This is a genomic window from Mycobacterium kyogaense (assembly GCF_036946525.1).
Taxonomy (GTDB): Bacteria; Actinomycetota; Actinomycetes; order Mycobacteriales; family Mycobacteriaceae; genus Mycobacterium; species Mycobacterium kyogaense_A.
In genome coordinates this window covers 55442-168586 of sequence record NZ_JAQIIY010000019.1, presented here as the reverse complement: position 1 = coordinate 168586, position 113145 = coordinate 55442, and the positions used below count along the sequence as shown (strand labels likewise).

Here is a 113145-nt window from a genome sequence, read left to right as displayed (position 1 = left end):
ATACCTGACTGCTGGCAAACACCGGAAGGCACGCCGGACAAAAATATGCTGTTTCTGGTGTGACTCATGTGACTGGTGTTAACAGCGCGAAACAGTTCCTTGACCGTCTCGTGCACCGAGCGTGCCGTGGTGGTTGTGAAATCGATGCGATCACGACCACCCGTGCACGCTCGATGCGCGAGCGAGAATTCGACTACCGCTGCGGCACCGCGGTCGGCTTGATGGGCGCCGGCAGAGCCGTGTGACCCATCAGGTACGTGTCCACCGCGGAGGCCGCCGCGCGGCCCTCGGCGATCGCCCACACGATCAGGGACTGGCCCCGACCCATGTCGCCCGCGACGTACACCCCGGGAACCGACGTGGCGAACCGCGAGTCGCGCCCGACATTGCCACGCTCGTTGATCTCGACCTTGAGGTCGGTCAGCAGGCCTTCGCGCTCCGGGCCGGTGAAGCCCATCGCCAGCAGCACGAGGTCCGCGGCCATCTCGAACTCGGTGCCCTCGACCTTCTCGAACTTGCCGGCCTTCATCTCGACCTCGTAGCCGCGCAGGCCCGTCACGCGGCCGTTCTCACCGAAGAACTCTTCGGTGTTGACCGAATAGACGCGCTCGCCACCCTCCTCGTGTGCGGAGGTGACCCGGTACACCAGCGGATACGTCGGCCACGGTGTCGAATCCGCGCGGGTCTCCGGCGGCCGCGGCATGATCTCGAACTGGTGCACGTGCTCGGCGCCCTGGCGGTGCGCGGTGCCCAGACAGTCGGCGCCGGTGTCACCGCCGCCGATGATGATGACCTTCTTGCCCTTCGCCGTGATCGGCGGCTGGTTGTCGTCGTCGGCGACGGGATCGCCGAGCTGCACGCGGTTGGCCCACGGCAGGTACTCCATCGCCTGGTGGATGCCGTCGAGCTCACGCCCGGGGATCGGCAGGTCCCGCCGCGCCGTCGCACCGCCGGCCAACACCACAGCGTCGAACTGCGAACGCAGCTGCGCGGCAGTGATGTCCACCCCGACGTTGACGCCGGTGCGGAACTGGGTGCCTTCGGCTTCCATCTGCTCGAGGCGCCGGTCGATGTGGCGCTTCTCCATCTTGAACTCGGGGATGCCGTAGCGCAGCAGACCGCCGATGCGATCGTCGCGCTCGAAGACCGTCACATCGTGGCCTGCGCGGGTGAGCTGTTGCGCAGCAGCCAGTCCCGCCGGGCCCGAGCCGACAACCGCGACCTTCTTGCCGGTCCGACGTTCCGGCGGCAACGGAAGCACCCAACCCTCGTCGAAGGCTTTGTCGATGATCTCGACCTCGACCTGCTTGATGGTCCACCGGGGTCCTGGTTGATGCCGAGCACGCACGAGCCCTCGCACGGCGCCGGGCACAGCCGCCCAGTGAACTCCGGGAAGTTGTTGGTCGCGTGCAACCGCTCGATGGCCTCACGCCACCGGTCGGTGCGGACCAGGTCGTTCCATTCCGGGATCAGATTCCCCAGCGGGCAACCGTTGTGGCAGAACGGGATACCGCAGTCCATGCATCGGGCGGCCTGAACCTGCAGATGGTCGGGAGGGAACTCCTCGTAGACCTCTTTCCAGTCCCGCAGGCGCAGGTCGACGGGCCGACGCTGCGGCGTCTCCCGCTGGGTGTGCTTCATGAAACCGCGCGGATCAGCCACTTGCGGCCGCCATGATCGCCTCGTTCACATCGTCTCCGTTGCGTTCCGCTTCGGCGATGGCCTGCAACACACGCTTGAAATCGCGGGGCATCACCTTGGTGAAGGAACCGGACTGGGCGTCCCAGTCGGCCAGAATCCGTTGTCCCACGGCAGAATCGGTGGCGTCCACATGCGCCGCGATGATGTCGCGCAGGTATTCGGTGTCCTCGTCGTCGAGGCTCTCCAAGGCCACCATCTCGCCGTTGAGATTGTCGGCCAGGACGTTGTCGGGGTCATAGACGTAGCTGATGCCGCCGGACATACCGGCCGCGAAGTTGCGGCCGGTGGGGCCGAGGATGACGACCCGTCCACCGGTCATGTACTCGCAGCCGTGATCACCGACGCCCTCGACGACGGCGTGGGCGCCGGAGTTGCGCACGGCGAACCGCTCCCCCACCTGGCCGCGCAGGAACATCTGCCCGCTGGTCGCGCCGAACAGCACGACGTTGCCGGCGATGATGTTGTCCTCGGCGACGTAGTCGGCCGGGGCGTTCTCCGGTGGACGCACCACGATGCGCCCACCCGAGAGGCCCTTGCCGACATAATCGTTGGCGTCACCGTAGACACGCAGCGTGATGCCCTTGGGGACGAACGCGCCGAAGCTGTTTCCCGCCGAACCCTCGAACGTGATGTCGATCGTGCCGTCCGGAAGACCCTGTCCCCCGTAGGCCTTCGTCACCTCGTGGCCCAGCATGGTGCCGACCGTGCGGTTGACGTTGGCGATCGTGGTCGAGAAGCGCACGGGCGCGCTGCCGTCGAGAGCCTCTCGGCACTGCACGATCAGCTGCTGGTCGAGCGCCTTGTCCAGCCCGTGGTCCTGCCGGGAACTGCAGTACAGGTCCTGGTTCATGAACGCCGAGTCGGGTTCGTGCAGAACGGGGGGTCAGATCGAGCTTGTGCGCCTTCCAGTGCTCGGCGGCCTTGGCCGTGTCGAGCGCGCCGACCTGGCCGACCATCTCGTTGACCGTCCGGAAACCAACTGCGCCATCAGTTCCCGAACTTCTTCGGCGATGAACATGAAGAAGTTCTCGACGAATTCGGGCTTGCCGTTGAAGCGCTGCCGCAGCAGCGGATTCTGGGTGGCGACGCCGACGGGGCAGGTGTCGAGGTGGCAGACGCGCATCATGATGCAGCCCGACACCACCAGCGGGGCGGTGGCGAAGCCGAACTCCTCGGCGCCGAGCAGTGCGGCGACCACCACGTCGCGGCCTGTCTTGAGCTGCCCGTCGACCTGGACCACGATGCGATCGCGAAGACCGTTGAGCAGCAACGTCTGCTGCGTCTCGGCCAGTCCCAGCTCCCACGGTGCGCCGGCGTGCTTCATCGATGTCAGCGGGGTGGCGCCGGTGCCGCCGTCGTGGCCGGAGATCAGCACCACGTCGGCGTGCGCCTTGGACACGCCCGCCGCCACCGTGCCGACACCGTTCTCCGACACCAGCTTCACGTGGACGCGGGCCTGCGGGTTGGCGTTCTTCAGATCGTGGATCAGCTGAGCGAGATCCTCGATCGAATAGATGTCGTGGTGCGGCGGCGGCGAGATCAACCCCACACCGGGGGTGGAGTGACGCACCTCTGCCACCCACGGGTACACCTTGTGCCCAGGAAGTTGGCCGCCCTCACCGGGTTTCGCACCCTGGGCCATCTTGATCTGGATGTCGGTGCAGTTGGACAGGTAGTGCGAGGTGACGCCGAATCGGCCCGAGGCGACCTGCTTGATCGCGCTGCGTCGCCAGTCACCGTTCTCGTCGCGGTCGAAGCGCGCGGTGGCCTCGCCGCCCTCGCCCGAGTTCGACCGGCCGCCGAGCCGGTTCATCGCGATGGCCAGCGTCTCGTGCGCTTCGGCCGAGATCGAGCCGTAGCTCATCGCGCCCGTGGAGAACCGCTTGACGATCTCGCTGGCCGGCTCGACCTCCTCGAGGGGGATCGACGGGCGTTCGCCCGCACGGAATTTGAGGAGCCCACGCAGCGAGGCCATCCGCTCGCTCTGGTCGTCGACCAGCTTGGTGTATTCCTTGAACACCTCGTACTGCCCGGTGCGCGTGGAGTGCTGGAGCTTGAACACCGTGTCCGGGTTGAACAGGTGGTACTCGCCCTCGCGGCGCCACTGGTACTCGCCACCCACCTCGAGTTCCCGGTGCGCCCACTCGTCGGGGCGGTCCAGGTACGCCAGCGAATGCCGGACGGAGACGTCGCCTGCGATGTCGTCGAGGTCGATGCCCCCAACCGGGCAGTTCAGTCCGGTGAAGTACTCGTCGAGCAGCTTCTGGCTGATGCCGATGGCCTGGAACAGCTGCGCACCGGTGTAGGAGGCCAGCGTGGAGATGCCCATCTTCGACATCACCTTGAGCACACCCTTGCCGGCGGCCTTGACGTAGTTGGCCTTGGCCTGGTCGCTGCTGATCCCGCTGATGACCCCGCGGTCGACCATGTCTTCGATCGACTCGAACGCCATGTAGGGGTTGATCGCGGCTGCGCCGAAGCCGACCAGGCACGCCATGTGGTGCACCTCGCGGGCATCACCGGCCTCGACGACGAGGCCGACCTTGGTGCGGGTCCGGTCGCGGACCAGGTGGTGGTGCACCGCAGCCACGGACAGCAGCGACGGGATCGGCGCCATCTGCTCGTTGGACTCGCGGTCGGAGAGCACGATGATGCGGGCACCGTCGCGGATCGCGGCGGACACCTTGGCGCGGACGTTGTCGAGTGCCTCTTTGAGCCCGCGGCCACCGCGGTTGACCGGGGTAGAGGCAGCGGATCACCGCGGCGCGCATGCCGTGCTTGTGACCGCGGATCTCGTGGTCGGGGTCCACGCACATCAGCTTGGACAGCTCGGCATTACGCAGGATCGGCTGCGACAGCGCGATCTGGCGGCACGACTCGGCGTCGGGGTTGAGCAGGTCGCCCTCCGGGCCGACGGTGCCGGCGAGGCTGGTCACTACCTCTTCGCGGATGGCGTCCAGCGGCGGGTTGGTGACCTGGGCGAACAGCTGCTGGAAGTAGTCGAACAGCACCCGCGGCCGTGCGGAGAGCACGGCGATCGGGGTGTCGGTGCCCATCGAACCGAGCGCCTCGGCGCCGGTGCGCGCCATGGGCGCGACCAGCAGGTTGAGCTCTTCGTAGGTGTAGCCGAAGATCTGCTGGCGCAACACGACGCGGTGGTGCGGCATCCGCACGTAGTCGCCGGGCGGCAGTTCTTCGAGCTTGAACAGGCCGGCGTCGAGCCAGTCCTGGTACGGCTGCTCGGCGGCCAGCTCGGCCTTGATCTCCTCGTCGTCGACGATGCGCCCCTGTGCGGTTGTCGACGAGGAACATGCGGCCGGGTTGCAGACGCATCTTCTGCACGACGGTGGCGGGGTCGACGTCGAGCACGCCGGCCTCAGAGGCCATCACGACGAGTCCGTCGTTGGTCACCCAGATGCGGGAGGGCCGCAGACCGTTGCGGTCGAGGACCGCACCGATCACGGTGCCGTCGGTGAAGCAGACCGCCGCCGGGCCGTCCCAGGGCTCCATCAGCGAGGAGTGGTACTGGTAGAACGCCCGCCGCGCCGGGTCCATCGACTCGTGGCGCTCCCAGGCCTCGGGGATCATCATCAGCACGGCGTGGGGCAGAGTGCGGCCGCCGAGGTGCAGGAGCTCGAGTACCTCGTCGAAGCGGGCGGTGTCGGACGCCCCGGGGGTACAGACGGGAACGATCTTGTCGATGTCCTGGCCCGAACCGAAGATGTCGGTCTTGATGAGCGCCTCGCGGGCGCGCATCCAGTTCTCGTTACCGGTGACGGTGTTGATCTCGCCGTTGTGGGCGACGCGCCGGAACGGGTGCGCCAGCGGCCACGACGGGAACGTGTTCGTCGAGAACCGGGAGTGCACGATGCCGAGCGCGCTGGTGAGGCGCTCGTCCTGCAGGTCGAGGTAGAAGGCCTTGAGCTGAGGGGTGGTCAGCATGCCTTTGTAGACGAAGGTCTGCCCGGACAGGCTCGGGAAGTAGACGGTCTCGCGGCCGGGGCCGTCTTGGCCTGGCCCCTTGGTGCCGAGCTCGTGCTCGGCACGCTTGCGCACCACGTAGGCGCGGCGTTCGAGGTCCATACCGCTGGCGCCGGCGAGGAACACCTGGCGGAAGGTCGGCATGGCATCGCGTGCCAGCGCTCCCAGCGAGGACTCGTCGGTCGGGACGTCGCGCCAGCCGAGCACCTGCAGGCCCTCGGCCTCGGCGATCTTGCCGACGGATTCGCAGGCCGTCGCGGCATCCTTGGACGACTGCGGCAGGAACGCGATGCCGGTGGCGTAGCTGCCCGGCTCGGGCAGATCGAAGTCGACGACCGCCTGGAAGTACTCGTGGGGGACCTGCAGCAGGATTCCTGCGCCGTCACCGGTGTTCGGTTCGGCACCCTGGGCGCCGCGGTGTTCGAGGTTGAGCAGCGCCGTGATGGCCTTTTCGACGATGTCGCGGCTGCGGCGGCCGTGCATGTCGGCCACCATGGCCACGCCACACGCATCGTGTTCGAATGCGGGGTTGTACAGGCCCTGAGGACTGGGCGCCATTCCCACCTACCTTATTTCTTAGACACCTCGGCGCGAGAACGTTAGCCGGGGCGGCGGCGGAGGGGCCTTTGTGCAGCACTGAACGCCGGCCCTTTTTCCACGCGCCACAAGTGCTCAAAACGATATGACAAAGGGCCCCTGACATGCCAACTTAGTGGAGCCTAACGAGATTCGTCCGTCGAACCTTCGCCCTGCGCGGCCTGCCGCCAGGTCACAGACGAATAACGTTGCCATGGACGGTCTTTCACCCCGGCAAAGAGCTGAGGCCCCAAGTGAGAGCCACGTCACATATTCCGCAAGACCGCACGCGGTGTTTGCCAGAACTGCTCACCATTGCCATGAGGTGCATCTGAGGTCGCCACAGCATTTGCTGAAAGCCTGGCGAGATTCTTAGAGTTGGCGCCCGAACGGCTGAGGGTTCCGCCGAGGGCGCCCGGCGTGCATCCGTTGCCCCAAACACCCTGTGCCGCAGCATGATCAACGACAGTGGCGACCCCACCGCTGCACGGACGAGGCGCGCCGGTCAGGCTGGCTGGGTGCGTTATCCGCTGAACCACCCTCTCGGTCGTTTCGGGATAGAGACCGATGACGACGATCCCGACCTGGCGACGGCGTCCATTCCGATCGCCGGTCTGGTCAATCCGCTCACCGGGCTGCCCACCGTCGCCCCCCTGGCGATGCTCGTCGACCACGTCGCCGGCGCCGCCAATCACGTCCGCCGATCGGCGCAGGAGTGGACGGTGTCCAGCGAGTTGTCCCTCGAGGTCGCTCCCGGGGCGGCCGAGGCCATCGCCGCCGCGCCCGATCACCCCGTGCTGGGCGTCGCACGACCCGTCGGACCGAAGGGAACGACCGCGTTGGCGCTCTGCGACTTGTCTGTCGGCGGCGTACTGATCGCGACGGCGACGGTCCGCTCGTTCTACATTCCCGCACCGCAGACGTTCACGACATGGCCCGACGACGACGCCGACGAACCGGATGTGACGCCAGTGGGCCCGCGACTCGCCGACCGGATGGCCGTCGAGGTCGGTGAGGCGGGCGGTGCCGCGGCGGTGCTCGTCCAACGCGACGATCCCGCGGTCTACAACGGCGTGGGCGCGGTCCACGGCGGGGTGTCGTCGATGGGCCTCGAGCTCGTTGGATCGGCGGCACTGAACAGTGGCGCCGGCCCCGAGTTCGTCACCGGCTCGCTGCGGGTGAACTTCTTCCGGCCGATGCACGGCGGAGCGGGGGCGCATTACAGCGCGGTGCCGACGCGCGTCGGTCGGCGGAGCGCAGCCACCGACGTCGTCGCTGTCGGTTCGGATGGCCGCACCGCCCTGGCCGGACGGTTGACCGCCTACCGCTGACCTCGGTGAACCCTTCGTTTCCAAAGCGCATCGGTTCGGACACGGCGCGGCCAGCGGGCATCCGACCGTGTCACCGTGGAGCCCCCGACGGCGGAAGAAGGTCACTGATGATGCGCGCACCGACGATGCTGCATCGACTTGCAGCGGAGTTCATCGGCACGTTCTGGCTCGTGTTCGGCGGATGCGGCAGTGCCGTCTTCGCCGCAAAGTTCCTCTCCGGTGACGGTGTGTCGCTGGGGATCGGTTTCGTGGGCGTCTCACTCGCGTTCGGCCTGACGGTTCTGACCGGCGTGTACGCCTTTGGCACCATTTCCGGAGGTCACTTCAACCCGGCGGTCACGCTGGGCGCCGCTTTGGCCAAGCGGGTGGAGTGGAAAGTCTTACCGGGCTACTGGCTGACCCAGGTCGTCGCCGGAGTGGTGGCCGGTGCCGCGATCTACGTGATCGCGAAGGGCCGCGACGGGTTCAGCGCCACGGGCAGCATGGCCGCCAACGGATACGGCACCCACTCCCCCGGCGGCTACTCACTCGTGGCGGTGCTCGTCGCCGAGGTGCTGCTCACGTTCATCTTCCTGCTTGTGATCCTCGGATCGACCGACGATCGCGCGCCGAAGGGCTTCGCGGGCTTGTCGATCGGCCTCACGTTGACGCTGATCCACCTGATTTCGATCCCGATCTCCAACACCTCGGTCAACCCGGCCCGGTCGACCGGCGTCGCGTTCTTCAACGGCGACGGGGCACCTGCGCAGCTTTGGGTGTTCTGGATCGCGCCGCTGATCGGTGCCGCGCTCGCTGGCGTCGCCTACCCGTACCTGTTCGGCACCGCCGAGGAGCTCGCCGATCGTCCTGTTCGCGACGACGCGCTCCCCGGCGGCAGCCCAGATCTGGCGGCGAACTGACGGCTCAGGCGCTCTTAGCGGCGTCGGCCGCGCTCTTCTCGGTCGTCTTGCCCTCGTTGGCCAGCTGACCACCGGCGTTCTCCAAGTGCGCCCGCACGAACCACTGGAACTTCTCCAGCTCGGCGGCGTGGCCGATCAGCATGTCCTCGGTGATCGGGTCGAGCTCGCCGGCCCGCTCGATGCTCTTGCGAGTGTCCTCGATGACGCCGACGTATACGAGGTCGAGGGCGGCCAGGTGCGCCTGCACGGTGTCGCGACCGACCGAGTAGTCGTCCCAGGTGCGGTCCTTCTGAATGGCTCCGGGAGTGCCCTGCGGTGAGGCGCCGAGGGCGGCGATACGCTCGGCGACTTCGTCGGCATAACCGCGGACCAGGTCGACCTGGGGGTCGATCATCTCGTGAACCCCGATGAAGTTGGGGCCCACCACATTCCAGTGCACGTGCTTGAGCGTCAGGTGCAGATCGTTGTAGCGGCTCAACGCCTTCTGCAGCAACTCGGCGACCTCGGCGCCCGCCTTGTCGGACAGGCCGGGCACGGTGAACGTAGTCATGTAACAGCTCCTTCGTATGTCCCGCCCCGTGTACCCGGGCCGTCGGCGCGATAATCCCCTGCGCCGAACGTCACATTTCAGCAAGATTCGGGATCGCCGCCCGCGGCCCGAAACGCGGATTCACCGCGAGCCCACTGACTTCCAGTAATCGGACGGCGCGATGGCGGTGCGGCGCCAGGGGCGCCAGCAGCGTGACCATCTCGTCGTCGTCGATCGGATGGCCGAGCAGACTCCAGCCCACCATCGTGGACAGGTGGTAGTCCCCGATCGACAGCGCGTCGGCATCCCCCATGGCCCGCTGGGCAACCTCGGCTGCCGTCCACACGCCGACTCCGGGCAGCGACATCATCGCCGTACGGGCCGCCTCGCACGACCGATGGACCAGCCGTTCGAGTGCGTCGGCGCGTTGCGCGCAGCCGACCACCGTCCGAGCGCGACCGGGATCGACGTTGGCGAGGTGGAAGTCCCAGGACGGCACCCGGCGCCACACGTCGGCGCTCGGCGGCACCCGCATGTGCGCCGGGGCGGGACCCGGGGCTGGGGCGCCGTACTTGGTCACGAGCTGGCGCCATGCGCGCCGGGCGTCCTTGCCGTACACCCGCTGTTCCAGGATGGCGGGCACTAGCGCCTCGAGCACGCGCCCCGTACGGCCCAGTCGCAGGTGCGGTACGCGTCGGTGGGCGCGCGCGATAGTCGGCTCCTGCGGGTCGAACCCGCTCACGTCGTCCTCGGCGCCGAGCAGCGCGGGCAGCGCGTCGGCGAACTCCGCGGCGCCGGGCCCCCACGCCTCGCAGCCGACGGTGTCGACGGCTGCGCGGGCGATCCGTGCGGTGACGGGTCCGCTGGCCAGCAGGCTGGTCCGCCAGATCGCGCCGTCGGGCGCGTCATGGTGGCACGGGTCGGCCCGGCCCCGGCGCATCGGCGACAGGGTCAGCGCCGGACTCGCGGGGCCGGCGAACGTGACGCTGGCGGTCCTGCTCTGGGGCACCGGGCTAGGGCTCCACCACGACGTCGGCCTTGCTCGGGTAGAACGCGACGTGTCCGGCGATCGCAGCGACCGCGGGGTAGGGCTGCTCGTAGGTCCACACCGCGTCGGCGACGGTGTCGCCGGCGGTCCGGACGTCGTAATAGCCCGCGTCGCCCTTGAACGGGCAGTACGTGCCCGTGTCGCTGCGCTGCAACTTCTCGGCATCCACATCCGATATCGGGATGTACTGCACCGCAGGATAATTGGACTCTTGCAGCGTCAACGCGGCGCGGGTGTCGGCGATCACCTCGCCGGCGATCCGGACGACGACACGATGTCCGGTCGGGGTCACGGTGATCGGATGGTCGCTCGACGGTTCGAGCACAGGGCGGTCGGTCATGACTCCATTGAACGCCTCGGCGCCACTCAGTGCGGCCGGCCGGCGATCTTGTCGGCGACGACGGCGATCGGTGAGGTGCCCGCGCGCCCCCCGCGCCTCATGCCAGTCCGCGGCCTTGTAGGCCAGGTACATGCCCCGCACCCCGAGCCAGCGCAGCGGTTCTGGCTCCCACTGCGTGGACCGGTGCCCCACCCAGGGCAGCTCGGTCAGCGGCGTCGAACGGCCGAGCACGAGGTCGACGAGCGTACGGCCGGCGAGGTTGGTCGCGGTGACACCGTGGCCGACGTAGCCGCCCGCCCAGCCCAGCCCGCTGGCCCGGTCGAAGTCGACGGTCGCCTCCCAGTCGCGCGGCACGGCCAGCACACCGCACCAGCCATGCGCGATACCGATGCCGGCCACCTGCGGCAACGCGGTGCGCAATGTGGCGGTCAGCGCGGTGATGGTGCGCGCGGGCACCCGGCCGTCGCGGTCGGTGCGGGAGCCGAACCGGTAGGGCACGCTGCGACCCCCGATTGCGATGCGGTCGTCGACAGTGCGCTGCGCGTAGAAGAACCCGTGCGCGGTGTCGCCGAGCGTTTCCCTGCCCTGCCAACCGATCTCGTCCCACACGTGGGCCGGGATGGGTTCGGTGGCGATCATCGAGCTGTTCATCGGCAGCCAGCGACGCTTGAGCCCCGGCAGCCCTGCGGTGAATCCTTCCGTCGCGCGCAGCACGATCGGGGCGGTGACGGTGCCGCGCGGGGTGACCGCCCGCCCGGCCGCGATCTCGACGACGGGTGAGCGCTCGTAGATGTCGACGCCGAGACCGGCGACGGCGTCGGCCAGCCCACGCACCAGCTGCGCCGGTTGAATCCGGGCGCAGTGCGGGTTGTGGTAGGCAGCCACCACGTCGCTGAGCTGAATGCGTTGTCGCGCTTCGTCTCTGGAGAGTTCCTCGATGCCGTCGATCTGCCAGCGGCGCTCGGCCGCTGCCGCGGCGGCCAGACGAGTGGCCTGCGCCCGGTTACGGGCCACCTCCAGCGTCCCGCCCTTGACGATGCCCGCGTCGATGTCCTCTTTCGCGGCGACGTCGATGACCTCGTCGACGGCCTCGTTGAGGGCGCGCTGCCAGGCCACCACGCCGTCGCGGCCGTACTGCTTCGCCATCCGCTCGCGATCACCGGGCACCAGACCCGAGAGCCACCCGCCGTTGCGCCCGGACGCGCCGAAGCCGGCGAACCTGGCCTCCAGCACCACGATGCGCCGACTCGGATCTGCCTTCTTCAGGTAGTACGCCGTCCACAGCCCGGTGTAGCCGGCGCCGACGATGCAGACGTCGGCGTCACGACTGCCCGGCAGAAAAGTCCGCGGTGTGGGGAGCCCGTCGTACCAATGCGAGATGTAACCGTTGAGCACCGCCAAAGTGTGGCAGCACTCAGCGTTTCGCGGAGCGGAGGCTGACCCAGAACTTCGCGGCCTCGCGGATCGACTCCTCGACCGGGCGGGGCGTCCACCCCAGTTCGCGCCGGGCCTTGCTGCAGTCGACCGGGGCTTCGGCGCGCATCAGCCGCACCGAATCCAGCGACAGCCGTTCGTCGGTGCCGGTCAGGCGCGCCTTGAGGCTGCCCAGCGCCGCCATCGCGTAGGTCAGGGGCAGCGGGATGGTCCGGCTCGGCGCCGGCACCCCGACCGCTTCGGCAGCGATGCGGACCACCTCGGCGTTGGAGATCATCGTCTCCGAGATCAGATAGCGCTCGCCGACCCTGCCCTTCTCCGCGGCCAGGAGCATGGCGGCCGCGGCGTCGTCGATGCCGACGGCCTCCAACTCAATGCCGCCCAGCACGAACGGAAGCTTGCCGAAGGCGGCTCCAGCGATGATCGCGCCATGCGGGGTGCGGCCCCAATCCCCGGCGCCGTACGTGGTGGACACGCACATCGCGACGGCGGGCAGTCCGCGGGTGCGGGCGTAATCCAGGACGAGCCGCTCCGCCTGGACGCGCGACTGCACATACGGGGTCAGCGAGCGCTCGTCGGTGATGACGTCGTCCTCGGTCGCGGTGTGGCCGCGCCGGCGGTCGACGGTCGCGTAGCTGCTGGTGAACACGAATTTCCGCAGCCCGGCCGCGATCTCCGGCTCGACAGCGACGTCGAGCACGTGGCGGGTGCCCTCGACGTTGGTGCGGAACAGCGGTGCCGGGTCGCGCAGCCACCCGCGGGTGTCGACGACGCAGTAGTAGACGACGTCGCATCCCGTCATGGCTTCGCGCAGCACGGCGTCGTCGAAGATGTCGCCGACGAAGCGGGTGACGGTCAGATCGTCGATCCCGACCGTGTTGGCCCCCTCGCGCACCATCACGCGGACGTCCTCACCGGAGTCGACGAGCTGCCGGGTCACATGGCTGCCGAGGTAGCCGTTCGCCCCGATCACCAACGCACTCATCTGGTCACCCCGGCCATCCACTGCGCGGCCTCGTCGGGCAGGGTGCCCAGCTCCTGAGCTTTGCGGCACCACTTCAGCGTCGCCTTGACGAACCGCAGCGGGTTGTAGACGTCCTCCTGCCGGCACCACTTGCCGTCGCCTGCGTACGTGACGATCGAGATGTTCGTGGCGCTGATGATCGTGCCGTCACCGGGGTCGCGCATCGGATTGTCGAGCTCGCAGATCACCCGTCCCGTGTCCTCGTCGTACACCTTCCACCGCGACGGGAACGCCGTCATGTAGCTACCGGGGAAGGTCTCCATGGTGTTCCAGATCCACGGCCGCACCTCCTCACGACCGCGCATCGTGCCGGCGGCGTGCTCGATGTAGAGCACGTCGTCGGTGTACTGCGCGACCCAGGGATCCCAGTCGCGGGTGGTCGCCGCGCGATCGACCGTCTGCTCGAACTCGACGAACGCCGCGGCCAGCTCGTCGCGACTGAAAGTGCTACCCGTCACACCCAGAACTAGAACACGTTCTACCTGGTCTTGTCGACCAGTCGTATCGTCCTGGGCGTGAACACGTTGCTCGCGACGGTCGTCGGGGTCGTCGTGGCGCTCGCAACCGCTCCGACCGCCCTCGCACAGGACGTCGCCGGGCTGGTCGGCATCGGCGGCGGCCGCAGCCTGTATTTGGACTGCCAGGGCAGCGCCGCTGCGGGCTCGCCGACCGTCTTCGTCATCCCCGGCATGGGCAGCTACAGCCAGGCGTGGAACGCGTCGATCGCACCGAACGACCCGATTCGATCACAGCCCTACGACCTCGTCGACGAGGCCGCGATCGACTATCCCACCGACCTCGCGACGCAACCGATCGTCGCGCGGACGACGCGCATCTGCTCCTACGACAGGCCCGGCACCCGGCCAGACGGCCCGGATCGGTCGACCCCCGTCGCACAGCCGCACACCGTGCAACAGGACGTCGACGACGTCGTCGCGCTCGTCGCCGCGGCGCAGCTGCCGACCCCGATGATGTTCGTCGCCCACTCCTACGGCGGCCTGGTTCTCGACCTGCTGGCGCGGCAGCATCCGGAACTCGTCAGCGGACTGCTGTTCTCCGAACCGACGTCTGAATTCCTGCCGAGCGTCGGCCGGCCCGACCAGAACGACGCGTTCGACGCCGACGGGCGCACCAAGCCGCCCGGAGAGGAAGCGATCCTGCCGTACGACGCGTTCGCGCGGATCGCGGCCGCACCCCCGCTACCCCACGTCCCGGCGATCGTTCTGAGCGCCGACAAATTCGCCGCGCCGAATAACCTCAAGCCCGACAACTACACCCAAGCCCAGGTCCATCAGGCGAACGACATGTTGGCGGCCGCGCTCGGCACCACCAACGTCATCGTGCCGGGGACCGGGCACAACCAGATGCTGTATCAGCCCCAGGCTGTCGCTGACGAGATCGTGACGCTGGTCGACGAGGTCCGCAACGGGAACTAACCGCAGGCCACTCGCGGTTGTACAAGTGCCAACCCGAGGAGGTTCCGTGACCCAGACCTACAACAGAAATCCCGATGCGCTCGGTGCGCTCTCGCCCGAGCAGTATCACGTCACGCAGGAGAACGGCACAGAGCGGCCCTTCACCGGGGAGTACTGGGACAACCACGAACCGGGCCTCTACGTCGACGTCGTCTCGGGCGAGCCGCTGTTCGCCTCGGTCGACAAGTTCGAGAGCGGTTCGGGGTGGCCCAGCTTCACCCGCCCCGTCGACGCGGAGAACGTGATCAGCAAGCGCGACTTCTCGCACCTGATGATCCGCACCGAGGTCCGCTCCGCCCACGGCGACAGCCACCTGGGACACGTCTTCACCGACGGTCCGCGCGAGCAGGGCGGCCTGCGCTATTGCATCAATTCCGCGGCACTGCGTTTCGTCCACCTCGACGACCTCGAGGCACAGGGCTACGGGCAGTACCGTGAATTGTTCACCGAATCCGACGAATCCACTGAGGAGCGCGCATGAGCGACTACAAGCGGGCCGTGCTGGCCGGCGGCTGCTTCTGGGGCATGCAGGATCTGATCCGGCGCCAGCCGGGCGTGGTGTCCACCCGCGTCGGCTACACCGGCGGGCAGAACGACCACCCGACCTATCGCAACCACCCGGGGCACGCCGAGGCCGTGGAGATCGTCTACGACCCCGAGCAGACCGACTACCGGGCGCTGCTCGAGTTCTTCTTCCAGATCCACGACCCGACGACGAAGAACCGGCAAGGTAACGACGTCGGCACCAGCTACCGATCGGAGATCTTCTACGACGACGACGATCAGCGCGACGTCGCGCTCGACACGATCGCCGACGTCGACGCGTCCGGCCTGTGGCCCGGCAAGGTCGTCACCGAGGTCAGCCCGGCGCCCGAGTTCTGGGAAGCCGAGCCCGAGCATCAGGATTACCTGCTGCACTACCCCAACGGGTACACCTGCCACTTCCCGCGGCCGGGCTGGAAGCTGCCCAAGCGCACGCAGGTGTGATCAGCGGCGGTGCCTAATCTGCCTGGCGGCGGTGCCTAATCTGCCTGGCGGCGGTGCACCACGATGCGCCCGCCCAGCTTGGGCGTGTGGGCGACCCCGCGGAAGTGCTGCTTCTCCGCCGGCTCGGTGGTGGACTCGATGGTGAAGTGGCGCAGCACAGTTCGTAGCACGACATCCATTTCCACATTGGCGAAGGTGGCCCCGACACATCGTCGGGTGCCACCGCCATAGGGGATGTGGGCAACGGTCGACGGGCGCTGCCCCACGAAGCGCTGTGGGTCGAACCTCATGGGGTCCGGAAACTCCTCAGTGCGACGGTGTATCTGGTTGATGGCCACCAGGATCGAGTACCCGTGCGGGATCACCCAGTCCCCGAGTTCGAACGACGCCGCATACACATGTCGACCGGCGAAGTCGATGATCGTGCGGGTGCGCTGGACTTCGAGGATGGCCGCCTGCCGGTAGGTGTTGTCGTCAGTATCGGCTTCCGCCGCGAGCTGCCCCAGAACCTCGGGGTGGCGACTGAACCTCTCGAAGGCCCATCCGAGCGTCGCGGCCGTCGTCTCGTGGCCGGCGGCCAGCAGGGTGAGCAGTTCGTCGGCGACATCCTCACGCGACATCGACGAGCCGTCCTCGTAGGTGCTGCGCAACAGCAGCGAGAGCACATCGTCGCGGGAGTCCAGGTCAGGATCGGCTGCCACAGCGTCGATCAGCCGTCCGATGATCTCGTCGTAGGTCCTGCGGTAGGCCGCCAGCCTGCCCCACGGGGTGAACCGCCCGTACGTGTGCGAGGGCATCGGGAGCACCGCGAGCCTCGACCCCAACGTCACCCACGGCGGGATGCTGCGGCGCAGTTCATCCAGATGCGCACCGTCAGCGCCGAAGACCGCCCGCAGGATGACGTTCAGGGTGATCCGCATCATCGGCTCGAGTGTCTCGAAAGGCCTTCCCTGCGGCCATGTCTGGATCTCGCGCAGCGTCTCCTCTTCGAAGATCCGCTCGTAGTTCTTGATGCTCTTCCCGTGCAGCGGCGGGGTCAACAGTTTGCGCCGCAGGCGATGATCGGTGCCGTCGAGAGCGAACACCGACCCAGGCCCGAGCACCCGCGACAGGTTGGGCGAAATGTTGCCCACCTCATCGGGATTGGCCATGAACACCTGCTTGGCCAGTACGGGATCGGCCACGATCACCGACCGACCGAACACCGGCAGGCTCAGCGTGAACACGTCACCGCACTGGCGGGTGGCCTGACGCACTGTCCACTTCCGGGCGAACGAGAACCCGAGCCCCTGCAGTGCATGCGGGATGCGTGGCTCCGGCGGCAGTAGATCAGTGACCGACGCTTTGGTACTGCTGTGTACCACACTCATGTGGGGTACGGTACCGTTTGGTACCAGTGACCGCAAGAGGTGCAGATGACCGAGACAGCAGTGCTGACACCGGACCGATTGCTCGATGGACTGAGCGCGTCGATCGGTGAGCGCGGCTACCGCGACACCACCGTCGCCGACATCGTCCGGCAGGCACGGACGTCCAAACGCACGTTCTACGAGCACTTCGCCGGCAAGGAGCAGTGCCTGATCGAGTTGCTCCGCCGCAACAACGCCGACCTAATCGCCGGTATCCGCGCTACCGTTGCGCCCGAAGATGATTGGCGATCCCAGATCCGGCAGGCCGTCGAGGCGTACGTGACGCACATCGGTGCGCGCCCGGCGATCACCCTGTGCTGGATCCGCGAGGCACCCGCCCTGGGCGTGGTGGCCCGGCCGCTGAACCGCCAGGTGATGGGTGACCTCACCGAGCTGTTGACGACGTTGACCGCCAGTCCCCGGGTTCCGACGGGCAGGCATGCAGCCGCTGTCACCCGCCATCGCGCTGATTCTGCTGGGAGGCTTGCGGGAGCTGACGGCGTTCGTCGTCGAAGACGGCCGCGACGTCGGCGAGATCACCGAGCCGGCGATCGCCGCAGCGGCCGCACTGGCCGCAGGCTGAGCAGCTCCCAGGAAAGTCACCAGCCGTTCAACTGTCGAGAACTCGCGCGCTGCAATGCGTTCCGGCCGCCCACGCGCGCGCCACGTACATTTCCGTCCGTCCTGACACCCCTTTACGAAGGCGACGGTATGCACTCGTCCATTGGCAAACCCCTCGTGGCATTCGTCTCGGCCGCCTGCCTGGCGGCCCCGGCCATGACCCCGACCACCCTCGATCCCGTGCGCGCCACTGCGACGATCCCCGTCGAATTGTCAGCCGCGGTCAGCACGTTCGATCCGGTACCGCCGTCGCTCCGGACGCTCAACGCCCCCGTGGCACCGACCGATGACGCCAAGCTCGTCGACGCCGTCGACACGATGGCAGAGCTGTCGGGCGTCGACAGGGCGACGCTGCTTCTGCAGCTCTTGACCGCGCCGTACCACAACGTCCTCGGCGTCTCGAAGGCTGTCGGAAGCGCCGTCAACGCCGTCCTGCAGGTTGCGTCATTGCCGCTCTCGGTTGCCACCTACGTGCTGACCAACCGCACCAGCGAGATCCCCGCCTACGTCGACAGCGTGCGCACGAACCTGCAGGGTGCGCTGCCCGGGATCTCCACCGCGGTCAAGGCCGAGATCCAGTACGACCTCGACCTCATCTCGCAGGTGTTCGGGGCACAACCCAACGCCACCACCGCCGCCGTGAAGAGCGTTGCCGCTCAGTCTGATCCGGTCGACCAGGGCACCCTGCTGCTGCAGCTGCTGACCATCCCGTACCACAATTTCCTCGGCGTCTCGAAGGCCGTGGGAACCGCCGCCAACGCCGTCGTTCAGCTGGCCTCACTCCCCCTCTCCGTCGTCACCTACGTGCTGACCAACCGCACCAGCGAGATCCCCGCCTACGTCGACAGCGTGCATGCGAATCTGAAGGGTGCCCTGCCCGGCATCTCCACGGCGGTCAAGAGCGAGCTCGCCTACAACAAGAGCGTCATCGACCAGATCTTCGGTGGTAGCACCGCGTCGCTGGCACTGCAGTCACGGCACGCCCCGAACCTGCTGGCCGGCGATGACTCTGCGACAACGGTTCTCGACAGCCCGCACCCGTTCCTCGCTCGGCTCACCGCCGACCACAGCCTCGCCGACGAGGCCACCGAGGACGACACCACGGAGACTCCGAAGACTCTCGGCGGCAAGCACCGTGCGCCCGAGGTTCAGGAGACGGCGGACTCCGACGCGGACAACGCTTCTGAGACGAAGACCGACACCACGGACGAGTCGAAGACTGAGTCGAAGACCGAAACCAAGACGGAGCCCAAGACGTCTGAGGCGTCTGAGTCCGAGACGAAGACTGCGTCCGAGCCCGAGACGAAGACCGAGAAGACCGACACGAAGAAGGCCACTCTGTCCCTGGGTGGCAAGCACCGCAAGCAGGAAGCAGACGCCGCCTGACCTCCGACGCAATCGGCCCCCACCGTTCTCGGTGGGGGCCGATTCTCGTTGCGGCGCCGCGAAAGTGCGCGCATGGTCGCAGACAGCGAAGAACTACAGCACTGGAAGCACTTTCGCGGCGCCGACTACTGTCATCCTGGTGGCGGCGGTGGCGCTGCTGGATCGGGCAGGAACTGCACCAAACCCGGCGGAATGTTGGTGCCCGGAGGCGGGGCGGTTCCCGGCAGCGGCTCGCCGAGTTGCTGCTGCGGCAACTGGTTGAGCAGAGCCCCGTGCAGGCGCCCGTCCGCAGCCAGGTCGTAGAAGCGGCCCAGCCAGGTGCGGCCGTTGACGTCGGCGTTTTCCTGCCCGGGGGCGACGTCGAACTGCTGACCCTGCCCCGGGGCTGACGGAACCACGTTCTGCGGCAGCCCGTAGGCGTTGTTGAACGCCCGCAGGTTCGGCACCACGCCCGGGCCCGCGCCCGGCGCCGACGGCACCGCGTTCTGCCCGAGGGCCGTGGCGCGGTCGATGCCCGGAATCGCCGGCGCCCCGAGCATTCCGGGAACGGCGGGTTGGCCCGCCTGGGCGAGCATGTTCCAACCCTCGGGCCCCAGCGGTGCGCCGATCACCGGGATGGTGGGTCCCGCAGGCGCAGGAGCCGGGGCGGGCGGTATCGGCTCCGGCGGCGCCGGCGGCTGCGCATGGGCCACAGCCGCGAAGACGACAGCGGCACCGGCGGCAAGAAACGCCGCCGGTGCCTGCCGGATCACACGTGTCATACGGACTTCGTGACGCCGTAGTACGCCACGATGTCGTCGGTGTCGGTCGTGGAGCTCGTCAGTGTCGCGTACGAGCGCAGGAACGACTGTCCCGCACAGCCATCCACCTTGATGTGCACGTCCTTGAGCGTCACGCGGGCGGGGGCGGCCTTGAACGACTTCTTGTCGACCGACACCTGGTTCACCGTGCCGGGCTTCAGGTGGATCTCGAGCGTGCCGGAGATCGGGAAGTTCACACCGGTCGGCACGAGGCCTCCGGTCAGCGTCGAACCCGAGGTGCCAATGCCGACGGATCCGATCAAGCGGACCTGTCCGAGCTCGATGCCGCAACCGATCTGGTAGCCGGCCTCAAGGACACCGCCGTTGAGCTTCGTCTTGCCGTTACCCGTGACCGTGCCGACGAACGTTCCGCCGACGAGGTATTCGCGCGAGGACACGGCGGTGGTCAGCGGGGCGATGGGCAGCTGCGTCTCACCCGTGGCGGCGACGCTGAGCTGCCAACCGTCGGGAGACATGACGGTTCCGGGCGGTGCCGAGGCCACGATGCCGTTGTCCGGGGGCGGTCCGGCGTCCGGTGGCGGCGCACCGTCGATCGGGGGCGGCAGCGGGGCAGGTGGAGCGGGCTGGGCGAGCGCGGTGGGCACCGCGAAGGCGGGGAGGACGAGGCCGGCGACGGCCATCGCGAGCAACTTCTTCTTCATGAATGCAAGTGCCTCTCAGAGTCTTTCGGATCAGCGATGTCTGTGGTGACGAGCGAGGGTCCGGTAGGGCCTACACCGCCTTCGTCACGCCGAGGTAGGTGACGACGTCATCGGTGTTGTCGGTCGAGCTGGTCAGCGTCGCGTAGGAGCGGATGAAGGATTGACCCGCGCACTGATCGGTCTTGACCCGCACGCCGGTCAGCGTGATACGGGTCGAGGTGCCCTTGAAAGACTTCTTGTCGAGCGCCACGGTGGTGACCGTTCCGGGCTTGAGGTAGACCTTGCCCTGCAGGCTGAGCGAGGCGCCGAAGGCCGGGTTGCCCGTGAACGGGATGCCGATGCTGGGCGTGATGCTCGCGCCGGGGTTGATCTCCGTTTCGTCGGAGATGATGCCGCAGCCGATCTGCTCTCCGGCCTCCATCGATCCGCCGGCCAGCGTGGTCTTGCCCTTCCCGGTGATTTTGCCGGTGAAGGTACCGCTCACCAGGTACTCACGCGACGAGATGGCCGTGGTCAGAGGCGCGACCGGAAGCTGAGTTTCATTGCTCCCCATGACTTCCAGGTGCCAGCCGTCAGGCGTGTCGAGGATTCCGGGCGGCCCCGAGGGGACCGCGCCATCGGGCGGAGGCGGAACGGGCGCCGCATCCGCGACGGGCTGTACACCTGGATTGGAGGGTGCCGGTTCCGCTGCGACGATCGGCGCGGCCAGGACCGGCGCCGCCAGGCAGACAGCGGCGAGCGAGACATAGCGGTTGAACATGGGTCTGACGACGCCTCTCGTGGGGTGGGGACGGGTTGTATCGCCTTTGACTCGCAGAGCGTCCATGGGCCGGGTGTCCACAGGGTGAACGCCCGGTTGCCTGTTGAGGCCTGCTCACTATCGAGTGCACTCCTTTGCTGTAAGTCGGCTGTGAGGTTCACTGTGAGGTCGACGGGAACCTCTGAATAGACCGCGTTCAGCAACCTCGACGTTGCTATCCGTTCACCTTCGACGCATTGAGTACGCATCCGAGGCCTCGAAATGCGTTGTAAACAACGAGTTTCGCGCACGACCATCACGCTGTTGAATCGATCGGAGAACGAACGTGTCAACCGGGAGCCACGCCACGCGGGCGTTCCTCGCAGGAACTGTCACAATCACGATGAGTTTTTTGCTGGCGCCCGTTGTCGCCGCGCAACCCGTCGATGCGGTCGCCGATCCGTCGGCGCCACCTGTGCAGGTCGCCGCGCCAGGGAGCGACAACGCGGACCCGGCCGCGGTCGCGGCGTGCAGCCAGTTCGCTCAGGTCCTGGACGCCACGGCGACCTACTACGGCGACTTCGCCGATTCGCTCGAGGCCTTCGCCGCCGTCGACTACTCCGATCCCGCCGTCGAGAGCAGTAACGTCGTCGGCCGCACTGCTTTACGGCAGGGGGCCGGAGTCGCGATGGCTGCCGCCAACACGCCGGGTCTGGCGCCCGCAGTGGCCGACCCCATGCGGCAATGGTCGGTCGATGCCACCAAGCTCCTGATCAAGATGGGGTTGCGCGGCGGGCGCGACACCCTCAACACCACCGCCGACGAGATGAACAACGATGCGGTGGCCGCCCAGCAGGCGTGCGCCGCCGCGGGTACTCACGCATGACCTTCCCCCGACCACGGCGCGTCGCCGCGTTGTGCGCCGGGTCTGTCTCACTGGCACTCGTCGCTGCCGGCTGTAGCGGGACGCCTACCCCGCAACCGACCGCGCAGGAACTGGTACCGGAGTCCGCGCTGAACGGACTCCTGCTGAACGGCAACGACATCGACGCCATCATGGACGGCGCTCCGCTGATCGCCGAACCCGTGACCTCCGCGATGGACGACAACCGGAACATGCTGCCCAACCTGAACTGCCTGGGTGTGTGGCACCCCGGCGAAACCGCCATCTACGGCACCGCGGACACCCCGGGCTCGTGGACGTCGGTGCGCCGGCAGCTCCTGCGCGCTCCCGGGAACGACCAGTGGCGATCGTCGGTCGTCCAGTCCGTGACGTCCTACCCCACCCCCGAGGGGGCACGCGATTTCCTGAGCCAGTCCGCAGACCGTTGGACCAAGTGCAGCAATCACACGGTCAACATCACCCTCAACGATCAACGCTTACCCCGCTGGCGCAGTGGCGATCTCGATGCAGCACCCGATCGACTGAGGATGCCGATCGGCCGCTCGACCGAGACGGCGTCCTCGTCCTGCGAACACGTTCTCTCGGCGCGAGTGAATGTGGTCATCGACGTGCTGGCCTGTACGCCGCGATCTGCCGACATGCGGCAGGCCAGCGTGATCAGCGAGCGCATCGCGTCGCACGTTCCGACGTCCGGCTAGTGCGGCCGACCTCGGACAGCGCGAACGACGCCCAGGCCGACTACTACCTGGCGATGCTGACCGCGCGCTGGCAAGCCCTCGAGACGGAGATCGTCGAACGGTGCAACGAGCTACGTAGGCTCTCTCCTGCGGCGCGGAAAGCCGAGCGCGGCCGCAACATTCGCCGGGTCATCAAGCGCAAGCAGGCCGAGGTGGCCTCGGTGCGCGAGATGTGTGCCGCGCTGGTCGACCGGGCCGAGAAGGGCTAACCCAGCAGCAGGCGCGCCGCATTCTCCAATCTGCGGGCGATCTCCTCGTACGAGGCGTAGCCCATTCCCGACCGCACCAGTGCTCCGGCGTAGAGCAACTCCAGCGTGTCGATGACGCCCGAGTCGGCGTCGGGACCGAGCGCCTCTGCCAACCGATCCCGGATATCGCGGCCGATGCGCAGGCGCAGCACCTCGACATCCGGGTCACGGCCGAGTAGAGCGGTGGTCACCGCACCGGCGAACTCCGGTTCGTCGGCAACCGGCTTCGAGATGTGCCCCAACACTTCGATGACGCGGACCGCCGGGTCGTTGGATTGGTGTGGCACACAGGGCGATCCGGCGAGCCGGCGCCAGAAGACCTCTGCGACCAGATGTTCTTTCGACGAGAAGTACGTGTACGCGGTCGCCGCACCGACACCGGCTTCGGCGGCGACGCGCCGCACCGTCAGACCGGCGAAACCTTCACGGCCGAGCACGTTCACCGCGGCTTGCCCGAGCCGTTCCACGGTCTCGGCCTGCTTGGCCGTCAGGCGCCGACGAGTCGACTCGAGGGCCGGATCGGACACATGTCCGGACGCTACTACAACGCCGTGATGCCAGCAACGGTAAGTTGAGGGTCATGACGATGCCGACGGCCGCCACGACGCTGTTCGAACTCGCGGAACGGGTCACCGGATTCATGCCCGCCGACGAGGGCCGGGCGCTTTACGACACCGCGCTGCGCTACCTCGGCGACGGGGTGGCGGTCGAAATCGGTACGTATTGCGGCAAGTCGACCGTGATGCTCGGCGCGGCTGCCCAGCAGACCGGGGGCCTGCTGTACACCGTCGACCATCACCACGGCTCCGAGGAGCACCAGGCCGGGTGGGAGTACCACGACTCCTCTCTCGTCGACCAGGTCACCGGACTGTTCGACACGCTGCCCACATTGCGGCACACGCTCGACGCTGCCGGTCTGGACGAACACGTCGTCGCGGTGGTCGGCCGCTCCCCCGTCGTCGCCCGAGGGTGGCGAACACCGTTGCGGCTGTTGTTCATCGACGGCGGCCACACCGAGGAGGCGGCCCAACGCGACTTCGACGGCTGGGCGCCCTGGGTGCAGGTCGGTGGCGCCCTCGTGATCCATGACGTGTTCCCCGATCCGGCCGACGGCGGTCAGGCACCGTTTCACATCTATCGACGGGCGCTGGACTGCGGAGATTTCCGCGAGGTGTCGGCGATGGGGTCGATGCGGGTGCTGGAAAGGAGCAGCGGCGACGCCGGCAAGTTGGGCGAGGGCTAGCGCTCGCTGGTCGCGCACTCGCAGTCGTACTGGCCCTCGAGCCCGCGAGGAAGGTCGGTGCCGCGGAAGATGCCGCTGCCCGGGGTCGCCGACGACAGTGCGTCGGCCGCCAGGATCACCGCCGCCCCCGTCCAGGTCGTACGCTCCACCGGCCAACGCTTTCCGTCGTCGAACACCAGCCCTGTCCAGTAGGACCCGTCCTCCTCGCGCAGGTGGTGCATGGCCGTGAACTGCTCGTGGGCCCTGCTGTGATCGCCCATGGCCTCGAGTGCCAGCACCAGCTCACACGTCTCGGCACCGGTCACCCATGGCCGGTCGTCCACGCAGCGGATGCCCAACCCGGGAACCACGAAATCCTGCCAACGCGCGTCGATACGGGCCTGCGCACGCCGGCCTCGGATCGCGCCACCCAGCACCGGGTAGTACCACTCCATCGACCAGCGATCCTTGAGGACGAAGCCCTCCGGATGTTCGGCGATGGCGTGACCGAGACGCCCGACCGCGATCTCCCACTCCGGCTGCGGTTCGCCGACATGGTCTGCCAGCGCCAACGCGCACCGAATACTGTGGTGGATGCTCGAACACCCTGTCAGCAGAGCCTCCGCAGCTGAGCCCGAAGGACCTGCGGCCCAGGCGATCTCGCCGGTGCTCTTCTGCAGGGTCAGCACGAAGTCGATGGCTTTCACCACCACCGGCCACATCGACTCGGCGAAGTCGCGATCACCGGTGACCAGAACGTGGTGCCACACCCCGGTCGCGATGTAGGCGCAGAAGTTGCTGTCGCTGTTGGGATCTTCGACGATCCCGTCACGCAACTGGATCGGCCAGCTGCCGTCGGGCCGCTGCGTCACCCGCGACCACTCGTAGGCCGCACGTGCGCTGTCCAGCAGGCCGGCCGCGGTCAGCGCCATCGCGTTCTCGACGTGATCCCAGGGATCTGTGTGCCCGCCCACCGACCAGGGGATCGCGCCCGAGGACTCCTGCGTCGCGGCAATCGATTCCGCGGTCTGCAGACACTGCTCGGGCGTGAAGACGCCTGCCACGTGGGGGACGTCGGCCATCAGCTGGGCTTGGTGAAGTAGAGGGCGACGCTCTTGCCGATGACCGGATTGAGAACGGACTCCGCGGTCCTGGTGAGCCACGGCCGACTCATCATGTCCCACACCAGCATCTTGTGGTACGCGGTCACGGCGGGGTGGCTGTCACGTTCGGTACCGACCGCACATTTGAGCCACCAGTACGGCGAGTGCAGCGCATGAGCGTGATGCGTGTGGGTCAACGTCAAGCCGTGCGCCAGGACCTTGTCCCGCAGTTCGTCGGCGCGGTAGATGCGGATGTGGCCGCCCTCGTTGGCGTGGTAGGAGTCCGACAGCGCCCAGCAGATGCGCTCAGGCAACCAGCGCGGCACCGTGATCGCCAGGGCACCACCGGGTTTGAGGACGCGGACGAGTTCGGCGATGGCACGCTCGTCCTCGGGGACGTGTTCGAGGATCTCCGAGGCGATGACGCAGTCGAACGTGGCGTCGGGGTACGGCAGGTCGAGCGCGTCACCCTTGACGGCCTCGCCGGTGGCCGACGCCGGTGCCTCACCCTGCTCCTTCATGGCCTGCAGGATCGCGTCGACATCGTTGAGATCGGCTGCGTTCTGGTCGAATCCGACGACGTCGGCGCCGCGGCGGAAGGCCTCGAACGTGTGGCGGCCGGCCCCGCAGCCGACGTCGATCACCTTGGTTCCCGCGCCGACATCGAGGCGGTCGAAGTCCACGGTCAGCATGAAGCGACCCTTTCCCGAGCTTGTTGGTACACCGCAACCGTCTGTGCGGCAACGGATTCCCAGCTGAACACGTCGAGCGCACGGCGCCGTCCGTTGGCTCCCAGCCGGCGAAGTTCGAGCGGCGAGTCGAGCAACTCGCCGAGCACGGCGGTCAGTTCGTCGACGTTGGCCGGGGTGACCAGACGCGCGCAGTCACCGTCGGGCCCGACGACTTCCGGCAGCGCGCCCGCCCGGCTGGCCACGATCGGGGTACCGCTGGCCATCGCCTCGACGGCCGGCAGCGAAAAGCCTTCGTAGAGCGAGGGAATGCACGCGATCTCAGCCGAGGCGAGGAGGTCGGCCAGTTCGGTGTCGGACAACCCGCTGGAGCTGTGCACGATGTCGGAGATGCCCAGTTCGGCGATGAGCTTCTCGGTGGGCCCGTTGGGTTCGAGTTTCGCTACCAGCTGCAGCTCCAGATCCCGCTCCACGCGCAGCCGCGCGATCGCGTGCAGGAGGTGGCTCACGCCTTTGAGCGGTACGTCGGCACTGGCGATCGCGATGATCCGGTTGCGCACCCGATGCTCGGAAGGACCGAAGAGCTGGGTGTCCACGCCGAGCGGCACGACGTGCAGCTGGCGCGGATCGACCGCGAAGTCCTCGGCGATATCCGTGGCCGACGTCGATGAGACGGTCACGAGTTCGGGAATGCGACGTGCAACGGCCTTCTGCATCTCGGCGAAGGCATACCAGCGGCGCACCAGCGGCTTGCGCCACCACGGGGCTGCGGCCACCTCGACGACGCGGTCGCGAGTGATGGGGTGGTGAACGGTGGCGACCACCGGCATTCCCGCAGCGGCGATGTCCAGGAGGCCGGTACCCAGACACTGGTTGTCGTGGACGACGTCGAAATCGTCGAGCCTGGCGGCGAGCAGTCGGGCCGCCCTCTTGCTGAACGTCTTCGGCTCGGGGAACCCGGCCGTCCACGTGGTCAGCAGTTCTTCGAGATCGATGGTGGTCTTGATCTCGCTGGGCCGCGGCACGCGGAAGGGGTCCGGTTCGCGATACAGATCGAGGCTGGGCACCTTGGTGAGGCGCACGCGCGGGTCGAGGCCCTCTGGATAGGGCTGGCCGGAGAAGAGCTCGACGTCGTGCCCGAGTTCGACCAGTCCACGGCTGAGATGGCGCACGTAGACGCCTTGCCCGCCGCAGTGTGTCTTGCTCCGATAGGACAGCAAGGCGATACGCATGTCAGTTCACCTATGCCGCGGCACGGAGGTGGGCGCGAGTCCAGCGCGGGAAGCCGCTGCGAGCTGGCCGAATCGTGTGGTGCAAGAAATCCGAACCCCTCCTGGACATGTGTCCAGACTATAGTTTGACGTGCTAGCTGATGCAACGCGTCTGCTAGCTCTGACTACCACAATCGGCGCCGGCCGTCCTGCTCGGCCCTGGCGATCACGGAGGCGGAAAGCCACCCGTGGCGACTGGCCCCCAACGCTGCGGGGTGACCCTGATCAGGCACTTTCCCTGATCCACCATCGCCTGCCGGTACTCGTCCCAGTCGGGATGTTCGCCGGCCACCGCGCGGAAGTAGTCCACCAGGGGCTCGACGGCATCCGGCAGCGAGATCACCTCGGCCGGGCCGTCGACCTGCACATAGGGGTCGTTGAAATCGTCACTGAGCACCAGGACGCTGGCGCGGGGGTTGCGGCGGATGTTGGCGGCCTTGGCGCGCTGCGGATAGCTGGCCACCACGATGCGACCCTGCTCGTCGAGACCGCCGGTGACCGGCGAGGTCTGCAGCGAGCCGTCTGCGCGAAAGGTGGTCAGCACCATGTGGTGGCGCCCTCGGATGAAGTCGTGGAGATCGCCGGCGGCGACGGTGTCGGCTGTCGCATACTTTCGGGCCATCACCTCAGCGTATTCGACTTGTCGGTGGGCCCTCCTAGTCTGTCGAACATGAGTTCGAATGATGTGATCGCCACCCTCGACGCCCTCGACACCGCCTACCGCGCTCTGGCCGATCTGCCGCTGCACGACCTCCGCCCCACCGATCTGCGCGCGCTGATCGTGCGACTGGAGGAGTTGGACAAGGCGGTCGTCACTCTCCAACGCCGAATCATCCGCCGGCTGGTGAGCGCGCCACCGTCGGCCGAGTTCGCTGGCGCTTCGTGGGCACAAGTGCTGTCCCGTCGCCTGCGCATCTCTGTCGGCGAGGCCCAGCGGCGCATCGTCGAGGCCGGCGGGCCGCCGCAGGCGATGTCGGCATGACCGGTGGTTTTCGTCGCGCCCGTGGGTACCCACGCTCATGACCTTCGACATCACCCCTTCCGTCGCCCAGCACGACTTGGCAAGGCGGACGCACGAATTCGCCGAAGAGGTCGTCCGGCCTGTCGCCGCCGAATACGACCAGCGCCAGGAGTTCCCGTGGCCGGTCCTCGAAGAAGCGGCGCAGAGAGGCTTCTACAGTCCGCTGTTCTACCGCGATCTCATCGGCGACCCGAGCGGTCTGTCGCTGCCGATGTTCATGGAAGAGCTGTTCTGGGGCTGCGCGGGCATCGGGCTGGCGGTGGTCATGCCCGCGCTGGCTCTGTCGGCGATCGGTCAGGCCGCCTCGCCGGAACAGATGCTGCAGTGGGCGCCGGAATGTTTCGGGACGCCCGGCGACCTCAAGCTCGCCGCGCTCGCCATCTCCGAACCCGAAGGCGGCAGCGACGTCCGCAATCTGCGAACCACGGCCCGGCGCGACGGTGACGGCCCGGACGCGGACTGGATCATCGACGGCCACAAGATGTGGATCGGCAACGGTGGCATCGCCAACGTGCACGTCGTCAATGCTGTCGTCGACCAAGAGCTGGGCCACAAGGGCCAGGCGCTGTTCATCGTGCCCGGCGGCACCCCCGGCCTGGAGATGGTCCGCAAGCTCGACAAGCTGGGCTGCCGCGCCTCCCACACCGCCGAACTGAAGTTCAACGGCGTGCGTGTTCCGGCCGAGAACCTGCTGGGCGGGCAGGAGAAGCTCGAGCACAAATTGGCTCGCGCACGCGAAGCCGTCGAAGGCGCCAAGCACTCCGGTTCCGCGACACTGGGCACCTTCGAGCAGACCCGGCCGATGGTCGCCGCCCAGGCACTCGGAATCACCAGGGCCGCACTGGAATACGTCACCGAATACGCCAACCGGCGAGAAGCCTTCGGCGGACCCATCATCGACAACCAGGGCATCGCGTTCCCGCTGGCAGACCTGGCCACCGGCCTGGACGCCGCGCGGTTGTTGACCTGGCGCGCGTCGTGGATGGCTGCGACGGGCGTGCCGTTCGAACGCGGTGAGGGCTCGATGTCCAAGCTGGCGGCCAGTGAACTGGCAGTCAAGACCACCGAGCGGGCGATCCAGACGATGGGCGGCTGGGGGTATATCAAGGACCACCCCGTGGAGAAGTGGTATCGAGACGCCAAGCTCTACACCATCTTCGAGGGAACGAGCGAGATCCAGCGCATCGTGATCTCCAACGCTCTCGGCGCCGGAGACGGCAGGCCACCGCTGCACGTCGACCTGGAGCCCACCGGCGGCCCGCTCAACCGCATGTTCGGCCGCGGCACCCCGGCGCGCACGCAAGCTGCCAACACTGCGCTGGCGATGAAGGACCGCGTGCCGGGGCCGGTGATGAACGCCGCGATGAAGGTGCTCCGCCCCCCGAAGAAGTGAATGCCGCGAGCCCGGCGCAGCCCTGCGCTAGCGATTGCTAGCAACCGCTAGCGGTCACCGACGGCGGCCCCTCGGACATGCGGCGCCACCCGGCGGCCAGCGGCGCTGCGACCCCCCGAACCTGACCCGGCGACGGGGGCAGCACACCGACGGCAGCACGTGAAAGCCGCGATAGGGCCCATGATCGGCCCGGCGACGACTACTGTGCAGGACCTTCTCGACGCCTCGGACACGGAAAGATGTCAGTCTGTGAAAAAACCCGATACCCCTGGTTTCGCCTTGCCTGCTTCTGGCAACATTACCGCCCAGTAATGACTCCATCGGTACGGGTGAAGGAATGACGATGATGCATTCTCGACCGGACATCACGGTGCTCGCACAGGGCAGCGAGGGTGGCGGCGCAGAGCTCAGCCAGGTTTTCGGCCTGTCTGCGGTGGCCTTGGCCGTCACCGCTGTTCTGCTGTGGATCGGGTACCAGCACCGCCAGCACAAGATCTCGTGGCTGGGCAATCTCGCGGAGTGGATGGGACGGAAGTTCCACCGGCCGGCATGGGTGGCGCTCCCTGTGGCGATCTTCGTCAGTGCCATCATCTGCGCGCTGTTCGGCTTCATCTGGGACGTCAGCCTGCACATCGGTAAGGGCCGCGACCCCGGCCCGCTGGCCAACCCGGCGCACTACTTCATCATCATCGGGCTGTTCTTCGTGTTCATCGCCGGATGCACGGCGATCGTGCTGCCGTTCGACAAGCCCGGTCCGGCCGCCGTTCGCATCACCGACAAGTGGTCCGCACCGGTCGGCGGCATCGTGATGGCCGGCTGCGGCATGTACGCCCTGATCGGCTTCCCGCTCGACGACGTGTGGCACCGCATCTTCGGCCAGGACGTCACGCTGTGGGGTCCGACGCACCTGATGATGATCGGCGGCGCCGGCTTTTCCACGATCGCCGCGGCCTACCTCGAAGTCGAAGGCAAACGGGCTGTCGGCGCGGATGCGCCGCGAGACGGCATCGCGCTCAAGTTCATTCAGTACCTGGCGTTCGCCGGCGTGCTGATCGGATTGTCGGTCTACCAGATCGAATTCGACTTCGGTGTGCCTCAGTTCCGGCAGGTGTTCCAGCCGATGCTGATCGCCGCCGCGGCGTCCATCGCGCTCGTGGGCGCACGCATCTTCCTCGGCCGAGGCGCCGCGATCATCGCTGCCGTCGTCGCCATCGGCCTACGCGGCATCATCGCGTTCATGGTCGCGCCGCTGCTGGACGCGCCGGTGAACTGGTTCCCGCTGTACCTGGGTCCCGCCCTGGTCGTGGAGCTGGTGGCGCTCACCCCGCTCATGAAGAAACCTGTGCTCTTCGGCATGGTCAGCGGGCTCGGCATCGCCACGGTCGGGCTGTGGCTGGAATCGCTGTGGATCGACGCGATCTACCCGTACCCCTGGCCCACCAGCATCTGGCCCGAAGCACTGGCGATGGCCGTGCCGGTCGCGATCCTGGCGGGCGGCTGCGGCGGCATGATCGGCATGGTCCTCACCGGCCGCAAGCTGCCCGGCCGCGCCATCTCCATCGGCCTCGTCGTGCTGACGGTGCTGGCGGTCGGTGGGGCGACTGCCAACGGTCTGCGCTACTCGGTGCCGCAGGACGAGACTGCGACGTTCGCGCTCACCGAAGCCCAGGGCCCCGGCCCCGGCCGCTTCGTCACCGCAGACGTCCGCTTCAATCCGCCAGACGCGATCAGCGACGACCCCAACTGGGTGTCGGTCCTGGGGTGGCAGGGCGGCCTGTCCAACGAACGTGGCCAGTTCATCGACCATCTCGAGCAGGTCGGCCCCGGTCACTACGTCTCGACCAAGCCGATGCCGGTGTCCGGCCAGTGGAAGACGCTGTTGCGTGTCCACGACGGCACCACGCTCACCGCGGTTCCGATCTACCTGGCCGGCGATCCGGGTATCGGCGCGAAAGAGGTGCCGGCCGAAGCACAGTTCACCCGGCCGTTCGTCTCGGAGATCACCATCCTGCAGCGTGAGCGCAGCCCCGATATCCCGGCCTCGCTGTGGCTCATCGGCTGCCTCATCGTGCTGGTCTGCACGCTGGCGATGATCGCCGGAATCAGCTGGGGCGGTGGCCGGATCAACAACCACGAACCGACCGGCAGCGAGAACGAACTGCAGCCGTCCGCGCAGGCATGACCTCAGCCGCAGAGGTCGTGATCCTCGCTGATCACTCGATCTGGTTGGCGCTGCCCGCGTTCGCGCCCGCATTCGTGGTGGCCGGCGTGGTGTTCTACATCGCCAGGAAGAACCGCAGGAATCCCGACGAGACAGGAGAACCGTGACCAGACTGCTCGTGCTGACCGCCGCCGCGGTTCTGCTGCTCGCCGGGTGTGGAGGCAACAAGAGCGACGACGCCGGCACGGGGAGTTCCACTTCGGGAGCCCCTGCCACCACGCAGATGACCGACGCGCAGTCAGCGCCGGAGCGGTTGGCGGTCGCTGTGACGATCAAAGACGGCACGGTGACCCCGTCCAACGAACAACTGCAGGCAAAGGTCAAGCAGCCGATCGTGATTCAGGTCGACAGTGACGCCGCCGACGAGTTGCACGTGCACTCCACTCCGGAGCATTCGTTTCCGATCGCCGTCGGCCCCGGCCAATCGTTCCAGTTCTCCGTCGACATGCCCGGCCGGGTCGATGTGGAACTGCACGAGCTGAACAAGACCATCGCCACCATCGCTGTGCAGTGACCACCCACGTGCTCGCCCACGGGCTGGGTGGCTCGACCGATCTGCCGATCCCGTTCACCTATGCGCTGATCGGCGCGGCCTGGGCACTGACGTTCACCTTCGCCGTCGTCGCGCTGGCGTGGAAGCGACCGAAGTTCGATGCCGCGCGCCAGGGCCGGGCACTGCCGGAGGTGGTCACGCGCGTCGTCGACGCGACGGTGACCCGCTGGGTCCTGACGGTGCTGACGCTGGTGCTGACGGCGTGGGTGGGGATGGCAGCCCTCTTCGGGCCGCAGAACTCGGACAATGCGTTGCCCGGCGTCTTCTATGTGCTGCTGTGGGTCGGATTGGTCGCGCTGTCCCTGCTCTTCGGCCCGGTGTGGCGGGTGATGTCACCGGTGCGCGCCCTGCACCGCATCACCGGGCGCCCCTCGCTGGGGCGCAGCTATCCGGACCGGTTGGGGTACTGGCCTGCCGCGGCGGGTTTGTTCGCCTTCGTCTGGCTGGAGCTGGCCAGCCCTGACCCCGGTTCCCTGGCCGCGATCCGCATCTGGCTGCTCGTCTACCTGATGATCACGTTCGCGGGCGCGATGTGGTGCGGCACCCGGTGGTGTGCCCGCGCCGATCCGTTCGAGGTCTACAGCCTCGTGGCGTCCCGGCTCTCCCCGATGCGCCGCAACGCCGACGGCCGCATCGCGATCGGCAACCCCTTCGACCACCTGGGGACCCTGCCGGTGCGCCCCGGCATCGTCGCCGTGCTGTCGGTGCTGCTCGGCTCGACCGCGTTCGACAGCTTCTCGGCCACACCCGCATTCCGGAACTTCTCCGACCGGGTCACGGACTCCGCGGCGACGGCGAGCCTGCTGCGCACCGCGGGGCTGCTGCTGTTCGCCACCGTGGTGGCGGTGTCCTTCACGCTGGCCGCCCGCGCGACAGGAGGCGTCGATGCGCAGCAGCGGCGCGAACTCCCCGGCAAGATGGCCCACTCGCTGATCCCGATCGTCATCGGTTACGTGTTCGCCCACTACCTTTCCTATCTGGTCGAGCGGGGCCAGGAAACGATCATCCGGCTCGCCGATCCGCTCGGACGCGGCTGGAATGTGTTGGGCCTGGCCGACAACGAGGTCAGCTACGTGCTGTCCATGCATCCCGCGATCGGCGCCACGCTGAAGGTCGGCTTCGTGGTGGCCGGCCACATCGCCGGAGTCGTTGCCGCGCATGACCGTTCGCTGGCCCTGCTGCCGCGGGCCCATCAGGTGACCGGACAGCTGGCGATGATGTTGGTGATGGTCGGCTACACGTTCATGGGCTTGTATCTGCTGTTCGGCGGCTGACCCGGCACAGCCGCCGCTATCGTTTTCGATGTGCCCGATGACGTCCCACTCGAGCAGCCGAAAGACGAACCCCAGCGCGTCGGATGGTTCACGTTCCACTTCGACGACGAGCGATGGGCGTGGTCTGACGCGGTGCAGATCATGCACGGCTACGAACCCGGCGCGGTGACACCGACCACCGAACTCGTGCTCTCCCACAAACATCCCGACGATCGTCCGACTGTCGCGGCCACCCTGCACGAGATGCGTCGCGCCCATCGCCCGTTCTCCACCCGGCACCGCATCGTCGACACGCGCGGTGAAGTCCGCGATGTCGTCGTCGTCGGTGACCGCATGACCGACGAGCAGGGTGAGGTGATCGGGACGCACGGCTTCTACGTCGACGTCACCCCGGTCCAGACGATGACCCAGGAGATGGTCACCGCCGCGCTGACGGAGATCACCGAGAACCGCGCAGTCATCGAGCAGGTGAAGGGCATGCTGATGCTCATCTACCGGGTCGACGATGATGCCGCGTTCGAGTTGCTGCGCTGGCGTTCCCAGGAGTCCAACGTCAAGCTGCGGGCGCTCGCCGAGCAGTTGCTCACCGACTACCGGCAGCTCGACTACCAGGACACCCTGCCCAGCCGGGAGACGTTCGACCATCTGCTCCTGACCGCCCACCAGCGGGTGCGAGGCGACGGCGATACCGTGAGTGGGTGAAAGCGCTCATCATCGTCGACGTGCAGAACGACTTCTGCGAAGGCGGATCGCTGGCGGTCGAGGGTGGCGCCGCGGTCGCACGCTCCATCTCCGACATGCTGGCCGGCGAGCACGGCTACGACCACGTGGTGGCCACCAAGGATTTCCACATCGACCCGGGTGAACACTTCTCCGACCAGCCGGACTACGTCAACTCGTGGCCCCGGCACTGCGTCGCCGGCACCGACGGCGCCCAGTTCCACCCCGAACTGGACGTCACACCCGTGGAGGCCGTGTTCCACAAGGGCCATTACTCGGCCGCCTACAGCGGCTTCGAGGGCGTCGACGACGACGGCACCTCGTTGGCGGACTGGCTGCGCGAGCGCGGTGTCGACACCGTCGACGTCGTCGGCATCGCCACGGACTACTGCGTCAAGGCGACCGCGAGCGACGCGGCCGCGAACGGACTGAGCACCCGCGTCCTGCTCGATCTCACCGCCGGTGTCGCCCCCGTGAGCACCGAAAAGGCCGTCACCGCGCTACGCGCCGCCGGCGTCACCATCAATTGACGTCCTTGTGACACAACGAACGGTTGCAGTACCCCCGTTGTGGGCATCCCCTACCGCCACCCGCCGCACGCACACCAGGAGAGCTCCTTGACTCAGACCGCCGCCTCGCCGGACACCTCCTATCCGCTCGAGGTGTGGCCCGGCAAGGCCTACCCCCTCGGCGCCACCTATGACGGCTACGGCACCAACTTCGCCCTGTTCAGCGAGGCCGCCGAGAAGGTCGAGTTGTGCCTGTTCGACGTCAACGGCGAGCAGACCGACTGCATCACGCTGCCCGAGGTCGACGGATACATCTGGCATGGGTTCATCCCGAACATCGAGCCGGGCCAGCGCTACGGCTACCGCGTGTACGGCCCCTACGACCCGGCCAACGGGATGCGTTGCAACCCGAACAAGCTGCTGCTCGACCCCTACGCCAAAGCAATCGACGGGCAGTTCGACTGGAACCAGTCGCTGTTCAGCTACACCTTCGGCGACCCCGACAGCCGCAACGACGACGACTCGGCGCCCAGCATGCCCAAGTCCGTCGTGGTCAACCCGTACTTCGACTGGGGCAACGACCGACCGCCGAACCTCGAGTACGCCGACTCGGTGATCTACGAGGCCCACGTCAAAGGCCTCACCCAGACTCACCCCGACATCCCCGAGCAGATCCGAGGCACCTACGCCGCGGTCGCGCACCCGGTGATCATCGACCACCTCAAATCGCTCGGTATCACCGCGATCGAGCTGATGCCGGTGCACCACTTCGCCAACGACTCGACCCTGATCGACAAAGGGCTGTCCAACTACTGGGGCTACAACACGATCGGGTTCTTCGCCCCCGACTCCAAGTACAGCTCGAACCCGAACCCGGGCGGGCAGGTGCAGGAGTTCAAGGCGATGGTGCGGGCGCTGCACGAAGCCGGCATCGAGGTCATCCTCGACGTCGTCTACAACCACACCGCCGAGGGCAACCACATGGGACCCACGCTGTCGATGCGCGGCATCGACAACGCGGCGTACTACCAGCTCGTCGACGACGACAAGCGCTACTACATGGACTACACCGGCACCGGCAACAGCTTCAACGTGCGGCACCCGCACTCGTTGCAGCTGATCATGGATTCGCTGCGCTACTGGGTCACCGAGATGCACGTCGACGGTTTCCGCTTCGACCTGGCCTCGACCCTGGCCCGCGAGTTCTACGACGTCGACCGGCTCGCGACGTTCTTCGAACTCGTGCAGCAGGACCCGACGGTCAGCCAGGTGAAGTTGATCGCCGAGCCGTGGGACGTCGGCCCCGGCGGTTACCAGGTCGGCAACTTCCCGCCCCAGTGGACCGAGTGGAACGGCAAGTACCGCGACACCGTTCGTGACTTCTGGCGCGGCGAGGACGCCAGCATCGACGAGTTCGCCTATCGGTTGACCGGGTCGTCGGACCTCTACGAGCACACCGCTCGTCGGCCGGTCGCGTCGATCAACTTCGTGATCGCCCACGACGGGTTCACGCTGCGCGACCTGGTGTCCTACAACGAGAAGCACAACGACGCCAACGGCGAGGACAACAACGACGGCGAGAGCCACAACCGATCCTGGAACTGCGGCGTCGAAGGCCCGACGGACGACCCGGAGATCAACGCGCTGCGGGCCCAGCAGGAACGCAACTTCCTGACCACCCTGTTGCTGTCCCAGGGTGTACCGATGATCTGCCACGGCGACGAGCTGGGGCGTACCCAGGGCGGCAACAACAATGGTTACTGCCAGGACAACGAGATCACCTGGATCGACTGGACGAAGGTCGATGAGGGTCTGCTGGACTTCACCCGGGCGGTGTCGGGGCTGCGGGCCAGCCATCCGGTGTTCCGGCGGCGACGGTTCTTCTCGGGCAAGCCCGTCGGCCGCCGCGGTGATGCCGGTCTGCCCGACATCGCCTGGTTCGGTCCCGACGGTGCGGAGATGTCCGGTGAGGACTGGGGCGCCGGTTTCGCGAAGTCGCTGACCGCGTTCCTCAACGGCCACGGCATCCCGGACATGGATGCCCGCGGCCAGCGCGTGGTCGACGACTCGTTCCTGCTGTGCTTCAACGCCCATTACGAGCCGATCGACTTCACGTTGCCGCCCAAGGAGTTCGGGGCGGCGTGGGTGCCGGTGATCAACACCGCGGAGCTCACTCCCGACGGTCATCCGGACGAGGCGCAGCCTGCAGGGGCGACGTTGAAGGTGCCTGGGCGGACGACGGTCGTGCTGCGGGCGCAGACCGACTGAGACGGCGCTGTCAAAAGGCTGCTGTGAAAAGACTGCCGTGAAAGACGTTGCGCGGCATTGCGCTTAGAGGCCAGGTTCAGCGTCTTTACTGCAGCGGTGTGTTAGCTTTGGGGAGCTGTTGCAGCCGTGGTCGCTTGTGGGCGCGCGTCTTGACGCGAGGCCACCGGTCGGGCGGGCCGGAGTAGGAGCCGTAGAGCGGCGGTGACCTACCGGGTGGCCACGGTTGCCAGCTTTCTACGTGCTCTCGTTGCCCACGATGCGCTCGATCGACCGCATCGGGATCGGCAGCCACGACGGGCGGAACCTGGCCTCGTAGGCCGCCTCGTAGACCGCTTTGTCCAGCTCGTAGGCGGCCAGGATCTGCGCCGCGGCAGCTGGATCCGCCCCGCCGCCTGCGGCATAGCCGTCGCAGAAGGCGGCGCTGTTGCGGTCCACCCACTGTCGCGCCCGCTCGGCGAGTTCACCGTTGTCACTCGTGTCGGAGCCGCGCTCGACCACCAACTGGTAGGCCGCGTATTCGAACGACCGCAACACCCCCGCCACGTCGCGCAGAGGGGAGTCCGGCCGGCGCCGCTCGTCGAGCGGCTGCCCGGGCTCGCCCTCGAAGTCGATCAGCACCCAGCCGTCCTCGGTGCGAAGCACCTGCCCGAGGTGCAGGTCGCCGTGCACCCGCTGCGCCAGCATCGCTTCGTCGGCCAGCGCACGGTAGCGCGCCTCGATCCGCGGTGCGTGCTCGACCAGCGCGGGCGCCGCGTCGACGGCAATGCGTAACCGGTGCAGCGCCGTGTCGACGGGGAAGGACACGGTCGACGTACCGAGGGCGTCGGCCAGCGCCGCGTGCACCGAGGCCACTGCCTCGCCGAGTTGACGGGATTCGCGGGTGAAGTCGGAGAAGTCCTCGCGCGTGCTCGCGGTCGCCATGTCCCAGCCCTCGCAGCTGCCGGCCGCGAACGCCGTCACCATCCCGAGAGCCGACGGCTCGGCGGACTCAGTCTCGGACACCGTCTCGAACGACCCGAACAGCGTCGCCACGTGAGTGTTCTTCGCCCGCGCCAGCACGCGGTTCAACTCGATGTCGGGATTGATGCCGGGGGTCACGCGCCGGAACACCTTGAGGATGGCGTCGCTGCCGAAGATGACGCTGGTGTTGCTCTGTTCCGCTCCTGATACGCGCGGCGCCGCCTCGAGCGGCAGCGTGGCTCCGGGTTCCTTGACGAACGTCAGCGAACCCACCGTCGCGGACTCGTCGATCAGCGCGAGCAGGCGGCTGGCCGCGGCCGGATCGAACATCGCGTCGTAGGCGAATCGGCCCTGATCCGATCCGATCGCCGCGAGATCCCCGAAATCAGGTAGCGGGGTGTCGCTCCAGCGGACCAGCACCTGGTAGCGCTCGGTGGTGCCGTCGCCGTAGCCGACGTCGAGCAGAACATGGTCCAGGTCGGCATCAAGATCGGCACCGAGCGGGGTCACGGCGATCGGTTCGACGCGGGTCAGTTGGCGGGTGCGACCGGCGTACCAGCGCTGTCGCACGATCCAGTCAGCGAAGGGCAGTCTCATCACGGTGTCTTTAGTACCCGTTCCGCCGCCGCGACCCCACGCTCAGGCGAGAAAACGCTCCGCTCCGGCGGTGCGGACGAACCGCAGACTGTTGGCCTGCCGGTAGCCGAGCACGCCCCCGCCGAAGGTCAGCAGGATGAGGCCGGCGAGCCCGGGCAGCGCGACGGCGGCGAGCTGGGCGATGGTCGGGCTGACCATGGAGCGCGGCATCGCCTCGGGTCGCGGCCCCGCCGCACCGGTGGTCATGGGTTGTGCGGTGGCACCCGGTGTGGGGGCGATCGAGCCCCGGATCGTCGGCGTGCTCGCTCCGGCCACGCCCGGCGCGGTCACACCCGGCTCCGCGGCGACGGCGTCAGGTGCGCGGGTGCCCGCCCGGGGGTTGGCGGCCGTGATGGCGCGCGGGACGGTCACGACGAGCGGTGCGTGCAGCACCGTCGGATCCTGGCCGACGCCTCCGCCACCGCCACCACCGCCGGCGGTCCCGGTGGCGGCATCGACCACCGGGGCCTCTTCCTGGGTGCGGAACGCGGGGCCAGGTGGCGGCGCAGGCGGCACGATCGACAGCGCCGAGAGGAACTGCGTCAGTGACGGGACGGGGATCTCGACGGTGGTGTAGAAGTTGCGAGGCAGTGGCAGCTGGCCCGACGGGATCTCGCCGGGGGCGGGCAGCCGCAGTACCGGGATCGTCAGCGAACGGCCCGAATCGGCCTTGCCGGATTCGCGGGGCGGCAGCGAGATGTCCGACTCGGAGGGCTCGCGGGAGGGGCTGCCGCCGCGCGACGGTTCGTCGGGTTCGGTGTCGACGGTGACCGACGAGTCCGTGTCCGGGGTGTCGACCGAGGATGACGAACCGCCGGAGGTGTCCGTGGACGTGTCCTTGGGTGCGTCGGTACCGCCGCTGTCGGTGCCACCCCCGGAGTCGGTCTGCGAGGAACCGTCGCCGTCCGACGGCTGAGCGAGGACGGGCCCGGCGCCGACCCCAGCGCCCACCCCGCCGAGGAACAGAACCATGGAGAGCGCACCGGCAGCGGCGAAGGCACGCGATGCGGGCCGCCCCATGATGCCCCCTAATCCGGCCGACGAGACGCCGATGACTATCCCGGCAATTCTCGCACATCAGCACAACCCCACGGCCGAATAAGAGTTTGCTGACGGCCGACTGAAATCGACGTCCGCGTCAGTGCGTTATCGTGCGGTCGTGACGTCCGGAAGCCGACCCCGCGACCACGGCGACCCCGGCGATGCGCCGACCATTCCGCCGCCGCTGCGCGAGCCCGCCAATCCTGCACGCCCGTCGGCGACTGAAGAGGCCCGCACGATCGCGGCATCGACGAACTCCGCGACGCTGGCCACGCTGACCGCCGACGGCGACCCGTGGGCTTCGTTCGTGACCTACGGGTTGCTCGGCGGAGCCCCGGTGCTGTGCGTGTCGAATCTCGCCGAGCACGGCCGCAACCTGGCGGCCGACCCGCGGGCGAGCCTCGCGATCGTCGCCCCCGCGACTGAGTCCGACCCGCTGGCCAACGCGCGGATCACGGTGGCGGGTCGTGTGGAACGTCCGACCGGTGACGAGCAGGCGGCGGCACGCGACGCGCACCTGGCGGCGGTGGCCGCGGCCAAGTACTACATCGACTACACCGACTTCACGCTGTGGGTGCTGCGGGTGGACCGCGTGCGATGGGTCGGCGGCTACGGGCGCATGGAGTCCACGAGTGGCGCCGACTATGCCGCGGCGCAGCCCGACCCGATCAGCCCGCATGCCGCTGGTGCCCTCGCCCATCTGAACGCCGACCACGCCGATGCGCTGGCCGCGATGGCGCGCGAACTGGGCGGCTACCCCGACACCACGACCGCCTCGTGCACCGGCGTGGACCGCTACGGCCTCGATCTGAGGGTCATGACCGAACGCGGAATGGCCTACACGCGAATCGGTTTCGCCTCACCGCTCGATTCTGCCGATGAATTGCGTTCCGCCGCGGTCGAGTTGACGCGTCGGGCCCGCGGGCAGTGAATCGGGCCGGGCATTACCATCGCGCTATGTCCGAGCAGATGCAGCGTCCCGAGACCTGGCAGGCCGCGTTCGAACTGATCCGCACGCGCGGACACGAACGTCGCGAGGAGCCGTTCCGGCTGGCCAGCGGTCAGCTCAGCCACGACTACATCGACGGCAAGTTCGCGGTCGACACCGGGGAGCGCCTGTCGGTGGTCAGCCGCGCGGTCGCCGATCTGGCCGCGGCCCAGGGCATCGAGTTCGACGCCGTCGGCGGACTGACGATGGGGGCCGATCCGCTCGCCCACGGCGTGGCGATGGTGACGGGCAAGGCGTGGTTCTCGGTGCGCAAGGAGCAGAAGAGCCGCGGCCGGGAGCAGTGGATCGAGGGCACGCGGTTGCAGTCCGGGGACCGGGTGCTGCTCGTCGACGACGTGATCAGCACCGGCGGTTCGACGGAGCTGGCCCTCGAGCGCATCGCGCCCCTCGGTGTGGTGGTCACGGGCGTGATCCCGATGGTTGATCGCGGGGACGTCGCGGCGGCCCGATTCGCCAAGCGCGGCATCCCCTTTCACGCGCTGGTGAGCTATCGCGACCTGGGCATCGACCCCGTCAAGGACGTGTGATTTCGGCGTGGTTGACGTCGCTGAGCGACGATCAGCACGCCGGAATCACGCCGGCGTGACGAGCACGGCGTCGCTGTCGACCGCGACCGCCACCCGCTCCCCCGGCTGCAGGTCCCGAGCGGCTGAGCTGGCCATCTGAGCCATCAGCACCGCGCCGTCGGCCGCGCTCAGGTGCACCCGCGAGATCGCCCCGAGGAACGACACCGACGTCACGGTCGCGGTGCCCGACGGATCGGCGGACACGCTCACCGACTCGGGCCGCACCATCGCCACCCCCTCGCCGTCGACGGACCCCGGTGCCGCGGGCAGCGACAGACCGAGCAGGGACGCACGTCCCCCGGACACCGTCGCGGGCACCTTGTTGTTGAGCCCGACGAAATCCGCGACGAACGGTGTCGCCGGATGGGCATAGAGCTCCGCGGGCTCTGCGAGCTGTTCGAGCCTGCCCTTGTTCATCACCCCGACGCGGTCGGCGACGGCCAGCGCCTCCTCCTGGTCGTGGGTGACGAACAGCGTGGTGGTGCCAACGTCGAGTTGCACGCGCCGGATCTCGTCGCGCAGCTGGGTGCGCACCTTGGCGTCCAGCGCCGAGAGCGGCTCGTCGAGCAGCAGCACCCGCGGCTGGGTCGCCAGCGCGCGGGCCAGCGCGACGCGCTGCTGCTGCCCGCCCGAGAGCTCCTTCGCGTAGCGGCCGCCGAGCGCTCCCAGGCCCACCAGGTCGAGCATGTCGGCGGCGCGAGACAGCCTCTCGCCCTTGGATTTTCCGCGCATCTTCAGGCCGAATGCCACGTTGTCGAGCACGGTCAGATGCGGGAACAGGCTGTAGGCCTGGAACACCATCCCCATGTCCCGCTTGCTGGCGGGCACCTTGCTGACGTCGTTTCCGCCGACGGTGACGGTGCCCGACGTCGCCTCGTCGAGACCGGCGAGGATGCGCAGCGCCGTGGTCTTGCCGCAGCCCGACGGGCCGAGCAGCGCCACCATCTCGCCCGGCTCGATGTGCAGGGTCAGCCCGTCGAGCGCCCTGGTCTCACCGTAGAGACGGGTCAGCTCGGTGAGCTCGACGGCAACTCCGGTCACGTGGTCACTCCTGTCTGGTGGCGGCGGCCGCGGGTGACCAGCGAGAGGATCAGCAGCAGCGCGAAGCCGAACAGCAGCGTGGCCAGCGACGCGGCCACCGAGGTGGGGCCATTGCTCTTGCCAATGGTCACGATCTGCACCTGCAGCGTCTCGTATCCCGACAGCGACGCGATCGTGTACTCGCCGAGCACCACGGCGATCGAGATGAAGGCGGCCGAGAGGATGCCCGACCAGATGTTGGGCACCACGACCCGCAGGATCGTCGTCGTCCAGCCCGCCCCCAGCGACCGCGCGGCCTCCGAGAGGGTCTGCAGATCGATGCTCGACAGCGCCGCATCCAGCGCCCGGTAGGAGAACGGCAGCACCACGACGACGTAGACGAACGTCAGCGTCAGCGCGGACTCACCGAGGAAGTACGTGACCCACAGGTACACGTTGCGCAAGCCGACGACGATCACCAGCGCCGGGATCGTCAGCGGCAGCAGGCACAGGAATTCGATCAGCCCCTTGGCCCAGGGCGCGCGCAGTCGCACCCAGATCATGGTGGGCACCAACAGGATCAGCATCGCCACCACGGTCAGCACCGCCAGCGACAGCGAGACGACGATCGCGCGATACAGCGCCTCGTCGGCGATCAGGTTCGCCCAGGCCTGCCCGGTGCGTCCGCCGGAGATCAGGTCGCGCGTCGAGAAGTCGGCCATCGCGTACAGCGGGAAGCAGAAGAACAGACCGAACGCCACCCACAGCAGACCGCGCACCGCCCGCGTCATGACAGCCACCGCGCGCTGCGGCGCACCAGCAGGTTGTAGGCGACCATCACCACGGCCACCACGACGATCATCTCCAGCGCCAGCGCGTAGGCGAAGCCGGCCTGCCCCAGCACCACCTCACTGACCAGAGAAGCCCGGATCAGCAGCGGCAGGATCGGGCTGCCCTGACTCACGAGGGCGGCGGCCGTCGCGTAGGCGGCAAAAGCATTGGCGAACAACAGCAGCATCGAGCCGAGGAACGCCGGGGTCAGCAGCGGCACCGCCACCTCCCGCCAGTAATCCCACGTGGACGCGCCGAGGCTGACTGCCGCCTCGCGCCATTGCTCACGCAGGCCCTCGAGCGCCGGCACGAAGACGATCACCATCAGCGGGATCTGGAAGTACGTGTACACCAGGATCAGACCGCCCAGGCCGTACAGCCAACCCGAGCCGGCGAGGTTCCACCCTGTGGCCTGCTGCACCCACAGCGTCAGCACGCCATTCAGCCCGACTGTGGCCAGGAACGCGAAAGCCAGTGCGACACCGCCGAACTGGGCCAGCACGCTGCACAACGACAGCACGGCCCGGCGCACCATCGACGTCGGTGGGCTGCTGACGATCAGCCAGGCCATCACCGCACCGAGCAGCGCGCCGAGCACGGCCGTGGCGGCGCTGAGCAGCACACTGTTCAGCAGCGCCGAAAGCGCGGTTCCGGTGAACAACGCCGTGACGCGACTGAGCGAGAACACCCCGTCGAGATACACCGCACCGACCACGACGGTGACCGTCGGGATGATCAGGAACACCACGACGACGGCCAGGAACGGCAGCAGCGGCAGACCGTCACGGACGCGTCGCATGTCAGCCAACCGCGGCGGCCCAGTTCTCCGACAGGTACTTCGACGCCGTCTCGGTCTGCTGGGGGGTCGGTACCGTGACCGGCCCGTCGACCACCGGCAGCGACTTGGCGACTTCGGCGTTCAACGTCTTGCTGGCGAGCATGTTGTCGGCGCGCACCGGCCGAACCCCGCCCTGGGCGTACAGGTTCTGGCCCTCGTCGCTGTAGAGGAACTCCTGCCACAGCCGAGCGGCCGCCGGATGCGGCGCCTCTTTGTTGACGGCCTGGTAGTAGTACCCGGCGACCGCGGCGTCCGGCGGCACCAGCACCGTCCACGACGGAAGCTTCTTGGTCTCAGACGAATTCGTGTAGTTCCAGTCGATCACGACCGGCGTCTGCCCGGATTCGATGGTCGCCGGCGTCGGGTCGACGGGCAGGAAGTTACCCGCCTGCTTGAGTTTGCGGAAGAACTCGACGCCCGGGGCGATGTCGTCGGCCGACCCACCCTGCGACAGCGCCACCATCAACACCCCGGAGAACGCCGCGCCGGCCTGGGTGGGATCGCCGTTGAGCGCGACCTTGCCCTGGTACTCGGGCTTGAGCAGATCGTTCACGTTCGTCACCGGCGGCACCTTGGCCGAGTCGAAACCGATCGACATGTAGCCGCCGTAGTCGTTGACCCATGCCCCGTTCGGATCTTTGAAGGCGGCCGGGATGTCGTCGAAGGTGGCCACCTTGTAGGGCGCGAACATCGCGGTGTTGGCCAGGGCGACGGACTGGCCGAGGTCGAACACGTCCGGCGCGCTGCTGCGGCCCTTCTGCTGATTGGCCGCGTTGATCTCGTCCTGGCTCGACGCATCGGGTTGGGCGGAGTTGACCTTGATGCCGTACTTGTCGGAGAAGGCCTTGATGATCGCCCCGTAATTGGCCCAATCCGGCGGCAGCGCAATCACATTGAGCTCGCCCTCGCCTTTGGCCGCCTCGACGAGGCCGTCCATGCCACCGAAGTCCTGCGCCGAGGTGGCCTCCGACGCCTTGGCGCCGGACTGCGTCTGCGACCCGGAATCGTTCTTCTCGGGCGGCGCACATGCCGCGGCACCGACGACCAGCAGGGCGGAGGCGGCGCAGGCGACAAGGCGGGACAGGCGTCCAGTGGTGTTGGCAGAGGGCATGGTTGAGACCTTCCGGTGAGCAGGAGGCTGCGCAGTGGCGCGGCGATTACCTGGCCGTGTCATCGCGGTGAACCATAACCTGACGGTGCTGCCCGCGCCTAGGGTTGAGCTGGTGAGCATGTCCCGGCCTGTCACCGCATTCGCCGGTGCGCCGGTGGCCGTGCTCGCGACCGTGCGCCCCGACGGCGCCCCCCACGTCGTCCCGGTGGTGTTCGCGATGGCCGCCGATCGTGAGGATGTGGTCTACACCGCCGTCGACGCGAAACCCAAGTCGACGCAGCGGCTGCGTCGGTTGGACAACATCGCTCATCAGCCCGCCGTGAGCCTGCTCGTCGAGCACTACGACGACGACTGGTCGCTGCTGTGGTGGGTCCGCGCCGACGGCACGGCGACGATCCACGACGCCGGCGAGACGCTGGCGGCGGGCTACGCGGCCCTGCGCGCCAAGTACCCGCAGTACCACCGGGTCGCGTTGACCGGACCCGTGATCGCCATCCGAATCCATCGCTGGGCGTCCTGGAGTGGGGGTTAGCCGGTAGAGGCTGCGGTGGTTGTCCGCCGTGTGGTCGGAGGTCAGCTGGGCAGACGCGGGAGCAGTCCGGCGGAAGAGTCGGGGACATCATCCACGCGTGCCGAGGAGCCCCGATGACCGATCAACGCCAGCTCGCCGAACGATTCGAACGTGACGCGGTGCCACTGCTGCGTCAGCTGCGCGGGCATGCGGTGCGGCTGACCCGCAACCCGACCAACGCCGAGGATCTGCTGCAGGAGACGGCGGTCAAGGCGTTCGCGTCGTTCGGCGGGTTCACCGAGGGCACGAACCTGGCGGGCTGGCTCTACCGCATCATGGTCAACACCCACATCAGCGAGCACCGCAAAGGGCAGCGGCGGCCGACCCTGGAATTCACCGACGAGTTCTCCGAACGTCAACTGCTGGACCATCATCAACGCGCCGGTGTCGCGCACTCCCCCGAGGAACAGGTGCTGGCGCTCATCGGGGATCCGGCGATCGCGGCAGCAATGCGCTCTCTGCCCGGGCACTACCGCACCGCGGTGTACTACAGCGACATCGAAGGCCTCGCGGTCCGCGAGATCGCCGCCCGGCTCGAGGTGCCGATCGGCACCGTGATGTCCCGCGTCCACCGCGGCCGAATCCGGCTGCGGCTGGCGCTGCGGGACAGGGCCGCCGCGATCGGCTACTCGGTGCCCGAGGCGGCCTGACGCTCCGCGGGTTCGGTGCCGGCCGGCGCGGTCAAGCGCTCCTCGTAGGCGCCTTCGTCGCGGCCCAGCGCGATCGTGCCCGCGGCCATCGCCAGCGTCGCGACCGTCAGTGCCACGGCATCGAGGCGGCTGACGTCGAGTTCTTCGCCGAGCACGACCGCCCCCAGGATGACCGCGATCACCGGCTCCAACGTCAACATCGTCGGCACCGAGGTCTGCAGGGACCCCGCATGGAACGCCGACTGCTGCAGCAGCACGGCGATCACTCCGAGTACGACCAGCAGGTAGGGCACCGGCGTGATCATGACGGTCAGCAGGCCCTCGTGCGTGAGCACGTGCATGAACAGTTTGGTGAGCACCGCGACGACGCCGAACAAGACACCGACCGCGACGGCGAGCAGCACCGCACGCCGCCAGTCGGTGCTGCGCAGCGCAACCACGACACAGGCCATCACCAGCACCGTGCAGACGACGGCGACGATCGCCGACGTGCTCAGCGAGGCCTCGTAGTCGCCGGGGCTGGGTTTGGCCAACACCACGAACACCGCGAGTGCCGCGGTGAGCAACAGCGCCCAGGCCCACTCCGCGCGGGTGACCCGACGGTGGGCCAGCCGGGCCGACAGGGGCAGCGCGAACAACAGCGCCGACACCAGGATCGGCTGCACCAGCAGTAGCGAACCGTTGGCGAGCGCGAGCGCCTGGAACACGTAGCCGGCCACCGCCGCCGCCGTGCCTGCCCACCACAGCGGCCTGCGGATCAGGGTCAGGACCATCTTGGCGCTGACGCCCTGCTCTGCCGGTACGTCGATCGTGGCCCGTTGCCGCACCACGATGCCGATCGCCAGGAACACCGCCGCCAACAACGAGAGCAGGACGGTCACGCCATGGCCGATCACCCGACAAGGACAGCACATCCGGAGGGCTGCTGCCCACCCGGCTCGACGGGCGCCGATGATCGATCTTGTTTCGTCATCACAGAACTGGGCACTCCCTGCGCCATGAATCTGCGGAGAGTGGTCATGCTCGTCGGCGCGGTGGTGTTGCTCGTCGGAGTCATCGCGCTGCTGGTGCCGGTATCGGTGCCGGGGCCCCAGGGTGACATCGGATGCGGCAATGCGGTCGCGTCGGATCTGTCGCAGGCGCGCGACGTCGACAGCAACAATCTCGCGAACCTGCCGGTGCTGAACGAGATCATCCCGCACAAGGACTTCGTGGCCGAGTGCGACTCGGCGCTGTCGTCGCGGCGGTCCTGGTCGATCCCGGTGGCCGTGGTGGGTGTGCTGGTGCTCGCCGGTTCGTTCTTCGTCGGCGGCCGGACCGGCCGGGTGCGGGCCTAGCTGCTAGCTGGCGCGCTCGCCTTTGACCATCCGCAGCCGGGGCCGCTCCTGCGGTTCCGGCGGTGTCGACGGCGGTGTCGACGGTTCCGGTCCGATCTTGTCGGTGACCGTGGCGGCCACCGAGTCGATGCGGTTGACCGCACGGTCGCACAGCCCGCGCACCCGATCCCCGGCGGTGTCGACGGCGGTGTCGACGTCGTCGGCGGCGCTGAGCAGGTAGGCCCGCATGGTCACCCGCCAGCGCTCACCGGCGAGCCGCATTCTGCGCCGGAGCCGATCGTCGACCTCGACGGTCACATACGGCAGCACTCGAAGCTTCATCTCCCGCGCCTCCCTGTGTGGATGCCTGTGCCCAGGGTAGCGGGAATCAGGGTGCCGATCGGAACGCCGTGACAGCCGCCGCAGCGTCCCGGCTGGCCTGCTTGCCGGCCTCGTAGGCGTCCTCGGCAGCGCTCAATGCTGCGTCGGCTGCGTGCAGCACCTCTTCGGCTGTGCACAGCGCCTCCTCGGCGGCGGCGAGCCGGCGCCGCGCATCCTCGGCACGCAATCGGGCCACGGCCAGATCGGACTGCAGATCCGGCAGGGCGGCATCGGCGGAGGTCTGCCGTGCCAGCGCCGCTTTCAGCTCGGGGGACGGACCTCGTCGGGGCGGCTCGGCCGGCGCGGCGGGCCGGGCCGGGGCGCGTGTCGCCGTCACCGGTGTGGCGACGCCGAAATCGCCGAAACCGGACCATTGCTCGGCCTTGGTCAGCCGGCCCAGTCGGGCGAGCACATCCGGATCCGCGACGGCGGCCTGCAGCGTCGATACCACGTCGTCGTGCAACGCGGCCGACGGATCGGTGATCCCGGCGGCGACGAACCCGGCCCGGCTCAGTTCCTCCACCAGGCGGCGCTGCTGTCCGGTCAGGGTGCGGATCGCCTCACCGTCCATCGCCGCGTGGGCGTTCCGCAGGCGTGCGCGTAGATCGCTGAGTTGCGTTCGCGCGGTGCCTTTGAGCGCCAGCAGGTTCACCACCCACGCCGCGACCGTCGGTTTGCGGCTGCCGCCGATCTGCGTCGCCGCAGCCGTGTCGCCGGACTTCTTGGCCGCGGCGGCCAACTGGGTGCGCCGCGCGGTGAAGTCCTCCGGGCGCGCCGCGTACAGCGCATCGAGTGCGTCGGACGCTTGATCGGCCGCCGCGTCGGGCGCTTGATCGGCCGCAGCATCATCCACAATGTCCACTATCACCGAGAACATTGGTCGTCATCCACTCCGCCCGGCCATTGTGGTCGGGGCGCTCGGGGTGGTGTTCGGCGACATCGGCACCAGCCCGATCTACACGCTGGCCACCGTCTTCGATCCCCACGATCCGCACCCGGTTCCGGTCACGCGGGCGCACGTCTACGGCGTGGTCTCACTGATCTTCTGGTCGGTGATGATGATCGTGACCTTCACCTACGTGACGCTGGTGATGCGCGCCGACAACCACGGCGAGGGCGGCATCATGGCACTGATCACCCTGGTCAAGAAGTTCTCCAAACCCTCGACGCGGCGGGTGTCGACGGTGCTGGCCGCGCTCGGTGTGTTCGGCGCGGCGCTGTTCTTCGGCGACAGCATGATCACGCCGGCGATCTCGGTGCTCTCGGCGGTCGAGGGCGTCAAGGTAATCGACCCCGGGTTCGCCGACTTCGTGGTGCCGGTGACGGCGGTCATCATCGTGATCCTGTTCTCCGTGCAGCGGCGCGGCACCGAGACGGTGGGCAAATTCTTCGGCCCGGTGATGATCCTGTGGTTCGCGGTGATCGGTGCGTGTGGCGTCCGCGGCATCGTCGACAACCCCGACATTCTCTGGGCGCTCTCCCCCACGCATGCCCTCGAGTTCCTGTCCGGACGCTTCCACATCGCGTTCTTCGCGCTCGCGGCGATCGTGCTCGCGGTCACCGGCGCCGAGGCGCTCTACGCCGACATGGGCCACTTCGGTCGCAAGGCCATCACGGTGGGCTGGCTGGGTTTGGTGTTGCCGGCCTGCACGCTCAACTACTTCGGGCAGGGCGCGCTGGTGCTGGCCGACGAAAGGAACGTCAGCGCACCGTTTTTCCTTCTCGTACCCGAGTGGGGTCGCATTCCGATCGTGCTGCTGGCCACCGCGGCGACGGTCATCGCGTCGCAGGCGGTGATCACCGGCGCGTTCTCGGTGGCGTCGCAGGCCGCGAAGCTGGGGTACCTGCCGCGGTTGCGCATCCACTACACGTCGGCGAAGGCGATGGGGCAGGTCTATGTGCCCTGGATCAACGGGATGCTGATGGTGGCGGTGCTGATCCTGGTGTTCGCCTTCCGCAGCTCGTCCGCGCTGGCCTACGCGTTCGGCATGGCGGTCACCGGCACGATCACGATCACCACGCTTCTGTTCCTCTACATCGCCCGCACCCGCGCAGGCGCCCCGCTGTGGCTAGTTATCGGTGGCGGCGCGGTGCTGTTGACCGTCGACCTGATGTTCTTCGCCGCCAACATGACCAAGCTGGTGCACGGTGCGTGGCTGCCGCTGCTGATCGCCGTCGTCGCGTTCGTGGTGATGACGACGTGGCAGCGGGGCCGGACGATCGTCACCGAGGAACGCCGCGAGGTCGAGGGTCCGATGCAGGAGTTCATCGACGGGCTGCGATCGATGGACCCGCCCTTGGTGCGGCTACCGGGCACGGCGGTGTTCCTCAACCGGGGCGACGACACGGCGCCGCTGTCGATGCGCACCAACGTCGAACACAACCACGTGCTGGCCGAGCACGTGGTGATCATGAGCCTCACCACCGAGCCGGTGCCCCGCATCCCGGACGCCGACCGGCTGAGCGTCGACGAGCTCGGCCCGGCCGACGACGGTATCGTGCACGTCGTCGCGCGGTTCGGTTACATGGAACACATCGACGTGCCGAGGGTGCTGAGCATGCTGGAACCCGAGCAGACCGAAGGCCCGCTCGACCTCGCGAACGCGACCTATTTCCTGTCCAAACTCGAACTGTGCGAAGGAGATCGGTCGTCGATGGCGAAGTGGCGCAAGCGCCTGTTCATCGCCACGTCTTACATCACGTCGGACGCGGCCGCCTACTTCGGGTTGCCGCTGGAACGGACCGTCGTCATCGGGTCACGTCTCGAGGTCTGATTTCTGCAGGTGCCGGCGCATCGGCTCGCGGCCGGGCGGCTGGGTCGGCGGCGGCAACAGCGGCGTGATCGGGCGAACCTGCACCGTGGTCGGCGAGTCGGTGTTGATCTCCAGCGGTTCACCGGCGTGCTGGATGGTCAGGCGATGGTGCGGGCCGTCGCGCAGGGTGTAGGTCACCGATGAGTGATCGGCCTCGACGGTCACTCGAAAGTTGCGCCAGCGCAATCGGAAACAGAGCCGCTTGATCCCCGAGGGCAGGTGCGGGTCGAGGCTCAGCTTGCCCTCGTCGTCCCGCAGTCCACCGAAGCCGCCGACGAGCGCGGTCCAGCTGCCCGCCAGCGACGCCAGGTGCAATCCGTCGCCGGTGTTGTGGTGCAGGTTGCGCAGATCGATCAGGGCGGCCTCGTAGGCGTAGTCGTGGGCGAGCTCCAGATGGCCGACCTCGGCGCACATCACCGCCTGCGTGCACGCCGACAGCGACGAGTCGCGGGTGGTCCGCTTCTCGTAGTAGTCGACGTTGCGGGCCTTCTGCTCGGGCGTGAACGCGTGGCTCTGCCACTGCATGGCCAGCACCAGGTCGGCCTGTTTGACCACCTGGGACGGATACAGCCGGACGTACGGCTCATGAAGCAGCAGAGGGTATTCCGTGTTCTCCCGGAAGTCCCACTCCCGCAGCGTGGTGAAGCCGTCGCACTGCGGATGCACGCGCAGGTCCTCGTCGTACGGAATGTGCACCGCGTCCGCGGCATCGCGCCACGCGGCCGTCTCCTCGTTGTCCACACCGAGTTCGGCCGCGGCGTCGGGATTGCGGTGGCACGCGTCCGCGGCGATGCGCAGGTTGTTGGCCGCCATCAGATTGGTGAACACGTTGTCGCGTACCACCGCGGTGTACTCGTCGGGGCCGGTGACGCCGTCGATGCGCCACAGGCCGTCACGATCGTGGTGCCCCAGCGATATCCACAGCCGCGCCGTCTCGACGAGAACCGCCAAGCCACAGTCTTTTTCGAGGGAATCATCCCCGGTGACCACACGGTAGCGGTCGAACGCCATCGCGATGTCGGCATTCACGTGGAATGCGGCGGTGCCCGCCGGCCAGTACGCCGAGCACTCCTCTCCGGCGATGGTGCGCCACGGGAAGCTCGCACCCTCGAGGTCGAGTTCCTTGGCGCGCTCGCGGGCCAGGTCCAGCGTCGACGACCGCCACCGCAACGCATCGGCGGCGGCGTGCGGTGCGGTGTAGGTGAGCACGGGCAGCACGTAACCCTCGGTGTCCCAGAAGGCGTGGCCGTCGTAGCCGGTACCGGTGAGGCCCTTCCCGGCGATCGCGCGGCGTTCGGCGCGGGCACTGGCCTGGATCACGTGGAAGAGGCCGAACCGCACCGCCTGCTGGCAGTCGGCATCGCCGTCGACCTCGACGTCGGCGCTGTCCCAGAAGTCGTCGAGAAACTCCCGCTGCGAGTCGAGCAGTCCGTCCCAGCCGGTGTAGCGGGCACCGGCGATGGCGGCGGCGACCTGATCGCGCAACGCGGGCCGGGACCGGATGCTCGACCAGCCGTAGGCGAGATACTTGACCAGGCGCAGCTTTTCGCCCGGCTCCAGTGCGCACACCACGGTGGTACGCGCCCAGTCACCGCCGGCGTCGCCGCTGATGTCCACGCGTCCGGGCGCGTCGACGACGTGATCCATGGCCGCAGCCATCATCAGCTTGCTGTTGCGGGTGCGGTGAATCAGGACCGCGCCGTTGTCGCTGACCTCGTGCTGGATCGCCTCGAGCGGGTTCTTCAGGACCGACGCCACGCGCGGGTCGTCGGATTGCTCAGGCTGGTCCTCGTTGGCCACCAGTTCTGACTGCAGGGTGACGCGCACGGGAGCGTCGACCGCCTCGACGACGTACTCGATGGCGGCCAGACCTCGCTGCGCCAGTGACACCAACCGCACCGAGGTCACCCGAACATGCTTGCCGGCAGGCGATTTCCACTCCGCGGTCCGCGTCAGGGTGCCTGCCCGCATGTCGAGCACCCGTTCGTGGGAGAGCAGCTCGCCGTAGCGGACATCGAACGGCTCGTCCTCGACGAGCAGGCGGATCAGCTTGCCGTTGGTCACGTCGACGATCGATTGGCCATCCTCCGGATAACCGAACCCGGCCTCGGCGTAGGGCAGGGGCCGTGTCTCGTAGAACCCGTTGAGATAGGTGCCGGGCAGCCCGAAGGGTTCTCCTTCATCGAGGTTGCCCCGTAAACCGATGTGCCCGTTGGACAGTGCGAAGATCGACTCCGTCTGCGGCAGCAGGTCGAACACCAGCTGCGTTTCCCGGATCTGCCACGGTTCGACCGGGAAGGCCTCATCGGTGATCATCATCGGTCGAGCAGCTCCTCGAGGTCGGTGACGACGATGGACGCGCCGTGCTCTCGCAGGGCGTCGGCCTGTCCGACGCGGTCGACGCCGACGACGGCTCCGAAATGTCCGGCCTTACCGGCGGCCACCCCCGACTGCGCGTCCTCGAACACCGCGGCCTCGCCCGGCGCCACGTCGAGAAGTTCCGCGGCCCGCAGGAAGCTGTCCGGTGCGGGCTTTCCGTGCAGGTGTTCCTCCTGCAGCGTCACGCCGTCGACGCGTACTTCGATGTACTGGGCCAGGCCGGTGATCTCCAGAACCTGCTTGGTGTTGGCGCTCGACGACACCACGGCGCGGCGGAGCCCGGCGTCGGCGACCGCCTGCAGGTAGCGGTGCGACCCGTCGAACACCTCGACCCCGTCTTTCTCCAGAGTGTGCTGGAAGGCCGTGTTCTTCTTGTCGCCGAGCTCGCGCACGGTGGCGTCGTCGACGTCGATGTGACGGCTTTCGAGAAAGGACCGCACCCCGTCCTCGCGCGGTTTGCCGTCGACGTAGTCGTCGTAGTCGGAGGCGATGTCGAACGGCGTGAAGTCGTCGCCGTCACGCTGCCGGAGGAACTCGTCGAACATCGCCTTCCACGCCCGCTTGTGCACACTGGCGGTGTCGGTGAGCACGCCGTCGAGGTCGAACAGGCACGCGCGGATGCCCTCCGGTAAACCGAACACCCACCCTTTCTACCCAGCGAGCTGACTTTTCACGCGGTCGCGGCGATCACCCGTCGGCACCGTCGCTGCCGTTGCTGCCGCCGCCGCTACCTGTCCCGCCGGTGCCGCCGGGGCCGCCCGGGGTTCCGGAGCCGCCGTGTCCGCCGTCGCCGCCGTTGCCGACGGCGTTGTCGGTGACCGCCGTGGAGCCGCCGTCACCGCCCGCCCCGCCGGGTGCACCCGTTCCGGTGCCGCCGGTTCCGCCGGTGCCGCCGGCCGCGATCGCCTGACCGTGCCCGGTGGCTGCGCCGCCGTCTCCACCGTCGCCGCCTGCTCCCGCGGTGGTGCCACCGTTGCCGCCGGCTCCGCCGTTGCCTGCCGTGGGCTTGGCGTGGATGCCGGACTCAGCGGTGCCACCACGAGCACCGTTGCCGCCGTTGCCATTTCGTCCTGCATCGCCACCGGCACCGCCTGTTCCGCCCAGCGCGATGCTGATGCCACCGGCGCCGTTCCCGCCCTGTCCGCCGTCACCTCCGTCGCCGGTCAGCTGGCCGCCGTCACCGCCGCGGCCGCCGGAGCCGCCGATCGCGGGATCCAAACCGGCCTTGCCGAGGCCGCCCGTCCCGCCGTCACCGCCGGCGCCGTTCACGCCGCCACTCCCGCCGTCGCCACCTGCGCCGCCGGTGGCGGCACCCCGACTGGGGGCCGCGAAGCCACCGTCACCACCTGCGCCACCGTTGCCGTCTCCGCGTGCGTCACCGCCGTCCCCACCGGCACCGCCGACCATGTCGCCGTCCTCGTCGGTGGAGTCGCTGCCGGAGCTGCCCCCGTCCCCGCCGTGGCCACCGTCGCCGCTGACCGAGCCGCCGAGACCACCGTTGCCGCCGTCACCGCTGGTGCCGCCCTTGACGCCGTTGCCGTCACCACCTGCACCGCCGCTGCCTCCGTTGCCGACGGACAGCGCATCCCCGCCGTCACCGCCGTGTCCTGCGACGGAATCCCCGAAGATGCCGCCGTTGGAACTCCCGCCGGCCCCGCCGTCACCGGCGTCACCGAACATGCCCGCCCCGCCGCCGGCACCGCCGTCGCCGCCGTGGCCCAGACCACCGTTGGTCGCTCCGAAGCCGCCCGCGCCGCCGTCGCCGCCGTCACCGATCTGCAGCCCGCCGGTACCGCCCGCGCCGCCCGCCCCACCGGTGCCGTCACCGTTGCGCGCGACGCCCCGGCCGCCGGTACCGCCCGCGCCACCGTTGCCGATGGTCGCGGAGGCACCGCCCATCCCGCCGGCGCCACCGTGGGCGTCGGCGTTGTCGGTTGCGTTCGCCTCGCCGCCGTCGCCGCCGGCACCGGCATCGCCGCTGGTGGCGTTTCCGCCCGCACCGCCCGCCCCCGCGTTGCCTGTCGCCGAACCGCGGCTGGTGGCTGCCCCGCCGTCGCCACCCGCACCGCCGGCACCGGCTGTGGTCCCGCCGTCGCCACCGGCGCCGCCGGCGCCCGCGGTCACGATCGCGTTGAAGCCGGAGTCCGCGGCTCCGCCCGCACCGCCGTCACCACCGGCACCGTTCGCCCCGGCATCACCTCCGGTTCCGCCCGCACCGGCGGTCGCTGTGCTCGCGCCACCCATGCCGTCGCCGCCCGCACCACCGTCCCCGCCGTCGCCGGACTCGGTGCCGCCCGCGCCGCCGTTGCCACCGGCCCCGCCGATCACCGGGTCGAGCCCTGATTTCCCGAGCCCACCGCGTCCGCCGGCTCCACCGGTACCGCGCACGCCGGCATCGCCACCGTCACCACCGGCACCGCCGGTAGCGGCGCCCCGACTGGGGGTCGCGAAGCCACCGTCACCACCGGCGCCACCATTGCCGTCGCCGCGTGCGTCGCCCCCGTCTCCGCCGGCGCCGCCCGTCATGTCGCCGTCCTCGTCGGTGGAGTCGCGGCCGGAGTTGCCGCCGTCACCACCCGCCCCGCCGTCACCGCTGACCAGGCCGCCGAGCCCGCCGGCGCCGCCCGCTCCGCTCGTGCCGCCACGAACCCCGTTTCCGTTCCCGCCTCGACCCCCGTCGCCACCCCGGCCGACGCCGCCGGCGTCTCCGCCGCGGCCGCCGTCGCCAGCGACGACGATGTCGGACAGCCCGCCCTCCCCGTTGCCGCCCTCACCGCCGGAGCCGCCATCGCCTCGAGTGGAACCCCCGGAACCACCGGCGCCACCGCTACCGGCTTGCCCCGTGATCGCGATGCCGCCCGAACCTCCGGCACCACCGCCGCCAATCGCCCCACCGTTACCGCCGTCGCCGCCGTCACCGGCCGGATCGTCGCGTGTAGCAAGGGAACTCGAGTTCCAACCGTTTCCGCCGGCACCGCCGTACCCCGCGAGCCCGACAACGGGTGCGCCGGCAGAACCGCCGCTCCCCGAGGTGCCGCCGCTTCCTCCCGTTCCGCGTGCCCCGCCGAGGCCGGCGGCGCCGATCAGGCCGGGATCGCCGCCGTCCCCTCCGCGCCCGCCGTCGGGCGTGTCGATGTCGCCGTCGGCGCCGCGGCCTCCGTCGCCGGGTGTTCCCGCGGCCGCGCCGTCACCGCCGTCGCCGCCGTCACCGTTGGCGCCGGCCTGGCCGAAGAGCGCACCGCGTCCCGCCGCGCCCCCGACGCCACCCGCTCCGCCGGCACCGCCGTTCCCGCCGTCACCTCCCGCACCCCCGTCGTCGCCGGCGGCCGTGGCCGTCACGCCGGCAGCACCATCACCGCCGGCCGCCCCGTCACCGCCGGACCCGCCGCGGCCACCGGCACCGCCGTCACCGAACAACGTGATCAGCCCGACCCTGCCGCCGGCGCCTCCCGCACCTCCAGCGCCACCCGCTCCCCCGGCGTCGCCCGAGTCCCCGGGATCGACGCCGTCTGCTGCCACAGCGCCCAGCGCGCCTGCACCGCCGGCACCCCCGTCGCCGCCGCTCCCCGCGAGGGAGAAGAACCCGGTGTTCCCGCCTGCACCTCCAGCGCCTCCCACGCCGTCGCGGACGCCCGTAACCCCGGCTGCTCCGGCGCCACCACTGCCGCCGTGCCCGGCGAGGGCGCCACCCCGGCCGCCGCGGCCCCCGGCACCGTCGTTGACGGCGGCCACCCCGGCGCCACCCTCGCCGCCGTCCCCGACCAGACCGGCGCGACCCCCGTCGCCGCCGTTGAAGCCGTCGCCGCCGTCGCCTGCCAGCAGCCCGCCCCTACCGCCATCGCATGTCGTCGCGCACGAGGCCGCGTCGAAGTCGAACCCGTTGCCCAGCAGCAGCCCGGCGTTGGGATGTTCTGCGGTGCCGTTGCCGACGAGCACAGCGCCGGGCCCGAACAGGGCTCGACGCTCCCTCGCCGCTCCCAGCTCGACCAGCGTCGCCGGCTCGGGGGCCGACTTCCGAGGCCCCGTCGTGTTCCTGGTCAGCCGTTCGTCCGGCGCCTCGGAGAGCCGCGCCTGGCGACGGGACTCACGCCGTGCGGCGACGCTGGAATTCCGCTCTGCACGAACGGCTTTCGGTCCCCGGTCCGTCCCCGAGTCCGCGCGGGTGACACCCGGGGTCGAGTCTGATGTGCTGTCGGCAGAGGCCACGGGTTGGGTCGCCGCGATCGCGGCACCGACGCCGAGCGCAAACGCCAGCGCACCGACCCGTCCCACGTATCGCGCGAACGTCGTCGACGGGACCGGCACGGCGGCGTGGCGTCCGGTGACGCCACGGGGCATGCGGTGACGCGCGGGCAGAGGTGATGAGGTCATGGACTCGTCCTCGTGGTGTGCAGACCATAGCGGGCAGCGAACGCCGCACGGGCGCTCACCGGGTGGGCTCGACCATCCCCTTCTGGTCCCACCGTCGCACTAACTACATCAGGAGAGCCGATGTGCTCGCCTCATCCAAATGGATGAGGTTTGAGTTGAAAACCGCAGGCTAGAGCCCGAACATCGCGCGAAGGTCCGCGGTCCGCCACACCACGATGGCGACGATCAGCACGAGGATCGCCGCACTGGCGCCGAGCTGGACCGCGGTGCGCTGGGCCCGCGGCGCGTACGCGTAGGCGGCAGCCACCGCGGCGCCCGTGATCAGCCCGCCGATGTGGCCCTGCCAGCTGATGTTCTGCGAGCTGATCAGCGGGAAGATGAACGTGAACGCCAGGTTCAGGACGATCACCCCGATGACGCCGCGAACGTCCATGTTGAGCCTCTTGCCCACCACGAACGTCGCGCCGAACAGTCCGAACACCGCCCCCGAGGCGCCCGCGGTCAGCGCATTCAGCGTCAGCAGGTAGGCCAGCGCCGAGCCGCCCAGCGCGCTGAGCAGGTACAGCGAGGCGAACCGCAGTCTGCCCAGCGCCGCCTCCAGCGGAGGACCCACGAAGTACAGGGCGAGCATGTTGAAGGCGATGTGGGCGAAGCCGAAGTGCAGGAACGCCGACGTCAGCAGCCGGTACCACTGACCGTCTGCGACCGCGACCGGCCACAGCGCCAGCGCGCGCTCCAAGCCGGGCAGCGCCATTTGCAGCGCGAACATCGCGACGTTGAGCCCGATCAGCGCGTAGGTGATCACCGGCGTCGTCGACTGGCGCGCGACCGCGCCGAACGGGGTGGTGGCCTGGCGGACCGACCGGGCGCCTGCGCCGACACACTCCGCACACTGATGACCGACCGCCGCGCTGTGCATGCACTCCCCGCAGATGAAGCGGTTACATCGGGTGCAGCGGACGTAGGTCGGCCGGTCGGGGTGCCGGTAGCAGGCCGCGGGCGGCGGGGGTGGGTACCCGGGCTGGCTCACAGGGTGCCGAACAGTTCGATGTGGTTGCCGTCCGGGTCGGCGACGAACATGAAGCCCATGCCGGGCACCGGCGCGAACTCGGTCGGTCCCTCGACGATCTCGTACGGCGATGCCTCGAAGGCCGCCGCGACGTCACGCAGCCCGGTCACGCCGATCGTGAAATACCGCAGGCCGGCTTGGGTGCGGCCGCCGCCGGGCACCGCGGGAGCGGGAGGGGCGTCGTAGGTGACGAGCTTCAGCACGCAGGTGCCGAGCGTGTAGCGACGCTGCGACCCTCCACCCCCGGCACCTGAGAAAGCGATCTCCCCCTGGGGCTCGAGTTCGAGGAACCCTTCGTAGAACGCGGTCATCGCGTCGAGGTTCGTGGTGACGAGCCCCACCTCGATGCCGGGCATCAGCAGATCCAGCTTCACGGGAACCAAATTAGCCAACCAAATTAGCCTTATCTACATAACGATTCGGACACAACGCACATCACGATCATTTAAGGAAGCGTCGCCGATCGTGAGAAATCTCAACGGTGACCCAACGTCAGAGGGGGTTTCGCGGTCGTTTTGAGGCCGAACTCACGCCTCGATCCTGTAACACCGCGCCGCGCTTCGCGAGCGCGTCATCCGGTCTGGCGGGAGCCCTTCGGAACGCGGTTACCGTGGATTTCGGGCGGGGAAAGATTCACCAACGAGATCTGACAAGGACCACAATCACCATGAATTCCAGTGCTATCAGCGTGCGCAAGAACGTGGCTCGCGTCGGGGCGGCGTGTGTCTTCGGCGGACTTGCTGTCGCAGGTGTTGCCGCGCCTGTCGCATCGGCTCAGCCCGGCGACGGCTGCAGCGCCAGCCAGGTCGCGGGCACGGTCGGTTCGGCGACCACGGCGGCCCGCCAGTACCTCGACAGCCATCCCGGTGCCAACCAGGTCGTGACGGCCGCGATGCGGCAGCCGCGCCCCGAGGCCGAGGCCAACGTGCGGGCCTACTTCACCGCGAACCCGGCTGAGTACTACGAGCTGCGGGGCATCTTGGCACCGATCGGCGACACCCAGCGCACCTGCAACGTCACCGTGCTGCCCGCCGACCTCCAGTCGGCGTACGACACGTTCATGGCCGGCTGACAACGGACAGAACACTGAGGCTGCGGCGGTGGGTTCCCGCCCGCCGCCGCAGCACTTAGACTGTCTTGCTATGAGGCTGGTTTTCTCATGAGATCGATGCGTTTGGCCACCGTCGCCGTGGCGCTGACGTGCTCCTGCGTGCTGGCGCCACTGGCCCACGCTCAGCCGGCGCCTCCTGCACCGGCACCTCCGGCTCCCGCCGGCGACGGCCCGAAGACCACCATCGACGCCGACGGCTCCTATGCGGTCGGCAAGGACATCCTGCCCGGCGTGTACTCCTCCGCTGGCCCGGTCGACAACGGCGCCTGCTACTGGAAGCGCTCGGCCGGAGACAAGCTGGTCGACAACGCCCTGACCAAGAAGCCGGCGTTCGTCCAGATCGATGCGACCGACACGTCGTTCACCACCACTGACTGCCAGGCCTGGCAGCTCACGAACGCCCCGCTGCCGCCCCAGCCTGGCCCCGGCGACCTGCTGGGCGCGCTGACCCAGGCCATCGGCAGCGGCATGTTCAACGGAGGGCCTCGCTGAGTTCGGCCGGTCCAGATCGGGGTGACGGCCGCATCGCGGTGCCTGCGGACCTCGCGGCGGTCACCTCCGTCGGAGCCGAGGACCACACCGGCGTCGACCCCGCCGCGGTGGAGCGCATCTGGCAGGCTGCCCAGCACTGGTACTCCGCGGGCATGCACCCGGCCATCCAGGTCTGTATCCGTCGTGACGGCCGCGTCGTCCTGGACCGCGCCATCGGCCACGCCTGGGGTAACGGCCCTGCCGATCCTCCCGACGCGGAGAAAGTCGTCGCCGGCACCGACACCCCGTTCTGCGTGTACTCCACCGCCAAGGCGATCACCACGACCATCGCGCACATGCTCATCGAGCGCGGTGTCTTCGCCCTCGACGACCGGGTGTGTGACTACCTGCCCACCTACACCAGCCATGGCAAGGACCGCACCACGATCCGGCACGTGATGACCCACAGTGCCGGTGTGCCGTTCGCGACCGGCCCCCGTCCTGACCTCAAGCGGATGGACGACAGCGATTACGCGCGCGACATGCTCGGCAAGATGAAGCCGGTGTACCCACCGGGTCTGGTGCACATCTATCACGGTGTCACGTGGGGTCCGCTGATGCGCGAGATCATCAACGCCGCGACGGGTCGCAACATCCGTGACATCCTGCGCGACGAGATCCTGGCGCCGCTGAACTTCCGATGGACGAACTACGGTGTTGCGCCGCAGGATGTTCCGCTGGTGGCGCCCAGCCACGTCACCGGTAAACCGCTGCCCGCGCCGATCGCCAAGGCGTTCAAGACCGCCGTCGGCGGCACGCCACAGCAGATCATCCCGTTCTCCAACACCCCGGCTTTCCTGACCAGCGTGATCCCGTCGTCCAGCACGGTGTCGAACGCCAACGAGTTGTCCCGTTTCGCCGAGATACTGTGCCGCGGAGGCGAACTCGACGGTGTCCGGGTGATGTCGCCGGAGACGCTACGGGCGGCCACTCGGGAGGCCCGCCGGCTCCGGCCGGACCTGGCGACCGGACTGAAGCCGATGCGCTGGGGTACCGGATACATGTTGGGCTCCAAGCGTTTCGGCCCGTTCGGCCGGGATGCCGCGGGCGCGTTCGGCCACACCGGACTCACCGACATCGCGATGTGGGCCGACCCTGAGAGGGCTCTCTCGGTCGCGGTGGTCAGCAGCGGCAAGCCCAGTGGGCACCCCGAAGCCAAACGGTATCCGCAGCTACTGGACCGCATCAACGCCGAGATGCCCAGCCTCTAGCGCGCCCGGATACCCCGGTAGATTCCCCGGGCCACGATCCAGGGCATCAGCACCCGGTCGAACGACCACGCCGGGAAGCGGAACGCACGGCCGTTGGGCGCGAACACTTCCAGCCCGTCGGGTTGGATGCCCAACACCGATCCCCACCGCCGCGTCGGCGCGCGGTAGGTCTTGAGCTCGCCACCGTCGAAGAACGCACGCACGTTGCGGGCCAGCAGACCGTCGGCACGGTTGCGCGCCGAGCTGCGCAGCGGATCGGTGGCGGCGACGTCGCCGATCGCGAACACCTCGGGGTGCCCCGGCACCTGCAGTGTGGGGCCGACGCGCACGAAGCCCTGCTCGTCGAGTAGGTCAGCGGGCAGCCAACCGGTGTTGGGCTCGACTCGCCCGATCGCCCAGAGCACCACGTCGGCCGTCGCCGGTGGCTGACCGGTGCGCCACTGCACCGGGCCGGCAGTCAGATCGGTCGGCAGCTCTGTCACGTCGGCCCGGTGACCGGGATGTAACCCCACCCCGGCGTCGGTGAGCCTGCGCTGCACCGTCTTCCACGTTCTCGGATGATGCCCGGCGAGCGCGCGCTCCCCCGGGAAGTACAGGTCCACCCGCGTTCCGGGCCACGTGGTGGCGATCTGCGCGGCGCTGCTGACCGCGGCCGCTCCCCCTCCGACCACCATCACCGACCGGGCGGCGGCCAGCTTCTCGTGCGGTCCGCGCAGGTCCGCGTCGACCTCGTCGACACCCTGCAGGACGGGGGTGCGCCAGAACCCGCTGCGGACCCCGGTCGCGATGACGAGCGCGTCATAGGGCACCAGCTGCGCTGTGCCATCAGCGAGTTCGACAGCGACGCTGCGTGATTCGAGGTCCACACCGGTCAGCGTGCCGTGCACCGTGGTGACCCGGTCCAACCCGCGGAACCGGCCGTAGGGAATCCAGTTGTGCCGTGCCCACTCGTCGGGCCGAGCGAGCCGCCAGCCCAACTCCTGACCGCTGACCAGGCCGGGCTTGCTGCAGATCCCGGTGACCTGCGTGTGGCGTGCCAACTTGATCGCGGTGAGCACGCCGGTATCGCCGAGGCCGGCGATCACGACCCGCGTCACGCGCGTACCTTCGCCGGCGGCCGCGGCACGAACCGCGGCACGCGGTCGACAACCGACTGATAGTCGGGCCTGCGGGCCAGGCTGCGCTCCTCCATCATCGGGATGCTCGCGCCCAGGAACATCGCCAGCATCGCGGCGGCACCCGCGAACAACCAGCACGCCGTCGGCCAGGCCGCGACGCCGAAAAGGGCCACCGCGAACCAGAACCCGAACTCCCCGAAGTAGTTCGGATGCCGCGACCACGCCCACAGCCCGCGATCCATCACCTGCCCGGGCCGCCGGTCGCGGACGAAGCGGTGCATCTGCGCGTCCGCCGTGAATTCGAGTGCCACCGCGGCCATTCCGAGCACGAAAGCGACCACGCTGAGCCAGGCCAGGCCGCGCTGCGGCGCCGTCACCGCCACGTAGGCGGGCACCATCGCGAGGAACACCTGCAGCGTCGGGATCAGGTGGATCGCCACCAGATCCACCACGAGCTCCCACCGGCCCGCCCGTTCACGGAACATCGGGTAGCGCCAATCCTCGTGGTGCAGGCCGGGAAACGCGTAGAGCCAGTTGCCGGTCAGGCGCACCGCCCACACCATCACCAGCACGACCAGCAACGCCGACCGCAACGGATCGCCGTCACCCTGGCTCCACCAGTAGAGGAGCAGCAGCGGCGGGATCACGCTCCAATAGGCGTCGTAGAAGCTGGAGTTGCCGTAGGCCCGGCTGAACGCGAACACCACCAGTGTGGCCAGCACGTCGGCGATCAGGGTGTCCAGCCACAACCACCCGGTATCCGGTCCCCACAGCAGCCATGCCGCGGCCACGGCGACGGCGATCAGGTAGGCCACGGCCACGATCCACAGCGAGCGCGCCTTGCTCACCCGGGTCACCCTAGCCGGACCCGGAACGTCGTCGGCCAGTACTTGCCCGTCAGCAGGAACTCTTCGCCCGCGACGTGCGCGATGCCGTTGAGCACCTGCGCCGTCGGCGGAATGCCGCGCGCCCGGAGCCCGCTGGCATCGACCACGAGATCCACCGCACCGGTGGACGGATCGATCCGCACGATCGTGTCGGTGGGCCACACGTTGGCCCACACCCTGTCGCCGACGCACTCGAGTTCGTTCAACCCGGTGACCGGCAACCCGGACTTGGTGACATCGACGCCGCCGGTCTCGGTCAGGTCGTCCGGGTTCTGGAAACGCAGCCGCGCTGTGCCGTCGCTGCGGATCAGCCGGTCGCCATCCCGGCACAGGCCCCACCCCTGCGGCGTGATCGGGACTTCGCGGATCGGGGTCAGCGTCGCCCGATCCCATTCGACGGCCACCCCGTCGGTGTAGGTGAGCTGCCAGATCCGGTCCCCCACCACGGTGACGCCCTCGCCGAAGTAGCGGCCGGGCATGTCGACGACCTTGCGGACGGCGCCGGTGTCGGGGTCGAGCTCACGCAGTTGGGAGGTGCCGACCTCGCCCGTGCCCTCGTACAGCACGCCGTCGTCGATCTCGAAGCCCTCGGTGAACGCCATCGGATCGTGCGGCATCTCCCCCAGCACGACGGGCTCGACGACCGGCACCGCGGCGACCCCCGGTGGCGGTTCGGGCTCGGCGTGCGCGCCCGGCACGACCGTGACGACGGCCAGCACCGCCAGCGCGATCCCCGTCCACTTCTGCCGTCTGGTCATAGGCCTGTTCTACCGTGCGACGATGGGCCGATGAAAGCGGTCCGCTGTGTGAACGGCTCTCTCGACGTCATCGACCTTCCCGATCCCGCCCCCGCCGAGGGCCAGCTGGTCCTCGAAGTGCTGCGCTGCGGCATCTGCGGATCGGACCTGCACGCCAAGGACCACGCCGACGAACTGCGCGAGGTGATGGTCGAGGGCGGCTACACCGACTTCATGCGCGGCGACACCCCGGTGGTGATGGGCCACGAGTTCAGCGGCGTGGTCGCCGAACGCGGCCGCAAGGTGGGCAAGGAGTTCAGCCCCGGCACCACGGTGGTGTCGTTCCCGCTGCTACGTGCGCGCGGCGGCGTGCACCTGACGGGTCTCTCCCCCTTGGCGCCGGGCGCCTACGCCGAGCAGGTGCTGGCCGAGGCCGCGATGACGTTCGTCGTGCCCAACGGCCTGGACGCCGCGACGGCGGCGCTCACCGAGCCGATGGCGGTGGCCTATCACGCGGTGCGGCGCAGTGAGATCGCCACAAAGGACGTCGCGATCGTGCTCGGCTGTGGCCCAGTCGGGCTCGCGGTGATCTGTCACCTGAAGACGCTCGGTGTCGGCACGATCGTCGCCAGCGACTTCTCCCCCGGCCGGCGGGCGCTGGCCGCCCGGTGCGGCGCCGACGTCGTCGTCGATCCCGCAGCAGATTCGCCGTACGAGGCGGTGCCCAGAAAGCAACAGGGCATGACCGAACTGCCGGCGCTCTACGAGTTCGGCATGGGCTCGATGGAGAAGCTGCGCAAGGTGCCCGGCTGGTCGCACGTCTATCGGCTGGCCGACCGGCTCGGCGGGACGGCGCCGAAGCGGCCGGTGATCTTCGAATGCGTCGGGGTGCCCGGGATGATCGACGGGGTCATCGGCGCAGCGCCCCTGGCCTCGCGGATCGTCGTCGTCGGCGTGTGCATGGGCGAGGACAAGATCCGGCCCGCGATGGCGATCGGCAAGGAGGTCGACATCCGGTTCGCGTTCGGCTACACGCCGCTGGAGTTCCGCGACACCTTGCACATGCTGGCCGACGGCAAGCTCGACGCGTCGGCTCTGGTGACCGGCACGGTCGGCCTCGGCGGCGTCGCTGCGGCCTTCGACGCACTCGGAGATCCCGAGACGCACGCCAAGATCCTCATCGACCCGAAGAGCGCCGCGGTCAGCCCCTAGACGTCGAAACTGTATTCCGCGCGGGGTTTTCGGTCTCTGAAGCGCACGGACTACAGTCTCGGCAGATTCAGCCCGTGATCGCGTCGAGCGCGCGATGGATCCGCTGCTCGCTGATCGGGCGCGGGGTGCCCAATTGCTGCGCCCACAGGCTGACGCGCAGTTCCTCGATCATCCAGGCGATGTCGCGAACGTCCGCGGCGGCAGCCCGCGTCGGCGACAGCGCCGCGACCACCTCGTCATAGGCGTCCTGCACGGCGTCTATCCGATCCATCCGCTCGCGGTCGGCAGCGGGAGCCTGCGGCAGCCGCTCGAGCCGTCGGCTGACGGCGGTCAGGTAGCGGGTCAGGTCGGCCAACCGCGATGCCCCGGCGGCAGCCACGAAGCCGGCGGGTACCAGCCGCGCCACTTGGGCGCGGATGTCGGCGACCGCATCGGCCTGTGTCGGCGACGGAATGTCGGGGAGCGCGAGCGACACGTCGTGCAGCGCGCCGACCACCTTGTCCGCGCGCCGCACCACCTCAAGGGTCGTGGCGACCAGGGACTGCGACACACGTGCCCGAGCCTGCTCGAAGTCCGTTCTGGTCCAGATCGGTTCGGGCGCCAGCAGCTGCATCGCGGCATCGGCGCAGTCCTCGATCAACGCCGCCAGGGAACCGTCCGGGTTGGTGCCCAGCGACAACCGGGTCCGCATGTCGAGCGCCTTCTCGACCTGTTTGACCACCGATGGTCCGGTCAGCCGCAGCAGACGCCGGGTGCCCGCCGGCGCAGCGATGGCCTGCTCGGCCGCGCTGGCGAACACGCGCACCGCCACCGACGTCCCCTCGTCGACCAGAGCGGGGTAGCCGCGCACCGTGTTACCTGAGCGGCCCTGCCGTTCGACCACCCGCGGCACCTCATCGATGTCCGGCCACGCCCGCAACCCGGACCGTTCGAGGTCCCCGGCCGCGGCGGCCACCGCATCGCGGGCCGGCGCAGCCAGCGTGCGCTGCAGTTCGGTGAGGTCCTTGCCGCGCGCGACGACCTTGCCGTCGGTCGCCTCGACCGCGAACGTCACCTTCAGGTGGGGCGGGATCTTGTCCAGGTCGAAGGCGTCTGTGGGAACGAGAATGCCGGTGCGCCTGCGCAATTCCCGCTGCAGCGCATCGAGCAGTGGACCATCCTGCGGGGTGATCGCCGACAGCACCGCGCGAGCGGTGTCCGGTGCGGGCACGAAATTGCGCCGCAGATCCTTGGGCAACGAACGGATCAGCGCGGTCACCAGTTCCTCGCGCAGAGCGGGCACCTGCCAGGCGAAGTCGTCACCGCCGAGCCGGGCCAGCACGTCGACGGGTACGTGAACGGTGACACCGTCGTCGGTGGCGCCCGGTTCGTACCGGTAGGACAGAGGCAGTGCGACGTCCTCGGCCTGCCACGCGTCAGGCTGCGCGTCGCCGGAGTCGTTGCGCAGCAGATCATCTCGAGTCATCGTCAGTAGGTCGGGCGTGCGGTGCCGCTGCTTGCGCCACCACCCGTCGAAGTGCCGCGCCGACACCACGTCGGCGGGAATCCGGGCGTCGTAGAACGCGAAGACCTCGTCGTCGTCGACCACCAGGTCGCGGCGGCGCACGCGCTCCTCCAGGTCCGCGAGTTCTGTTCTCAGACGGGCATTGTCGGCGAAGAAGTGGTGTTTGGTGCGCCAATCCTGATCGACCAGAGCGTGCCGGATGAACAGGTCGCGCGCCACCGGCGGATCGATCTGTGCGTACCCCACCCGCCGCCGCGCCACCAGCGGCAGCCCGTACAGCGTGACCTTCTCGTACGCCATCACCGCGCCGCGCTCGGCGTCCCAATGCGGCTCACTGTGCGTGCGCACCACCACGTGACCCGCCACCCGTTCGACGGCCTCGGGATCGATGCGGGCCGCGATCCGCCCGTAGAGCCGGCTGGTCTCCACCAAATCGGCCACCACCACCCAGCGCGGCGGTCGGCGGGTCAGTACGGAGCCGGGCGCCAGCACGAACCTGGCGTTGCGCGCGCCGAGGAACTCTCGAGACTCCCGGCCTTTCGCGTCGTCCCGCATCCCGATGTGCGACAGCAGGCCCGCGATCAGTGCCGTGTGCACCCGAGCCACGTCGGCCGGCTCGTCGGATTCGGTGATGCCCAGATCACGGCAGATGCCGCGCAGCTGACCGACCAGGTCCTGCCACTCCCGGATGCGCAGGTAGTGCAGGAACTCCTCACGGCACATCCGGCGGAAAGAACTGCCGGACCGCTCCTTTCGCTGCTCACCCAGGTATCGCCACAGGTTCAGGAACGACACGAAGTCGGAGTGCTCGTCGGCGAACCGCGCGTGCTTCTGCCGGGCCGCCTCCTCTTTGTCCGTGGGGCGCTCGCGAGGATCCGGGATGGACAGCGCCGCGGCGAGCACCAGCATCTCCCGCACACAGCCCTCGGTGTCGGCCTGCAGGATCATGCGTCCCAGCCGGGGATCGACCGGGATCTGTGCGAGCCGGCGGCCCAGCGGCGTCAGTTCACCATCGGTGAACGCACCCAGTTCGGTGAGCAGGGCGATGCCGTCGCGGATGCTGCGGGCATCGGGTGGGTCCAGGAACCCGAAGCCCTCGATGTCTCCGAAACCCAGGGCAGCCATCTGCAGGATGACCGCGGCGAGGTTGGTGCGCAGGATCTCGGGATCGGTGTAGCGGGGCCGTGATTCGAAGTCCTGCTCGGAGTAGAGGCGGATGCACACACCCGGTGCGGTGCGACCCGACCGGCCGGCTCGCTGCGCAGCGGACGCCTGGGAGATCGGCTCGATCGGCAGCCGCTGCACCTTGGTGCGCCGGCTGTACCGCGAGATCCGCGCGGTCCCGGGGTCGACGACGTAGCGGATACCGGGCACCGTCAGCGATGTCTCGGCGACGTTGGTGGCCAGCACCACCCGCCGGCGGGCGCGGCTCGGGCTGAACACCTTCTGCTGCTCCGCGGTGGGCAGGCGGGCATACAGCGGCAGGATCTCGGCCCGGTCGCCGAGGTCGGCACGCAATGCCTCTGCGGTGTCGCGGATTTCGCGTTCACCGGACAGGAACACCAGCACGTCGCCCGGCGGCTCGCTCGCGAGCTCGGCGACGGCGTCGACGATCGCCTCGGTGGGATCGCGAACCTCGGTGCGGACCACCTCGTGGTCGGGGTCGTCCGGATCGTCTCCGTCGGCGACGACCGGCACTTCCAGTGGGCGATAACGGATCTCGACGGGATAGGTGCGCCCGCTGACTTCCACGATGGGGGCGCCCCCGAAGTGCCGGGCGAAGCGTTCGGGCTCGATGGTCGCCGACGTGACGATCACCTTGAGGTCGGGGCGGCGCGGCAGCAGCTGACGCAGGTAGCCGAGCAGGAAGTCGATGTTGAGGCTGCGTTCGTGCGCTTCGTCGATGATCAGGGTGTCGTAGCGCAGCAGGCGGCGGTCCCGCTGGATGTCGGCCAGCAGGATGCCGTCGGTCATCAACTTCACCAGCGTCCGGTCACTGGCCTGATCGGTGAAGCGCACGGTGTAACCGACCGCCTCGCCCAGCGGGGTGCCCAGTTCGTCGGCGATGCGCTGTCCGACGGTGCGCGCGGCGAGCCGACGCGGCTGCGTGTGGCCGATGGTGCCGCGGATGCCCCGGCCCAGCTCCAGGCAGATCTTGGGCAGCTGCGTGGTCTTGCCCGAGCCGGTCTCTCCGGCGACGATCACGACCTGGTTCGCGGCGATGGCCGCAGCGATGTCGTCGCGGCGCTCGCTGACCGGCAGATCCGGGTAGCTGATCGCGGGAACCGCGGCGAGGCGCGTGGCGACCAGCGCCTCGGCGGTTGTGATCTGCGCGGTCAGGCGGTCGAGCTGGGCTGGCTCGGGGGATCTGAGCTGGCGCAGCTTCCGGCCCAGCCGCGACGCGTCCCGCAGCGTCAGACCGTCCAGCCGTGCGCGCAGCGCACGCACCTGCTCCGTGCTCGGTTCGGGCATTTCAGCCGGCGGTCACCGTGGTCAGGCAGAACGGATGTCCGACCGGATCCAGCATCACCCGCCACAGCGTCGGCTGCGGCTGCACGTCGGCCTGGCGTGCGCCGAGCCGCTCGGCGGCCGCCACCGCCGTGTCGACATCGGTGACCGAAACATCCAGATGGACCTGGGTCGGGACGTCGGGATTCGGCCACGTCGGAGCTCGGTAGTCATCGACACGCATCAGCGCGAGGATCGCGGCACCGTCGGTGATCGCGACGACGCCGCCGTCGGGGGTCTCCACCAGTCGCCGCATGCCGAGCAGCGCGGCATAGAAGTCGGCCAGCTCGCCCGGGTTCGGGCAATCGATCGACGTCGCGCCCAGGGTGCCGACCGGAGGATCTGAGGTCTGCCCGGAAGTCATGGCGTCCACTCTGACACGCCGGCCGCGGACGGCGCTGAGCGCGCACACCCCGTGCCGGTCTGCTTAGCTACACGCGTGCTGTGGGGTGCGGGGAGGGTCTTTGCTGCTGTGACGGCGTTGGTGGCGGCGAGCGGCGGATTGGCCGGCGCAGAACCGGTGGCCATGCGCCCGCAGAGCTACGACAAGGTGTCCCGTGACGGCTGGCATCTCACCATCCGGATCGACAACGAAGTGGTCAACTCGGTGCCCAACCTGGCCAATGCCAACGACTCCCGGGAGGGCTTCGTCACCGCATCGGCGACCGCGACCGCAGTCGGCGGGTCCAGCCCGATCACTGACAGCATCTTCATCCTGGGCTACCAGCTGGGCTGCCAATCCGACGTGTCCGCCGGTCTGCAGTACGGCGGCACAGCCGGGGTGGCGCCCCAGGGCACGGTCGGCGTCGGCGGTGGCTCCGGTGTGTCGGTGGGCGGCACCGGTGGAGTCGCGGGCTTCGTGCAGACCGTCCTGCAGCCCGGCGTGATCGTCGACCTTCCACTGTCGAACATGACGCTCAGCCAGGACGGCCGGGCGATGATCGACATCGACAACATCCACATCAAGGCCGATGCGTGCGGCGGCGACGTGACCGTGCGGTCGTATGCGTACCTGCGCGTCTCCACCGACGTGGCCCACACGCAGTTCGCGGTCTACGGCGATCCGATCAAGATCTAGGAGTCTTCAGATGCGGCGGGTGGCTTCCGTGGTCCTCATGGGCCTGGCGATCAGCGCCGCCGCTGTCGCCACCTGCATGCCGGCGGCCGCTCAACCCGACCTGCCGGATCCGCCGCCGTGGGTGCCGCTGGCCCCCGACGTCGAGCCGGGCAGCTTCGACTACCCCTACAACGTCATCGCGGTCGAGCCGCCCCCTTTGACCGATTCACGCGGCGTGCGCATCACCGCGACCGTCGACGGCCCGTCACAGGCCGAGGGGCTGCCCGGCAGCAGCCGCGGCAACGCACCCCAGGACGACGGCCCCCTTGTCACGTCGAACAGCCGCTACGGGATCTCCGCCGGTCTCGAGCCACCGGGGACCCCGACACCCGGGGTGGCGGCCGGAGCCGGAATCGCAGCACTACCTGCCGCCGAGAGCCCGTCCGGCACCCCACCGTCGACCTCGCCGCAACCCGAATCGACACTGCCGGACGATCTTCCGCTGTACCCGGTGCCGGTCATCGAAGAGCCCGGTAATCCGCACGAACCGATCTACGGCCAGCCGCTGGGCTAATCGGTGTCGGGAGCCCAGAAAGCCAACATCTCCGCGAACGTCTCGAACGCCGGGGTGTTGACGCCGTAGGTGGCCTCGAAGTGCACGCTGAGCGGAAAGCCCAGCTCGCCGACCCCGTCGATCACGCGCTTGTACAGGTCGACCATCAGCTTGCGCCGCTCCACCGGCTCGGCGCCGGCCAGCTGCTTGACGAAGTCCTGCTCGGCGGCGACCGCGGCGTTGCCCGGGTCCTGGATCAGCCAGTTGATCAAGCCGACCTTGTTCTCCACCGCAGGCACGAACCCGAAGGACAGCAGGATCTCCGGCCGGTACTCGTTGGTGGCGGCGAACTCGGTGAGGAAGTCGACGATCGTGTCGGAGTACAGCAGCTGCGTCATGCCGTAGGTGGCGCCGCGACCGCACTTGAAGCTGAACCGGCCCTGCTCGCCCTCACGGGTCGGGATGAGGATGACGCCGCGGTTGTCGACGACCTCGTCGAACATCGTCAACGCATCCGTGGGCGCCACGCCCGAACCTTCGCCGTCGCTCAACGTGCGCGGCACCCCGACGAACGCGATGCCGTCGAACCCGCTGTCACTCAGCTCGGTCAACCGGCCGCGCAGCGTCGGCTCGTCCATGAACGCGGTGACCTGGGTGCACAACCCGCGCACCTCGGGCAGTTCGGGCTTGATCATCGACCAGAACTCGAGCACGTCGAGCTTGGGCTTCATCTCCAGGGGACGGTCGTCGTCCTCCTCGATCATGCCCGGGATCATCACGTGCCGAACCCGACCGCCGATGCCCGCTTCGGCCGAACAGCGCAGCACCTTCTCGGCGTCGGAGAGAGCCTGCTCGCGCCCCCGATCGACGTTCGGCGGCACCAGCTCCAAAGCGATGGTGTTCAGGCTCACAGCGTTGCTCCACATCTGAGGTTCTGACAGTCCGGCTGCCCGGCCGACGATGCTCGTCAGCCCACGATTCCCCCGTCGCCGGCGAGCAATCACCATACCGAGCGCGACGGTCCGGGGCGCGTCGCGGACCCGTCCCGCGGGCACCCGCTCCGTCCGGCCGCCCGATCTTCGGCCACCATGGAGAGCGATCCCCTATGAGAAATTCGTTCCGTTTCACCCTGACCACCGCACTGTTCGCCCTGCTGGCCGTCCTGGTCGCGGCGTGCAGCGGCCTGCAGTCGCCGCCCGGTTCTTCGTCCGGTTCTGCGTCATCGAGTAGCGCGGGATCGTCGGCGCCGAGAGTCACCTCCCCCTTCGATCCGACGACGACTCCGGCCGCGCCGACGGGCCCGCTGCTGGCCTACCGCGCCGCCGACGAGCTCGGCGTCGTCGACGGCACCACCAAGATCGCGACGGTGGCGGGGGCCTTCACCCCCAGCAACGACCTGATCACCACCGAAGACGGCAGGTTCGTCTTCGCCCGCACCGTGGACAACCACCTGGCCACGATCGACGTGCAGAACAGGCGCGGCAGTGTCCGGCAGATCCCGGTGGGGCCGACGCTCGGCACCGCGGGGGGCGCCACGATCGTGTGGTGGGAGCAGCCGAACCGGCTGATGAGCCTCGACCTGTCCGCCCCCGACGCGGCACCGCGACTGTTGCAGACTGTCGACCTCCCGCCTGCGCCCGGCGCGGGCGAGGCGCGACTGATCGTGGCGCGCGGCGGGACCGCGGTGGTGGCCCGCGTCGAAGCGACGCCGTCCCCGTTCGGTGGCCCGGACACCCTGTACGCGGTCCGCGGCCCCGGCCCCCCGACCTCGCTGGGGCAGGTCGACGCCAACAGCCCGGTCTCGATCGCCCGTCTGTCGCCCGACGGGGGTTCATTGGCCTACGCGCTCTACCGCGCGACCGACACCGCATGCGGCACCGCGGCCGTCGTGCAGTCCGACGCGGACGGCAACCAGCAGACATTCGACGTGACCGCGGCCGACCCGGCCGCCGGCTTCCGCATCACCAAGCTGTGGTGGCCGCGGGAAGGCCCGCCGAAGCTGAGCCTGACGACGTGGCGCTGCGGTCAAGCGGACGCGGCACCGCCCGTGGTCTGGCAGCTGACCGGAGACCACATCGCCCAGGTCACCCCGCCGACGTCGGCGTTGCAGACCACCGAGTTGGCGCCGGGGCAGCGGGCATTGATCCTGCCGCACAGCGACGGCTACGACGACCCCGACGGCGCGCTCGTGGTCGAGGAGAGCAACCGCCGGATCCCCGTCAAGGACGACGTCGACGCCATCGCGCTCATCGAGGCGTCTCCGTAGGCTGGGAACCATGAGCATCGCGCTGCACGACACGTTCGTCCGCGAGCTTCCCGAGCTCGCGCTGCGATGGCAGGCCGAGGATGCACCGGACCCGACGCTGCTCGTTCTGAACGAGGCCTTGGCCGCCGAGCTCGGCCTGGACCCGGCGTGGCTGCGCAGCCCCGACGGAGTGCGTCTGCTCGCCGGGGTCGCAGTTCCGGCCGAGGCCACCCCGGTGGCCCAGGCCTACGCCGGCCACCAGTTCGGCGGCTTCGTCCCCCGGCTCGGTGACGGGCGCGCCCTGCTGCTCGGGGAACTTCTCGACACCGCCGGACGGGTCCGCGACCTACACCTGAAGGGGTCCGGACGCACCCCGTTCGCCCGCGGCGGCGACGGCCTGGCAGCGGTCGGGCCGATGATGCGCGAGTACGTGATCAGCGAGGCGATGCACGCGCTCGGCATCCCCACCACCCGCTCGCTGTCGGTGGTCGCCACCGGCCGGTCGGTGTACCGGGAGACCGAGCTGCCCGGTGCCGTCCTGGCCCGGGTCGCCGCCAGCCACCTGCGCGTCGGCAGCTTCCAGTACGCATCACTGGTCGCCCAGCAGACCAAGGACGTCGGTGTGCTGCGCCGGCTCGCCGACTACGCGATCGCGCGGCACCATCCCAGCTGTGCGCAGGCCGCCCAGCCGCACCACGCGCTGCTCGAGGCGGTCATGGACGTCCAGGCCGACCTGGTGGCGCAGTGGATGCTGGTCGGCTTCATCCACGGTGTGATGAACACCGACAACATGACGATCTCGGGCGAGACCATCGACTACGGCCCGTGCGCGTTCATGGAGGCCTTCGATCCGGAAACGGTGTTCAGCTCGATCGACCACGGGGGCCGCTACGCCTACGGCAATCAGCCGGGCATCGCGCTGTGGAACCTGGCGCGCTTCGCCGAGGCGCTGCTGCCGCTGCTCGACGAGGACACCGACCGCGCCATCAGCATGGCCGAGGGGTCACTGGGTCGGTTCCGCGATCGCTACCAGAGCCGTTGGGACGAGGGCATGCGCGCGAAACTGGGGCTCGCCGGCGCCCCGCCCGAACAGGCTGATGCGCTGGGCCGGGACCTGCTGGTCGTGCTGCAGGCCAACGGCGTGGACCACACGTCGTTCTACCGGCGGCTGGCCGAGGCGGCCCGCGGTGACGCCGAGCCGGTGCGCGGCGAGTTCGTCGACCTCGCCGGCTTCGACGCGTGGCTGGGCCGATGGCGAGCTCTCGAACCCGATCCGGTGGCCATGGATGCGGTGAATCCGGTCTACATCCCGCGCAACCATCTGGTGGAAGAGGCGCTCGCCGCGGCCACCGACGGGGACCTCGGTCCGGTGGACACGTTGCTCTCCGCGGTGCGCTCCCCCTTCCAGGTGCGACCGGGTCTCGAACGCTATGCGGAGCCGGGCCGGCAGGAGTTCTCCGCCACGTTCCGAACATTCTGTGGGACCTGATCACACCGCGTACCGTGACGGGGTGAGCGCGACTAGCAAGAGGCTCGGCCTGCAGGACCTGCTGTTCATCTACGGGGAAACCCCCAGCTCGAAGATGCATGTGGCCGGCCTGCTGCCGTTCACACCGCCGCCGAACGCGACGGTCGAGTACCTGCGCGAGATGATCGCCGAGGCCCGCCGCCAGGAGGTGATGCGGCCGTGGAACCTCAAGCTCGCCCACCCGAGGCTGCAGTACAGCCCGCTGCACAGCTGGGTCGAGGACAAGGACTTCGACTTCGACTACCACGTGCGTCGGTCGGCTCTGGCCAGCCCCGGCGATGAACGCGAGCTCGGTGTCCTGGTCTCGCGGCTGCACAGCAATCACCTCGACCTGACTCGGCCGCCGTGGGAGCTGCACGTCATCGAGGGCCTCGAAGGCGGCCGTTTCGCGCTCTACATGAAGATCCACCATGCGCTGGTCGACGGCTACAGCGCGATGCGCATGCTCGCGCGCAGCCTGTCCACCGACCCGGAGTCGCGGGACACCCGGATGTTCTTCAACGTGCCGATGCCGGGGCGCACGCCGGGACCGGAGGCCACCGAATCGAGCGCAGCATCGGCCAACCCGCTCACCGCGGCGCTGCGGACGATCGGCGGGATCGGCGCCACCGTCACCGGCGGTGTCAGCGCCGCGGTCGATCTGACGACGGCGGTGGTGAACACGCAGATCCGCCGCGACGGCGAGTACGCCCAGATCGCCGGGTCGGCGTCGGCGCCGCACAGCATCTTGAACGCACGGATCAGCCGTAATCGGCGCTTCGCGACCCAGCAGTACGACTTCGACCGCCTCAAGAAGCTGAGCTCCCAGCACGGCGCGACGATCAACGACGTCGCGCTCGCGATCCTCGGCGGCGGTCTGCGCCAGTTCCTCTCGGAGATCGACGAGTTGCCCGACCGCTCGCTGATCGCGTTCCTGCCCGTCAACGTCCGGCCCAAGGGCGACGAGGGCGGCGGCAACGCCGTCGGCGCGATCCTCGCCCCGATGGGCACCGACATCGCCGACCCGGTCGAGCGGCTCAACGTCATCAGCGCCGCAACGGGGGCGGCCAAGGCGCAGCTTCAGAACATGTCGCCCGCGGTGATCATCGCCTACAGCGCGGCACTGCTCGCGCCGGCGGGCACGCAGATCGCGGGCGCACTCACCGGCGTGAAGGCGCCGTGGCCCTACACCTTCAACCTCTGCGTCTCCAATGTCCCGGGTCCGCGGGAACCGTTGTGGTTCAACGGGTCCCGACTGGAAGCCACCTACCCGGTGTCCATCCCGATCCACGGCATGGCGCTGAATATCACGCTGCAGAGCTACGCCGACACCCTCAACATCGGGTTCGTGGGCTGCCGCGACCGGTTGCCCCACCTGCAGCGCCTGGCCGTCTACAGCGGTGACGCGCTGGCCGCGCTCGAGAAGGCCTCGGAGACCTAGTCGCCGAGCGTGGGCCTCATGCACGAGAATTCCTTGATGAGCGTGCACACGCCCCACGTTCGACGCTCGTCTCCATCGACGAAGGAACTGCGATGACCCTGACCGACGACACCGCGACCCTGCCCAACGGCCTGACCGCCGACGAGGCCCGCGCCGAAGCCGCCCGCGCTTACGAACTCGACCGTGCCCACGTGTTCCATTCGTGGTCGGCGCAGGCCGAGATCTCGCCGATGACGATCACCGCGTCGGAGGGCTGCCACGTCTGGGACGGCGACGGCAAGCGCCTGCTGGACTTCTCCTCGATGCTGGTCAACACCAACATCGGCCATCAGCACCCGAAAGTCGTCGCCGCGATCGCCGAGCAGGCCGCCAAGCTGTGCACGGTCGCGCCCCAGCACGCCAACGCCGCCCGCTCCGAGGCCGCCCGTCTGGTCGCCGAGCGCACGCCGGGTGAGCTGAACAAGATCTTCTTCACCAACGGCGGCGCCGACGCCGTCGAGCACGCCGTGCGCATGGCCCGCCTGCACACCGGCCGCTACAAGGTGCTCTCCCGCTACCGCTCGTACCACGGCGGCACCGAGACCGCGATCAACCTGACCGGCGACCCCCGCCGCTGGCCCAACGACCACGGCAACGCCGGCATCGTGCACTTCTTCGGGCCCTTCCTGTACCGCTCGCAGTTCCACGCCACCACCGAGGAGGAGGAATCCGAGCGGGCACTCGCTCATCTGCGCGACATCATCCGGATGGAAGGCCCGTCGACGATCGCCGCGATCATCCTCGAGTCCATCCCGGGCACCGCAGGCATCATGGTGCCCCCGCCCGGCTACCTCGCCGGCGTCCGCGCACTGTGCGACGAATACGGCATCATCTACATCGCCGACGAGGTGATGTCGGGCTTCGGCCGCAGCGGGAAGTGGTTCGCCATCGACCATGCCGACGTCGTGCCCGACCTGCTGACGTTCGCCAAGGGCGTCAACTCCGGCTACGTGCCGCTGGGCGGAGTCGCGATCAGCCCCCACATCGCCGAGACGTTCGCCCACCGCGCCTACCCCGGCGGGCTCACGTACTCCGGGCATCCGCTCGCGACCGCCGCCGCGGTGGCGACCATCACCGCGATGGCGGAGGAGGGCATCGTCGAGAACGCCGCCCGTATCGGCACCGAGGTGCTGGGACCGGCGCTGCGCGACGTCGCGGCGCGGCATCGCAGTGTCGGTGAGGTGCGCGGCACCGGCGTGTTCTGGGCCGTCGAACTGGTCTCCGACCAGAACACCCGCGAACCGTTGGCTCCGTACGGAAGTTCCAGCGCAGCAATGAATTCCGTGATCGCCGAATGCAAGAAGCTCGGCATGCTGCCGTTCGCCAACTACAACCGCATCCACGTCGTGCCGCCGTGCATCGTCACCGAGGACCTGGCCCGCGAAGGCGTCGCCATCCTGGACCGGGCGCTCGACGTCGCTGACGCCGCAATCGGTTAATCCCCGAGTTCGCCGCTGATTCCGCGCTCCAGCTCATGACGCGCACGCTCGGGCAGGACCAGTAGTCCGTCGAGTTCGCGCTGCGCCAACCGGTAGGCCCGCTCACGCTCCTGCGGGGTGGCGGCGGTGTCGGCGGCGACCCGCAGCAGCCGTTGCGCGCGCGCCAGACGCTCCTGTTCCTCGGCGGTGAACGCGGCCCGCTTGCGCCGCCGCGCTTCGGCTTCGGCCACGTCGAAGGCCGTCGCGTACTCACCGACCGCCTCGACGTAGGTCCGCAGGGCGTCGCGATCCTCGAGCAGGTCGGCGATGTCGGCGGGCCGCAGGAAATCGGCGCGCAACTTCGCGCGGTGGAAGCGTTCGGTCAGAGGATCGCGCAGATCGGTCATCAGCGGGAAGTCCAACACCTTCGCGGCGTCCAATTCGTACTCCAGCCACCGGGTGTCGGTGCGATCGTGCTGCTCGATGGTCCGCACCACGGTGCGACGCTGAGCCGTGGTGGCGGGCCGCACCGCCGGGGGCGCCACGGGGAGTTCGGGATCACGCTGACGCCGGGCCGCGGCTATCCCGCGATAGGTGGCGTAGGCCACCCCGACCAGCGGCACGAGCACCACCAGCAGCTCGACCAACCGGAAGATCAGACCCATCCCGCCAGGATGCCATCAACTCGTGGTTTCGATTCTGCGGCGATCGGGCAACTAGTTAGACATGCGACACAAGACACTGAATCTAGGTTCCTTGATCTTCGCGGGCGCGGCGGCGACTGCAATCGCAACTGCGCCCCTGACTTTCGCCCAGCCGGCTCCCCCGCCGTGCTTCAACCCGGACGGCACGCCCTGCGCGTCGATCGGGACCGCGGGCCCGGGCGGCGCGAGCGGCGCCATCCCCGGCGGTCCGGGCGGCACAGCAGGTGCCGGTGGCGTCAGCGGTGCGACCAACCCCGGCGGCGTAGCCGGTGCCGCAGGCCCTGAAGGGGCCAGCGGCGCGATCCCCGGTGGCCCGTCCGGCGTGGCCGGCCCCGGCGGCGCCAGCGGCTCGACCAACCCGGGCGGCGTCGGCGGCACGGCCGGACCCGGCGGCGTGTCGGGCTGCATCCCCGGCGTCGGCTGCGCCTCCATCCCCGTGTCCTGACCCCTACCAACCTCCGACCACCGATCGCAGCCGGACCCGCAACGCGGGTCCGGCTTTTCGGTGTCCTTCAGCGGCTAGCGTGAGCGCTATGCCGCTGCTGATCAAGAACGTACGAGTCTTCGACGGACTGTCCGACCGGGTGACGGACGGGCACGTGCTGATCGAGGGCCGCACCATTTCCGCAGTCGAGACATCGCCCATCGCCGAGACCGACGGCACCACCGTGATCGACGGCACCGGACGCACCCTGATGCCCGGCATGATCGATGCCCACGTCCACCTGGTCGGCATGGCGAACTCGCTGCTGAACCTCGCGATGGGCTCGCAGACGCTGCTCGCCGCGACGGCGCTGACCGGTGCGACGGACACCCTGCTGCGCGGCTTCACCACCGTGCGCGACATGGCCGGCGACACCGCCGGCCTCAAGACGGTGATCGATGCGCGACCCGCGTTGGGTCCGCGGATCTATCCCAGCCAGGCCGCGCTGTCGCAGACCGGCGGTCACGGCGACTTCGGTTTCGTCTACGAACGGCCGACCGCGCTGGGCGGCAACGAGTCCCGCGCCGAGCAGATCGGTTTCATGCGTGTCGCCGACGGTCCCGACCGCGTGCTGGCCGCGGTGCGCGAGCAATTGAAGCTCGGCGCCAGCCAGATCAAGCTCATGGTCGGCGGCGGTGCGGCATCGCTGTACGACCCGCTCTACACCGTCCAGTTCACTCCGGCCGAGTTGCGGGCCGCCGTGCAGGCCGCCGAGGACTACGGCACCTACGTCGCCACGCACGTCTACAACGTCACCGGGATCCGTCGCGCCGTCGACGCCGGCGTGAAGTCCATCGAGCACGGCCACCTCGCCGACGAACCGACCATCGCGATGCTCGCGGAACGCGAGGTGTGGCTGTCCACCCAACCGTTCGCCGAACACGACCACACGTTCGCCAACCCGGCAAGCGCGCAGAAGAACCGGGAGATCTGCGCGGGCACCGACCGGCTCTTCGGCTGGGCCGCCACCCATGGGGTGCGTCTCGCCTGGGGCACCGACCTGCTGTTCGAGCCGGAGCACGCCGATCTCCAGAGCGCGATGATGGTGCGGCTCGGCGAATACATGAGCGCGGTCGCCGCCCTCAAGCTCGTCACCTCCGGCAACGCCGCACTGCTGCGGATGGCCGGCGACCGCGACCCCTACCGGTCGGCCCGCCTCGGCGAGATCACCGCCGGCGCCTGGGCCGATGTGCTGCTGGTCGACGGCGACCCGACCACCGACCTGTCCGTGCTGGCCGACCCGGCCAAGAATCTCCACGTGATCGTCAAGGACGGCGTGATCGTCAAGGGGGCGCCGACATGACGGATCTGGCCGGGCGCTCGGTCATCGTGACCGGCGCGGCCCGCGGCGTGGGCAAGGGCATCGCGACCGCGCTCACCGCGCGCGGCGCTTCGGTGCTCCTGGTCGACCGCGACGAGGAGGTGCTGCGCGACGGCTTCAGAGCTGTCCGACCGTTCCGTCGACTCACTGGTGATGGACCTGCGCGAGAAGGACGCCGCCGCACGCATCGTCGCGGCGGCGGTCGGCGCCTTCGGCACCGTGCACGGTCTGGTCAACAACGCGATTGCGACCAACGAGCCCAAGGCTTTTCACGAGATCACCGAGCAGGATTACGACCTCGTGTTCGACGTCGGGCCGCGCGCCACGTTCCTGCTGATGCAGGCCGTGTACCCGATCTTCGTCGGCAACGGTGGAGGCAGCATCGTCAACCTCGGCTCCGGATCGGGAACACAGGGTCTGTCCCGGTTCGGCGCCTACGGCGCGGCGAAGGAAGCGATCCGGGGCATGTCGAAGGTCGCGGCACTGGAGTGGGGCCGCCACCGCATCCGCGTCAACGTCGTGTGCCCGTACGCCGAAACCGAGAGCATCAGGGCGTGGCGCGAGATGGACCCGACGACCTACGAACGCACCGTCCGTGCAGTCCCGCTGGGCCGGCTCGGCGACGTGGCGACCGACATCGGGCCCGTCGTGCGCTTTCTACTCAGCGACGACGCCGCGTTCGTCACCGGTCAGACGGTCATGGCCGACGGCGGGTCGGCCGGGTTCCGCTGACCGACCCGGGTCACGCAGTACGCCGCGAGAATCCTTGCCAGCGGGGCGATGTCGGCGAGTTCTGCGTGACCGTCATGGGAGTAGATCTCCATCAAATAGCCCTTCTCGCCGGCGGGCACACCGATGCCGAGCACCGCCTGGTAGCCGAGAACCTGCAGGAGCGCGACCTCGTCGGGGTCGGCGGACTCCATTCCCACCGCGGCCAGGAAGGTCGTGCCGTCGGCGATCGCACGCGCCGAGGTGGGGTAGTCCTCGAGCGGATAGTTCGGCGGTCCGAAGTCGATGAGGACGGTGAGCCCCGCCTCTTGCTTGCGCACGCTGGCGACGTTGCTCACCAGCCTCAGCGCCGTGCCTCCCTCGGTGGTCTCGGAGATTGCCCAGGCCGCCGCGTCGAGTGCCTGCGAGAGGGCGACGGCCAGCGCCTCCAGGGCCTGCGCAAGCGTCATCTCGGGCTGCTCGTCGAGCATGCGCACCAGATCGGAGGCCAACCGGTCGACGGCGCGGCGCGGCCCCGTTCGACGGTCCCACCCGGCGAGGTCGCGGGCATCCACCGACGCCGGTGCCCCGGTGCTGTAGCGCGCCGGCCCCTGCCGTTTGGCGTGCAGCAGTGCGGCATCGGCGGCGGCCAGCAACTCCGCCGCGCTGCGGACGTCCGGTCCCGTCGTCGCGGCGCCCCAACACAGACTGACCTCGCGATCGACGGCGTCGTGCAGGGCACGGGTGGCATCGGTGGCGAACACCTGCGCCGAGGCCAGCGATGCGTCGGGGAGCACGATGCAGAATTCGTCGCCACCCAGACGCGCGGCTATCGCGCCATCGACGGTGTCGGCCAGACCGCCGAGCACTGCGGCGACATCGCGCAGCAGCTGATCCCCCGCCGGGTGACCGTCACGGTCGTTGATGCGTTTGAAGCCGTCCAGGTCGCACAGGATGACTACGGGAGTGGATGTCTCCCAATCCAATTCAGTGAAACGCTGATCGATGGCGCGGCGGTTGGCGATGCCGGTGAGCGGGTCCTGCAGGGCATATCCCCAGACGGTGTTCAACGTCTCGGATCGGTTGATCGCCACCGTGATGTACGCCGCGATGGCCGCGAGCAGCTGCGCGTCGCCGAGGTCGAATCGTCGACCGCCGTCGCCGGAGGCCCAGATCTCGCCCCACATCGAGTCACCGCTCATGATCGGCACGGCGATCTCGCTCTCCTTGCCGATCTTCTGCAGCCACGCCGTGCAATACGGCGGGCAGTCGGGCTGGTCAAGGGCGTTGATGTAGGAGCGGCCGTGCAGCAGCAAATCAGAGATGTGGGGGTCGGCGTTCACCGGGTAGTACTCGTCGGCCGGCCACCGCGTCTCGTCGGGGCCGAGGTCGCCGACGTTGATCATGGTGCGCAGCGACGAGAGATCGGCCTCCCAGCGGCTGATCGACAGCGACGACGCCCGAAGCGCGCCGAGCGCCTGCTCAGCGATCACCTCGAGGGCCTCGTCGAACGCGTCGGCCCGGGCGACGGCCTCGGCGACGCGCAGCAGGCACCGGAGAACCTGCAGGTCAGAGGCAGCGTCGGAGAGCGTCAGCTCCTCGGCCGCGCCCTCGTCCGCGCCCTCGTCCAAGTCGCCCTGCACCCGTCGCACCCCCACCATCCGCGCTCCCGGCGCGGAGGCTGATGCTACCGGCGAATCCTGGCAGCCGTGATTCCTTCCGCGCGCCGGTAACCTGCCCTGCTGTGCACCCGATACCCGTCATCGCCCTGACCGGTTATCTCGGCGCCGGGAAGACGACGCTGCTCAACCACGTGCTGCGCAGCCCTGATGCACGAATCGGCGTGGTGATCAACGACTTCGGTGAGCTCAACGTCGACGCCGGGCTGGTCACCGGCCAGGTCGACGAACCCGCCTCGATCGCCGGCGGATGTATCTGCTGCCTGCCCGACGACGGCGGTCTCGACGTGGCGCTGGCCCGGCTCGCCGACCCCCGTCTGCGGCTGGACGCCATCATCGTCGAGGCCAGCGGCTTGGCCGACCCGGTCGCGATCTCCCGCATCATCCGGTTCAGCGGCGTGGACGCGATCCGCTCGGGCGGCGTGGTCGACGTGCTGGATGCGGTGACGCACTTCGACACCGTCGACCGGGACGCCGCCCCGCCGGCACGCTACGGCGCCGCGACGTTGGTGGTGGTCAACAAGCTGGATCAGGTCGGGCCGCGGGAACGCGACGCGGTGCTGCGCCGGGTCACCGACCGCGTGCGCGAGACCAACCCGCACGCGCAGGTCGTCGGCGCCACGGCCGGGCGGATCGACCCGGCGCTGCTGTTCGACGTGGCCGCCGAGGAGCAGGTGGGGCAGCTGACGTTCCAGGAATTGCTGAAGGCGGCCGATGACGACCGTGCTCACGAGCACACACACGCGGATTCGGTGACCGTGCTCAGTGAGGGATGCGTCGATCCCGGCGCGGTGCTCGACCTGCTCGAGGAACCCCCGGCCGGGGTGTACCGGATGAAGGGCACGGTGGCGGTCCGGTTCCGTGGCGCGGTCCGCCGCTACGTGGTCAACGTCGTCGGCGCCTCGGTGCACGTGGCGCCCGCCCCGGCGAACTCGCCCGCCAACTCCCTGGTCGCGATCGGCATGCACCTCGACACCGACAGCGTGCGGGCGGCGGTGACGGCGGCACTGGCGCCGAGCGACGGAACCGCGGCGGCCCCGGCCATCCGCCGGCTGCAGCGCTACCGCCGGCTCAGCATCTGACACCTAGGCTGAGCCCGTGCAAGAACTGAATGTGCTCGGCGAGCAGCTGGACCCGTGCGGCACCGAACCTCTGACCGGGTTCTATCGCGACGGCTGCTGCAGCACCGGCGACGAGGACCTCGGGCTGCACACCATCTGCGCAGTGGTGACCACGGAGTTCCTCGCGCATCAGCGGTCGATCGGCAACGACCTGAGCACGCCGATGCCCGCGTACCGATTTCCCGGCCTCGTGCCCGGTGACCGGTGGTGCGTGACGGCCCGCAACTGGCTGCTCGCACACCAGGACGGGCAGGCGTGCCCTGTGGTGCTGGCCTCGACGCACGAACGCACCCTCGAGGTCGTCCCGTTGGAGGTGCTGGCGTCCTACGCCGTCGACGTGCCTGACGACCCGGCAGGGCTGTGAGCGTCCAGACGGGTTAGCGTCGGTCATGGCTTCGGTGTTGACGGTGAACACGGCGTCCGCGCCGATCGATCTGGGCGAGCTGCGTACCGGGATCGACAAGCGGCCCAGCGCCGAACCGATGGAGGTGCGAGCCCCCGGGCCTCGCAAGGACGGCCTGGGCAGCGGCGTCATCGGCGACTCCATCTGCAATCGCCGCTATCACGGCGGCGACGATCAGGCGGTGTACGCCTATGCGCGTGAGGATCTCGACCACTGGGCCACTGAGCTCGACCGCGAACTGACCAACGGGATGTTCGGCGAGAACCTCACCACCGCCGGTGTCGACGTGACCGGCACGCTGGTGGGCGAGCGGTGGGCGGTCGGCTCGGACGGTCTGGTCCTCGAGGTGACCAGCCCGCGCACCCCGTGCCGGACGTTCACCACCTGGTTGGGGATCCGCGGCTGGATGAAGACGTTCACCGCGGCCGCACTTCCCGGCGCCTACTTCCGCGTCGTCTCCCCCGGAACAGTGCGCGCCGGCGACGCGATCGAGATCGTCTCGCGGCCCGACCATGCGGTCAGCGTCGGTGTGGTGTTCCGCGCGTTGATGTCCGAGCCGGAGCTGCTGCCCGAGCTCACGGTGGCCGACGCGCTGCCGGAGAAGATCAAGCGACAGGTGGCCAAGCGTGTGAGGTGAGTCGCAATCGGGCGGCAGATCCGGTGATGCGGTTTTGCACCGGGACGCAGTAGGGAACGCCTCAGGTGCGCCGGCATCATGCGACGACGACGTCCCCCTCTGGCGCCACACCCCCGATCCCGAGGAGCTGTCTTCCCTGTGGACGATGCCATAGCCCCCGCAACTCATCTGGCCACCGCTGCAGCGTGGGTGGCCGGCTCCATCGCGCTCGCGTACGCGGTGGGTCTCGCCCTGTCCTGGCTGCTCCAGCGACTGGGCCGGCGCAGCCGCGTCCTGCACGACGTGGGCGATCTGACCCGCCGTCCCCTGCGAGCGACGCTCGTGGTGATCGCGGCCTCAGCCGCCGTGCGGAATGCCTCGGACGGGCAGGCCGCCTGGCGTGGCTGGCTGGATCACACGCTGCTGATCGCGGTGATCGGCACGCTGACCTGGCTGGTCGCCAGCCTGCTGCTGGTCGCCGAGCGCCAGGTCATCACCCGGTTCGCCGGCGGTGACACCGGGCTGACTGACGCCGACAGGCACCGGCGCAAAATTCGCACGCAGGTCACGACGCTGCGCCGGCTCGCGGTTGCGGTCGTCGTCGTGCTGGGTGTGGCAGCGGCGCTCATGACGTTCCCGTCGTTCTCCGACGTCGGCAAGACGGTGTTCGCCTCGGCGGGCGTATTGACCGTGGTCGCCGGTCTGGCCGCTCAGACTTCCCTCGGTTCGGTGTTCGCCGGCATCCAGATCGCGTTCTCCGATGCGATCCGGGTGGGCGACGTCGTCGTCCTCGAGGAGGAGTGGGGCCGTATCGAGGAGATCACGCTCACCTACGTCGTCGTGCATCTGTGGGACGAGCGCCGGCTGGTGCTGCCGTGCACGTACTTCACCACGACCCCGTTCCAGAACTGGACCCGCAACGCGACCCAATTGCTCGGAACCGCGGAACTGGACGTCGATTTCACTGTCCCGTTCGACGCGATGCGGGCCGAACTGGACAGATTGTTGCGTGCCAACGACAAGTGGGACGGCCGCGTGGGCGTCCTGCAGGTCACTGACGCCGTCGAGGGCGTGGTGCGGGTTCGGATGCTGGTCAGCGCGCCAGACGCCGGGCAGCTGTTCGACCTGCGCTGCGATGTCCGCGAGGGCATGGTGGCGTGGCTGCAGCGCACCAACCCCGGCGCACTGCCTGTTCGGCGAATCGAGCACCAGACCGAGGCGGTGCGCGACGATACCCGCGACGACGTGTATCGCAATGCGCCACAGGCGGATTCGGGGCTGTTCAGCGGTAGCGCGGACGCCGAGCGCCGCAATCGGGCGTTCGAGAAGACCGGTTAGCGGATCGTGTAGCCGCCGTCGATCAGCAGGTCCGCACCGGTGATCATTGCGGCGGCATCGCTGGCGAGAAATACTGCGGCGGCGGCGATTTCGTCGGGATAGGCGAAGCGCCCGGTGGGGATCTGCTTCTTCAGCTCGTCGCCGCGCGGGCCGTCCCAGGCCTTGCGTCCGAGCTCGGTGAGCACCACGGTCGGCGAGATCGTGTTCACCCGCACCCCTCGCGGCCCCCACTCCGAGGCGAGCACCTTGGACACGCCGACGACACCGAACTTCGACGCGCAGTACGCGACATGCTGGTCGAGGGCCACGGTCGCAGCCTGCGACGCCATGTTGACGATCGCGCCTCCGCCGGCGGTGAGCATGTGCTGCCCGACCGCCTGGCTGACCAGGAACGTGCCAGTGAGGTTGACCGCGATGGTCTTGGTCCACGCGTCCAGCGGCAGGTCCTCGGCGGGTGCGAGCATGACGATGCCCGCGCTGTTGACGAGGATGTCGATCCGTCCGAACGCGGCGACGACGGCGTCGACGGCCGCGGCGACCGACGCCGGGTCGGCGACGTCTGCGGCGAATCCCCGGCTCTCAGAACTCAATTCGTCGGCCCGCTGCTGGGCGGCGTCACCGTCGAGGTCGACGACAGCGACCCGGGCGCCCTTGGTCGCGAACGCGGCGGCGATGGCGGCGCCGATACCGGACGCGCCTCCGGTCACCATCGCGGTCTTACCGGTCAGCGGGAAGTTCAGGTCGACTACCGGCTCGGTCATGGTGGAGTCCTTTCGCTGGGTGGCGCAGCATCAGTCGAGGACTGCGGCCGCGATCTCGGTGTCGGTCACCAGTGCCGAAATCAGCCCGGACCGCAGGACGGCGCGCGTGGCGACGATCTTCTCGGCTCCGGCGCAGATCGCGATGACGGTGGGGATGGCACGCAGGCCCTGTTCGGTGATGCCCATGCGCCGCTCGTCGAGACCGGCGATGCGCTGACCGTTGGCGTCGAGCAACAGGCCGCAGGTCTCGGCCCGCACTCCCGCCGCGTACAGCGCGGCGGCCTCCTCCTCGGGTACCGACGTGTACACCTGCGAGGCTTCGGCGGTCCAGCCGCCGACGGACACGAGCGCGCAGGTGACCCGGGCGTGGTTGGCGAACGCGTCCTTGATCGGCGGGGTGCTCGCGAGGCTGCGGGCCGTGCGGGCGTCGCCGACGACGTAGGGGGCGTAGAGCGGCCAGGATTTGCCGCCGGTGACCTCGGTGATGCGCCGGGTCAGGTCGGCCCCGTTGGAGGTGAGTCCGCCGGCCAGCCCGGTCAGCTGGACGACGTCGCAGCGCGGGAGGTCGTGCAGGTAGGGCGCGATCCGGGTCATCGTGCGGCCACAGTCGATGCCGATCACGTCGCCCTTGTGCAGGACGGACTGCAGCAGGTCGGCCATCGCCTTGGCGACGGCTTCGACGCGGTCTGCGGTGTTCTTGGATTGCGCAACAACGGCATACGCGTGCCGCAGTGAGTACCGCTTCTGCAGCGCACTGGACAGCCCGACGTCGATGGAGCCCGGGTCGTGGATCGTGATCTCGACCATGCCGGATTCGAGTGCCTCTTCGAGCATGCGGGCGACTTTGAAGCGGGACAGGCCGAATTCTTCGGCGATCTCGACGCGGGTGCGGCCTTCGAGGTAGTAGCGGCGGGCGATGACGGCGCGTTGGAACAGCTCGTCCGGCCCCATCTCGCCTCCCCTCTCGCCCGATCACCAACGCTGCTCATATGAGCATGGGTGCTTGACATGTGAGCATAGCCCAGAGAATGATCCACATCACAAGGATCAAATGAGCGGCTCTTGTAACAGATGAGCGCGAGGAGTGCCGAGGAGTGCAGTGTGACCGTGGCCGTTTCTGATACCGCCGCATCGACCCCGGCCACCATGCGGGCCAGTGTCATGACCGGCGTCGGCGCCCTGCGGATCGAGGACAGACCGGTCCCCACCCCAGGCGATCACCAGGTTCTCGTCGAGGTCGCCGCCGTCGGCGTGTGCGGCTCTGACGTGCACTATTACCGGCACGGCCGCATCGGCGACTTCGTCGTCGAGGAGCCGATGATCCTCGGCCACGAGCTCTCGGGTCGCATCGCCGCGGTCGGCGCCGGGGTCGACCCGCAGCGGGTCGGCGAGCGCGTCGCGGTCGAACCGCAGCATCCGTGCCGGCGGTGCGCCCAGTGCCGGGCGGGCCGCTACAACCTGTGCCGTCACATCGAGTTCTATGCGACTCCGCCGATCGACGGCGCCTTCTGCCGCTACGTCCTCACCGACGACGACATGGCCCACCCGGTGCCCGATTCGATGTCCGACGACGCGGCCGCACTGCTCGAGCCGCTGTCGGTCGCCATCGCCACCATGCGTAAGGCGCACGTCGCCCCGGGCACGTCGATCCTGATCGCCGGTGCCGGACCGATCGGCGTCATCTGCGCACAGACCGCCCGCGCGTTCGGGGCCGCGCGCATCGTCGTCACCGACCTGGTGGCCTCCCGGCGGGAGAAGGCGCTGCAGTTCGGCGCGACCGAGGTGCTCGATCCCACCGCGGTCGACGTCGCCGCCATCGATCCCGTGGACGCGTTCGTCGACGCCACCGGCGTGCCCACGGCGGTGATGAGCGGGATCAAAGCCGTCGGCCCGGCGGGGCACGTCGTGCTGGTGGGCATGGGCGCCGACGAGTACCCCCTGCCCGTCGCCCACATCGCCAACAACGAGATCAACCTCACCGGGATCTTCCGCTACACCGACACCTGGCCCGCCGCGATCCACCTGGTGTCCAGCGGCGCAATCGATCTCGACGCGATGGTGACCGGCCGCTACGACCTCGAGCACGTCGGCGAAGCGCTGGAGAGCGACTCGGACCCGGCCAGCCTCAAGTCGATCGTGGAGCCCCGATGACCTCACCTGTGTTGCAGTGCAACGACATTCGCAAGAGCTTCGGCGGCGTGCCGGTGCTCGAAGGCATCACGCTGGATCTGCAGCCGGGCACGGTCACCGCACTGGCCGGCGAGAACGGCGCGGGCAAGTCCACGTTGATGAAGATCATCAGCGGCCAGTACAGCGCCGACCATGGCACCGTCACGGTCGGCGACGCGACGCTGACGCCGGGCAACACCAAGGACGCGGTGCGCCACGGCGTGGCGATCGTGCCGCAGGAGCTGGCCTCGATCGAGAACATGTCGGTCTACGAAAACCTGTTCGTGGGGCGGGAACTCACCGTCGGCCCGTTCCTGAACCGGCGCGCGATGATCGACCAGGCGCGCGACGCGCTTGCCGTTTTCGGCGTCGCGATCGACCCGTCCGCGCGGATGGGCAGCCTGCCGGTCGGGCTGCGCCAGATCGTCGAGATCGTCAAGGCGGCGAGCACCGGCGCGCAGGTGGTGATGCTCGACGAGCCCACCTCCGCGATCTCCGAACGCGAGGTGGAAGGTCTCTACAAGGTGGTGCGCCGGCTGCGTGAGCACGGCGTGGCCATGGTGTACACCACCCACAAGATGGCCGAGATCCGTGCGATCGCCGACCGTGTCGTCGTGCTGCGCGACGGCGGGCTCATCCTCGACAAGCCGATCGGCGACGTCAGCGACGACGACATCGTGACCGCGATGATCGGCCGCGAACTGGACGCTCTTTTTCCCGACCGCCCGACACCGGGCACCGATCCCGTCCTCGAGGTGCGCGACCTACAGGTCGACGGCGCTTCCGGGCCGGTGTCGTTCACAGTGCACGCCGGCGAGATCGTGGGTTTGGCCGGTCTCGTCGGCGCAGGCCGCACCGAACTGCTGGAGGCCGTCTTCGGCGCACGGTCCAGCAGCGCGGGCCAGATCACGGTGCGCGGCAAGGCCGTCAAGCGCAATCAGCCCGCGGCGGCGATCACCGCGGGCATGGCGATGGTGCCCGAGGACCGAAAGCTGTCCGGGGTGGTGCTGTCGATGAGCGTGCTCGACAACGGCACCCTGCCCCGCCTCTCGTCGTTCTCGCTGGGCGGCTGGTTGCGCGCCCGGGCCCGCAACAAGGCGGTATCCGAGGTGATGTCGTCGGTGCGCCTCAAGACGCGCGGGCTGAGCCAGGAGGTCGGCACGCTCTCCGGTGGCAACCAGCAGAAGGTGGTGCTGGCGCGCTGGCTCACCGGGGACGTCAACGTGCTGCTGCTCGACGAGCCGACCCGTGGCGTCGACGTCGGGGCGCGCAGCGAGATCTACCGCATTGTCACTGAATTCGCGGCCAATGGGATGGCGGTGCTGATGGCGTCGTCGGACATGCCCGAGATCGTGGGGCTCTCCCACCGCGCATTCGTCATGCGCGAAGGCACGTTCGTCGGCGAGCTCGACCGCGACGCCCTCGACCACCCCGAGGTCCAGGAATCGGTCTTCCGCCTGGCCACCGCACTCGACAGCAGATCAACGACCCCGCAGCAGGAGGCTTCATGAGTACCGACGTCGACAGCAGCGCGCAGCCGCCCGGCCCGTCGGCTGCCCCGACCGTCGCCTCGCCGATCACCGGCGAGCCGGTGAAACTGTTCTCCCGGCAGTGGATTTCGGGTGTACTGCTGCGCTACTCCATGGTGATCGTGGTGCTGCTGGTCATCGCCTACTTCAGCTACCGCAGTGCGCGCTTCTCCACCCCCGAGAACCTGGTCACCATCCTGGTGGCCGCGGCACCATTCGCGCTGATCGCGCTCGGGCAGACGTTGGTGATCCTGACCGGCGGCATCGACCTGTCCGTGGGCAGCGTGATCGCGGTGTCGGCGATGTCGGCCGCCGCGACGGCCAAGGCCAACCCCGGCCAGGTGTGGATGACCGTGCTGGTGGCCGTCCTGGTCGGCCTGGCGGTGGGCTGTGTGAACGGATTCCTGGTGTCGCGCATCAACGTTCCACCGTTCATCGCGACGTTGGGCACACTGACAGCGGGCTCCGGTCTGGCATACGTGATCGGTGGCGGGGCGCCGATCAACGGGCTGCCGGCGGAGTTCGGCTCCATCGCCAACACCAAGATCCTCGGCCTGCAGATCCCGGTGCTTCTGATGATCATCGGCATCATCGCGCTGGCGATCATCATGAAGCGCACCACCTACGGCATGCGGGTGTACGCGGTCGGCGGCAACCGCAACGCGGCCGAGATCGCCGGTATCAACGCCAAGAACGTCCTGTTCAGCGTCTACGCGATTTCCGGTCTGCTGGCCGGGCTTTCGGGCGTCATGCTCGCGTCCCGTGTCATCTCCGGCCCGCCGAATCTGGGCCAGGGCTACGAACTCGACGCCATCGCAGCGGTCGTGATCGGCGGAGCCAGCCTGATGGGCGGACGCGGCAGCATCTGGGGTACCGCGCTCGGCCTGTTCATGATCATGACGCTGAACAACGGCCTCGACATCCTCGTCGTCCCGGCGTACTGGCAAGACGTCATCAAGGGTGTGCTGATCGTCGCCGCGGTCGCGGTGGACGTCTGGTCCTCCAGGAGGCGTACCTGACGACAGCCGAACCTGGACCGAGTTGTAAACGCTGGCAACCTGACAACGAAAGATAGAGAGAACCCATGAGATTGCTCACCAAGATCGCGGCGATGGCCTCGGTGGGTGTCGTCGGCACAGCGCTGACCGCCTGCGGAGCCGGAGACACCACCTCCAACGCGGACACCAAGCGCATCGGCGTCACGGTGTACGACATGAGCTCGTTCATCACCGCGGGCAAAGAGGGCATGGAGGCCTACGCGAAGGACAACAACATCGAATTGGTCTGGAACTCCGCCAATCTCGACGTGTCCACGCAGGCCAGCCAGATCGACTCGATGGTCAACCAGGGCGTCGACGCGATCATCGTCGTTCCCATCCAGGCGGATTCGCTCGGACCGCAGGTCGCCAGCGCCAAGGCCAAGGGCATCCCGCTGGTGGCCGTCAACGCAGCGCTGAACAACCCGGACGTCGCCGGCAGCGTGCAGCCCGACGACGTCAAGGCCGGTGAGCAGGAGATGCAGATGATGGCCGACCACCTCGGTGGCAAGGGCAACATCGTGATCCTGCAGGGCCCGCTGGGTCAGTCCGGCGAGCTGGACCGCACCAAGGGCATCAACAACGTGCTCGCCAAGTACCCGGACATCAAGGTGCTGGCCAAGGACACGGCCAACTGGAAGCGCGACGAGGCCGTCAACAAGATGAAGAACTGGATCTCCGGCTTCGGTCCCCAGATCAACGCCGTGGTCTCCGAGAACGACGACATGGGTCTCGGCGCCCTGCAGGCTCTCAAGGAGTCCGGCCGCAACGACGTCCCGATCGTCGGTATCGACGGCATCGAGGACGGCCTGAACGCGGTCAAGAGCGGTGAATTCATCGGCACCTCTTTGCAGAACGGCACCGTGGAGCTCTCCGCCGGATTGGCCGTGGCCAACGCCCTGGCCAAGAAGGAAGAGGTCAACACCAAGCCGGTCTACCTCATGCCTGCCATCACCAAGGACAACGTCGACGTCGCGATCCAGCACGTGGTGACCGACCGGCAGAAGTTCCTCGACGGGCTCTCCGAGCTGACCACACAGAACCTCAAGACCGGCGACATCGCCTATGAGGGAATCCCGGGCCAGAAGCAGCCCTGACGCATCACACGAAGCTGGGGCCGGTCGCACACTGCGACCGGCCCCTGTTTCGTCAGTCCTTCCCGGACGCCTGCTGCCCGTAGCCGGCCAGCAGCCGGCCCACCTCGGCGATCTCGGCGTCGTCGAGGACCCGCACGGGCGCGCCGGTGGCCATGGCCCGCAGCTGCACGTCGCACACGTACTCGAGGTAGGGCACCAGGTTCAGCACCTTGGGTAGCGCCGCACCCGCCAGCACCGCGCCGTGGTTGCCCATCAGCGCCGCGGTGCGGTCGCGCAGTGCGGCGGTGACGTTGTCCGCCAGCTGCTGCGTGCCGAAGGTGGCGTACGGGGCGACGCGGACCGGGCCGCCGAACAGCGCCGAATAGTAGTGCGACGCAGACACTTCGTCGACGACCGTGGACAGCGCGGTCGATGCAGGCGCATGGGTGTGCACGACGGCCGTATGGGCCGAGGACCGATAGACCGCCAGGTGCAGGGCCAACTCGCTCGACGGCGCGAGCACCGCGTCGACGGCGGCGCCGTCCAGGTCGTGGATGCCGACGTCTCGCGCCGACATCGCCTCGTAGTCGACACCGCTGGGTGAGATGACGACGAGATCGTCGACCCGGATCGACACGTTGCCCGCGGTGCCGACCACCAGGCCCGAGCGGCTGAGGTACTGGCAGGCGTCGACGACCTGCTGCCGCTGCTCGTGCAGTCTCATGGCTCGAGGATGTATTTCGATCCGCGGCCGGCGGCCATGTCCTCGAGGCTGGGCACCAGCTCCGACAGCGGCCGGCGTTCGGTCACCAGCATCGAGCCGTCCACCTTGCGGGTGGACAGCAGTTCGACGGCGGTGCGCACGTAGTTCGGGGTGTGGTGGAACACGCCCTTGAGGGTGTACTCCTCGTAGTGCATCGCGCTGGAGTCGACGGAAAACGCTGCGCCAGCGGGTGTTCCACCGAAGAGCACGGCCGTCGCGCCGGGCCGCAGCGTGCGGACGGTCTGCTCCCACACCTGCGGCAGCCCGACCGCTTCAATCCCGACGTCGGCGCCGCGACCGTGGGGCGTGTGGCGTTTGATCAGCGCCACCCGGTCCCCGAAGTCGGATACCTCGGACAGGTCGATGGTGTCGACGGCGCCGGCCCGAAGAGCCTGCTGCAGCCGCCATGGCGACTGGTCGACCGAGATCACGTTGGCGCCCCGCAGGGTGGCCAGCCGCACGAACATCAGCCCGATCGGCCCCGCCCCGTGCACCACGACGGTGTCGCCGAGTTCGATTCCCGTCTCGGCCATTCCGTGTACCACCGTGGCCAGCGGCTCCAGCGGCGCGGCGTCGGCGAAGTCGAGGTCGTCGGGCAGCGTGTAGGTGTTGCGGGCCACGATCGCTGCAGGGATCACCACCTCCTCGGCGAAGGCGCCGTTGAGGAATTCGAGGTTCTCGCAGAGGCTTTCGCGGTGGCGGATACACGCCCAGCAGTACCCGCACGGCACGGTGTTGGCGGCGGTGACGCGGTCGCCCACGGAGAAGCGCTCGACACCGTCGCCGACGGCGGTGACCACACCGGCGAACTCGTGACCGAAACGCGACGGCAGAGTCGGGAACAGCTTGGGGTGGCCGCGCCGGTAGGACTTCAGGTCGGTTCCGCACGTCGCGGCGGCGCGGACCTCGACGAGGATCTCGCCCGGCGCAGGCTCGGTGGAGCCGATGTCCTCCAGCCGTAGTTCGCCGGGCCCGTAGAACATGGCGGCTCTCACGGTGAATTCTCCTTCGACAGGGGTGTTTCGGTCAGGGGTGTGTCGTGCAGGGTGTGCAGCAGGCCGCGGGTCTGCGCGTAGACCTGCTCGTAGAGTGCGCGCAGGCGCCGATAGGCGGCGGCCGCGTCCGGGCGGGGTGCGACGACGGCGTCGGTGGTGCTGATCGCCGCAGCGGCCGCGGGCAGCGAGTCGTACGCGCCCACCGCGGTCAGCGCGATCGCCGCCGCGCCGAGCGCGCTCACCTCACCGGACGCGCAGACCTGCAGCGGTCGGTCGAAGACGTCGGCCAGAATCTGGGTCCACAGCGCGCTGCGTGCTCCTCCGCCGGTCGCGCGGATCACCTCGACCCGCTCGCCGCGCGCGGCCTCGAGACCGTCGAGTTGCAGCCGCAGTTCGAGTGCGATGCCCTCCAGCAGGGATCGATAGAAGTGTGCGCGGGTGTGACATCCCTGCCACCCCAACGTCACTCCCGAGGCCTGCCCGTCCCAGTGCGGCGTCTGGGCGCCGTTCCAGTAGGGCAGCGTCATCAGCCGTTCACTGCCGATCGGCAGCGCCGCGGCCGCACTCTCCAGCGCAGGGTCGGGCGCGCCGGCCAGGCCCGGGTCGCCGAACTCGCGGCGGAACCAGGTCGACAGGTAGGTACCCGACGAACTGAACGTCTCCACCGTGGACTGCCCGGGCATGGCCGAGATCATCGACCGGTACGCCCGTGCCGGAACGTAGGATTTGGTCTCGCTGCCGATCACCACGGCCGTCCCGAGAACCAGGTAGGCCGCGCCCGGATCCGTCACGCCCAGTCCGATACCGCCGGCCTGGCCGTCGCCCGTGCCGGCGACGACCGCGACGTCGTGGCCCACGCCCCACGCGTCAGCGATCTCGGGCCGCAGTGCCGCGACGGTTGATCCGCTCGTGACGAGCTCGGGCAGCTGGTCTCGGCGCAGCCCGGCGAGGTCGAGCAACTCGTCGCTGTAATCGCCTGTGCTCTGGTCGATCACAGCCAGGGGATCGACCGATGCGGTGCTCGACACCCAGCGACCAGTCATGGTGTGCACCAGGTAGGTGTGCACGTCGGCGACGCGGTGGCAGCGCGCCATGGTGTCGGGTTCGTGATCACGCAGCCACAGCAGCTTGTAGAGCCCGGGGGTGATGTCGGCGGGCTTGCCCGACAACAGTTCCACGCGTTCGGTGCCGTAGGTGCGGACCTCGGCCTCGGCCCGCCCGTCGAGCCACAGGATCGCCGGCCGAATCGGCGATGCGTCCTCGTCGAGACAGACGAAGCTTTCGCGTTGATGGGTCACGCACACCGCGGCGACGGCGCTGCGGTCCGAAATATCATGCAGCGCAGCCTGGATGGCCGCATCGGTGGCGGTCCACCACTGGGTGGCGTCCTGCTCGAACCAGTGCGGGACCGGGCTTCGGGTGTCCAGGGCCTGACTCCCCTCGCCCACGACCCGGCCGGCGGCGTCGACGACGATCGCCTTCGCGGCGGTGGTCGAGCAGTCGACCGCGATCACCAGCGGTGCCGTCGACGCGGCGGTCACGACTCGGCCACCAGGACGTTCACGCCGGCGTCGTCGAGGCGGCGACGCTCGTCGGGATCGATGCCGGCGTCGACGACGACGACGTCGAAGTCCGCCAGATCGCAGATCCGGTGGATCGCCCGGCGCGCGAACTTGGAGTGATCGATCAGCAGCACGCGCAGCTCGGCACTGTCCATGAAGGCGCGCTTGAGTTGCGCTGCGGCACTGGAGGGATGGAAGCATTTTCCGCGGGAGAGCGCCGGCACCGACATGAACAGGACGTCGCAGTGCACGTCGTTCAGCGCGCCGGTGGCTTGCGGGCCGAGGAACGAGGAGAACTCGGGGACGAAGTCGCCGCCGATCGCGGTCAGGCGTACCCGTGGCTCCGCCGAGAGATCGTTGATCGCGGGCAGGAAGTTGGTGATCACGGTCAGTGGCAGGCGCGACGTGAGCAGCGGCACCACGTGCAAAGCGGTGGTGCTGTCGTCGAGGGCCACGGCGGTCATGTCGATGCGGTCGGCGGCCCACGCGACGCCGGCTCGGGCGACGGCCTGCTTCTCCGCGAGATTGAGCATGCGGCGCAGCTCGATGTTGCGTTCGAACGCCTCGCTGGGAGGCGCCTCGGCTCCGGAGCGCACCTTGCGCACCATGCCCGCCTGGTGAAGATGGTCGAGATCGCGGTGGATGGTCATAGTGCTGACGCCGAATTGGTGCGCCAGGTCATCGATTCGGACAGCACCCTTGGCTCGGACGAACTGCGCGATTTCGGCGCGCCGAGACGTGTTGCCGATGGCGCGCACAGGCGGACTCGACATCGCCGCGCCTCCTTGCACGCCCAAACCTCACACTGAACGTCACAAAGCTAACAACAGGGGTGTGAACTTCGCAAGGTCGTCAGTGCGGCAACCCATAGTCCATCGGTTGGCCGGCCCCTTCCGTGGCACCTCTGTCGACGATCGCGGTGGCCACCGGCACGCCGTCGCGGACGACGGCGACCACGGCGACGTGCTCGGACGGGGCAAAAGCCGTCGCGCCCGGCCGATGGACCTTCGTGGTGTCGGGGGTGATGGCGAACGTCATGGTCCGCCCTGCGGCATCGGCGGTGGTCAGCGATGTCTCTGACACCGCGGTGACCCAACCGGTGCGCTGAATGTCCTGGGCAGCGATCGCAACAGGCTGTGGCACCGAGGGTGCAGACATCGTCATCGTCCGCGGACCATCGGGTCCGGCCACGGCGAGCAACCAACCCGCCATACCCGCGGCCACCATCAGCGACGCCAAGCCCCACCGCGGACCGGCGTGGGCCGGCGAGAGGCGGTGCCTGCCGGGTAGGTGTGTCGTGGCCATCGAGATCCGGCTACCCGGCCCGCTGCAGGCAGAAACACCGGAATGCAGTCACCGCCAGGCGAACACCGGCTGCTCGAGCTGGTCGACCGGGTCGTCTCGCCCCTCCAGCCCCAGCCACCGCAACTGCAGCAGCACCGCCCCGGTCGGCGCATGGATCAGGTCGTTGCCCAACGGGATCTGCACCACCGGCCGCGCGCTCTCCGGGATCGTGATGAACCGGGGTGAGTCGTCCCGCAACAGCTGGTGCAGTCCGACGCGATAGACCGCGACCACCTCGTCGGGCGCCGGCTGCAGATCAAGCCTGCCCCCGCCCCAGACCACCACCGGGGTGATGACATACCCCGAGCGGGTCGGATAGTCGTCGAGCAGTCCGAGCACGGCCGCCTCGGGCAGCGCCACGCCGACCTCCTCGTCGAGTTCACGCAACGCCGCGTCGACGGCGCCTTCTCCCGGATCCAGCCGGCCGCCGGGCAGCGCCCACTGGGCGGCATGCGTCGAGAGTCGAGATGTTCTGCGACACAACAGGAATGACGCGCCACCGGACACGTCCACCATGCGGCCGTCCAGGTTCTCGGGCATCGGTCTGCCGGCGATCCAGTCGTCGACGGGAGCGGGATCGACACGGTCCTCCCCGACCTCGGAGTCGACCAGAACCACGGCAACCGCCGCGCGGCGCTTCTCGGGATCGGAGACGGTGCGACGGTGGTGCGCGGCCAGGTTGTCCCTGATGCGGTCTCGCAGCGTGTCGTCGTAGACCAGGGTCACCGCTCGAGGTTAGCGCCGGGGCTACCGCCCGAAGACCAGTGCCACGTTGTGCCCGCCGAACCCGAGCGTGTTCGAGATCGCGTGGCGGTAGTCGCCTGAGCGGCGTTCGCCGACCACCAGATCCACGTCGATGTCGGGGTCAGGGGTGTCGTAGTTGAGCGTCGGCGCCAGCACGCCGTCACGCAGCGACTGAACGGTCAGCGCGGCGGCCACGGCGCCCGAGGCGCCCATGGAGTGCCCGAGAGCGGCCTTCGGTGCGGTCACGGCGGGCCGGTGAGTCCCCAGCACGGTCTGCAGCGCGCGGGCCTCGGCGAGATCACCGACTCGCGTACCCGCTGCATGGGCGATCACCGCGTCGACGTCGCTGGGCTCCACTGCGGCGAGCTGCAGCGCCCGGCTCAATGCCGCGGCGGCCAGCTGCCCGTCGGGGTCGGGCTCGATCAGGTCGACGGTGTCCGACGTGGTGCCCGCGCCGAGCAGCCGGCCGAGGATGGTCGCGCCGCGCGCCCTGGCGTGCTCCTCGGTTTCGAGCAGCAGCAGTGCGCCGCCCTCGCCGAACACCATGCCGTCGCGATTCTTGTCGAACGGGCGGCATGCGCCGACCGGGTCGTCGTTGTGATGGGACAGCAATCCCAGGTTGTCGAACGCGGCGATCGGCACCGGCTCGATCTGCGACTCGACGCCGCCACAGATCGCGACGTCGGCCTCGCCGAGCGTGATCAGGCGCCACGCCTCGGCGATCGCCGCCGAGCCTGAGGCGTCGCCGCTGGTCGGCGCGATGACACCGGCCTTGGCCTGCCTGTCCAACCCGACGGCGGCCGCTGGGGCGTTTGGCATGTGCATCTGCACTGCCAGCGGCGAGACCGCGCGCATACCGCGCTCCTTGAACGCCTCCCACGCGGTCCATAGATCCTGCGTGGAGCCGAAGGCGTGGCTCACCGACACCAACAGGCGGCGGGTATCGACGTCAGGTGTGCCCGCGGCCGCCCACAACCGCCGGTTCAGCACAAGCGCCATCTTCTGCATGTAGGACAGGCGGCGGACTTCCACCCGGCTGAGCTGCGAATCGAAGTCCTCCCGGACCAGTCCGCCGATGGTCACGGGCACCGGAAGATCACCGGGAAGGCGGTCGTCGATGGGCCCGATGCCGCTCTTGCCGTTGAGAAGCGCGGCCCACGATTCCTCGACGTCAGCGGCCAGAGCCGTCGTCGCTGCCAGCGCTGTCACCACGACCGCCGGCCGGTCAGCTGTGGCTGTCATCTCGTCCGATTCCCCTCGACCCGTCGGAAACTCACAAATAATTCTCTAACGAGACGTGCAGGCTCCGTCAAGGCAGCCTCTGTCAGAAACCCTTCCGCCGCCGGTCAGACGCCACCGGCGCGGAACCCCGAAGGGCCCGCGCCGGTGGTTCGAGCCGTGCAGCGTCAGCTGATGCCGACCACGTCCTGGGCAATGGCGGCCAACCGGGTCTGCGCCGCGGAGACCACGCGCTGGCGGTTCTTGTGCGCCTCCTCGTAAGCCACGATCACGCGAATGTCGGAGGCCTCGGAGAGCTCCTTCACCGCGGCGATCGCGTCGGCCTGGTTCAGATCGTCGTACTCGGCGATCGGCAGCTCGTCGGCCTCCAGCACGCCGGCGGCCCCGCGTGCCGCGTGGATGACGTCGGCGACGTCGTCGGCACCCTGCTCACGGGTGATACGCTCGGCGGCTTCCAGAGCCGAGTTGCGCGCACCGGCGAGCGCCTTCGCCGCGATCTCAGTGCTGCGGGCGCCGCGGTCGACGAGGTCGCCGACAGCCGGCCGCACCGAACGCACCGCTTCGACGGCCCGCTCCGCGCGCTCCACCGACCACGTGAACGGGAGGTTCAACAGCTTCACGGTCAGACCCGCGGCAGCCTGCAGCGGAGTGCGGCGCAGGGCCGCCGGGCCGCCGAGCGCGTCCTCGGCGAGCACGGTGGTCAGCCAATCGACGGTCGCCGAGTGCGCCGTGATGAGACGGTCGGCGAGGTCCTGTACGTCCTTGTGCTTGGCGGCGACAGCGAGGGCCTTGACGTAGCGCGAACGATCCAGCAGCTGGTCTTCCAGGGCGAGGTCACCCAAGAGCGCCTCGTCGAACGGTTCGGCCTGCTCGGTGAGTGCCTTCACCGCGGCCGCGGCCCGTCCCAGGAACGGCCCGATGACGTCGGGGAACCCGCCGAGGTCGCGGATCGCCGCCTCGATCTGCTCGGCGCGCGCACGCCCGTTCTCGGCGTTCTGCGTCAGCTCCGTGCGGACGGCGTCCGTGCGCGCCTGGGCAATTCGGGTCTCGGCGACCTGGATCTCGGTGTGGGTCAGGTCGAGAATGGTGCGCAGCTGAGCGATCAGCGTGGCTGTGGTGGCTTCGATGGTGACGGACTCGGTGGTAGCCGTGGTGGCCATGTGTCGTACTCACCCCTTCGGGAGTTTGCTTCCTGCTTCGGTCAGTGGCACTGATGTGCGCCTGCCGACCGGCTACCCACCTACCGGGGGGCCTGACAGCACAGAACGGGAAAATGTGAAAAAGGCAGCATCCATGTGTGATCAAGCCCCCTGAGTGGGTACCGGCGCCGCCCGTTTGGCGCGATCTCGGCGGGGTATGTCGCAGCCGTGATGCCGACGATGGTTCAACCCCTGCTTCCCGAACCCCGCGGGCCGATCTCGCTGTCCGTGGTCGAGCTGCTGGCCGAGCGGGCACCGCTGCGCTACCTCACCAAAGTCGAAACCTCGCTCGCCGACGCCGATCCCGCGGGCATCGATCTGCACCTGGCGCTGTATCTCTGCTACGAACTCCACTACCGCGGCTTCGCGGGAGTGGACGCCGGCTGGGAATGGAACCCCGGACTGCTCTACCTGCGCGGCCGCCTGGAAGATCTCTTTCTCGATGACGTCAGGCGCGGAGTCGGCGAGATCGACCCCGACACCAGTGCGCTCGACGAGCTGGACGCACTCTGTCTGGAGCCCGTCGGTGGCACCGGCCCGTCGTACTATCTGCGCGACAGCGGCACGTGGGACCAGATGCGCGAATACTTCGCCCACCGCTCGCTGTACCACCTCAAAGAAGGCGATCCGCACGCGTGGGCCATACCGCGTCTGACGGGACAGGCCAAAGCGTCGTTCGTCGCCGTCGAGTTCGACGAGTTTGGCGCAGGCAAGGGCGCGAGGCTGCACCAGCAGCTGTTCGCTGACCTGATGGCGGCGGCCGGACTGGACACCACCTATCTCGGCTACCTTGCCGACGTTCCCGCGCATTCGCTGGCCGTGGTGAACCTGATGTCGCTGTTCGGTTTGCACCGTCGGTGGCGCGGCGCAGCAGTCGGCCATTTCGCGGCGACCGAGGTGACCTCTCCCCCCGGGTCGAAGCGCATGGTGGCGGCGCTGGAGCGGATGGGCGCGCCCGACGAATGCGCGGCCTTCTACCGCGAGCACGTCGAAGCCGACGCGGTGCACGAGCAGGTCGTCCGTACCGACGTGGTGGGCGACTTGGTGGCTCGTGAGCCCGAGCTGGACACCGACGTGGTGTTCGGTATCCGGGCGTTCGACCTCGTGGAGGGCCGACTGGCCGATCACCTCATGCAGAGCTGGGACGCGGGACGCAGCTCACTCCGCCGCGCTCTGGACTGACTCGGCATCCGCCGCCGGGCGTTGCCGGCGGCGGTGGCTGGTGTCGCACAGCGGATAGGTCTTCGAGCGCCGGCACGCGCAGATGGCCACCATGAATCTGTCCGATTCCGCCACTGAGCCGTCCGGAAGTTCCACGCGCACAGGTCCTTCCACCATCACCGGACCGCCGGGCACGACCCGGACGGTACGTGGGGCGTGCTCGTTCATGGCGCGTCCGCGCGGATGACCAGGATGCGTTCCATCTCACACCCCTGCGGCAGCAGACCCGCGCTCTTCAACCAGTCGGCCCGTGCCGTCATCACCGGTCCGAACGGAATCATCTGTTGGGCAACGATATCCGCTGTCATACCGTGGCTTCGTAGCGCGTGGACAGTGCGCTCGGCATTCGAGCATTCCGAGTGCACGATGAGCATCGTGCCGCCCTCGGCGAGCAGCAGCGGCGCCGCGGCGCACATCGGGTCCAGCACGAGGCGACCGTCGGCACCGGCGTTCCATGCCTGGGCCGGACCGGCAGCCATCGGAATGTCATTCGAGTCGTCGACGGGCGCCTGCGGCACGTAGGGCGGATTGGCGAGCACCACGTCGAAGGGCCCGAATTCGGTTGCGCGTGCCCAGGACCCGCGGTGCACGACCATGTTCGCGCCGGCAGCGCGCGCAGTGCGGCGGGCATGGGCGACGGCGGCGGGAGAGATGTCGAATGCCGCGACCTCGGCGGCGCCGGCCTGCGCGGCGGCCAATGCCACCACTCCGCTACCGGTACACAGATCGGCCACCCGCGCACCGGGGGCGAGCCCGGCTGCCGTCATCGCATCGATCAGAAGCTGCGAATCTTCCTGCGGCGGATAGACTCCGGCTGGAGTGATGCCGAAATCGGTGTATGCGGTGGTCATGCGGCCTCCTCGCCGACGATGGCGATGACGATGTTGATGCCGGGCGGCATCGCCCCCGACTGATGCCCCCTCTCAGACCGGCCAAACCCCTGTTTGTGCCGCCACGCTGCGGGAAACCGTTGCGTTGCTGCGATTACCAGCAACCACCCGACTGAGAGGGCCCCTCATGACCATCTGCGCGACGTGCGGCAACGACTACGACAAGGCATTCACGGTGACCTGGCCGGACGGCCGGTCCGCGACGTTCGACAGCGTCGAGTGCGCCACGATGCAACTGGCACCGGAATGCGGACACTGCGGGTGCCGGATCCTGGGCCACGGCATCGAGACCGACGAGGGCATCTTCTGCTGCGCGCACTGCGCCCGCAAGGACACCAACGCCGACGTCAACGACCGCTATCCCGTGCCTGCCGGGGCGTGAGCCCCTATAACCGGCCGACGGCGTATGTCGCACCCTCGTTGACCATCCCGTTGACCGGGTACAGGGCGTGCGCCACGGTCGGGCCGCCGTCGGGGGCGCCGTCGCAGATCGTGTCGCCCTGCGCGCACAGCTGCAGGGTCTTGTCCGCGTAGCGCGGCCCGATCGTGATGGCCGGAGCGCCGTAGCGCTGCAGGAAGGGCGCCGACGGTGTGCCGAACAGCACGACGGCCGCGACGTGATCGGCCACCTCCGGCGGCATCGGACGCGGCGCGATCGCCGCAGGCACCATGGCAGGAACGACATCGGAGGTCGTGAAGCCCGACACCAGAGCGCCCTGCGAGTAGCCACCGAGCACCATCCTGGTGTTCGGGCAGTTGGCGGCCATCGCCTGTACGTGGTCGGACTCGTCGCGAATGCCGTCGATGACGGTCTGGGCGATCTCGGTGCGAGCGTCGAAGTTGTTGGACGCGGCGTAGTTCACCGCGTACACACCGACCGTCCGGGGTGCCGCTTGCGCGCGCACCGCATCCACGAAGGCCTGTCCGACTCCGCCGACTCCCGGCTGCTCACCGGTGCCGCGGGCGAACACCACCTCGACGTCCGGACATCCTTGGGCAGCTGCCGTCGGGGCGGCGGCACCGCCGGCCGCCACCGCGGCGGCTCCGGCGATCAACGTTGCGGCGACACGGGCCCAGGGATGACGTGACATAGGGGCTTCCTCTCTCAGGCTGACGCGCGGAGAGCAGCGCCAGTCCTGCAGTACCCGCACGTTTGCTGGTCAAACGATCGAGAGCTGACCACCCGCTGACGTCGGCTACGGTCGACGCATGTCTGACGCCGATTCTTCGTCATCCCCGGCCGACCCCACCTCTGACGATCCCATCGACGACGTCGCGCCCGGCGACATCATCACGGCTGATCGCGGTGACGGAGCACGGTCCTACAAGGTGGTCCACATCGCCACCACCGACGGTGGCTACCTGGTGACGCTCGAAGACGACGGCGACGGCGAGACGTTCCAGCAGCAGTTCGCTGCCGGCACGCGCGTGACGCGGTCGCTGGAATCCAAGTGGGAGTCGGAGCAGAGCCCGACCCCGCACACCGACGGCACCGACTCGGCTTGAGCCAGGCCGGAGTCGCCCCATGGGTGGCGGGCTACCTACACCCAGCGAAGGCGCCGCGATACCGTGCGGCCGGGTGCCGCTCGTTGATCCGGTCTGCTCCGAACAGCTTGGCGCGCAGCGTGCCGGCACGGTACTCACGCTGGGCCAGTCCGCGCTGCTGCAGCACCGGCATGACGTGCTCGACGAAATCTTCGTAGCTGCCGGGAATGGTGGCGTTGACGACGTTGATGCCGTCCACCCCGGCATCGCGCCACCGTTGCAACTGGTCGGCGATCGACTCCGGGGTGCCCACCACTCGCGAGTTGCGCCCCTGCAACAGGCCCAAATCGCGCACGGTGGCCTCACGGCTGTGTGATTCCCCGGGTCGTCCCCTGCGCTGCGCGCGTGGGCCCACCGCTCCTGCCCGCCGAGACACCGATTCCTGCACCCACGCCACGATGCTGCGGGTGCCGTCGGTATCGGCGATGTCACCCAACGGGGTGTCGAGGTCGTGGCCGCCGAAATCGATGCCGACAGCACCGGACAGGTGGGCAACCATCCCGTCCAGGTCGATCGCCTCGTCGAGTTCGACTTCCTTGCGCCGCGCCTCCTCCTCCGTGCTGCCGATGACGAAATGCAGACCCTGAAAGAACTTCAGGTCATCAGGTTTGCGTCCCGCGGCGACCACCCGCCGGCGGGTGTCCTCGATCAGATCGCGAGCATTCTCGGGGCTCGGGCTGATGATGAACTGTGCTTCGGCGTTACGGGCCGCGAAATCGCGCCCGGCCGTTGACGACCCTGCTTGGAACAGAATCGGTGTGCGCTGCGGTGACGGCGCCACCAGGTGTGGTCCCTCGACCGAGTAGCGCTCTCCGACGTGGTGGATCTTGTGGATCTTCGAGTAGTCCCCATGCAGCCCACGAACACGATCCTGGAGCAGCGCCCCGTCGTCCCACGAGCCCTCCCACAGCTTGTAGGTGACGTCGACGTACTCCTCGGCCCATCGGTAGCGCTCGTCGTGCTCCTCCAGCCCGTCGTACCCGAAGTTGCGGGCCGCGTTGGCCAGACCACTGGTGACGATGTTCCACGCGATCCGGCCGTTCGAGGCGTGATCAAGGGTCGATATCTTGCGCGCGAAATTGAACGGGTGCTCCTGGATGACCGAACTGGTGATGGCGATCCCGATATCCGAGGTGTTGTATGCGATTGCCGACGCAATCACGCTCGGGTCATTGCTCGGAATCTGCAGGCCGGCCTGCACGTACTTCTCGTAGGACCCGCCGTAATCGCCGTACAGGCCAACGACATCGGCGAAGAAGATGGCGTCGAATCGGCCCCTCTCGAGAACTTTCGCCAGATGCACCCAATGATCGAGTGAGTTGAAATCCGTCTGGCGGGCTTCGGGCCGGCGCCACACACCCTGCAGGATATGTGAGGTCGTGTTCATGACAAAGGCAGAGAAACGGAGGTAAGGAACGGACACCTCACCCAATGTCGTGACCAAAGACCGTTCGGCGCAATACTTCTGATCACCATGCGTTCCAATCACGGTAAGTCTTATCCTGATCCAGACGCTGGGAATTGATCCGGCCGCGCACTACCGTCTGCCCGATGAATTCCGAAGAACGCCGTGCGATCGATCCGGTCCTCGAACGCCTGGACACCTACGGTCTGGGCCGGCGGCAGTTCGTGAAACTGCTGGCCGGCAGCGCCGCCGCGCTGACCGCCGCGGGTGCGTTGACCGCGGTGGGCCGGCGCAGCGAGGCCCGCGGTGACGCCGTCGCCTACACGGACGGTCAGTTCGCTCTGCTGAACTGGTCGGCCACCGGTGACTATCAGGTGCAGTGGGCCAAGGCGTACCAAGAGGCTGCCGCCCAATTGGGTTACAAGAGCGTCGTTCTGGACGGTAAGAGCGATGCCGCGGTGCAGTCCAATCAGTTCAATCAGCTGCTCACCCAGAAGACCACCGCGATCTTCGTCGGGCTCAACGACCCCGGCGCGCTGCCCACCATGGCCCACGATTCGAACGGGGGCGGGGTGTTGTTCCAGGCGGCCTGGAACTCACCAGCCTGGTACACGCCGTGGCACAGCGACGCCGACGGCAACAAGTACAACACCTTCCTGATGCCCGACGAGTACGTCGCCGTCGGCAAGGCCGTCGACGTATTGGCGCGCACCATCGGCGAGGAAGGCACCATCGTGCGAGTCGGCGGGTACTACCCGTCCATCGACGGTTGCGAGGTCCAGCGTCGGCTCGCCGTGCACGACACCCTCAAGAAATACCCGAAGATCACCTTTGCCGGCGAACTCCACGCCAAGTACGACGCCGACCTGTCACAGCGCGCCGCGGCCGCCCTGCTGGCCCGCTACCCCGACACCCGGGGCATCGTCGCAGTCAACGACGACGCCGCCACCGGAGTGGTCGCCGGGATCGAAGCAGCGGGCAAGGTGCCCGGCAAGGACGTCTTCGTCGTTGGAGCCAACGGCTCGACTGCCGGCATCGACCGGATCGTCAAGGGCACGCAGCTGGTGACCACCGGCAACGTCCCGGCTTACCCCTCCTTCTTCACGGTGGCGCAGTTCCACGACCGGCTCAACGGGTGGAAACCCGATGCCGCCGAACGGTTCTACGGATGGCACGCCGAGATCATCACCGCCGACAACGTGCAGGCGTTCAAGTCCCGGTACGTCGACGGGCCCATCGGCGAGTCGTTCGACGTCAAACTGCTCTCCCGCGTCGAGCACCCCCACGACTTCGATCTGCAGTTCGCCGGGTACCCGGTCGAAGATCTCGAGACCATCTGGCCGGGCGTGCCGAAACCCGAAGGCTTCCAGTTCCCCGAGGCCTATCTGACCGCACAACGCAACGGCGACTTCGACCGCGTCCGCGCGCTGTACGAGGACCACTACCGCACCCCCGTTCTCGGGCCGTCCCCCTATCAGAAGGTGTGACATGACCTCACGTCCAGGACCCCGGTTGCAGGCAGCTGGCATCGTCAAATCGTTCGGCGCCAACCGCGCACTCAAGGGTGTCGACCTGACCGTCGGTGACGGCGAGGTGGTCGGTTTGATCGGCGAGAACGGGGCAGGCAAGAGCACCATCCTCAACATCGTGTCCGGCGTTCTGCCCCCCGACTCAGGGTCGCTGGTGCTCGACGGTCGTGAAATCGCCCCGAAGACCTACCAGGAAGCCAACAAGCTCGGCATCTTCCGCGTGTTCCAGGACGCCGCGCTGATCGACTCCCTGGCCGTCTACGAGAACGTCTTCTTCGGCTGGGAACACCTGTTCCGCAGGAGGACTGGAGGATTGGACCGGCGCGCGCTGCGCCGCGCCGCGACCGAGGCGCTCGCGAAGGCCGGTGTGGACGGTGTCGACGTGGGCGCGCCTACGGGCCGGCTGACACCGGGACAGAAACAGAGCCTTGACATCGCGCGGGTGACGGCACTGTCAGACCTGCTCGAGGTGCAGCGCCCCGTGGTGCTCTTCGATGAGCCGACGACCGCCCTGGACTCCGAACACGAGGACAACTTTTTGCGTTTGCTGCAACGGTTGCGCGGCGTCGCCGCGGTGGTCTTCGTCTCGCATCGGTTGCCCGAGATCATCGAATCCACCGACCGAGTCACCGTTTTCAAGGACGGCGAATCTGTGGCTGATCGCCCGACGGCCGGAGTCGACGAGAACGAGTTGCACCGGCTCATGGTGGGACGGATACGCACCGAGAACTATTACCGCGAACACGACCAGCGCGTCATCGACACCGGCGCAGCACCCCGGTTGGTGGTCGAATCCGTGGGCGGTGCCGGGGTGTTGCGGGATGCCTCGCTCGAGGTCGCGGCGGGAGAAATCGTCGGCTTGGCCGGGACCGAGGGCTCGGGCAAGCGGGTGCTGGGCGAGATCATCGCGGGCGCCGTGCGACCGACCCACGGGCGGATCCTGATCGACGGCGAACCAGTCGGCGGCACCATCGGCGAGCACGTTCGCGCCGGCATCGCCTATGTGCCACCGGACCGCAACGACAAGGGGCTGATCACCAGCTCGTCGATCGTCGACAACATCCAGTTGGCCTCGCTACATGACCGCTTCGCCACCCGCCTGGTCGGGTTGTGGGCGGTTGGCCGTGCCCGCGCGGTCACCCAGCGGTACGTCGACGAGCTGGGCATCGTCGCCGTCGGTATCGATGCGCCGGTGGCTTCGCTGTCGGGCGGCAACGCGCAGAAGGTACTCATCGCCAAATGGCTTCTGCGGCAACCTGATGTGCTGGTCCTCGACGAACCGACACAGGGCGTTGACACCGGCGCTCGAGAAGGTATCTACGAGTTGCTGCGCCAGGTCGCTGCTTCCGGCGCTGCCGTCATCCTGGTCAGCGACGACCTCCCAGAACTGATCGGGTTGTCCAACCGGGTCGCGGTGATCACCGACGGCCGGTTGGTGGCCACGGTGGACGCGCCACCGGGGGCCAAGCCGGACGAGCACGACCTCGTGGCCCTGATGATCCCCGGCACCACCGCTGTCCCTACCACCATCGGATGAGAAGATGACTGCTGAACTGACCTCCCCTGCAACGGGAATCGCAACACCCGAGGCACCCTCCGGTACGCGTCCGTCGCCCTCGGTTTCACCGACTCGCATCAACCTGACGCGTGACGTGCTGCCGCTGGCCGCGCTCCTGGCCCTGGTGGTGTTCTTCTCGGTCCGCGCCGAAGCCTTTCTCACGGCGGCCAACCTCACCCTGATCAGCGGGCAGGCCGGCATCCTGCTGCTCGCCTCGCTCGGCGCGACGCTGGTGGTGGTCGCCGGCAGCGTTGACCTGTCCGTGGGCTCCATTGCGTTGCTCACGGGTGCGGTGGTCGCCTCCCTGATCAACGAAGGCTTCGGCAATCCGATTCTGGTGCTGCTCATCGCCGTCGCGGTGGGTGCAGCCATCGGCCTGCTCAACGGTCTGGTGTTCGCCTACGGGCGGGTGCCGTCGTTCATCGCCACCTTGGGCACGCTGTCGCTGTTCGCCGGGATCGGCTTGACCATCCTGCAGGGCAGCACCATCAACTTCACCAACCAGGGCATTCGTGACCTGGCCATCGGCCAGTTCGTGCCGAACATCCAGAACGCGGCACTGATCGCGTTGCTGGCGCTGGCCGTGGTGTGGTTTTTCGCCCGCCGCACACGGTTCGGGTTGTACGTCTACGCCATCGGAGGCAATGAAAAGGTGGTCGAGTTGGCCGGGGTGAAGACGCGCCGCATCAAGGTGCTCATCCTGGTGGTGTCGGGCATCACCGCCGGAGTGGCCGGTCTGCTGTTGACCGCCCAATTGGGCGCGGCGGGGCCGACTCTGGGATCGCAGATCCTGCTCGACTCGGTGGCGGCCATCGTGATCGGTGGCACCGCGCTGTCCGGCGGAGTCGGCGGGGTCAATCGGACCGTCCTCGGTGTCCTGATCCTCACGGTGCTGTCCAACGGCCTGAACCAGATCGGCGCCGCCGACTACACCCAAACGATCATCAAGGGCTTGGTGATCATCGTGGCGGCCGTGTTCACGATGGCCTCACAGCGCAAGCTGATCGTCAAATAGCCGCTGACGGCGCGATTCGCCGGGCACGTGATCCCGCGGGTGCGGAGATCTGTCGACGGGTGACCTCCCGCGGGATTCGTTCGTCGGCGAGCGGGTAACCGGCGGCCGACGGACGATTCACGCCGACGAAAGGATGCCGCCATGGCGAACGAACTCCACGGCCGCAAGATCGCGTTCCTGGCCACCGACGGGGTGGAGAGAGTCGAACTCGAGCGGCCGCGCGACGCGGTCACCGACGCGGGCGGGCAGGTCGACCTGCTCTCGATCAGCGACGGTCAGATCGAGGCACGTGACCACGATCTGGAACTGGCGGGCACCTTTTCGGTCGACCGCACAGTGGATGACGCACGGGTCGACGAGTACGACGCCCTCGTCATCCCCGGCGGCACCGTCAACGGGGACAAGCTGCGCCTCGAGGACTCGGCCGTCTCGTTCGTCGCGGAATTCGTTCGCTCGGGGAAGCCGGTGGCCGCGATCTGCCATGCCCCGTGGGTTCTTCTCGAGGCCGGCGTCATCGACGGCCGCACGCTCACCTCGTACCCCAGCCTGCGCACCGATCTGCGCAACGCCGGCGCGACGGTCGTCGACCAGGAGGTGTGCATCGACGGCAACCTGATCACCAGTCGCTCCCCCGACGATCTGCCCGCCTTCTGTCAGGCCATCACCGATCGATTCGCCGAGACGCCCGCGCACACCTGATCTGTCGAAACAGTGACCCGTCGGCGGTCCGGCGTGTGGGCGTGGTGACGGCGGGTAGGCGAAGCACATGCATGAGCTGACACGACGTTTCACCGACGCACTGGGCCGCCTGCACGAAAGCCGTGACGTGGAGCCATTGGTCGAGCTGTTCTCCGACGACGCCACCCTCACCAAGGCCGGGTTGCCTCATGAACAGCACGGGCAGGATGGTGCGCGCACCTTCTGGACGCAGTACCGCGATGTCTTCGACGACCTGACATCCGACTTCTCGCACACCGTCACCGATGACGGCATCGCCTATCTCGAGTGGACCTCGACGGGGACGCTGCGCGACGGCACCGAATTCCGTTACGACGGGATGAGCGTGCTCGAGGGTGACGACGAGACGATCACCGCGTTCCGCACCTACTACGACACGGCGGCGTTCCTGCACGCGGAAAAGCAACGCGGCTGAGTTCTACAGTGTCGCCATGAGCCTGGTCACCTACGAGCTCGACGGTCACGTCGCGACGATCACACTGAACCGGCCCGAAGCCGGCAATGCGATCAACGGTGCGCTGCGGCAGGAACTCAACGCCGCGTGGGACCGATTCCGCGACGAGGAGGACGCCTGGGTCGGCATCCTCACTGCCAACGGTCGGGTGTTCTGCGCCGGCGCTGACCTCAAAGACGGCGACGGCGCCGTCGGGACGTTCGGCGGCACGTTCTGGGAGAAGCCGACCATCAACTCCTTCGAAAGCGGCATGGAGTTGTTCAAGCCGACGATCGCCGCGGTGCAGGGACCGTGCATGGGCTACGGCCTGACCGGAGTTCTGTTCTGCGACTTCGTGATTGCGAGCACCGAGGCCACCTTCGCCTTCCCCGAGGTCACCATCGGCGTGCCGACGATCGTCGGGGCGATCCGGCTGCCGAGACGGCTGCGGTGGGCCGACGCGATGGAGCTGCTGCTCACCGGCACACCGATGACCGCCGAGCGGGCGAAGGAGGTCGGGTTGGTGTGGAAGCTCGTGGAACCGGACGACCTTCTCCCCGCGGCTCAGCAATGGGCGCGCACTCTGGCCGAGGCTGCGCCGCTCGCACAGCGGGCCACCAAGGAGGTCGCCTGGCGCACTGCCGACATGGGGTGGATCGAGTCGGTCCGGTTCGGCGAGGTGATGCGCAAGGTGGCCGGCGCGACAGCCGATGTGGCAGAGGGTATTTCGGCGTGGCGGGAGAAACGTCGCCCGCAGTGGCGAGGGCGCTGACCAGTCAGGGCGGGCATCAGGACGGGCGGGGTCGCCCGGTCAGACCCCGGATGGCCGCGATCTCTGTCGGCCGGTAGGGCTGCCCGTCGCGGGTGAGCAGGTCGTGAAACCACGGCTGCGGTTCGGCGGTATAGGGCCGGTCCCACGAATCCCATGGATAGTAGGTCTGCGTTTTACCGGCCACGAAACCCCATGCATACGCTCCGACGTTGCGGCGCTTGGTGATCGGCAGGATGTTCTCGACCGTGCAGTCCAGCGACCGCGCCATGTACTCGGTGCACAGCAGCGGGCGCCGGGTGAAGTCGAGCTCGCTGATGCGGGCGTCGAACCCGGCCGGATTGTCGTAGCTGTGGAACGAGATGACATCGGAGTTCTCGAGCTGGATGCTCGCGATCTCACTGCGCCGCCGCGCATCGGCCCACGGGCCGTCCCACACACCGCTGGTCAGTGGATGGATCGTCCCGACGGAACGCGCCCAGCGGAACACCTGCGGTAGCAGATCGGCGACGAGGGCGAGCTTGTCGGCGCGCTCGGTGTCCCGGTACTGCTTGGCGGGATTGTCGGGTTCGTTCCACAGGTCCCATCCGAGGATGCGCCGATCGCCGCGGAACCGGGTGAGTACGCCGACGACATAGTCGTGCAGGACGCGCCGGTAGCGCCGGTCGTCGAGGTTCTCCGCCCCGGGACTCTGCACCCACCGCGAGTTGTGGACCCCGGGCCGCGGCGCGGCCTGCCTCCCGAGGGCGGGCAGCGGATCCCAACAGCTGTCGAACAGGACGAACAGCGGTCGTATGCCGTGGCGGGACGCGATGTCCACGACGTGACCGACGCGGTTCAGAAAGCCCGTCGGGTCCTGGATCCACAGCAGGTCGTGCAGGAACACCCGCACCGTGTTCAGGCCGGCCAGCCTCGCCAACCGCAACTCGGCGTCGATGCGCAGCGGGTCGAACGTCCCGGGCTGGAACATCTCCAACTGGTTGACCGCGTTGCTGGCGATGTAGTTCGCGCCCACCAACCAGTCCTGATCCTGATACCAGCGCGCGGCACGGTCGGGCGACCAGCGTCCGTCGTCGGCTGACGCCCGCGGCACCGGTGTCAACGTCATCGCCGCCGCCGCGAGGACGGACGCCTTGAGCGCGGTGCGGCGGCCCAGGGCACCTCCGACAGTGGCGGAGCTGACCTGTGCGGTCGGGCGAGTCAACGCATCATCCTTCGATGAGAGCCTGGACAGGAGAAACGATCAGAACGGAGCCGGGCACGAGCCAGCCGCCCAGTGTATCGATCCACGCGCGTCCGCCGTTACGCCGAAATTCAAGCAGCACTGGCGATTTCGCTCAGCGGACAGGATAGTCGGTCGAGGCGGGTGGCGCCTCTGTGCTATGCAGATCGGGTGACCGCAGCGCGCGACGACGCCCTCGGCCTCCGCGCCCGCGGCGCGGTGGGGCTGATGTTCGACCGGGTCTTCGGCGCCCTGTTCTGGGGCAAGATCTTCTCGGTCGTCGCCGTCTGGACGCACGGCATCGTCGCGGCG

At 68.6% G+C, this 113145-nt stretch carries 106 protein-coding genes and 5 pseudogenes (1 of these 111 running past the window's edge); 57 read left to right on the top strand and 54 right to left on the bottom strand.

What is annotated here, in order from left to right:
* Positions 1-193: 193 nt before the first annotated feature.
* Positions 194-1662 (bottom strand): annotated as a pseudogene (locus tag PGN37_RS17505) (glutamate synthase subunit beta).
* Positions 1655-6240: pseudogene (gene gltB, locus PGN37_RS17500) on the bottom strand (glutamate synthase large subunit). Before gltB ends, PGN37_RS17505 begins: the two co-directional pseudogenes overlap by 8 nt.
* A 536-nt stretch (positions 6241-6776) precedes the next feature.
* Here gltB and PGN37_RS17495 point away from each other — a divergent pair.
* A complete protein-coding gene (locus PGN37_RS17495; RefSeq protein ID WP_335332261.1) occupies positions 6777-7589 on the top strand; it encodes a PaaI family thioesterase in 813 nt (270 codons plus the stop codon).
* 110 nt (positions 7590-7699) lie between these two features.
* Complete coding sequence (gene aqpZ, locus PGN37_RS17490; RefSeq protein ID WP_335332278.1) at positions 7700-8488, top strand: aquaporin Z; 789 nt, start codon at positions 7700-7702, stop codon at positions 8486-8488.
* Between the two features lie 4 nt (positions 8489-8492).
* On the opposite strand, the gene PGN37_RS17485 is transcribed toward aqpZ, so the two are convergent.
* The 6 genes and pseudogenes from PGN37_RS17485 to PGN37_RS17460 form a co-directional block, all read right to left on the bottom strand.
* Positions 8493-9038: a Dps family protein gene (locus PGN37_RS17485; RefSeq protein ID WP_335332260.1), complete on the bottom strand. Its 546-nt coding sequence runs from the start codon at positions 9036-9038 to the stop codon at positions 8493-8495.
* A 70-nt stretch (positions 9039-9108) separates the two neighbouring features.
* Positions 9109-9957: a DNA-3-methyladenine glycosylase family protein gene (locus tag PGN37_RS17480; RefSeq protein WP_335332277.1), complete on the bottom strand. Its 849-nt coding sequence runs from the start codon at positions 9955-9957 to the stop codon at positions 9109-9111.
* A gap of 73 nt (positions 9958-10030) precedes the next feature.
* On the bottom strand, positions 10031-10405 hold the full coding sequence (locus tag PGN37_RS17475; protein WP_335332259.1) for a DUF427 domain-containing protein: 375 nt from the start codon (positions 10403-10405) through the stop codon (positions 10031-10033).
* A 26-nt stretch (positions 10406-10431) separates the two neighbouring features.
* Positions 10432-11806: pseudogene (locus PGN37_RS17470) on the bottom strand (NAD(P)/FAD-dependent oxidoreductase).
* A 13-nt stretch (positions 11807-11819) separates the two neighbouring features.
* Complete coding sequence (locus PGN37_RS17465; RefSeq protein ID WP_335332258.1) at positions 11820-12824, bottom strand: NAD-dependent epimerase/dehydratase family protein; 1005 nt, start codon at positions 12822-12824, stop codon at positions 11820-11822.
* Entirely contained in the window at positions 12821-13321 is a 501-nt protein-coding gene (locus PGN37_RS17460; RefSeq protein WP_335332257.1) for a nuclear transport factor 2 family protein, read from the bottom strand. Before PGN37_RS17460 ends, PGN37_RS17465 begins: the two co-directional genes overlap by 4 nt.
* A gap of 57 nt (positions 13322-13378) precedes the next feature.
* Between PGN37_RS17460 and PGN37_RS17455 the strand changes: the two genes are divergently transcribed.
* From PGN37_RS17455 to msrA, 3 genes are read left to right on the top strand one after another with little or no spacing between them, the layout of a single operon-like run.
* Positions 13379-14299, top strand: coding sequence for an alpha/beta fold hydrolase (locus PGN37_RS17455; RefSeq protein WP_335332256.1), 921 nt, complete (start codon positions 13379-13381; stop codon positions 14297-14299).
* A gap of 46 nt (positions 14300-14345) precedes the next feature.
* Positions 14346-14819: a peptide-methionine (R)-S-oxide reductase MsrB gene (msrB, locus tag PGN37_RS17450; protein ID WP_335332255.1), complete on the top strand. Its 474-nt coding sequence runs from the start codon at positions 14346-14348 to the stop codon at positions 14817-14819.
* Positions 14816-15325 (top strand): peptide-methionine (S)-S-oxide reductase MsrA, encoded by a 510-nt coding sequence (gene msrA, locus PGN37_RS17445; protein WP_335332254.1) that lies wholly within the window; start codon positions 14816-14818, stop codon positions 15323-15325. Before msrB ends, msrA begins: the two co-directional genes overlap by 4 nt.
* 35 nt (positions 15326-15360) lie before the next feature.
* Here the strand turns inward: msrA and PGN37_RS17440 are convergent, their stop codons facing one another.
* Complete coding sequence (locus PGN37_RS17440; RefSeq protein ID WP_335332253.1) at positions 15361-16695, bottom strand: cytochrome P450; 1335 nt, start codon at positions 16693-16695, stop codon at positions 15361-15363.
* A gap of 45 nt (positions 16696-16740) precedes the next feature.
* On the opposite strand from PGN37_RS17440, the pseudogene PGN37_RS17435 reads away from it, so the two are divergent.
* Together PGN37_RS17435 and PGN37_RS17430 are read left to right on the top strand one after the other, a co-directional pair.
* Positions 16741-17317 (top strand): annotated as a pseudogene (locus PGN37_RS17435) (TetR/AcrR family transcriptional regulator).
* 128 nt (positions 17318-17445) lie between these two features.
* Positions 17446-18741, top strand: coding sequence for a hypothetical protein (locus PGN37_RS17430; protein WP_335332252.1), 1296 nt, complete (start codon positions 17446-17448; stop codon positions 18739-18741).
* Between the two features lie 131 nt (positions 18742-18872).
* On the opposite strand, the gene PGN37_RS17425 is transcribed toward PGN37_RS17430, so the two are convergent.
* From PGN37_RS17425 to PGN37_RS17415, 3 genes are all read right to left on the bottom strand, one after another.
* The gene (locus PGN37_RS17425) at positions 18873-19502 is read right to left on the bottom strand and encodes a hypothetical protein (protein WP_335332251.1); all 630 of its coding nucleotides are present in this window, start codon (positions 19500-19502) and stop codon (positions 18873-18875) included.
* Positions 19499-20203 (bottom strand): MspA family porin, encoded by a 705-nt coding sequence (locus PGN37_RS17420; protein ID WP_335332250.1) that lies wholly within the window; start codon positions 20201-20203, stop codon positions 19499-19501. Before PGN37_RS17420 ends, PGN37_RS17425 begins: the two co-directional genes overlap by 4 nt.
* A 70-nt stretch (positions 20204-20273) precedes the next feature.
* Positions 20274-20963 (bottom strand): MspA family porin, encoded by a 690-nt coding sequence (locus PGN37_RS17415; protein ID WP_335332249.1) that lies wholly within the window; start codon positions 20961-20963, stop codon positions 20274-20276.
* A 382-nt stretch (positions 20964-21345) separates the two neighbouring features.
* On the opposite strand from PGN37_RS17415, the gene PGN37_RS17410 reads away from it, so the two are divergent.
* From PGN37_RS17410 to PGN37_RS17400, 3 genes are read left to right on the top strand one after another with little or no spacing between them, the layout of a single operon-like run.
* Positions 21346-21828, top strand: coding sequence for a hypothetical protein (locus tag PGN37_RS17410; protein ID WP_335332248.1), 483 nt, complete (start codon positions 21346-21348; stop codon positions 21826-21828).
* Positions 21825-22544 carry a sensor domain-containing protein gene (locus PGN37_RS17405; RefSeq protein WP_335332247.1) on the top strand — a complete coding sequence of 240 codons (720 nt, stop codon included), beginning with the start codon at positions 21825-21827 and terminating at the stop codon, positions 22542-22544. The genes PGN37_RS17410 and PGN37_RS17405 overlap by 4 nt, the downstream gene beginning before the upstream one ends.
* Positions 22544-22792, top strand: a complete 249-nt coding sequence (locus PGN37_RS17400) for a hypothetical protein (protein ID WP_335332246.1) — start codon at positions 22544-22546, stop codon at positions 22790-22792. The genes PGN37_RS17405 and PGN37_RS17400 overlap by 1 nt, the downstream gene beginning before the upstream one ends.
* On the opposite strand, the gene PGN37_RS17395 is transcribed toward PGN37_RS17400, so the two are convergent.
* Positions 22789-23358, bottom strand: coding sequence for a TetR family transcriptional regulator (locus PGN37_RS17395; RefSeq protein WP_335332245.1), 570 nt, complete (start codon positions 23356-23358; stop codon positions 22789-22791). The two genes, PGN37_RS17400 and PGN37_RS17395, sit on opposite strands and share 4 nt — an antisense overlap.
* 53 nt (positions 23359-23411) lie before the next feature.
* Between PGN37_RS17395 and PGN37_RS17390 the strand changes: the two genes are divergently transcribed.
* Entirely contained in the window at positions 23412-24074 is a 663-nt protein-coding gene (locus PGN37_RS17390; protein ID WP_335332244.1) for a class I SAM-dependent methyltransferase, read from the top strand.
* On the opposite strand, the gene PGN37_RS17385 is transcribed toward PGN37_RS17390, so the two are convergent.
* From PGN37_RS17385 to PGN37_RS17370, 4 genes are all read right to left on the bottom strand, one after another.
* Positions 24071-25135 carry a prenyltransferase gene (locus tag PGN37_RS17385; RefSeq protein ID WP_335332243.1) on the bottom strand — a complete coding sequence of 355 codons (1065 nt, stop codon included), beginning with the start codon at positions 25133-25135 and terminating at the stop codon, positions 24071-24073. The genes PGN37_RS17390 and PGN37_RS17385 overlap by 4 nt on opposite strands.
* A complete protein-coding gene (locus PGN37_RS17380; RefSeq protein ID WP_335332276.1) occupies positions 25135-25905 on the bottom strand; it encodes a class I SAM-dependent methyltransferase in 771 nt (256 codons plus the stop codon). Before PGN37_RS17380 ends, PGN37_RS17385 begins: the two co-directional genes overlap by 1 nt.
* Positions 25842-27077, bottom strand: a complete 1236-nt coding sequence (locus PGN37_RS17375; protein WP_335332242.1) for a glycosyltransferase family 4 protein — start codon at positions 27075-27077, stop codon at positions 25842-25844. The genes PGN37_RS17380 and PGN37_RS17375 overlap by 64 nt, the downstream gene beginning before the upstream one ends.
* Positions 27078-27282: 205 nt before the next feature.
* Positions 27283-27738, bottom strand: coding sequence for a PPOX class F420-dependent oxidoreductase (locus PGN37_RS17370; RefSeq protein ID WP_335332241.1), 456 nt, complete (start codon positions 27736-27738; stop codon positions 27283-27285).
* A 48-nt stretch (positions 27739-27786) separates the two neighbouring features.
* Here PGN37_RS17370 and PGN37_RS17365 point away from each other — a divergent pair, with 48 nt between their 5' ends.
* From PGN37_RS17365 to glgX, 9 genes are all read left to right on the top strand, one after another.
* A complete protein-coding gene (locus tag PGN37_RS17365) occupies positions 27787-28098 on the top strand; it encodes a hypothetical protein (RefSeq protein WP_335332240.1) in 312 nt (103 codons plus the stop codon).
* Between the two features lie 37 nt (positions 28099-28135).
* Positions 28136-29530: an acyl-CoA dehydrogenase family protein gene (locus tag PGN37_RS17360; RefSeq protein ID WP_335332239.1), complete on the top strand. Its 1395-nt coding sequence runs from the start codon at positions 28136-28138 to the stop codon at positions 29528-29530.
* Between the two features lie 337 nt (positions 29531-29867).
* On the top strand, positions 29868-31712 hold the full coding sequence (locus PGN37_RS17355) for a hypothetical protein (RefSeq protein ID WP_335332238.1): 1845 nt from the start codon (positions 29868-29870) through the stop codon (positions 31710-31712).
* Complete coding sequence (locus PGN37_RS17350; RefSeq protein WP_335332237.1) at positions 31709-31858, top strand: hypothetical protein; 150 nt, start codon at positions 31709-31711, stop codon at positions 31856-31858. Before PGN37_RS17355 ends, PGN37_RS17350 begins: the two co-directional genes overlap by 4 nt.
* Positions 31855-32265: a hypothetical protein gene (locus PGN37_RS17345; protein ID WP_335332236.1), complete on the top strand. Its 411-nt coding sequence runs from the start codon at positions 31855-31857 to the stop codon at positions 32263-32265. Before PGN37_RS17350 ends, PGN37_RS17345 begins: the two co-directional genes overlap by 4 nt.
* Entirely contained in the window at positions 32262-33578 is a 1317-nt protein-coding gene (locus PGN37_RS17340) for a hypothetical protein (RefSeq protein WP_335332235.1), read from the top strand. The genes PGN37_RS17345 and PGN37_RS17340 overlap by 4 nt, the downstream gene beginning before the upstream one ends.
* Before the next feature lie 30 nt (positions 33579-33608).
* Complete coding sequence (locus tag PGN37_RS17335) at positions 33609-34280, top strand: PAS and ANTAR domain-containing protein (protein WP_335332234.1); 672 nt, start codon at positions 33609-33611, stop codon at positions 34278-34280.
* Positions 34277-34828 carry a nicotinamidase gene (locus PGN37_RS17330; protein WP_335332233.1) on the top strand — a complete coding sequence of 184 codons (552 nt, stop codon included), beginning with the start codon at positions 34277-34279 and terminating at the stop codon, positions 34826-34828. The genes PGN37_RS17335 and PGN37_RS17330 overlap by 4 nt, the downstream gene beginning before the upstream one ends.
* An 87-nt stretch (positions 34829-34915) precedes the next feature.
* Entirely contained in the window at positions 34916-37075 is a 2160-nt protein-coding gene (gene glgX, locus PGN37_RS17325) for a glycogen debranching protein GlgX (RefSeq protein ID WP_335332232.1), read from the top strand.
* Between the two features lie 234 nt (positions 37076-37309).
* On the opposite strand, the gene PGN37_RS17320 is transcribed toward glgX, so the two are convergent.
* Both PGN37_RS17320 and PGN37_RS17315 read right to left on the bottom strand, forming a co-directional pair.
* Complete coding sequence (locus tag PGN37_RS17320) at positions 37310-38632, bottom strand: maltokinase N-terminal cap-like domain-containing protein (protein ID WP_335332231.1); 1323 nt, start codon at positions 38630-38632, stop codon at positions 37310-37312.
* 42 nt (positions 38633-38674) lie between these two features.
* The gene (locus tag PGN37_RS17315; RefSeq protein WP_335332230.1) at positions 38675-39691 is read right to left on the bottom strand and encodes a hypothetical protein; all 1017 of its coding nucleotides are present in this window, start codon (positions 39689-39691) and stop codon (positions 38675-38677) included.
* A gap of 139 nt (positions 39692-39830) precedes the next feature.
* Between PGN37_RS17315 and PGN37_RS17310 the strand changes: the two genes are divergently transcribed.
* Together PGN37_RS17310 and pyrE are read left to right on the top strand one after the other, a co-directional pair.
* Complete coding sequence (locus PGN37_RS17310) at positions 39831-40643, top strand: HugZ family pyridoxamine 5'-phosphate oxidase (protein WP_335332229.1); 813 nt, start codon at positions 39831-39833, stop codon at positions 40641-40643.
* A 26-nt stretch (positions 40644-40669) separates the two neighbouring features.
* Positions 40670-41248, top strand: a complete 579-nt coding sequence (pyrE, locus tag PGN37_RS17305) for an orotate phosphoribosyltransferase (protein ID WP_335332228.1) — start codon at positions 40670-40672, stop codon at positions 41246-41248.
* 45 nt (positions 41249-41293) lie between these two features.
* On the opposite strand, the gene PGN37_RS17300 is transcribed toward pyrE, so the two are convergent.
* Genes PGN37_RS17300 through PGN37_RS17285 form a run of 4 tightly spaced genes read right to left on the bottom strand, consistent with a single transcriptional unit; the run spans position 41294 to position 45087 of the window.
* Positions 41294-42328 (bottom strand): ABC transporter ATP-binding protein, encoded by a 1035-nt coding sequence (locus PGN37_RS17300; protein ID WP_335332227.1) that lies wholly within the window; start codon positions 42326-42328, stop codon positions 41294-41296.
* Positions 42325-43098 carry an ABC transporter permease gene (locus tag PGN37_RS17295; RefSeq protein WP_335332226.1) on the bottom strand — a complete coding sequence of 258 codons (774 nt, stop codon included), beginning with the start codon at positions 43096-43098 and terminating at the stop codon, positions 42325-42327. Before PGN37_RS17295 ends, PGN37_RS17300 begins: the two co-directional genes overlap by 4 nt.
* Positions 43095-43937: an ABC transporter permease gene (locus PGN37_RS17290; protein WP_442932950.1), complete on the bottom strand. Its 843-nt coding sequence runs from the start codon at positions 43935-43937 to the stop codon at positions 43095-43097. The genes PGN37_RS17295 and PGN37_RS17290 overlap by 4 nt, the downstream gene beginning before the upstream one ends.
* A 1-nt stretch (position 43938) precedes the next feature.
* Positions 43939-45087, bottom strand: a complete 1149-nt coding sequence (locus tag PGN37_RS17285; RefSeq protein WP_335332224.1) for an ABC transporter substrate-binding protein — start codon at positions 45085-45087, stop codon at positions 43939-43941.
* Positions 45088-45205: 118 nt separating this feature from the next.
* On the opposite strand from PGN37_RS17285, the gene PGN37_RS17280 reads away from it, so the two are divergent.
* On the top strand, positions 45206-45619 hold the full coding sequence (locus PGN37_RS17280; protein ID WP_335332275.1) for a TIGR03668 family PPOX class F420-dependent oxidoreductase: 414 nt from the start codon (positions 45206-45208) through the stop codon (positions 45617-45619).
* A gap of 113 nt (positions 45620-45732) precedes the next feature.
* A complete protein-coding gene (locus PGN37_RS17275) occupies positions 45733-46308 on the top strand; it encodes a sigma-70 family RNA polymerase sigma factor (RefSeq protein ID WP_335332223.1) in 576 nt (191 codons plus the stop codon).
* Here PGN37_RS17275 and PGN37_RS17270 read toward each other — a convergent pair.
* The gene (locus PGN37_RS17270) at positions 46284-47204 is read right to left on the bottom strand and encodes a DMT family transporter (protein ID WP_335332222.1); all 921 of its coding nucleotides are present in this window, start codon (positions 47202-47204) and stop codon (positions 46284-46286) included. The two genes, PGN37_RS17275 and PGN37_RS17270, sit on opposite strands and share 25 nt — an antisense overlap.
* Positions 47205-47306: 102 nt before the next feature.
* Between PGN37_RS17270 and PGN37_RS17265 the strand changes: the two genes are divergently transcribed.
* Positions 47307-47645 (top strand): aminopeptidase, encoded by a 339-nt coding sequence (locus tag PGN37_RS17265; protein WP_335332221.1) that lies wholly within the window; start codon positions 47307-47309, stop codon positions 47643-47645.
* Positions 47646-47648: 3 nt separating this feature from the next.
* On the opposite strand, the gene PGN37_RS17260 is transcribed toward PGN37_RS17265, so the two are convergent.
* Both PGN37_RS17260 and PGN37_RS17255 read right to left on the bottom strand, forming a co-directional pair.
* Positions 47649-47966, bottom strand: a complete 318-nt coding sequence (locus PGN37_RS17260) for a hypothetical protein (RefSeq protein WP_335332220.1) — start codon at positions 47964-47966, stop codon at positions 47649-47651.
* Positions 47967-48012: 46 nt separating this feature from the next.
* Positions 48013-48858 (bottom strand): hypothetical protein, encoded by an 846-nt coding sequence (locus PGN37_RS17255; protein WP_335332219.1) that lies wholly within the window; start codon positions 48856-48858, stop codon positions 48013-48015.
* Between the two features lies 1 nt (position 48859).
* Here PGN37_RS17255 and PGN37_RS17250 point away from each other — a divergent pair, with 1 nt between their 5' ends.
* Positions 48860-50779: a potassium transporter Kup gene (locus PGN37_RS17250; protein WP_335332218.1), complete on the top strand. Its 1920-nt coding sequence runs from the start codon at positions 48860-48862 to the stop codon at positions 50777-50779.
* Here the strand turns inward: PGN37_RS17250 and PGN37_RS17245 are convergent.
* From PGN37_RS17245 to PGN37_RS17225, 5 genes are all read right to left on the bottom strand, one after another.
* A complete protein-coding gene (locus PGN37_RS17245; protein WP_335332274.1) occupies positions 50762-53134 on the bottom strand; it encodes a glycoside hydrolase family 65 protein in 2373 nt (790 codons plus the stop codon). The two genes, PGN37_RS17250 and PGN37_RS17245, sit on opposite strands and share 18 nt — an antisense overlap.
* Complete coding sequence (locus tag PGN37_RS17240; RefSeq protein ID WP_335332217.1) at positions 53134-53838, bottom strand: beta-phosphoglucomutase family hydrolase; 705 nt, start codon at positions 53836-53838, stop codon at positions 53134-53136. Before PGN37_RS17240 ends, PGN37_RS17245 begins: the two co-directional genes overlap by 1 nt.
* A 46-nt stretch (positions 53839-53884) precedes the next feature.
* Positions 53885-57568, bottom strand: a complete 3684-nt coding sequence (locus PGN37_RS17235; RefSeq protein ID WP_335332216.1) for a hypothetical protein — start codon at positions 57566-57568, stop codon at positions 53885-53887.
* A gap of 169 nt (positions 57569-57737) precedes the next feature.
* Entirely contained in the window at positions 57738-58598 is an 861-nt protein-coding gene (locus tag PGN37_RS17230; protein ID WP_335332215.1) for a rhomboid family intramembrane serine protease, read from the bottom strand.
* Entirely contained in the window at positions 58595-58993 is a 399-nt protein-coding gene (locus tag PGN37_RS17225) for a VOC family protein (RefSeq protein ID WP_335332273.1), read from the bottom strand. The genes PGN37_RS17230 and PGN37_RS17225 overlap by 4 nt, the downstream gene beginning before the upstream one ends.
* A gap of 311 nt (positions 58994-59304) precedes the next feature.
* On the opposite strand from PGN37_RS17225, the gene PGN37_RS17220 reads away from it, so the two are divergent.
* The 3 genes from PGN37_RS17220 to lipE all read left to right on the top strand — a co-directional run bounded on the left by PGN37_RS17220 (position 59305) and on the right by lipE (position 61490).
* Complete coding sequence (locus tag PGN37_RS17220; RefSeq protein WP_335332214.1) at positions 59305-59709, top strand: heme-binding protein; 405 nt, start codon at positions 59305-59307, stop codon at positions 59707-59709.
* 87 nt (positions 59710-59796) lie between these two features.
* A complete protein-coding gene (locus PGN37_RS17215) occupies positions 59797-60240 on the top strand; it encodes a hypothetical protein (RefSeq protein WP_335332213.1) in 444 nt (147 codons plus the stop codon).
* Positions 60237-61490 (top strand): lipase LipE, encoded by a 1254-nt coding sequence (lipE, locus tag PGN37_RS17210; RefSeq protein WP_335332272.1) that lies wholly within the window; start codon positions 60237-60239, stop codon positions 61488-61490. Before PGN37_RS17215 ends, lipE begins: the two co-directional genes overlap by 4 nt.
* Here lipE and PGN37_RS17205 read toward each other — a convergent pair.
* The 3 genes from PGN37_RS17205 to PGN37_RS17195 are packed head-to-tail and all read right to left on the bottom strand — an operon-like array spanning position 61487 to position 64253.
* Positions 61487-62587, bottom strand: a complete 1101-nt coding sequence (locus PGN37_RS17205) for an FAD-dependent oxidoreductase (RefSeq protein ID WP_335332212.1) — start codon at positions 62585-62587, stop codon at positions 61487-61489. The genes lipE and PGN37_RS17205 overlap by 4 nt on opposite strands.
* Positions 62584-63456 carry a DUF1295 domain-containing protein gene (locus PGN37_RS17200; RefSeq protein ID WP_335332211.1) on the bottom strand — a complete coding sequence of 291 codons (873 nt, stop codon included), beginning with the start codon at positions 63454-63456 and terminating at the stop codon, positions 62584-62586. Before PGN37_RS17200 ends, PGN37_RS17205 begins: the two co-directional genes overlap by 4 nt.
* A gap of 5 nt (positions 63457-63461) precedes the next feature.
* Complete coding sequence (locus PGN37_RS17195) at positions 63462-64253, bottom strand: glutaminyl-peptide cyclotransferase (RefSeq protein WP_335332210.1); 792 nt, start codon at positions 64251-64253, stop codon at positions 63462-63464.
* 30 nt (positions 64254-64283) lie between these two features.
* Between PGN37_RS17195 and PGN37_RS17190 the strand changes: the two genes are divergently transcribed.
* On the top strand, positions 64284-65444 hold the full coding sequence (locus PGN37_RS17190) for a zinc-binding dehydrogenase (protein WP_335332209.1): 1161 nt from the start codon (positions 64284-64286) through the stop codon (positions 65442-65444).
* A 67-nt stretch (positions 65445-65511) separates the two neighbouring features.
* Here PGN37_RS17190 and hrpA read toward each other — a convergent pair whose 3' ends face one another.
* The gene (gene hrpA, locus PGN37_RS17185) at positions 65512-69420 is read right to left on the bottom strand and encodes an ATP-dependent RNA helicase HrpA (protein ID WP_335332208.1); all 3909 of its coding nucleotides are present in this window, start codon (positions 69418-69420) and stop codon (positions 65512-65514) included.
* A 1-nt stretch (position 69421) separates the two neighbouring features.
* Positions 69422-69820 carry a VOC family protein gene (locus PGN37_RS17180; RefSeq protein ID WP_335332207.1) on the bottom strand — a complete coding sequence of 133 codons (399 nt, stop codon included), beginning with the start codon at positions 69818-69820 and terminating at the stop codon, positions 69422-69424.
* A gap of 162 nt (positions 69821-69982) precedes the next feature.
* On the opposite strand from PGN37_RS17180, the gene PGN37_RS17175 reads away from it, so the two are divergent.
* Entirely contained in the window at positions 69983-70534 is a 552-nt protein-coding gene (locus PGN37_RS17175; protein ID WP_442932952.1) for an MspA family porin, read from the top strand.
* Between the two features lie 19 nt (positions 70535-70553).
* Positions 70554-71087, top strand: coding sequence for a hypothetical protein (locus tag PGN37_RS17170; protein WP_335332205.1), 534 nt, complete (start codon positions 70554-70556; stop codon positions 71085-71087).
* On the opposite strand, the gene PGN37_RS17165 is transcribed toward PGN37_RS17170, so the two are convergent.
* On the bottom strand, positions 71084-71977 hold the full coding sequence (locus PGN37_RS17165; protein WP_335332204.1) for a mycobacterial-type methylenetetrahydrofolate reductase: 894 nt from the start codon (positions 71975-71977) through the stop codon (positions 71084-71086). The genes PGN37_RS17170 and PGN37_RS17165 overlap by 4 nt on opposite strands.
* Before the next feature lie 194 nt (positions 71978-72171).
* Here PGN37_RS17165 and PGN37_RS17160 point away from each other — a divergent pair, with 194 nt between their 5' ends.
* From PGN37_RS17160 to PGN37_RS17145, 4 genes are all read left to right on the top strand, one after another.
* Complete coding sequence (locus PGN37_RS17160; protein WP_335332203.1) at positions 72172-73332, top strand: hypothetical protein; 1161 nt, start codon at positions 72172-72174, stop codon at positions 73330-73332.
* A 10-nt stretch (positions 73333-73342) separates the two neighbouring features.
* Complete coding sequence (locus tag PGN37_RS17155; protein WP_335332202.1) at positions 73343-74800, top strand: protein adenylyltransferase SelO; 1458 nt, start codon at positions 73343-73345, stop codon at positions 74798-74800.
* A 22-nt stretch (positions 74801-74822) separates the two neighbouring features.
* Entirely contained in the window at positions 74823-76259 is a 1437-nt protein-coding gene (locus PGN37_RS17150) for a WS/DGAT/MGAT family O-acyltransferase (RefSeq protein ID WP_335332201.1), read from the top strand.
* Between the two features lie 92 nt (positions 76260-76351).
* Positions 76352-77737, top strand: a complete 1386-nt coding sequence (locus PGN37_RS17145; RefSeq protein WP_335332200.1) for an aspartate aminotransferase family protein — start codon at positions 76352-76354, stop codon at positions 77735-77737.
* Here PGN37_RS17145 and PGN37_RS17140 read toward each other — a convergent pair.
* Positions 77734-78381 (bottom strand): hypothetical protein, encoded by a 648-nt coding sequence (locus PGN37_RS17140; protein WP_335332199.1) that lies wholly within the window; start codon positions 78379-78381, stop codon positions 77734-77736. The two genes, PGN37_RS17145 and PGN37_RS17140, sit on opposite strands and share 4 nt — an antisense overlap.
* Before the next feature lie 61 nt (positions 78382-78442).
* On the opposite strand from PGN37_RS17140, the gene PGN37_RS17135 reads away from it, so the two are divergent.
* The 3 genes and pseudogenes from PGN37_RS17135 to PGN37_RS17125 all read left to right on the top strand — a co-directional run bounded on the left by PGN37_RS17135 (position 78443) and on the right by PGN37_RS17125 (position 80957).
* On the top strand, positions 78443-78865 hold the full coding sequence (locus tag PGN37_RS17135; RefSeq protein WP_335332198.1) for a hypothetical protein: 423 nt from the start codon (positions 78443-78445) through the stop codon (positions 78863-78865).
* Between the two features lie 88 nt (positions 78866-78953).
* Positions 78954-80207 carry a metal-dependent hydrolase family protein gene (locus PGN37_RS17130; protein ID WP_335332197.1) on the top strand — a complete coding sequence of 418 codons (1254 nt, stop codon included), beginning with the start codon at positions 78954-78956 and terminating at the stop codon, positions 80205-80207.
* Positions 80204-80957: pseudogene (locus PGN37_RS17125) on the top strand (SDR family NAD(P)-dependent oxidoreductase). Before PGN37_RS17130 ends, PGN37_RS17125 begins: the two are co-directional and overlap by 4 nt.
* Here PGN37_RS17125 and PGN37_RS17120 read toward each other — a convergent pair.
* Positions 80915-82576 carry a GGDEF domain-containing protein gene (locus PGN37_RS17120; protein ID WP_335332196.1) on the bottom strand — a complete coding sequence of 554 codons (1662 nt, stop codon included), beginning with the start codon at positions 82574-82576 and terminating at the stop codon, positions 80915-80917. The pseudogene PGN37_RS17125 and the gene PGN37_RS17120 sit on opposite strands and share 43 nt — an antisense overlap.
* A gap of 101 nt (positions 82577-82677) precedes the next feature.
* On the opposite strand from PGN37_RS17120, the gene PGN37_RS17115 reads away from it, so the two are divergent.
* From PGN37_RS17115 to PGN37_RS17100, 4 genes are all read left to right on the top strand, one after another.
* Complete coding sequence (locus tag PGN37_RS17115) at positions 82678-83694, top strand: CobW family GTP-binding protein (protein ID WP_335332195.1); 1017 nt, start codon at positions 82678-82680, stop codon at positions 83692-83694.
* A 16-nt stretch (positions 83695-83710) separates the two neighbouring features.
* Positions 83711-84097: a DUF2237 family protein gene (locus tag PGN37_RS17110; RefSeq protein WP_335332194.1), complete on the top strand. Its 387-nt coding sequence runs from the start codon at positions 83711-83713 to the stop codon at positions 84095-84097.
* Between the two features lie 25 nt (positions 84098-84122).
* A complete protein-coding gene (locus PGN37_RS17105) occupies positions 84123-84773 on the top strand; it encodes an MOSC domain-containing protein (protein ID WP_335332193.1) in 651 nt (216 codons plus the stop codon).
* A gap of 138 nt (positions 84774-84911) precedes the next feature.
* Positions 84912-86090, top strand: a complete 1179-nt coding sequence (locus PGN37_RS17100; protein ID WP_335332192.1) for a mechanosensitive ion channel family protein — start codon at positions 84912-84914, stop codon at positions 86088-86090.
* Here PGN37_RS17100 and PGN37_RS17095 read toward each other — a convergent pair.
* Both PGN37_RS17095 and PGN37_RS17090 read right to left on the bottom strand, forming a co-directional pair.
* Complete coding sequence (locus PGN37_RS17095) at positions 86087-86851, bottom strand: GolD/DthD family dehydrogenase (RefSeq protein WP_335332191.1); 765 nt, start codon at positions 86849-86851, stop codon at positions 86087-86089. The two genes, PGN37_RS17100 and PGN37_RS17095, sit on opposite strands and share 4 nt — an antisense overlap.
* Before the next feature lie 30 nt (positions 86852-86881).
* Positions 86882-87802 (bottom strand): sugar-binding transcriptional regulator, encoded by a 921-nt coding sequence (locus PGN37_RS17090; RefSeq protein WP_335332190.1) that lies wholly within the window; start codon positions 87800-87802, stop codon positions 86882-86884.
* A 210-nt stretch (positions 87803-88012) separates the two neighbouring features.
* Between PGN37_RS17090 and PGN37_RS17085 the strand changes: the two genes are divergently transcribed.
* From PGN37_RS17085 to PGN37_RS17070, 4 genes are all read left to right on the top strand, one after another.
* Complete coding sequence (locus PGN37_RS17085) at positions 88013-89002, top strand: NAD(P)-dependent alcohol dehydrogenase (protein ID WP_335332271.1); 990 nt, start codon at positions 88013-88015, stop codon at positions 89000-89002.
* Entirely contained in the window at positions 88999-90531 is a 1533-nt protein-coding gene (locus PGN37_RS17080) for a sugar ABC transporter ATP-binding protein (protein WP_335332189.1), read from the top strand. Before PGN37_RS17085 ends, PGN37_RS17080 begins: the two co-directional genes overlap by 4 nt.
* Complete coding sequence (locus PGN37_RS17075; protein ID WP_335332188.1) at positions 90528-91568, top strand: ABC transporter permease; 1041 nt, start codon at positions 90528-90530, stop codon at positions 91566-91568. The genes PGN37_RS17080 and PGN37_RS17075 overlap by 4 nt, the downstream gene beginning before the upstream one ends.
* Positions 91569-91633: 65 nt before the next feature.
* A complete protein-coding gene (locus PGN37_RS17070; protein WP_335332187.1) occupies positions 91634-92683 on the top strand; it encodes a substrate-binding domain-containing protein in 1050 nt (349 codons plus the stop codon).
* A gap of 52 nt (positions 92684-92735) precedes the next feature.
* On the opposite strand, the gene PGN37_RS17065 is transcribed toward PGN37_RS17070, so the two are convergent.
* From PGN37_RS17065 to PGN37_RS17030, 8 genes are all read right to left on the bottom strand, one after another.
* Complete coding sequence (locus PGN37_RS17065; protein WP_335332186.1) at positions 92736-93386, bottom strand: class II aldolase/adducin family protein; 651 nt, start codon at positions 93384-93386, stop codon at positions 92736-92738.
* Positions 93383-94420, bottom strand: a complete 1038-nt coding sequence (locus tag PGN37_RS17060) for an alcohol dehydrogenase catalytic domain-containing protein (RefSeq protein ID WP_335332185.1) — start codon at positions 94418-94420, stop codon at positions 93383-93385. Before PGN37_RS17060 ends, PGN37_RS17065 begins: the two co-directional genes overlap by 4 nt.
* Positions 94417-95961 (bottom strand): xylulokinase, encoded by a 1545-nt coding sequence (locus tag PGN37_RS17055; protein WP_335332184.1) that lies wholly within the window; start codon positions 95959-95961, stop codon positions 94417-94419. The genes PGN37_RS17060 and PGN37_RS17055 overlap by 4 nt, the downstream gene beginning before the upstream one ends.
* Positions 95958-96755 (bottom strand): DeoR/GlpR family DNA-binding transcription regulator, encoded by a 798-nt coding sequence (locus tag PGN37_RS17050; protein ID WP_335332183.1) that lies wholly within the window; start codon positions 96753-96755, stop codon positions 95958-95960. The genes PGN37_RS17055 and PGN37_RS17050 overlap by 4 nt, the downstream gene beginning before the upstream one ends.
* Positions 96756-96834: 79 nt before the next feature.
* A complete protein-coding gene (locus PGN37_RS17045) occupies positions 96835-97287 on the bottom strand; it encodes a hypothetical protein (protein ID WP_335332182.1) in 453 nt (150 codons plus the stop codon).
* A 48-nt stretch (positions 97288-97335) separates the two neighbouring features.
* Positions 97336-98052 (bottom strand): NUDIX hydrolase, encoded by a 717-nt coding sequence (locus PGN37_RS17040; RefSeq protein WP_335332181.1) that lies wholly within the window; start codon positions 98050-98052, stop codon positions 97336-97338.
* A gap of 21 nt (positions 98053-98073) precedes the next feature.
* Positions 98074-99312, bottom strand: coding sequence for a KasA/KasB family beta-ketoacyl-ACP synthase (locus PGN37_RS17035; protein WP_335332179.1), 1239 nt, complete (start codon positions 99310-99312; stop codon positions 98074-98076).
* Positions 99313-99476: 164 nt separating this feature from the next.
* Entirely contained in the window at positions 99477-100469 is a 993-nt protein-coding gene (locus PGN37_RS17030; protein ID WP_335332178.1) for a ferritin-like domain-containing protein, read from the bottom strand.
* 210 nt (positions 100470-100679) lie between these two features.
* Here PGN37_RS17030 and PGN37_RS17025 point away from each other — a divergent pair, with 210 nt between their 5' ends.
* Complete coding sequence (locus tag PGN37_RS17025; RefSeq protein ID WP_335332177.1) at positions 100680-101690, top strand: iron-containing redox enzyme family protein; 1011 nt, start codon at positions 100680-100682, stop codon at positions 101688-101690.
* Here PGN37_RS17025 and PGN37_RS17020 read toward each other — a convergent pair.
* Positions 101667-101897: a CDGSH iron-sulfur domain-containing protein gene (locus PGN37_RS17020; RefSeq protein ID WP_335332176.1), complete on the bottom strand. Its 231-nt coding sequence runs from the start codon at positions 101895-101897 to the stop codon at positions 101667-101669. The genes PGN37_RS17025 and PGN37_RS17020 overlap by 24 nt on opposite strands.
* Positions 101894-102580: a HemK2/MTQ2 family protein methyltransferase gene (locus tag PGN37_RS17015; protein ID WP_335332175.1), complete on the bottom strand. Its 687-nt coding sequence runs from the start codon at positions 102578-102580 to the stop codon at positions 101894-101896. Before PGN37_RS17015 ends, PGN37_RS17020 begins: the two co-directional genes overlap by 4 nt.
* 166 nt (positions 102581-102746) lie before the next feature.
* Between PGN37_RS17015 and PGN37_RS17010 the strand changes: the two genes are divergently transcribed.
* Positions 102747-103001, top strand: coding sequence for a hypothetical protein (locus PGN37_RS17010; protein WP_335332174.1), 255 nt, complete (start codon positions 102747-102749; stop codon positions 102999-103001).
* Positions 103002-103005: 4 nt separating this feature from the next.
* Here PGN37_RS17010 and PGN37_RS17005 read toward each other — a convergent pair whose 3' ends face one another.
* Positions 103006-103710 carry a cutinase family protein gene (locus PGN37_RS17005; RefSeq protein ID WP_335332173.1) on the bottom strand — a complete coding sequence of 235 codons (705 nt, stop codon included), beginning with the start codon at positions 103708-103710 and terminating at the stop codon, positions 103006-103008.
* A gap of 118 nt (positions 103711-103828) precedes the next feature.
* On the opposite strand from PGN37_RS17005, the gene PGN37_RS17000 reads away from it, so the two are divergent.
* Entirely contained in the window at positions 103829-104125 is a 297-nt protein-coding gene (locus tag PGN37_RS17000) for a hypothetical protein (protein ID WP_335332172.1), read from the top strand.
* A 31-nt stretch (positions 104126-104156) separates the two neighbouring features.
* On the opposite strand, the gene PGN37_RS16995 is transcribed toward PGN37_RS17000, so the two are convergent.
* Positions 104157-105551 (bottom strand): LLM class flavin-dependent oxidoreductase, encoded by a 1395-nt coding sequence (locus PGN37_RS16995; protein ID WP_442932949.1) that lies wholly within the window; start codon positions 105549-105551, stop codon positions 104157-104159.
* A 164-nt stretch (positions 105552-105715) separates the two neighbouring features.
* On the opposite strand from PGN37_RS16995, the gene PGN37_RS16990 reads away from it, so the two are divergent.
* The 6 genes from PGN37_RS16990 (at position 105716) to PGN37_RS16965 (ending at position 111614) form a co-directional block, all read left to right on the top strand.
* Positions 105716-107056, top strand: coding sequence for a sugar ABC transporter substrate-binding protein (locus PGN37_RS16990; RefSeq protein WP_335332170.1), 1341 nt, complete (start codon positions 105716-105718; stop codon positions 107054-107056).
* 1 nt (position 107057) lies between these two features.
* On the top strand, positions 107058-108635 hold the full coding sequence (locus PGN37_RS16985; RefSeq protein WP_335332169.1) for a sugar ABC transporter ATP-binding protein: 1578 nt from the start codon (positions 107058-107060) through the stop codon (positions 108633-108635).
* Positions 108636-108639: 4 nt separating this feature from the next.
* Positions 108640-109671 (top strand): ABC transporter permease, encoded by a 1032-nt coding sequence (locus PGN37_RS16980; RefSeq protein WP_335332168.1) that lies wholly within the window; start codon positions 108640-108642, stop codon positions 109669-109671.
* Between the two features lie 141 nt (positions 109672-109812).
* Complete coding sequence (locus tag PGN37_RS16975) at positions 109813-110370, top strand: type 1 glutamine amidotransferase domain-containing protein (RefSeq protein ID WP_335332167.1); 558 nt, start codon at positions 109813-109815, stop codon at positions 110368-110370.
* A 67-nt stretch (positions 110371-110437) separates the two neighbouring features.
* Positions 110438-110824 carry a nuclear transport factor 2 family protein gene (locus PGN37_RS16970; RefSeq protein WP_335332166.1) on the top strand — a complete coding sequence of 129 codons (387 nt, stop codon included), beginning with the start codon at positions 110438-110440 and terminating at the stop codon, positions 110822-110824.
* 16 nt (positions 110825-110840) lie between these two features.
* On the top strand, positions 110841-111614 hold the full coding sequence (locus PGN37_RS16965; protein ID WP_335332165.1) for an enoyl-CoA hydratase/isomerase family protein: 774 nt from the start codon (positions 110841-110843) through the stop codon (positions 111612-111614).
* A 16-nt stretch (positions 111615-111630) separates the two neighbouring features.
* Here PGN37_RS16965 and PGN37_RS16960 read toward each other — a convergent pair whose 3' ends face one another.
* Positions 111631-112719 carry a 1,4-beta-xylanase gene (locus tag PGN37_RS16960; RefSeq protein WP_335332270.1) on the bottom strand — a complete coding sequence of 363 codons (1089 nt, stop codon included), beginning with the start codon at positions 112717-112719 and terminating at the stop codon, positions 111631-111633.
* A 342-nt stretch (positions 112720-113061) separates the two neighbouring features.
* Here PGN37_RS16960 and PGN37_RS16955 point away from each other — a divergent pair, with 342 nt between their 5' ends.
* Positions 113062-113145, top strand: partial view of an MFS transporter gene (locus PGN37_RS16955; RefSeq protein WP_335332269.1) — the 5' end (the start) only. Its footprint extends 1137 nt past the window's final position; only the first 84 of its 1221 coding nucleotides appear in the window; the start codon lies at positions 113062-113064; its stop codon lies beyond the right edge, outside the window.

Bases quoted from the DNA above. Each gene is read 5' to 3' on its own strand.
- PGN37_RS17030 (WP_335332178.1), bottom strand. From the start codon at position 100,469: ATGGCCACCACGGCTACCACCGAGTCCGTCACCATCGAAGCCACCACA.
- PGN37_RS17405 (WP_335332247.1), top strand. From the start codon at position 21,825: ATGACCTTCCCCCGACCACGGCGCGTCGCCGCGTTGTGCGCCGGGTCT.
- PGN37_RS17385 (WP_335332243.1), bottom strand. From the start codon at position 25,135: ATGGCCGACGTCCCCCACGTGGCAGGCGTCTTCACGCCCGAGCAGTGT.
- PGN37_RS17410 (WP_335332248.1), top strand. From the start codon at position 21,346: ATGAGTTTTTTGCTGGCGCCCGTTGTCGCCGCGCAACCCGTCGATGCG.
- PGN37_RS17140 (WP_335332199.1), bottom strand. From the start codon at position 78,381: ATGGGTCTGATCTTCCGGTTGGTCGAGCTGCTGGTGGTGCTCGTGCCG.
- PGN37_RS17320 (WP_335332231.1), bottom strand. From the start codon at position 38,632: ATGAGACTGCCCTTCGCTGACTGGATCGTGCGACAGCGCTGGTACGCC.
- PGN37_RS17430 (WP_335332252.1), top strand. From the start codon at position 17,446: ATGCACTCGTCCATTGGCAAACCCCTCGTGGCATTCGTCTCGGCCGCC.
- msrA (WP_335332254.1), top strand. From the start codon at position 14,816: ATGAGCGACTACAAGCGGGCCGTGCTGGCCGGCGGCTGCTTCTGGGGC.
- PGN37_RS17190 (WP_335332209.1), top strand. From the start codon at position 64,284: ATGAAAGCGGTCCGCTGTGTGAACGGCTCTCTCGACGTCATCGACCTT.
- PGN37_RS17465 (WP_335332258.1), bottom strand. From the start codon at position 12,824: ATGAGTGCGTTGGTGATCGGGGCGAACGGCTACCTCGGCAGCCATGTG.
- PGN37_RS17035 (WP_335332179.1), bottom strand. From the start codon at position 99,312: ATGACAGCCACAGCTGACCGGCCGGCGGTCGTGGTGACAGCGCTGGCA.
- PGN37_RS17365 (WP_335332240.1), top strand. From the start codon at position 27,787: ATGAGTTCGAATGATGTGATCGCCACCCTCGACGCCCTCGACACCGCC.
- PGN37_RS17195 (WP_335332210.1), bottom strand. From the start codon at position 64,253: ATGACCAGACGGCAGAAGTGGACGGGGATCGCGCTGGCGGTGCTGGCC.
- PGN37_RS17370 (WP_335332241.1), bottom strand. From the start codon at position 27,738: ATGGCCCGAAAGTATGCGACAGCCGACACCGTCGCCGCCGGCGATCTC.
- PGN37_RS17050 (WP_335332183.1), bottom strand. From the start codon at position 96,755: ATGTCGAGTCCGCCTGTGCGCGCCATCGGCAACACGTCTCGGCGCGCC.
- PGN37_RS17235 (WP_335332216.1), bottom strand. From the start codon at position 57,568: ATGACCTCATCACCTCTGCCCGCGCGTCACCGCATGCCCCGTGGCGTC.
- PGN37_RS17065 (WP_335332186.1), bottom strand. From the start codon at position 93,386: ATGAGACTGCACGAGCAGCGGCAGCAGGTCGTCGACGCCTGCCAGTAC.
- PGN37_RS17260 (WP_335332220.1), bottom strand. From the start codon at position 47,966: ATGAAGCTTCGAGTGCTGCCGTATGTGACCGTCGAGGTCGACGATCGG.
- PGN37_RS17090 (WP_335332190.1), bottom strand. From the start codon at position 87,802: ATGGGGCCGGACGAGCTGTTCCAACGCGCCGTCATCGCCCGCCGCTAC.
- PGN37_RS17265 (WP_335332221.1), top strand. From the start codon at position 47,307: ATGAATCTGCGGAGAGTGGTCATGCTCGTCGGCGCGGTGGTGTTGCTC.
- PGN37_RS16975 (WP_335332167.1), top strand. From the start codon at position 109,813: ATGGCGAACGAACTCCACGGCCGCAAGATCGCGTTCCTGGCCACCGAC.
- PGN37_RS17080 (WP_335332189.1), top strand. From the start codon at position 88,999: ATGACCTCACCTGTGTTGCAGTGCAACGACATTCGCAAGAGCTTCGGC.
- PGN37_RS17440 (WP_335332253.1), bottom strand. From the start codon at position 16,695: ATGAGTGTGGTACACAGCAGTACCAAAGCGTCGGTCACTGATCTACTG.
- PGN37_RS17375 (WP_335332242.1), bottom strand. From the start codon at position 27,077: ATGCGTATCGCCTTGCTGTCCTATCGGAGCAAGACACACTGCGGCGGG.
- PGN37_RS17250 (WP_335332218.1), top strand. From the start codon at position 48,860: ATGTCCACTATCACCGAGAACATTGGTCGTCATCCACTCCGCCCGGCC.
- PGN37_RS17480 (WP_335332277.1), bottom strand. From the start codon at position 9,957: ATGCGCCGGGGCCGGGCCGACCCGTGCCACCATGACGCGCCCGACGGC.
- PGN37_RS17010 (WP_335332174.1), top strand. From the start codon at position 102,747: ATGACCATCTGCGCGACGTGCGGCAACGACTACGACAAGGCATTCACG.
- PGN37_RS17420 (WP_335332250.1), bottom strand. From the start codon at position 20,203: ATGAAGAAGAAGTTGCTCGCGATGGCCGTCGCCGGCCTCGTCCTCCCC.
- hrpA (WP_335332208.1), bottom strand. From the start codon at position 69,420: ATGCCCGAACCGAGCACGGAGCAGGTGCGTGCGCTGCGCGCACGGCTG.
- PGN37_RS17070 (WP_335332187.1), top strand. From the start codon at position 91,634: ATGAGATTGCTCACCAAGATCGCGGCGATGGCCTCGGTGGGTGTCGTC.
- PGN37_RS16980 (WP_335332168.1), top strand. From the start codon at position 108,640: ATGACTGCTGAACTGACCTCCCCTGCAACGGGAATCGCAACACCCGAG.
- PGN37_RS17130 (WP_335332197.1), top strand. From the start codon at position 78,954: ATGCCGCTGCTGATCAAGAACGTACGAGTCTTCGACGGACTGTCCGAC.
- PGN37_RS17160 (WP_335332203.1), top strand. From the start codon at position 72,172: ATGAGAAATTCGTTCCGTTTCACCCTGACCACCGCACTGTTCGCCCTG.
- pyrE (WP_335332228.1), top strand. From the start codon at position 40,670: ATGTCCGAGCAGATGCAGCGTCCCGAGACCTGGCAGGCCGCGTTCGAA.
- PGN37_RS17390 (WP_335332244.1), top strand. From the start codon at position 23,412: ATGACGATGCCGACGGCCGCCACGACGCTGTTCGAACTCGCGGAACGG.
- PGN37_RS17095 (WP_335332191.1), bottom strand. From the start codon at position 86,851: ATGACCGAGCCGGTAGTCGACCTGAACTTCCCGCTGACCGGTAAGACC.
- PGN37_RS17295 (WP_335332226.1), bottom strand. From the start codon at position 43,098: ATGACGCGGGCGGTGCGCGGTCTGCTGTGGGTGGCGTTCGGTCTGTTC.
- PGN37_RS17425 (WP_335332251.1), bottom strand. From the start codon at position 19,502: ATGACACGTGTGATCCGGCAGGCACCGGCGGCGTTTCTTGCCGCCGGT.
- PGN37_RS17280 (WP_335332275.1), top strand. From the start codon at position 45,206: ATGTCCCGGCCTGTCACCGCATTCGCCGGTGCGCCGGTGGCCGTGCTC.
- PGN37_RS17145 (WP_335332200.1), top strand. From the start codon at position 76,352: ATGACCCTGACCGACGACACCGCGACCCTGCCCAACGGCCTGACCGCC.
- aqpZ (WP_335332278.1), top strand. From the start codon at position 7,700: ATGCGCGCACCGACGATGCTGCATCGACTTGCAGCGGAGTTCATCGGC.
- PGN37_RS17075 (WP_335332188.1), top strand. From the start codon at position 90,528: ATGAGTACCGACGTCGACAGCAGCGCGCAGCCGCCCGGCCCGTCGGCT.
- PGN37_RS17315 (WP_335332230.1), bottom strand. From the start codon at position 39,691: ATGGGGCGGCCCGCATCGCGTGCCTTCGCCGCTGCCGGTGCGCTCTCC.
- PGN37_RS17000 (WP_335332172.1), top strand. From the start codon at position 103,829: ATGTCTGACGCCGATTCTTCGTCATCCCCGGCCGACCCCACCTCTGAC.
- PGN37_RS16985 (WP_335332169.1), top strand. From the start codon at position 107,058: ATGACCTCACGTCCAGGACCCCGGTTGCAGGCAGCTGGCATCGTCAAA.
- PGN37_RS17045 (WP_335332182.1), bottom strand. From the start codon at position 97,287: ATGGCCACGACACACCTACCCGGCAGGCACCGCCTCTCGCCGGCCCAC.
- PGN37_RS17350 (WP_335332237.1), top strand. From the start codon at position 31,709: ATGACCTCAGCCGCAGAGGTCGTGATCCTCGCTGATCACTCGATCTGG.
- PGN37_RS17415 (WP_335332249.1), bottom strand. From the start codon at position 20,963: ATGTTCAACCGCTATGTCTCGCTCGCCGCTGTCTGCCTGGCGGCGCCG.
- PGN37_RS17180 (WP_335332207.1), bottom strand. From the start codon at position 69,820: ATGACTTCCGGGCAGACCTCAGATCCTCCGGTCGGCACCCTGGGCGCG.
- PGN37_RS17275 (WP_335332223.1), top strand. From the start codon at position 45,733: ATGACCGATCAACGCCAGCTCGCCGAACGATTCGAACGTGACGCGGTG.
- PGN37_RS17220 (WP_335332214.1), top strand. From the start codon at position 59,305: ATGAATTCCAGTGCTATCAGCGTGCGCAAGAACGTGGCTCGCGTCGGG.
- PGN37_RS17485 (WP_335332260.1), bottom strand. From the start codon at position 9,038: ATGACTACGTTCACCGTGCCCGGCCTGTCCGACAAGGCGGGCGCCGAG.
- PGN37_RS16970 (WP_335332166.1), top strand. From the start codon at position 110,438: ATGCATGAGCTGACACGACGTTTCACCGACGCACTGGGCCGCCTGCAC.
- PGN37_RS17475 (WP_335332259.1), bottom strand. From the start codon at position 10,405: ATGACCGACCGCCCTGTGCTCGAACCGTCGAGCGACCATCCGATCACC.
- PGN37_RS17175 (WP_442932952.1), top strand. From the start codon at position 69,983: ATGCGCCCGCAGAGCTACGACAAGGTGTCCCGTGACGGCTGGCATCTC.
- PGN37_RS17020 (WP_335332176.1), bottom strand. From the start codon at position 101,897: ATGAACGAGCACGCCCCACGTACCGTCCGGGTCGTGCCCGGCGGTCCG.
- PGN37_RS16965 (WP_335332165.1), top strand. From the start codon at position 110,841: ATGAGCCTGGTCACCTACGAGCTCGACGGTCACGTCGCGACGATCACA.
- PGN37_RS17025 (WP_335332177.1), top strand. From the start codon at position 100,680: ATGCCGACGATGGTTCAACCCCTGCTTCCCGAACCCCGCGGGCCGATC.
- PGN37_RS17225 (WP_335332273.1), bottom strand. From the start codon at position 58,993: ATGCCCGGCATCGAGGTGGGGCTCGTCACCACGAACCTCGACGCGATG.
- PGN37_RS17355 (WP_335332238.1), top strand. From the start codon at position 29,868: ATGACGATGATGCATTCTCGACCGGACATCACGGTGCTCGCACAGGGC.
- PGN37_RS17360 (WP_335332239.1), top strand. From the start codon at position 28,136: ATGACCTTCGACATCACCCCTTCCGTCGCCCAGCACGACTTGGCAAGG.
- PGN37_RS16990 (WP_335332170.1), top strand. From the start codon at position 105,716: ATGAATTCCGAAGAACGCCGTGCGATCGATCCGGTCCTCGAACGCCTG.
- PGN37_RS17290 (WP_442932950.1), bottom strand. From the start codon at position 43,937: ATGCGACGCGTCCGTGACGGTCTGCCGCTGCTGCCGTTCCTGGCCGTC.
- PGN37_RS17215 (WP_335332213.1), top strand. From the start codon at position 59,797: ATGAGATCGATGCGTTTGGCCACCGTCGCCGTGGCGCTGACGTGCTCC.
- PGN37_RS17015 (WP_335332175.1), bottom strand. From the start codon at position 102,580: ATGACCACCGCATACACCGATTTCGGCATCACTCCAGCCGGAGTCTAT.
- PGN37_RS17135 (WP_335332198.1), top strand. From the start codon at position 78,443: ATGCGACACAAGACACTGAATCTAGGTTCCTTGATCTTCGCGGGCGCG.
- PGN37_RS17155 (WP_335332202.1), top strand. From the start codon at position 73,343: ATGAGCATCGCGCTGCACGACACGTTCGTCCGCGAGCTTCCCGAGCTC.
- PGN37_RS17085 (WP_335332271.1), top strand. From the start codon at position 88,013: ATGACCGGCGTCGGCGCCCTGCGGATCGAGGACAGACCGGTCCCCACC.
- PGN37_RS17245 (WP_335332274.1), bottom strand. From the start codon at position 53,134: ATGATCACCGATGAGGCCTTCCCGGTCGAACCGTGGCAGATCCGGGAA.
- PGN37_RS17105 (WP_335332193.1), top strand. From the start codon at position 84,123: ATGGCTTCGGTGTTGACGGTGAACACGGCGTCCGCGCCGATCGATCTG.
- PGN37_RS16995 (WP_442932949.1), bottom strand. From the start codon at position 105,551: ATGAACACGACCTCACATATCCTGCAGGGTGTGTGGCGCCGGCCCGAA.
- PGN37_RS17005 (WP_335332173.1), bottom strand. From the start codon at position 103,710: ATGTCACGTCATCCCTGGGCCCGTGTCGCCGCAACGTTGATCGCCGGA.
- PGN37_RS17285 (WP_335332224.1), bottom strand. From the start codon at position 45,087: ATGCCCTCTGCCAACACCACTGGACGCCTGTCCCGCCTTGTCGCCTGC.
- PGN37_RS16960 (WP_335332270.1), bottom strand. From the start codon at position 112,719: ATGACGTTGACACCGGTGCCGCGGGCGTCAGCCGACGACGGACGCTGG.